We start from the raw sequence: 115,343 nt of genomic DNA, 5'->3' as shown, positions 1-115,343 counted from the left end.
CGCCAAAATCGATCAGGTCATTGCCATCCAGCAACAACAAATCGACAAACTCAAGGAATACAAAGCCACACTGATCAATAGCGCGGTCACCGGCAAAATCCGCGTTCCTGAATCTGTTCAGGTTGAGGGGATGCGATGAAACCCTATGTTCCCGATCAGCTGCCGATTACCGAGCTGGATTATCAACACTTATTTGCGCTGGTGGCTGATGCCAGCGCCGAACTGGCGCGCTATGACGGCTTATTGCTGGGCATTCCCAACCCGGCGGTGATGCTGTCGCCGTTGACCACCCGCGAGGCGGTGTTGTCCTCCAAAATTGAAGGCACACAGGCGACCGTGGACGATGTGTTGGAATACGACGCAGGTTTAGCCAAGGAGGGTGAAAACTATAAGGACATTCAAGAGATTGCCAATTACCGCTCGGCTTTATATCAGGCGCGGGAGTATTTGCAGGATTATCCGATTCGTTTGGGGTTTATTTTGCAACTGCACAAAATTTTGATGTCCAGTGTGCGTGGCGAAAATAAAGAACCCGGCGAATTTCGGCGCACGCAAAACTGGATTGGCATAGCCGGTTGCAGCATTGAGCAAGCCAGTTTTGTTCCGCCCGATCCGGTGCGGCTGCCAGACTATCTACAAGCCTTGATCAACTATATGGATAGTGATGACACTAACGTGTTGTTGCAAACCGCCGTGGTACACGCCCAATTTGAATTGCTGCATCCATTTAACGACGGTAATGGCCGTATCGGCCGGATTTTGATACCGCTGTTTCTGTATCAGAAAAGACTGTTGGCCGAACCGATGTTTTATCTAAGCGAATATCTTGAAAGCCATCGCGACGAGTATTATCAACGCTTAAGTTCAATTTCATCGGCAGGCGACTGGAACGGCTGGATTGCCTTTTTCTTAAAAGCGATTGCTTATCAGGCGAAGGACAACAGCCGCCGCGTCAAGGAAATCATGGCGCTGTATGAAACGATGAAAGTTCAAGTGCATGAAATCACCCGGTCCCAGTATTCGGTGTATTTGCTGGATGCCATTTTTAATAAACCGATTTTTCGGGTTTCAGATGTCACCAAACAGCTTAGCCGTACTTACGCGATACACGAAAAAACCACAGCTGATTTGTTTAGGCAGCTAAAAGAGGCTGGCATCTTGTCGGTTTTACAGCCCGGTAGCGGTCGCCGTTCTGCAACGCTTTGTTTTCCTGCGCTACTGAATCTGGCGGAAGGGCGCAAAATTATATGACTATTTTGTGGAGCCGCTATCGGCAACAAATAAGTTTGTGGAGCGTGTATTTAAAAATAGACTCCACAAATGGTTTTGTGGAGTGTCTGGACTCTGCAAAATCCCGTCTACTTAGCAAGTGAGTGCTATGGTCAGCAAAACCTCCGAGAAAGAACTGGAAATCGCCATCGAAAAACAGCTGACCGGCAGCTGTCTGGAAGCGCAAAAGGGGGTTGCCGAAGCGGGCGATCTGCCGTTTAGCCCCAACCACGGCTATCAACTCGGCTTGCCGCAGGATTTCAACGCCCGTTATGCTATCGACAGCAAACGCTTTTGGGCCTTTCTGGAGCATACCCAGCATGAAGAGCTGGAAAAGTTGCAAAAGCATGGCGGCGATTGGCAGCTTAAAGTGTTGGAACGCTTCGACAAGCTGATCAAGAAATACGGCCTGCTGCATTTGCTGAAAAAGGGTTTAAGCGTCGACGATGCTACCTTGCATCTGATGTATCCGGCGCCGCTGGCCAGCAGTTCCGACAAGGTGAAGCAAAACTTCGCCGACAATATTTTCAGCAGCACCCGCCAGGTGCGTTATTCCTTGAGCAATACCCTGGAAGAAATCGATCTGGTGCTGTTTATCAATGGCTTGCCGTTTGCCACGCTGGAGCTGAAAAATCCCTGGACTGGCCAAACGGCCCGTTATCACGGCCAGAAACAATACCGCGAAGACCGCGACATTAACCAGCCTTTGCTGCAATTCGGCCGTTGTCTGGTGCATATGGCAGTAGATACCGATGAAATCTACATGACCAGTAAACTGGCAGGAGCCAACACCTTCTTTTTGCCGTTCAACAAGGGCCACAACTACGGCGCTGGCAATCCGCCCAATCCCAACGGCCACAAAAGTGCGTATCTATGGCAGGAAGTGTTCAGCAAGGATAGCGTTGCCAACATCATTCAGCATTTCGTGCGACTGGACGGCAGCAGCAAAGAGCCGCTAGACAAGCGCAACTTGTTTTTTCCCCGTTATCACCAACTGGATGTGGTGCGCAAACTGGTGGCGCATGCCAGCCAAAACGGTGCCGGGCAAACCTATTTGATTCAACACTCGGCGGGTTCGGGTAAATCCAACTCCATCACCTGGGCGGCGTATCAATTGATCGAAGTGTATCCGGCGGGGCAGGACAAGCCGTTGTTTGATTCGGTCATTGTCGTCACCGACCGCCGTTTGCTGGATAAGCAATTGCGCGACAACATCAAGGATTTTTCTGAAGTCAAAAACATCGTCGCCCCGGCGTTTAAGTCTTCGGAGCTGAAAAGCGCCCTGGAACAAGGCAAGAAAATCATCATTACCACCATCCAGAAGTTTCCCTTCATCATCGACGGCATTGCCGACTTGAGCGACAAGCGTTTTGCGGTGATCATCGACGAAGCCCATAGCTCGCAAAGCGGTTCCGCGCATGACAACATGAACCGGGCGATGGGCAAAAGCGAGCAAGCCGAGGAAGAGGTGGTGGACGTGCAGGACAAAATCCTGCAAGCGATGCAATCGCGAAAAATGCGCGGTAACGCCTCGTATTTTGCCTTTACCGCGACGCCAAAAAACACCACCTTGGAAAAGTTTGGCGTTAAGCAAGCGGATGGCAGTTTCGAGCCGTTTCATTTGTATTCCATGAAACAGGCGATCGAGGAAGGCTTTATCCTGGACGTGCTGGCCAACTACACCACCTATAAAAGCTATTACGAAATCCAAAAATCCATCGCCGACAATCCGTTGTTTGATAGCGCCAAGGCGCAGAAAAAACTGCGCGCCTATGTCGAGCGCCATCAGCAGACTATTGCCGTGAAAGCGGAAATCATGCTGGAGCATTTCATTCCGCAGGTGGTCAACAGCAAAAAGCTTAAAGGCAAAGCCAAAGGCATGGTGATTACCCAGAATATCGAGGCAGCCATTCGCTATTACCGCGCGATTAGCCAGTTGTTGAATGAGAAAGGCAATCCGTTCAAGGTTGCCATTGCTTTTTCCGGTACTAAAGAGGTTGATGGCATCGAGTACAGCGAAGCGCAGATCAACGGTTTTGCCGAAAACGAAACCCGCGATTATTTCGATAAAGATGAATATCGCTTGTTGATCGTGGCTAATAAATACTTGACAGGATTCGATCAGCCCAAGCTTTGCGCAATGTATGTCGATAAAAAATTGCAAGGCGTACTGGCCGTGCAAGCCTTGTCACGCTTGAACCGAGCAGCGCCCAAGTGGGGCAAGAAAACCGAAGACTTGTTCATCCTGGATTTCTTTAATTCAGTGGACGACATCAAAACCGCCTTCGATCCGTTTTACACCGCCACGCGCTTGTCGGAAGCCACGGATGTCAATGTCTTGCATGAGTTAAAAGATGCGCTGGACGAGGTGGCGGTGTATGAGTGGTTTGAGGTTGAGCAGTTTGTCGAACTGTATTTTGGTAATGCCGATGCCCAGCAATTGAGCCCGCTGATCGATACGGCGGCGGATCGGTTCAATCATGAATTGGGGCTGGATGAACTGGCAAAAGCCGATTTCAAGATCAAAGCCAAACAGTTCGTCAAAATTTACGGACAAATGGCCGCCATCTTGCCGTTTGAAATTGTGGCGTGGGAAAAACTGTTCTGGTTCTTGAAGTTTTTGATCCATAAGCTGATCGTCAAAGACCCGATTTCAAGCCAATTCGACGCGTTGTTGGAGTCCGTGGATTTGTCTTCCTACGGCCTGGAGCGCGTCAAACTCAATCACAGCATCGGCTTGGATGCTAGCGAATCCGAACTGGAACCCACGAACCCTAATCCGCGAGGAACGCATGGTGGCGGCGAAGAACACGATCCGCTGGATGAAATCATCCGCAATTTTAACGAGCGCTGGTTTCAGGGTTGGGGTGCTACGCCGGAAGAGCAACGTATCAAGTTCATCAATATCGCCGACGGCATTAAGGCGCATCCCGATTTCCAGGACAAATATCAAAACAATCCCGATGCCCATACCCGAATCTTGGCGTTCGAAAAGATATTTGAAGACGTGATACTCAAGAATCGACGCAATGAATTAGAGCTGTATAAACTACTGGCCAACGATCCCGCATTTAAAGCTGCTATGCAACAGAGTTTGCGGCAAATGGTGGCTTGATCGGGCTGCAAGATGTATTACTTTAATGAACTGAATTTATTAACTTCACTAACCATTTACTCTGAATTATGAACAAATCTGAACTTATCGACGCCATCGCTAGCCACGCCAACCTGACCAAAGCCGACGCCGGCCGGGCATTAGATGGTCTTACTCAATCGATCCAAACTGCACTAAAAGCGGGTGATTCTGTGACGTTAGTGGGCTTCGGTACTTTTGAAGTGAAAGAACGTGCTGAACGCACCGGTCGCAATCCGCAAACCGGCGAAGCCATCACGATTGCCGCCGCGAAATTGCCATCCTTCAAAGCCGGCAAAGGCTTGAAAGACGCGGTTCAGTAAGCTGGAGTTTCTACTGAAATTACTTGTGTTCAAATCTGGAAAACGAAGTCACTTCCTTAAATGGACAAGTAGTTCATTAAAGAGATAACCGAGGAAGCTTGTATAGTCAAAAAGGTACTTGCCAGGTAAACACCGCGCATCCGGCAGACCAGTAGTTGTCGCCGACCCGGCCGACATACAAATCCATACAACCTGGCCCGCAACTGGACATGCCGCCGTCACCGGAGACAAAACTCAGCAACGGTACGACGCTGACCTGATGCGTCGCCGTGCAACTCTGCGGCACGGGTGGTTGGCGCAAACACAATTGATAGTCGGGTACTCTTACTGACTGAGTTGTCTCTGTTTGCGTGGTTACGGTCGTACAGTCCGAGAACGACTGTGCCCAAGGCGTGAAATCGTTGAACACCTGATCGCCGGGATTCCATAGGGCATCGTTGTGTAAATCCGGGTGGGACTGGTGGGCATTATCGATCAAGGTACGATAGGCTTCTCCGGTAAAACTGCTTTCGCCATTCAAGGTGGTTTGGGCATTCAGGCCGGCGGCAATCGTTCCGGGGTTGTTGCCGTATAGATTGGCTAAATCGCTGGTCGTGGTTGAAGTGCTATTCGTATCCGGAAACAGCGCGCCAATCGAAATGGCACTTTCCTGAGCCGTTCCGGGATTCAAGGTCAGGGCGCCGATACCGGTATCGATTGGAAACGTAAAACCGTCTAGGACGTGCTGTCCGAGCTGTTGGCCATCACGTCCTGCGGCCTGGATCGCATCGGCCCAGGACACACCAAACGGTGTCCAGGCCAGGGTCACGCACAAAATCGAAGACATCGTCTGCGTAAACCGGCGCTGCGGTTCGAATAATTCCCTGACTACCTCACAGCCCTACACAGCAATCCTGCCAGCGCCAGAGCAGGTAGAGATGATCTTCGCCAGGACCGGGATAGGTGCGGCCACCGGTGATGTGGTCGCTTTGTTCTTCAACGACTCGACTTCGCCGGTGACGGCTTGAAGCTTGGCTTCATAGGCTTCGCGTTCCGCTGCAGTCCATTGTTTGAAGCGGATTTCATCGGATTGCTGTTCCCGACGCTGCTGTTCTTCGATGGCCGCCAGTCGGCGGGCTTGCTCGTCGTTCTTCTGCAGCAGATCTCGCAATTGCGCGGAAATGCCGTCGATGCCCAGCGAGCGCGGATCGCTATCGGTCAGAATATGTTGAATGGTGGCCTGTTTGCTCAGTGGCTTGCTGACTTTCGGGGTGACGGTGGCCAAAGCGATGATGATGGCTAACACCACGGTACCGATGCCGCCGACGGCCAGATTACGTTTGGCGGCCGGGCTTAAACGTGTCCACCAGGTATCGACGCTGGCCATTACGGTTGGCCTCCACTCAGTAAAGAAGGCCGCAAGCTGACTGACGCCTCGGGTGATTGGCGGACCACGACATACAGTTCGGTGGCTTCCTGCGGTTTCAATACCACGTTCGGCCAGACCGAAACGGCCAGTGCGTCCTGTTGTGTCGTCGCACAGCTGCGTTCATCGAATTCGAGCAGGTCGCTGCCGGTATTCTTGGCAAGACCCACCATAATCAGCCGGTCCTGGCCCTCCAGGACTTGGCCGGTTTTGATTTGCACACGGTCTTGCAGGCAGCGAATCTGTTCTTGGGGCTTGGGTTCTCTCAGCGAATAGCCGGACGGGGTCTTTTGCAAACCCAAATCCCGAAATAGCGCTTTTAGTTGGCTGATAGGGGGCACCAGGATGATGCTGCGTTCGGTACGCAAGGCGGCCAGCGAGGTGATCACGCAAACGACCAGCAAGCCGATGATGATTACCCGGCTGAGTCGGTTCTCGGTCTCGTGCCCGTCCCAGGTCTGAAGAAAATCCGACCATCTCATGGCAGAAACCGGCGGATGTAGGGATTGGGGATGGTTTGCGCGCGACTGGGCAACAAGCCCAGCCAATACAGTGCATGCAAGGTGTAGCCGTCAGGGCGGTTATCGCGGAAACGCCGGTAAAACTTGACCGCGATGAAGCCCAACGCCAATCCGGGCATGAACTGATCGATCAACATGCCGGTAAGCATGCTCACCATGAAGGGTACGATCTCGTCCGCACTCCACAGCAAAATGTGGATCGGATCGTCGATTGATTGGGGAATGGCAACTGGTTCCATAATGACCTCCGGTTAGGATGGCCATTATTGTGAAGACTAATTTAAGAAGGGCTTTTGCAGCTGGTGACGAATTTGAGAGCAGCTGCATGATGCATCGCTTATTTATGGGCTCCCGGTTTACTGAAGTCCCGAACAGGATATCCGGAAAATTCTACCGCTAAGATAGCCATTTTCCGGAATACCAATCATTCAACTGACTACGTGATTTTTTAAACCCTCTGTTGATGCTATTTTTCGGCTTCCACTTCCAGCCTAACCATCAGCACAGATACTCGACCGTTCGCATCCGCCGGGCTTGACGCAAGATATTGAGTTGCGATTGCCTCAATCAACTGAATGCGCTTAGCTTGTGGTACTCGTCCGGTATAGGGCAACCAAGTAGTTCGGATCCAGCCTTTGAACGCTTCCGCATCCGCATGAAGTGCATGTTTTTCGATCAATTCCAAACGCTTGATTACAAAACCCACTGCCGGCAACCAACGTTGATAATCTTCAACGCTTTTGAATCCGTAGGGACATGAAAAGCCAGCGAAATAATCGCGCCACTGCGGCAAGGCAAGCACTTGTTCCAAAGCGGCCATAAACTTGGGCATGCCGTTGTGGGCACCCATTTGTAAAAGCATCCTGCCGCCCGGTTTCAAGCTTTGATGCATGCCGGTTATCACCTGCATATGATCGTCAATCCAATGCAGCACGGCATTGGAAAACACCACATCGAATCGGTCGCTAAATTCCAATTCCCGTGCGTCCATTTGCTGGAATAACAGATTGGCATAACGGTTAGTCGGGTACTCGCGGTTAGCCAAAGCGATCATTGCCTCCGAATTATCGATGCCAACAACTTGTCCATGCGTTAAATAACTGGCGATTTCGGCGGTTACTTTGCCATCGCCGCAGCCAACATCCAGTACTGCTTCAGTACCAGTCAAATTTAACTTGGCGATTAATTGCTGAGCCCACTGCTGTTGGGCAGAGGAATTTTGCCGATAGTCCTCGGCGTTCCATTGATAGCGCTGCATCGTTAACTCCTGATTGATTGATGACGGCGCTATTGTCAGGCGGCTTTTTAACTGGTACAAGATAACTATTTATACTGGTATAAAAGCCACCATGTCCGATTCCAATCGGCGCCGCTTGTTAGGCGCGTTTATACGTACCCATCGGGAACATTTACCGACACCGGCTAAATCGATCGGGCGACGGCGTACGCCGGGTTGGCGTCGCGAAGAGTTGGCGGATGCCGCCGGGGTGAGTGTTACCTGGTTGACTTGGTTGGAACAAGGGCGCAAGGTACAAGCCTCCGTCACAACCTTAAACCGCTTGGCGCAAGCCTTGAGTTTATCGCCTGCCGAACGCGCGTCGCTATTTGACTTGGCCGGTCGGCGCGATCCCGATACTACAGCGGAAGTACCGATGGATTTGTTGCCGCAACTATTGGAGTTGCCTAGTCAGTTCAACGGACCGGCTTATTTAATCGACCGACTATGGACTGCGCGCGCCTGGAATTGTCAAGCTGCGAAACTATTCGTCGATTGGCTGGGTGCTGATTCCAGCGAGCGTAATCTGCTGAACTATGTGTTTCTTAATGCCAAAGCCCAACAGTTTATTGTGGATTGGCCCGAGCGTGCGCAGAGGCTGGTGGCAGAGTTTCGCGCCGATTATCATCGCCGGCCACTCGACAGTGACCTGCAACGATTGGTCGAACAGCTGTTAACACAAAGTCCCGCTTTCGCGCACTATTGGCAACAACAAGCGGTGCTTCTTCGTGAAGGTGGCGAACGTCGTTTTAATCATTCGCAATTCGGTATTCTGAGCTATCGCCAGACAACCTTGGTAGTGGCGATGCAGCCCGATTGCAAATTGGTCTGCCTAGCGGCGATCGACTGAGTTTTAGTGTTCAACCCATCAAGAATCTGCTAAAAAACCCGGCCAGCAACACTGAAAATCCACCATTTTCAGTGACGGCCAGGGTATTCAATATCTGGCAATTTTTGTTTCTATCCGCCGAACCACGCATGGCGTTATTGCTGCGGGTGGTTCGCCCCAATTGTACGTAATCGACAATGGCGATGGCGAAAAGCAGAGGTTGCTATTCGGCAATATGCGTTGGAACATATTTGAATTGGAGCAGAAGGCCGTAAAATTTTGGTCATTGCCCACCAACCATCTGTCCCAATTTAACCAAGGCCTGATTGACCCGCTCGTCCCAATCCACCGCGCAATTCAGGCGGATGAAGCTGCGGTATTTTTGCGTCGCCGAGAACATCGGGCCGGGCGCGATGCTGATGCCTTGCTGCAAGGCGCGCCGGCTGAGTGCTGTCGCATCGACGGTTTGCGGCAACTCCACCCAGATCACGAAGCCGCCCTCCGGCTGGGTGACGCGGGTGCCCGGCGGAAAATAAGCGCCGATGGCCGCCGTCATTCTGTCCACGGCTTGCCGGTATTGGTTGCGCGCCTGGCGCAGATGGCGTTCGTAGCCGCCTTTGGCCAGCATTTCCGCGACCGTCAATTGCGCCAGGGTCGGCGTCGCCAGATTGCCGACGTATTTCAGATATTCGCTTTGTTCCAGGTACGGCCCGGCCACCAGCCAACCTACCCGTAAACCGGGGCACAGCGATTTAGAAAACGACGAGCAATACAATACCCGTCCTTCGCTATCCCAGCTTTTCGCCATCGCGGCCGTTGCGGGCCGAAGCCCAGGTCGCCGTAAATATCGTCTTCGATCAGTACGATCCGGTTGCGGTTGGTCAATTCCACCAAGGCGCGTTTGCGCGCGTCGCTCATGCAATAACCCAAGGGATTGCTGTAGTTGGGCACTGCGATACAAGCCTTGATCGGCCATTGCTCGCAGGCCAGTTGCAAGGCGTCCAGCGCGATGCCGTCGCGCGGATGGGTCGGTATTTCGATCGCGCGTAGCGACAACGATTCGATGACTTGCAACAGTCCGTAAAAGGTCGGCGATTCGACGGCGACGATGTCGCCCGGCTTGGTAACCGCCCGCAAGGCCAGCGTCATCGCTTCCTGACAGCCGTTGGTGATCAGGATGTCGTTGGGATCGACCGGGCAGCCGAGTTCCGACATGCGCCGGGCGATTTGCCGGCGCAATTCCGGCGCACCCGGTGGAAACTCGTAATTGGCAATGCGCTGGCTGTAACGGCGGGCGACGTTGGCCGACAGCTGGGCCATTTTTTGCGTCGGCAAAAACGCCGCCGCCGGCACCGCCGCGCCCAATTGCACGATCTTTGGATCGTTGGCGGCCTTGACCAGACGCAACACCATTTCCTGACCCGTCACCAACGTCGGTTCGCGCGGCGGCGCCGACATCGCCGGTTCCTGCAACGAACTGCGCGGGCGCGGTTTGACGTAATAACCCGAGCGTTGCCTGGCTTCGAGATGGCCCTGGTCTTCCAGCAAGCGCAAGGCGCTGACCGCCGTCGCGGTGCTGACCTGATGCTGCTGACTGAGCTGACGGACGCTGGGCAGGCGTTCACCAGGTCGGTACAGATTCTGCGCGATGGCGTTGAGTAAATGTTCGGCGAGATTTTCGTAACGAAGATTCATGGCGGCGTGCAATACAGTTTTGGCGGTTGGTGACCGATACAATTCAATTTTGCTCGAAATTGTATCGATATAATTTACAGAGTTTGCATCTGTATCGATTGCCCGATCATAGCCTAAAGTAGCGCCTCCAATCAAACAGGGTAAAATTATGAAACTCCGCTTGTTGCGCCGCGCCGCGTTCACCGCTGGCGACCGAAACCCCAGTATGACTTCCCAAGCCTCCGAACTGACGCGCGGTTATTGGTTCGGTTGCGCCGGCATTCTCGGCTTCAGCCTGACCTTGCCGGCGACCCGGCTGGCAGTGGCAGAACTCGATCCGGTATTCGTCGGTTTGGGCCGAGCGGTTGCTGCATCGTTGTTGGCGGCGTTGGCGTTGTGGTGGCGAGGCGGCCGCTTGCCCAAGGGCAGCCAATGGCTGAGGCTGGCCGCGACCGCCGGCGGCGTGGTGATCGGCTTTCCGCTGTTGTCGGCATTGGCCTTGCGACAAGTGTCGGCGGTGCATGGTGCCGTGGTGGTTGGCTTGACGCCGTTGTTGACCGCCGGTTTCGGTGTGCTGCTGTCGGGCGAACGGCCGGCATGGCGATTCTGGCTGGCAACGGCATTGGGCAGCACGGCCATTTTGGTCTTCGTCTATCTGTCCGGTGCGGCGGGACTGCAACAAGCGGATCTGTATTTGCTGGCGGCGATTGCCTGCGCGGCCTACGGATATGCCGAAGGCGCCCGGCTGGCCAAACAGCTGGGCGCTTGGCAAACCATCAGTTGGGCTTTGTTGATCACCGCACCGCTGTTGTTGCCGTGGGTGGTGGAAGCCGCGCCGCCGCGCTTCGAGCAGGTCACCTGTCGTAGCTTGTTAGGCTTTGCCTACGTCAGCGTGGTCAGCATGTATCTGGCCTTTTTTGCCTGGTACCGCGGTCTGGCGCTGGGCGGCACCGCGAGGATCGGCCAACTGCAATTGTTGCAGCCGTTTCTGAGCATGGCGGCCGGTTCAGTGTTGATCGGCGAAAGCGTCGAGATTGAACAACTGGCAACAGCCTCTGTAGTCGTCGCTTGCGTCTTGGCAGGCAGAAAATCCCCAAACCAACGCTAACATCAGGAGAATTTGATGAATACCCATTCGATAACCTGGCTGAACGGCCAACTGTTGCCTACCTCTCAAGCGACTGTTCCCGTCAACGACCACGGTTTGCTATACGGCGACGGCGTGTTCGAAGGCATACGCATTTACAGGCGTCGCGCCTTCCGGCTGCAGAAGCATTTGCAACGCCTGGCTTTGTCGGCGCGGGCGATTGCACTGGAAATACCGCTCTCTAGCGACGAATTGACGGCCGTCATCGAACAGCTGATCGATGCGTTTCCAGACGACGATGGCTATATTCGCCTGATGGTCACGCGCGGCGAGGGACCCCTCGGCTTGAATCCCAAAAGCTGTACTCAAGCAAATATCATTGCCATCGCCGACCAATTGACGATGATTGCCATTGATGAGCTGCAGGCCGGGGCGCGATTGATGGTATCGTCGGTGCGCCGCCTGTCGGCCGACGGCCTCGATCCGCGCATCAAAAGTCTGAATTATTTGAACCACATTCTGGCCAAAATCGAAGCCAACCATGCCGGCGCCGACGAGGCTATACTGCTCAACGCCCAAGGCCGGGTGGCCGAAGGCACCGCCGACAATATCTTCATCGTCCGCAATGGTCGCTTGCTGACGCCGCCGTGCAGCGAAGGCGCACTGGAAGGCATCACTCGGGAGTTGGTGTTACAGTTGGGGCAAGCCGACGGCATCGAAACCAGCGAACAGCCGTTAGGCGTCTACGATTTGTACGCCGCCGACGAATGTTTCCTGACCGGCACCGGCGCGGAATTGATAGCGGTAGCCAGTATCGACTGTCGATCGTTGCCTAGTTGCCCAGGACCGGTATTCCAACGCTTGCAACAGGCCTTTCGGCGGACCATAGACCAAGAGTGTGGAGGCATCGCATGAATTTGTTGGAAAATTTGCAACTGCAAGAGCGTTACAGCGAGTGGGTCAACCAGCGTTTGTACGACGTCTGCTTGACTTTGACGGATGACGAGCGCAAACAAGATAGGGGCGTATTTTTTCATTCCATCCATGGCACCTGGAATCATTTGCTGCTGGGCGATCGCGTCTGGCTAGCCCGCTTGCAGGGCCAGCTGGTGCCGTATCAACGCCTGGACTTGGAACTGTACGCCGATTTCACAGAACTGCGGGCGGCGCAAGCCGATTGCGACCAGGCCTTGTTGGAATGGATTGAAGGCTTGCAAGCCGACGACTTGCAACGGCGCATCGCCTTCCGCAGCCTGTCCACCGGTCAGTTCAAGGAACTGAGCGTCGCAATCATGTTGACCACCTTGCTGAACCACAAAACCCATCATCGCGGCCAAATCACCGCGTTGCTGAGCCAATGCGGTTGCGACTACGGCGCCATCGACTTCATCTGCGCGCCGTTTGTCGGCTAATCTTGTCGATTTTTATCCTTTTCGGATTGTTCCCCATGACAGAATCAGCTTTCCCAATTGCCGCGCTAGCCGATCAAGTGCCACCACGGGCAAGAAAATCCTTATATCCGCAAGCCATTTTGGACCTGCATGGCGTCCGGCTGGCAGGCCGAGAAAAGCGGGCGCTAGGGGATTTGTTCGGCCTGCAAAACTTCGGCGTCAATCTGACCAAATTGGAACCAGGCGCGATTTCCGCGTTGCGCCATGCTCATGCCAAGCAGGACGAGTTCATCTACATCTTGCAAGGCTGTCCGACCCTTTACACCGACGCCGGCCCCACGCCGTTGTCGCCCGGCATTTGCGCCGGCTTCAAAGCCGGCAGCGGCGATGCCCATAGGCTGGTCAACGAATCTGCTGACGACGTGCTATATCTGGAAATCGGCGACCGTAGCGCGGGCGACCAAGCCGTTTACCCGGACGACGACTTGCAGGCGGCGTTCGTCGACAATAGTTTCCACTTCACACACAAGGACAGTACGCCGTATTGAGGGCTTTGAGATTTTTCGCCCGCCAAGATGGGCGATTCCTGTTACTGCTGCTAGCCCACGGCTGGCGCGCGGTTAGGCCTAACAGGAAAAACGGTTAAGGAAAAGGCAAATAAGCTGTCCTTTAAAATGTGCGATTAGCTTGCGTAATCGCACATTTCGAAGCCAACATTCCTCCGATTACGCTACCGCTAATCGGAGCTACGCGGGCTACCAAGTTGCGGTTCTTCAGTTTGTGCCTGCCAAATTGGAAAAATTCCGAGATAGTTAGCGGAAACGCTTGAGCGATTTACAGTTTCGTGTAATCTTTCGAAAAAACAAAGAAAGTAGTATCCAATGACAACCAAAACAACCACGAATAAAAGTTCAAAAGCCCCTAGTAAGACTCAGAAAACTGATGCGGCACGAAAGACCTTGAGCAATACGGTCAATAGCCCAGATGAGGAGACTGTTCGTAGTAAGGGGCCTGCTCTGGATTTGCCTGAAGGTGATTCTTTAGAGATTGAGCCTTCGCGGTTGCTTCTAGATCCCATGAACCTTCGCTTACTTGAGCGGGTAGGGGAAACCTTCGGCAACTTAGAGGTTGAATTGTTTGGGCAGCCGTCGATCCAAGATAAACTCTTTAACGTCATCAATAGCGATCCGCGATTTGATATAAGTTCTCTAGCAGCATCGATTGTGCACAATGGGTTCTTAAGACATGAGCGCTTGATCGTTGCGAGATATGACGGAAACAAATTTCTGGTCCTCGAAGGAAACCGACGTGTATCTGCAGTGCGTAAGCTGATTGAATAAAATGGACCAACACTTCTTGGGCTGCGCCCGTCAGTACGAGAGTCACTGCAAACCCTTCCCTGCTATGTTTTACAAGGTCCGGTAATCAGCACATCGCCAAAGCGATTAGAGGTTTATCGTCGTGCCTCAGAGATATTCATTGGCATGCGCCATCTGATGGGGGCTAAAAACTGGGAACCAGCAAGCAGATATGAATTTCAGGCGAGGCTCATCTTTGATGAGGGATGGAGCGTAACCGAAGTCGCAGAGCGTTTCGGTCGAAAAAAAGCAGAAGTGCTTCGGGATTTGAAAGCACATGTGCTTTATCAGGATTTTGTGCAGTACGAACGCAAGAATGGCATTGAACATTCGCTTACCTATAACGCATTCTCCGAGGCCGCTCGGGCACCTGTTATATCTCGATGGCTTAATTGGTCCGACCAAGAAAAACGGTACTTAAATCGTGAACATGTACAGGCTTTTTTCCACTATCTAATTACCCGGCTTGGCCCACCGTCATCCTCTGACGAGGATGTTGATGATGAGTTTATCCCAGAGCGGTCTGCTGAGACAGCTGTCCGCAGGCTTCGCGATATGCTAAAGCTGGATGATGTGACCATTGAAGAGTCGCTGATTGATCGCGATTTCAAATCCGCAGAAATCCTTTTCGAAGAACGAAAAGAGGGGCTTTGCCCAAGAAAATCGCCAGCTTTACGAGGAGTCTAAAGCGAACGACAGCAGATGAATTAACTAATTCGCCAGAGACCAAACAGAAGCTAGAGGAACTGCAAAAGCAGATCCATACCATGCTGACTGTGATAGGCGCGTTGTCAAGTAATTAATATGGCTTTAAGTAGCACTGATATTCAGCGCGTAATCGATGTCGCCTATAAATTGGACATTTACACGCCACAAAGACCGATTGAAGACTTTTTTGGTGACGTCTTAGGTTTGAATGCTATACAACGAGCAAGTGAATTTCCCGACCCAGACCCAACCGGCATTGGAGCGATATCTATCGGCCGTCTTACCCTTGCGCGTGACGAATTGTTAAGGGATAAAGGCCAAGTACCTGCCTTTGTGATCTATCGAGATAAGACGGCAAATCGGACATTTATTTCTGGAATTGCAGCATACTTAAGTCTAAAGGGATTGCCGGCCGATAGCCCTCCAGACTTTCTGAAACGCATTGAAAAACATCAATCGATCCGTAAGGAACTGTTACAAATCGACAAGGGTCACAAGTTAGAACTAGTTGCTGCCGCTATTTTGTCCAGAGTTTGTCACTACGGCGAAGCAACGAAGGGATCAGGTGATCAAGGTATTGATGCCATTGGATGGAACCAGTTGATTCGTATTGAGGATGCTTTCTTAGATGGACTTGCCACCGATAATGTTATTCGTGCTGGTCATCGTGTGATGGTGGTTGCATCATCAAAAGCGGCCATTGGCTCAAATCCAGGTGACTTGAAAGTAATTAATCCGGCACATATCCGTGAGTTAGTGGGTAGTTGGCTAATCCAGAGAAGCGAAAGTAGTGTTTGGAAAAATCTTGGTGTCCAGCTGCTAACTCCATTGCAGTTGGTTCTAGTGACAACGTACCGCTTAAGTGAAGAATCAAAAGCTGAATGTCAGCGACTTGGCGTGCAAGTCTGGAGCATTCCCGAACTTGTCTACCTGATATGTCGCTATGCGCCTCCAGAAGTATTCCCAATAGGAAGGAGGCCAATGTTTTCACCAAGCAAATTTGCCGATTGGTGGGGAGAAAAACAATTGACTAGGTTGAAGCCCAAATTCGCATGACGTTTTAATGTTACGGAAAAGGCCCTAGCCCGTAGGATGCGGTAAACAGCGTGCACCGCATCGTTCGCGATTGGTGCGGTTCGTAAACTCACCACACCCTACCATTTCCCATCGGCAGGTTCGTTTCGTTTGGCGGGTCTTGGCCGAACTAACACAATCAGCTAAGCATTTGACGCATAAGGACCGTGCGAATATCGAACCATATTCATACGGAAAAAGGCATCCCATTCCCCCGAATTCGCTTCGCTATTCGGGGCTACTCGGATTAACGTTTTGCCGATTTCTCCGCTTCAACCTCAAGCAAGACCATCGCCACATGGGCTTGGCCGTCAGCGCACAAGGGCACTTGATCCAGATATCTGGAACATACCGCTTCGATAAAGGCTTCCCGGTATGCCTCGGGAACACGGTGCGTGTAAGGCAGCCAGGTGGTTCGAATTCAGCTCGCCAAACCGGCACGGCCATCGTGGGTCATGTCCTTGGCGACGAGCTCTAGCCGTTCGACGGTAAATCCGGCGGCTTTCAGCATCACCCGGTATTCATCGACTCCCGAAAAGGTGTTCGGAAACTCGAAGCCGCCGAAATACCGCGACCATGGCGCCGTGCCTTTGACTCGGTCCATCGCCGCCCACTGGTTGGTGTTGCTTGACCCAGTGCGGTACCGCGTTGGAGAACACCACGTCAAATTGTTCGGCAAAGCTTAAATTCCCCGCATCCATGACTTGGAAAGCCAGGTTGGGATGTTGCGTTTGCGGGTATCGGCGCTGGGCCAGGGCGATCATCGCTTCCGAGTTGTCGATGCCGACCACCGTGCCTTGATCGACGATTGCGGCGATTTCCGCCGTTACTTTGCCGTCGCCGCAACCCAAATCCAGCACGGTTTCGCGGCCGGTCAAGCGCATGCCCGCGATCAGTTCTTTAGCCCATTGCTGTTGGGCTTGCGAGTTTTGGGCATAATCCTGGGCATTCCGGCGGTAAGTATTCAATGTTGTCTCCTGCGTTAAACGGTTGCCTCGGACGCCGCCGTGCTATCGGCGCTCAAACCTGCATGTTCAATTTTGCGAAATTGCATAATGCCCAAATCGCCGCCCAAGCGATTGCAACCGCTGATCAGCGCCTTAATTGATGCTGTAACGATGTTGGCGTCCAAGCCGACGCCATAGGTCGTGGTTCCGTTCGCTGCCGCCAGTTCGACGAAGGCGCAGGCCTGGGCATCGCCGCCGCTGCCGACCGAGCGTTCTTCGTAACTGCGTACCGACACTGCGCCGCCGAGGCAGTGCAAAGCCTGGACGGCGGCGTCTATCGGTCCGTTACCTACGCCGGTTAATGTGCGCGGTTCGCCGTCCCATTCGATGTTCAGTTGTATGCCTTGGCCTTGCGCGTGCTCGAACAATTGATGGCCCCGGTAACGCAAAGGCTTTGCCAAATCCAGATAGGTCTGGGCAAACAATTGCCACAACGCTTCCGCGCCGATTTCGCCGCCGTGGCGGTCGGTGTGCTGTTGGACCACTCGCGAAAATTCGATCTGCAAACGGCGCGGCAGCACCACGCCGTAATGGCTTTCCAATAAATGGGCGATGCCGCCCTTGCCGGACTGGCTGTTGATGCGGATCACCGCGTCGTAACCGCGACCGACGTCGGCCGGATCGAACGGTAGATACGGCACGTTCCAGACACTATCGGGTTGCCGGACGGCAAAGCCTTTCTTGATGGCGTCCTGGTGCGAGCCGGAAAACGCGGTGAACACCAACTCGCCGGCATAGGGTTGGCGCGGCGGTACGCTCATGCCGGTGCAAGCCTCGAATTCGCCCACCACCTTGTCGATGTCGGAAAAATCCAAGCCCGGCGCCACGCCCTGGGTATAAAGATTCAAGGCCAGCGTCACCAAATCCACGTTGCCGGTGCGTTCGCCGTTGCCGAACAAGCAACCCTCGACGCGCTCGGCGCCGGCCATCAACGCCAGTTCGGCAGCGGCCACCGCCGTGCCACGGTCGTTGTGCGGATGCACGCTGAGGATGACGCTGTCGCGGCGGGCGATATGCCGGTGCATCCATTCGATCTGGTCGGCGTAGACGTTCGGCGTCGCCGTTTCCACCGACGACGGCAAGTTGAGGATGATCTTGTTGTCCGGCGTCGCGCCCCAGGCGGCGCTGACCGCATCGCACACCTCGACGGCGAAATCCGGCTCGGTGGCGGTGAAGGCTTCCAGGCTGTATTGCAAGCGCCACTGGGTTTGCGGTTGGTCGGCGGTCAATTGTTTGACCAAGCGCACCGCATCGACAGCCATCGCCAACACCTCGGACCGTCTCATGCCTAACACCTGGTCGCGAAACGCTTGGGAGGTGGCGTTGACGATATGGACGATGGCCGAGCGCGCGCCCTGCAAGGCTTCGACGGTTCTACGGAGCAAGGGTTCGCGAGCGTGGCTGAGCACTTCGATGGTCACGTCGGCGGGGATCAAACCCTCGTTTATCAAGCGGCGCACGAAATCGAAATCGGTTTGCGAGGCCGACGGAAACGCCACTTCGATTTCCTTGAAACCGATGCTGCATAAGGTGCGGAACAGGCGCAGCTTGCGTTCGGCGTTCATCGGCTCGAACAAAGCTTGGTTGCCGTCGCGCAAGTCGGTGCTCATCCAGATCGGCGCTTGGCTGATCGTGCGATTGGGCCATTGGCGGTCGGCAAGCGCTATCGGTGGAAACGGGCGGTATTTGTGGGAAGGGTCGGTCAACATGGCTTTTAACTCCTCAAAACGGTAGCCGATAGGATAGGCCAAACCGTCCGCCAGCCGATTGCGTTTATGCTGTTTAAAAGGTTAAATATTGATAGAATGTTGCTGTAAATATGAATAAATATTTATTTTATTGTTTTATTAAATGATTAGCGGGCATTTTATGGAGCTGGATAAATACGACAGGCAAATCTTGAACATCCTGCAAACCGACGGCCGCATCAGCAATCAGGAACTGGCCGACCGCATCGGCTTGTCGCCGTCGCCGTGTTTGCGGCGGGTGCGGGCCTTGGAGGAGGGCGGCTTGGTCGTCGGCTACCGGGCGCTGCTGGATGCCAAAGCCTTGGGATTGACGTTGATGGCCTTGATCCACATTTCGATGGACCAGCACACGCCGGAACGTTTCAGCACTTTCGAAGCGGCGGTCGCCGGTATTCCTGAAGTCCTGGAATGTCTGCTGATCACCGGCCAAGCCGCCGACTACCAGCTCAAGGTGGTGGTCAAGGACTTGGACGCCTACCAGGAGTTGCTGCTGAAACGCATCACCGGTATTCCCGGTGTGACCGGAGTACACACCAGTTTCGTGTTGCGGCGGGTGGTGGATAAGACGGCGTTTTCGGTCGGGGGATGATCGTCTCGAACACATTACTGGAAGAGTCTGCCCACGCGTAGGCTCAAGGCCGCACTGTTAAAACGTTTGACTACAATTGGCTCGCCTAATACTATCCACCCACCAAAGTTAGCTCTGGTAACAGCCTCAAAGCACCAAACACACGGCTTGTAATCTTGCTGGCCAATTAATCGACGATCACCCCTTCAAGGATCAGATGAAAACCTATTTGACTTGTTTAAGCGCGATATTGCTTTTGCTCAGCGGTTGCGCCGGTTCGCCACCGCTAAAACCGGATACCGCGCAACGCGGCGATTACAGTAACCTCAAGACTCATCTGACTTGGCTGATCGAACGGGAAATGTCCGAACAGGACGTGGAAGGCTTGAGTATCGCCGTGGTGGATGATCAGCAGATCGTCTGGTCGCAAGGTTTCGGCTATGCCGATCAAGCCAAGCAGATTGCCGCGACACCGGAAACGGTTTATCGAGTCGGTTCAATCTCCAAACTTTTCACCGATACGCTGGTGATGCAACTGGCTGAGCAGGGCAAGCTGGATATTGATCGGCCGTTGCAAACTTATCTGCCGAATTTTGCGATCAAAAGCCGCTTCCCAGATGCCGGACCGATAACGCCGCGCAATATCATGACCCATCATTCCGGTTTGCCGGGCGATAGGGGGAATGGCATGTGGACTGCGCATCCTGTAGCGTTCAGTCAGCTTATCGACCCGCTAAAAGACGAATACGTTGCTTATCCGCCCAATCGCATCTGGGCCTATTCGAATCTGGGCATCACCCTATTAGGGACGATGTTGGAACGGCTGACCGGCCAGGATTTCAGCCGTTATGCCGACCGGCAGCTGCTAAAGCCGCTTGGCATGACGCATGCGGTATTTTCGCCGGGCATAGAAGGAGAACTGGCTTCCAAAGCCTATAAAAAGCATGACGAAAAGACCGAAGTGCCGTTGCGCGATATGCCGGCCGGCGGCTTGAACGCCAATGTCTTGGATCTAAGCCGCTTTATCGCCATGGTCTTGGCGGACGGCAAAGCTAATGGCCACCAAATATTGAAGCCGGAAACCCTGCATGAAATGCTGCGCCAGCAAAACCAGGATGTGGCGCTGGATGTGGGCACCAAAACCGGTTTGGGTTGGTTCTTGACCAGCAAGCCCGGTATCGGCGATGTGGCCGCACACGGCGGGGCAACACTTTTTCACCGTAGCCTGCTGACGGTGCTGCCGGAACACAAGCTAGGCGTGGTCGTGCTGGCGAATTCCCCGCCCACCGGCGACTTGATCGACAAAGTCACCGATAAGGCACTAAAACTGGCGGTTGCGATAAAAACCGGCCAGCCGCTGCCGGATGACGCCGAAACGCCTGAAATCGAAACCCGCGGCTTAACCCCGCAACAACAGCAACTGGCAGCCGGACAATATGCAACGGCGCTGGGTTACATCAAGTTAACGGCGGATGGCGATACCCTGGTCACCGAGCTGAACGGTAAAAGCCTGGATTTGGTCGGCAGGGACGACGGCAAATTCGGCATTCGCTATAAGCTGTTGGGTTTGCTACCGCTACAACCCAAGCAGTTGGCCGAAGTGGGTGTGTCGGTGCGCCATGTCGACGGCCATGATCTGGCGTTGGCCCATTGGCAAGGCCAAACCTTTGTGTTGGGCGAGAAAATCCAACCCGTACCGATTCCTGCCGCCATGCGAAGCCGCTTGGGCGAATACGAAATTGTGAATCTTGCCGAAGGCGAGGCGATGGTCCCAGAAAAATGCGCGCTACGCGAGCGGGACGGCTTTTTGATGCTGGAGTATTCCATTCCCGCTTTCGATATGAATAATCTGAGTTTCCCGATGGCACCGGTGTCGGAAAACGCGGCCGTCATTCTTGGGCTGGGGCGTGGCATGCAGGAAACCGTGCGGCTGGAGACGATCGATGGCCAGGATTTCGTGGCCTATTCCGGGTATTTATTGCGGAAGAAATGAGAAAAACCTTTGGAATTTGCGGCCGCCAGTCAAAACGGGTTTTATGAGTGTTCCCAAGCTTGCCATCATCCATCAACAAGGTATTCCGATGAGCGAATTTATCGCCTATTTGCCCGAAGTGTTCGAACTGTTCGGCACCGTCAATATCCGCAAGATGTTTGGTGGTTATGGCGTCTACCACGATGGCTTGATGTTTGCCTTGGTGGCGGACGATACGTTGTATCTCAAGGCGGATGCCGAAAATGCCAAGTTTTTCGAGGAACAGGGGCTTGCACCATTCGCTTATCAGCGGGAAGGCAAGCTGATGAAAATGTCGTATTACCAAGCGCCGGCCGAGTTTATGGAAGACCGCGATCAAGCCGCTATCTGGGCACGGCGCTCTTACGATGCCGCGTGGCGGGCTCAACATAATCAACGTAAGGGCAAGTCGCCGAGAGCCAAAAGATCAATTGAAGAAAGCTAAATGCTGATTCCAACAGGCTGCGGCACTCGGTAAAAAAATGAAGACTTATATAGCATTGTTTAGAGGCATCAACGTCGGCGGGAAGCATATCCTGCCGATGCCGGCATTGGTTGCCATTTTCGAAAGCCTAGGCTTCGGCGACGTCAAAACCTATATCCAAAGCGGCAATGCGGTGTTTCGCAGCCACGCGGAAAACGTTGGATTACTTGCGTCGCGAATCGTGGCGGAAATCAACAAAGGCCACGGTTTCGAGCCGCAGATATTGCTGCTGGAGCTGGCGGAACTGGAACAGGCCGTGCGAGCCAATCCCTTTCCCGACGCGGAAATCCAGCCTAATACCTTGCATCTGAATTTTTTGCTGTCCGCGTCGGCCAACCCCGACTTGGTCGCGCTGGCCGCCATCCAGAAAAACAGCGAACGGTTTAGTCTGATCAATCGGGTGTTCTACCTGCATGCGCCGAAGGGTTCGGCCGCTCGAAACTGGCGGCCCAGGCCGAAAAGCGTCTCGGTGTGGCGATGACGGGCCGCAATTGGCGAACGGTTTGCAAGCTCATCGAACTGGCCAAAAGCACGATACTCCCAGACGCCGAGGATCAATAAGCCAGGTGCAAGACGGCAAATACGGTTGACCCGAGCATTCGTCATATGCTTGCCAACTGGATGCCGCCGCTCGAGCTCGTTTTCATTTCTTAACCCTGGTCCTTTCAGTGCGGAATGTCCTAAATTGCGGTTTTTATGTCATTTAGACATCCGGGTGGATTTGTCATTATGCGCATGGGCGACATCGCCCTGAAATCCCTAACTTTTTGGAGAACATATGATGCAAAACAGCCATTCGCAGCCGCTTCCTTCCTATCAACGCTTCGCGCGAGCGGTGTCTCCCCCGGGGTACTCGGTCGTTTCGGGTTGGTATCGTGATCGGGCCGGGTTTCCTGCCGATGGATATGGTCGGGGTTCAGGCGGTTTTCGGCTTCAGTCCTGGCGCCGAAATCCATTTGCTGTGGAAAACGCTGGATCTGGTGGAAGGCTTCCCGGCTTGGTGGACCAGGCCGACCACCACGTTTTCAGATTGTCCGGAACAGCTGTATGTGCTGGCCGTGCCGATGCTGGCACCGGAAACCAGCAACGATCCTGAGGTCATCGCCTTCGTGGCCAAGCAAGGCCGCCAGGCTAAATACCTGATTGGCGTTTGCAATGGCGTGGTTTTGTTGGGGGCGGCGGGTCTTTTGCAGGGCAAGCGGGTGACAACCAGTCTTAATTCGCTGCCTTTGCTGGAAAAGTTGGGCGCGGCGGAAGTGGTGGCCAGCGGCGGTAGTGTCGTGGTGGATGGTAATCTTTATACCGCAAGACCCGGTATCGGCAGTTTCGAAGCGGCGCTGATGGTGGCGGATGTGACCTTGGGACGCGAATTTGCGGAATTGGCCAACCTGGTTGTCGAATACGATCCGCATCCGCCGCTGGGACCGGGCACGATTGAAAATGCCGGCTAGGCGATCGCCGAAAAATATTCGCGCTTAATCGACGATATGATTCAGGAGTATAGCCGAGGCGCAATCGCCGCTTATACCAAACAGGCTCAAGGCAGCCATTAACCCAAATGGACAGTGCCGTTTCCGTGATTATCCAGGCGGCACGGTTCACTGCATTCCAGCGTGAGCCCTATTATGGAAACAGGTAAGTTCGTAGCGGCTAAACATCAATGACGCGAAAAATTATTTTCTTCGTCTATCCGGAATTCGAATTGCTCGATTTAAGCGGTCCGTGCTCGGCATTTAACCTGGTCAACGAACTTTACGGCGGCCATTACGAATTCAGCGTGGTATCGGCGACGGGTGGCGCAATCCTAGACCGGGCCGGTTTGAGTATAGCGACCGAGAAATTGGGCAAAGTGGGCGACTATGACACTGTCGTGGCGGTTGGCGGCCCGACGGCCCATGTCTATGGTTTGAATGCCTTAACTAAGGCGTTTTTTGCGGAAAGTGCCCTCCGGGGTATGCGCGTCGTTAGTGTTTGTAACGGCGCCTTCCTGCTCGCAGCCGCCGGCTTGCTGGATGGCCGCAGAGCGACCACTCACTGGCGTTATGCGGGATTATTGCAATCGCACTATCCCAAAGTGTTGGTCGATATAGACCGGATTTTCATAAAACAGGGCAATATTTGGACGGCGGCCGGATTGACTGCCGGCATAGATTTGGCGTTGATGCTGATCGAAGACGATTTCGGTTCCTCGGTTGCAAAATGCGTTGCCAAGGACTGGTGGTTTACCACCGCCGTTTGGGCGGTCAATCGCAATTTTCGGCCGTCCTGGACATCACGCCAACTTCCGGTCGGGTAAGAGACGTACTTTACTATGCCCGCGACCATCTCCGCGAATCGTTATCCGTCGAGCGCTTGGCCGAAGTGGCTTGTATCAGTCCGCGCCAATTCAGCCGGACTTTTTTTAACGCCACCGGCATGACGCCGGCCAAAGCCATCGAGCGGCTTAGGCTGGATGTCGCGCGGCCCAGAATCGAAGAAACCCTGGAGCCGCTTGAACAAATTGCCAGGGATGTAGGTTTCGGTTCCGCGGAAAAAATGTGCCGCAGTTGCCTGAATGTGTTCGGGCGCACCTCACAAGAATTACGGCGCGCCGCCCGTAAATAGCGCCGCGGCTAGTCGCCTGGCTTCGGCTATGGATAACAGCTTTCAATTCTTCGACAGATGAGCCATCCACGCCGCCCGCGCGATCAGCACGATAGCGCCGAGAAAACCGATCGTGGTCAACGAAAAGCTCAGCATCGCCTGTAGCGGAAAATGCGGTTCGACCGGAACCATTTCGACGGCCTTGGGCGTCAGGCCTCTGATCAAGAAGGCCAGCGGATTAAAAAATGCACCGAAGCAACAGGCCGCTACCAGCCACAGTGGCGGGTTGATGGCATATTGGCTGAAGCCCAGGAAAAAGATCAACAGAAACTGTGCCATCATCAGGTAATCGATGTGGGCGCGAATGACGTCGTCGCGTACCGCCAATTGGCCGGCCAACGTGCCGTCAGGGAAAAACAGGGTGACGCCCAGCACCCAGGCGATGGCCAATGCGATGAGCAGACATAGCCCGCCAAAGCTCAGCAAAATCAGGTTGGCGGTGGATAGGGGGTTTTGCGTGGTCATGGTTTTCCTCGTCGGGGTGTTTATGGATAAGCGCTGGCGTAGCCAAGATTGTCCGCGCTGCCGACTTTGGGCTAGACTGCGCGGCTAACGGCGAAGAGGAGTTTAAACAATGACGCAAACACCGCGCTTGTACGAACGTGCTGCGCTCGGCGACAACTGGTTCGACGCGCTCTGGGATATCCGCGACGGCCGCACCTATTTCACCGGCCCGTTGTACTACAACGCCAGCCACCAACACGGCGCGCCGGTTTTTCTGGCCGGCCTCTACGGCAAATTCCGCCTGCGTTTGCACGGCGGCGACTGGCTGTGGTGCCGCACCGCCATCATCCCGGCCGGGGTGTTGCATGAACTGGATGTCGGCGGCGAGCCGATTACCGTACTGTATATTGAGCCGACCATCGCCGGCGCCGATGCCTTCAAGCCGCTGATCAACAACAGCCGGGCGCTGAACGGCGCCCTGGTTGGCAACGGCGGCGAAATTCGTTTCATGCGCGACTTGTACGAAGACCGCTACCAGCCGGACTGGACGACGGAGTCGCTGCTGGATTTATTGGGATACGCCAAGCGTCGCGCCCAGTCCGCCGTCATCGATCCACGCCTGACCAGCTTAATCGATCATCTGTCCGCACACGGCGACGACCTGACGCCGGTCGCTACCTGGGCTAGGCAAGCCGGTTTGTCGCCTTCACGTTTTCAGCACTTGTTTACTGAACAAATCGGCGTGCCGTTCTGCTGTTACCGCAGCTGGAACCGGATGCGCCAAGCTATCCGCGAGATCATCCGCGGCCACAGCTTTACCACCGCCTCGCACGCCACCGGCTTCACCGATTCAGCCCATTTCAGCCACGAATTCCGCAAAACCTTCGGCGCCCCGGCTTCGATAGGCCTACAGCGATTGGCAAGGTTGCAGTTATAACTCCTAATATAACCACGAGAGGAAAGGAGCAGTGGCCCATAAACATCGGCGTGCAATGCGTACAAGGATGGAGGAACGTTCGAAATGCGTGGTGGGTTAAGTCTTCGCTCCGATCGGCAACTCAATCCGTCAAGGGCTGTTTAACTTGACGCCCTGGCCTGTTTTTCATTAAATGGCCGGGCTTGTACTCAGGGCGGGGCGGAATTCCCCACCGGCGGTATCTCGGGTTTCTCCCGGGGAGCCCGCGAGCGCCGCAATCTCTGTTGTTGAGAATGCGGGTCAGCAGATCTGGTGAGACGCCAGAGCCGACGGTTATAGTCCGGATGAAAGAGAACGGCGCCAAGTATTCCACACGCTTTTTCGTGTCCAGAAGGCTTGCTTTTGCTCGTAAAAATTATCTTTCAGCCCTGATTCTGGTGCTTCCATAACTTATTAGGAGTTTTACCATGAATCAGACTTTATTGACCCCGTTCGGCGATGCGAACGAACGCGTGGAATGCGCGTTAGCCGCTTTGCGTCGAGGGCAGGGGGTGTTGGTCACCGATGACGAGGCGCGCGAAAACGAGGGTGACCTCATCTTTGCCGCCGAAATCCTTAGTGTGCCGCAAATGGCTATGCTGATCCGGCATTGTAGCGGCATCGTTTGCCTCTGTTTGCCGGAAGAAAAAACCCAATCTTTAGGGCTGCCGATGATGGCGGAGCACAATTCCAGCCGCTTCAGTACGGCTTTTACCGTCTCAATCGAAGCGGCTCACGATGTCACCACCGGCGTCTCGGCGACCGATCGGGTACGGACTGTGCAAGCGGCGATTGCGGATGATGCCAAAGCGGATGATTTACGCCGACCCGGCCATGTATTTCCGTTAAAGGCTCGTCCAGGCGGCGTATTGGAGCGCGCCGGTCACACCGAAGTGACGGTGGATCTAATGCGGTTGGCGGGGCTTAAGCCTTACGGCGTGTTGTGCGAATTGACCAATCCCGATGGCTCGATGGCGCGCTTGCCGGAAATCGTTGAGTTTGGCCGATGCCATCAGATGCCGGTATTGACCGTCGCTGATGTGATTGCCTATCGTTTAGCGCACGAAGCGTCAGCGCTATCTTTATTATCGGAACGTTTGACCGCCATGGCTTGATGCTAATCGGCAACCCCAGCCGTCGCGCCGGGGTTGCTGTTCTCAATCGGATAGTCGTGGTTATCTAATTTAACCGCAAGGAACTGAGATTTGAGTATCTAAATTAAGCGCCTATTGTCTGCCAGATTTGATTTGCCGAACGCGCTACGTCATTGTGTCCTTGCGCAGGGTTTTGGTGAGAAGTGCAGTAGTCCGCAACTCATTTCGTAGCAAAGCTTCGATAAGCTTTAAGCGATTTTCCAACCGATAGGCTGTCCCATGGCATTACCCTTACTCGACAACAAAAATTATTCGTCCCGGTCGTTACGCCCTTGGCTGGCGGAGAGACAAGTAGCAACTGAAATCAGAAAGGCGTTTGAAGAATGAAAGCTAAGGTTTGGGCCGCGTTGTTGGCGGTTTATCTGGTGTGGGGATCGACTTATTTGATGATCCGCTTTGTGGTTGAAACATTCGCTGAAAATCTTGGAAACGGAGCGCCAGCGAAGTGAAGATTTTTAGTCCCCGATAGCCGTAGCGCCGGGCGGGTTTTCGCAGCGAAGCGGAGAAAACCTGCAAGGCATCGCGACACGGCGTCGAGTCATGCGAGAGCCGATGTTTCGACCCCTTGTTGGGTCGGAACGAGGTGACGCGGACGAATCGGGGCGCCGAAGGCATAAGCGGTCGCGTAATTTTTGCCGATTTTTTCCTGCTGGGAAGCTCGAAAAAATCTTTCGGCAAAAATAGCGACTCCCCGGGCCGCCGTTTTTGTCGGCCGGATTGCGTTTCGTCGTGTCCGGCGCCATTTTGCTGGCTTGGCGGCGTCTGGCCGGCGATGCCGCGCCCAGTTTAAGGCAGTGGCGTTCGGCGGCCGTTGTCGGCATTTTGTTATTGCTAGGCGGCAACGGCTTGGTCTGTTGGGCCGAACAAACCGTCCCGTCCGGCGTCACCGCGCTGATCATCGGTGCCGTGCCGATGTTTCTGGTAATTGCCGACGCAATCCGACCTAACGGTGTCAGACCGACGTTCCGCGTATTGGTCGGTTTGGTCATTGGCTTCATGGGGATTTACTGGCTGGTCGGTCCGACGGCGTTTTCAGACGGTATGCCGTTAAATATGTCCGGTGTGGCGGCGCTATTGCTCGCCAGTTTGCTTTGGGCTTTAGGTTCAATCTACAGCAAGACCGCGGATTTGCCGAAGACGGCGCTGATGACAACGGGCGCGGAAATGCTGACCGGCGGCTTTGCCTTGTTGCTGGTCAGTGCGCTAAGCGAACAATGGGGTGTTTTCAACCTGGCCCAAGTATCGGTAAACTCCTGGCTGGCCTTGGCGTATCTGATAGTGTTTGGCTTGATGATCGGTTTCGCGTCCTACGCCTGGTTGCTGCAAAACACACCTATCCCGCTGGTAGCGACCTACGCCTACGTCAATCCGCTGGTGGCGGTGTTTTTAGGCAACTGGTTCGCGAACGAACCGCTTACGCCGCGCATCCTGAGTGCGTCGGCGATCATCATCGGGGCTATCGTATTCATGAATAGTGCGCGCGGCTCAAGGGCCAAGCCGGTAGCGGCGCGAGGCGCGAGCAAATTATGGACTTCAGTTGTTTAAGTCCCGGCGCGGAAGCAAACGCCGAAATGCGTTGAGGCTGTTTTCTGATAAACGTACAGCACTGCAGGCATGCTTGGTTTTGGCTAAGCTAGGCAGGTCGATGACTTTTATAAATTGCCGGTGCCCCTTTATGGCATGCGAAAATCAACGTCATTATCAAGCCGCAACGAGCGGTCGATTATTGGTTGCCATTACTTTTCCCTGACATTCCACACCTAGCATTGCCATGAAAATACTGGCTTTATCCGGCAGCTTGCGGGCAGCATCCATCAATTCCGCCGTACTGCGCACTGTGAGGCATTTGGCGCCTTCCTCTATCGAAGTCTATTTGTGTTCCGGGCTTGGCGACTTGCCTTTATACAATCCGGATTTGGAACAAGCGCCGCCGGCCGTTGCCCTGCAATTACGCAACGAAGTCGCAGCAGCGGATGCCTTGCTGATCGCCAGCCCGGAATATGCCCACGGCGTTACCGGCACCATCAAAAACACGCTGGATTGGTTGGTAGCATTCGAGGGCTTTGTGGACAAACCGGTCGCGGTATTGAATGCATCGCCACGCGCCCATCACGCCGATGCCGCGCTCAAGGAAACCTTGATCACCATGTCGGCCACACTCATCGAAGCCGCATCGATCACCTTGCCGTTGCCGAGCGCCAACATCGGCGAAGCGGAGTTGCTGGCTGCGCCGGAAATCGTTTCATTACTGACCGGCGTGTTAATCAAAACTCAACGCGTGGTAAAGCTATTGCCGGACATGAAGCCCTTCCTGGGCAGCAGTCTTTATATCGATAGCCAACATCCGGCCATCGTCGCCCAAGCCGCCAAATTGGCGGAAGGCTGCGCCGATGAAGAAGCCATCGCCAAACACTGTTTCGAATTCGTCCGCGACGTGATCAAGCATAGTTGGGACTACCGGCTGAATCCGGTAACCTGCACAGCCTCCGAGGTGTTGATTCACGGCACCGGTTATTGTTACGCCAAAAGCCATTTGCTGGCGGCGCTGTTGCGCGCCAACGGCATTTCGGCCGGACTGTGTTACCAGCGGCTGACACTAGACGGCGACCAGCCGCCTTATTGCCTGCACGGATTGAACGCGGTTTACCTGCCGCAACACGGTTGGTATCGGGCCGATGCGCGCGGCAATAAGCCCGGCGTAAACGCGGACTTTTGCCCGCCGCTGGAAAAATTGGCGTTCCCAATTGTGCATCCCTTGGAACAAGACTTACCAGGCGTCCTGGCGGAACCCTTGCCGGCCGTCGTCAAAGCCTTAACCGAAAATCAAACTGTCGAGCAGGTTTATCACCACTTGCCGGACCTTGCCGCTACCGAGCAATGACGACAAACTCGCCGTTGGTCATCCGTCCCGCTGTAACGAGCGACGCCGAGTGCGTCAGCCAACTGATTGGCAGTGTTGCCGACCGTTGTACGATTTCACCCACTGGCGACGGGGCCGAGTTGTTTTATTCGAGCATCAGCCCGCAAGCGATCGGCAGCTACATCGCCAATGCCAATTTCCTTTATCTCGTGGGTTTGCTAAACGATAAGCTTGCCGGCGTCGTTGCTGTCCGCGATGCCCGGCATCTTTTTCATCTGTTTGTGGCGCCAGCCTGCCAATACCAAGGCGTCGGCACGGCATTGGCGTTGCGTGCTATCGCATTATCATTGGCCGCAAGTCCGTCGGAAATCTTCACGGTGAATGCCGCGCTATCCTCCGTGCCGTTTTATGCTCGGCTGGGATTTCAGCCGCTGGGGCCTAAGATAGAGGACAAAGGCGTGGCATTTGTCCCCATGCAATTGCCAAGCTCAGCGCTAAACGCCGCTTCGTGGCGATGATAGCCATTTCCCTACCGGATGGCCCGTCCTGCATCGGATTGTTGAAATGTTTCATGATTTGCCGGCGGTTTTGTCTTTGGCTTTCTCGGCCGGTTTTGCTTGGGCTTCCACCACACTTACCGTTTCGCCTTCCACTAACAGATCCGAGGGGCTGGCGACCAAGGTATCGCTGGCGGAGATGCCTTCCAAGATTTCCAGCTCGCGGCCAAAGTCGCGGCCCAGTTTTACCGGACGAAACGCCACACGATGTTCAGCATCGACCACTACCACATGCGGACCGGCTTTATCGATCACCAACACATTAGCCGGCACCACCAAGGGGCTGGATTTGCCGGCGACGTTGATCGAGATCTCCACGTAGGAGCCGGGTAGTAACTTTCCGTCCTTGTTGGGCAGGGTAATGTCCACTTGCCGGGAACGATTGACCGGGTCCAGCGCGCCGGCCACATGATCCACGTGGGCGCTTACCGGCTTGCCTTGCGAATCGAGGACTCTTACCGAGACTTCCTGGCCGGCCTTGATGTCGTCGGCATAGACTTGCGGTACCCAAACCGTCAGTCGCAACGGGTCGGTTTGGGTTAAGGCAAATAACTCCTGACTGCCGGCCACGATCAAGCTGCCGACGTCGACCGCCCGCCGAGTAATCACGCCGGAAAAGGGCGCGACGATGCGCCGGTAGCCTTCGATATTTTCCAGGCGTTTGACATTGGCTTGCGCAGCGGTGAAATCGGCTTCGGCTTGCAGGAAAGCGCTACGTTTTTCGTCGAATTCCTGTTGGGTGCCGCTGTCGGTGCCGTTCAATTGCGTCCAGCGTTGCAGGGTGGTGCGGGTCAGCTCCAATCGGGCTTTAACTTGAGCCAGCGCGGCGCGCGCTTGCGCTAATTCCTGCTCCAGTTCGGGTACGTCGATGACCGCCAACAAATCGCCTTTTTTAACCTGATCCCCTATGGTTTTGTGCCAGGCGCTTAAGTAGCCGTTGCTGCGCGCATACAGTTGGGTTTCGGTATTGCCGCGCAAGCTGGCAGGCAATACCAATTTGCGGGTCGCCTCGCCGGGCCTTGAATGGGCGGCGATGACGCTGCGCTGCTGGCTGGCTGCGGTTTGCGCCTGCAAGGCTTCCGCTTGCCGCAAGTTTTGCGCCAGGCGCCAGGCGCCGGCTAGCAGGAGCAATAACAATAGCCCCAAACCCAGCCGTTTTACTACCAGCAGGGTGCGGTGCGTATGGTCGGTGGACGGGCGCGCGAAGGGTGACGAAGGGATGCTATTCATAGGATTTTAAGGGCTTACAAAGGTTGTGCGATGCGAAAAGCGGTGTGCCAGCCAGCGGTGAGTGCCGGCAAACACCAGCGGAACGAACAGTAAAGTGGATACGGTGGCAAAAGCCAGACCGCCGATCACGGCGCGGCCCAGCGGCGCATTTTGTTCGGCACCTTCGCCCCAGCCGATGGCCATCGGCAGCATGCCGACGATCATCGCAAAGGCGGTCATCAGCACCGGTCTCAGCCGGGTGGCCGCCGCTTCCAGCGCGGCCGTCACCGGCGGTACGCCAGCGGCCAGACGGGTGCGGGCGAACGACACCAATAAAATGCTATTGGCGGTAACCACGCCCATGGCCATGATGCTGCCGGTCAGGGCCGGGATGCTCAAGGTGGTGCCGGTCAGAAACAGCGTCCAGGCGATGCCGGCCAGCGCGGCGGGCAGGGCACTGACGATAATCAGCGGGTCCAGCCAGGATTGAAAATTGACTACCAGCAGCAGATACAGCATCACAATTGCCACAGCCAAGCCCACGCCCAAACCGGTGAACGAGCTATTCAAGGTTTCGATTTGGCCGCGCACGCTCAAATCGACGCCGCGCGACAAATGGCTGCGGCTGTCGGCAACCAGTGTATCAATCTCCCGGCTCACCGAACCCAGATCGCGGCCTTCCACGCTGGCGTAAATATCGAACACATTATTGGCGTTGTAATGCGTTACCGCGACCGGTAACACGGTACGTTTCAATTTGACTAGATTGCCCAACAATTGCGGTTGGCCGTTACCGCCGCCCACCGGCGTGCGCATCAAGGCATCCAGATTGTCCAAATCCAGCGGATTGCCCATCACGCCGATATTCACTGAGTTACCGTTGGCCGGATTCAGCCAGAACGACGGCGCGGTCTGCATGCTGCCGCTGAGCGTCAACAGCAGGTTTTGCGCCAGATCGCGGGCCGACAAACCCAGTTGTTGCAATTGCTGGCGATTCATTTCCAGATCCAGCGCCGGCCGATTCATGCGTTGATAAATGTGCGCATCGACGATGCCGGGGATTTGCCGTAGGCGGTTTTCCATGGCAATGACCCGTGGCATCACTTCTTCCGGCTTGCCACCGATGAACTGGATGTCGATCGGTGCCGGTACGCCGAAATTCAGAGTCTGGCTAACCTGGTCGGCGGGCTGGAAGAAAAACTCCAGACCGGGAAATTGTCCGGGCAGTTCTGCGCGCAGGCGTTTGATATAGTCGGCGCTGGGCGCATGGTCGCCGGGACGCAGCGAAATCATGATCTCGGTATCGGCGGTTTCCACGGTGCCGGAATTGCCGAACAAGGTGTTACGGGTGCTGTAGGGGCCGCCGATGATGTCCAACAGATCGGCGATCTCTTCGGCGGGAATAATGCTGCGAATGACTTTTTCCACCGCATCGATGTGTTGCGGCATTTCCTCGATGCGGGTGCCGGACGGCGCCCGGACATGCAGACGAATCTGCCCGGCGTCCACCGCCGGAAACAAGTCTTCTCCCAATAGCGGCACCAAACCCAGCGATGCCAGGCAAAAGCCCAGAATTGCCGAGCTATAGCGCAAGCGGTGTTTCAGCAAATGGCTGGCCAAGACCAGATAGTGGCCGCGAAACTGTTCGAAGCCGTGCTCGAAGGCGTGATGCAGACGTTGAAAGCCTCTCGCCAGCGCGTTGGTCGGCGGCGCATCGGTATGGCCGTGATGGCCGGACATGACATACATCACTAGCGTCGGCACCAAGGTACGCGACAGGATGTAGGAAGCCAGCATTGCGAATACCACCGCTTCCGCCATCGGCACAAACAGGCTGCGCGCCACGCCGGACAGGAAGAACATCGGTACGAACACGATGCAGATGCACAAGGTGGAGACCAGCGCCGGCATCGCGATTTCCGCCGCGCCGTCCAGGATGGCTTGATGCGGATTCTTGCCCAACAGCATTTGCCGCTCGATGTTTTCGATTTCCACGGTGGCATCATCCACCAAAATCCCCACCGCCAAGGCTAGGCCGCCCATTGTCATTAGATTGATGGTTTCGCCGACAAGATACAAGGCAATCAACGAGCACATGATGGACAGCGGTATCGATACCGCGATGATGCAGGTGGTGCGCCAGTTGCCCAGAAACAGCAAGATCATTGCGGCGGTTAAGCCGGCGGCGATCAGCGCTTCGTGCAACACATTGCCGATCGCGGCCTTCACGAACAGCGATTGGTCGAACATCAAGCGCATATTGATGCCATCCGGCATCAGGTTTAGCATTTTCGGAATGGTTTGTCGGACGTGTTCCACTACTTCCAGGGTCGAAGTACGGCCGACTTTGAAGATGGAGGTCAAGATGCCGCGTTCGCCGTTTTGCCGGGCAATAGTCGTCACCGGTGCTGCACCGTCGCGCACCGTAGCCACGTCGCGCACCAGCGTGGTCACACCGTTCACGGTGCGGACCGGCAGGTCGGCCAGCCGGGGTATCGCCGCCACCGCGCCATTCAGACTGACGTCGTATTCGTTACTGCCGATTTTTACCGTGCCGGTGGGCAGGATTAGATTTTGCGCGGCCAGGGTATCGTTTAAATCGGCGGGCGTCAGGCCGCGCGCCAACAGGGCCGGCGCATCGACATCCAGCGTAATTTGCCGGCTTTTCGCGCCGAACGGATTCGTCATTGCCACGCCGGGTTTGGATTGCAACGCGGTTCTGGCGATATTATTCACCAAATCGTTGACATCGGTCTCCGGGACGACGCTACTGGAAATGCCCAACTGCACCAACGGCAGGTCGGCGGCCGAATATTGAATGACTTGCGGCGGCGCCACATTGGTCGGTAGCGAGCGGTAAACTGAGTTGCTGCTGGACATCACCTGGGCGATGGCGGTGCGAATGTCGGTGCCCGGATGGAAAAATACTTTAACCACAGCCGCACCGCTGTAAGACAAAGATTCACTGTGTTCAATGCCGTCGATCAAGGCCATGGAGCGCTCGACCGTGGTGGTTAAGCGGTCGGCTATTTCCTTGGCGGTCATGCCGTTGTATTGCCAGAGCATCGCTACCACCGGAATATCGATGGTTGGGAAAATATCGGTGGGCATTTTCCGCAACACATAGGGGGTAGACAATAGAATCAACAGCGCCGCCACGATAAAGGTATAGGGGCGGCGTAAAGCAATATTAACGATCCACATGGATTTCTCGGGAGATCCGATTGGTTAGCGAGGTCAGGTCGGTTTTAAAACTAGCGTTTATCCGGCAAAGGCAATTTAGTGTTTGTCTTAAGCAAGTGCTATACCAAGCAATCTCCACCGGTTTTTCCAAGCATAGTGTCCTGCATGCGCTTGGGCTTAGGTGAGAATCTACAGCATAATTTTTGCCGGGCGAATGTTCTAAGCTGTTGTTATTCGAACAGATGAGGATCAAAAGCTGCTGTTTTGGCAGCACGCTGGTCTAAGCGCCTTTATCCTGAGAACAGCAACCTAGTGTATCAAGCCTTGGTGCGGTCAGCTTTACCTATCAACTCGTCGGATAATTCTTCCTGATAGAGTTGGGTGATGGCCTTGGCCTCTTCGGCTTCTTCGCTTTCCTTTACGGCTGTACGAAATCCCTTGATCGCATCGCCCAGATCGGCGCCGACATTTTTCAGGCGCTTGGTGCCGAACACCAAGACCACAATCGCTAAAACTACTAATAGATGGGGAATGCTCAAGCCCATGTTTTGCTCCAAAGTTGAAAGTTGCTGAGATTAGTTAAGCCGCTTGGGGATAGTGACTTAGCCTTTTCAAGGCGGTCTTCAGCAAGATAGGGGCCAATCTGCCGAGTGAGCACTGGAATACGCCAAAGTACCGCTGTGTTCCAGGCATATCAACCGTACCCGTTTACGTTATCGAGTATGGAAGCAGGCGGTTCAACGGCAACTATCCCAAAAAATGCTGATTTACAGACATGGCATCAGCAAATGCTGCTGCTATACGAACAGTCCGAAACATAGTGGGCATGTTTAAGAAGCGATTTCGGCCGACTGGGCTTATTGAAAAAGCCCGAGTTAATTGGATTAGCGCGAAAAAAGGCAATGACCCGCCAGTAAAATGCAGGTCTATGAAAATGTGTTGAAATATCAACACTCAATCAGCAGATTATGTTGATGTGGCAACATTTGGGTTTCGCAAAAACCTGTAATCCATTATTATGTGCTGAAAACACGAAGTGGCATGAACCATGCTTAGAGCCTGGTATCTCGCTGTTATTTTCCGAGCATTTTGTCTCGATAACATCCACTTCTGCTGACCGGATCGCCGGAAGCCAGTGTGTCCCCCAAAGGACTGCTGGCTTTTTTTTGGCCTGTGCTCAGCCCTGGTGCCGGTGTGTGGGCTGACTTTGGGCTTGGTAAGGCTGATTTTTGTTTGGCGTTGGCGTATCGGCAGTTGATTTGCGCTGCCCTGACGAATCACTATTTTTGACATCTTTAGGAAAAGAGCTTTCATGGAACAATTTTTGAGTGACGGCATCGTTGCTCGCAGTAAAGGGGAAACCGTATGACATTATTGGCATTTGACGAATTGCAATTAAGACAGCTGTCGCACACGGTGCGGGCGACCGCGATGGTGTTCGAGGATCCGGTTTCACGAAAACTGTTGGAGCACATCGAGCGGATTGCGCCCAGCGATGCGACAGTGCTGATCATCGGTGAGACCGGCACCGGCAAGGAATTGGTCGCCAGGCATGTGCATGCACTGAGCAAGCGCGCCAAAGGACCGTTCGGGGCTCTGAATTGCGCGGCACTCAGTGAAAACCTCATCGAAAGCGAATTGTTCGGCCACGAAAAAGGCGCTTTCACCGGTGCCTTGAATACCAAAGAAGGTTGGTTTGAAACCGCCAATAAGGGTAGTTTGTTTCTGGACGAAGTCGGCGATTTACCGCTCGGCTTGCAAGCGAAATTATTGCGGGTATTGCAGGAAAGGGAAGTGGTCAAGGTGGGCTCGCGCACGCCGTCGCCGGTGGATGTCAGGGTCATCGCCGCTACCAATGTTAATTTGGAAGAAGCGGTGGCGGCGTCGCATTTTCGCGCCGATCTGTATTACCGCTTTAATGTGGCGGCGATTCATCTGGCACCGTTACGGGAGCGTCCGGGCGACATTTTGCCTTTGGCCAGGCACTTTCTGAAAGTTTACGGCGACCGCCTGGGCTATGGCGAAATCAAATTATCGCCATCCACCGAGTTGGCCTTGTTAAATTACGATTGGCCCGGCAACATTCGTGAGCTGGAAAATGCCGTGCATAGAGCATTGTTGGTCTGCCCTGGCAATCGCTTGCGTCCGGAGGACTTTAAGCTATCCGGGGTACGGGTCTCGCAGAGCGGGCCTGTGGTTTCCACCTCTTCGTTGGAAAGTTCGCTACTGCGCTTGTGCGAACAAGCCCCGCCTAAGTTGTTCGATATTATCGAAGAAACCGTGATTCGCACAGCGTTCGAGTTTTGCGAAGAAAATCAGGTACAAACCGCGCGCTTGCTGGATATTAGCCGCAATGTCCTGCGGCACAAGCTGGGGCTGTATGGCATGTTGGCCAATGGTCAGAGAAAATTGGCCGTCGCCTACGAAGAAAGCGAAGAGTAATCTCAGGCAGCTCGCTGATAGCGAGCTGCTAGCTATTTTTAAGGGGCCGGGGTAGAAGTCGCCGGGCCTATGCCGACAATCTGCAGAATCGTGTCTTCGTCTTTGGCACCGTCATAATGGATTTCGTTGCCGTAGTGGGTGACGAAGCTGCCCGCCGGTACTGCTTGCAAATGCGCCGGATCATAATCCGTGCCGGTGCCTACCCACCAAGTCCCTGAAATCACCGTTATGAAGCGGTCGTTCGGATGCGAATGCGGCTTGCTACTATGATGAGCCTTCCACTTGTTCAGCACGACATACAGGCCGGGTTTGTTAGGATCGCCTACCAGTACCGCGCTCTCCGAACCGCTGGGGTTTGCCACCCAATTAATCTGCTCGGGCAGTTTGATGTTGATGGCTTTGGGGTCGAGTTCCAATGCTGCCGCCGCGCTATACGCGCAGCATAGCGCGATCGTCAAGATCGATAGCGCTGGCCGAATAGGTTTACGTAACATCTTAGTCTCCAAATTATAAAGCGTTAGTGCCATGGGTTTCGGGGTATCCGGCTGTGGAGTGCCTGTTCCTTTCAGCTTAATGGCAGTAACCCGTCTACCAAACATCACGACCGGATACCCCGAAACCCATGGTTTTAAAATTGAATACAGCGTGCCTTGGTTTTTTGCCAAGTTGCTTTAGGGTTTGTTGCTGGCTACCGGTAGCCGAAATTTACTCAAATCAGGCGCACTGACCGGATTTTCACTATGCGGTGTGCTGGCCGGCACCCAATCGTAAGGTACCGGTTGGCCGCGATATACCGAGTTGTTGGCGGTGGCCCGGCCGGTCAAAGCATCCTTACCGATACGAAAATACGGATTGATATATTCCCAGACTATGTCGCCGTCGGCTGTGACTTGGAATAAGCGTCCACTCTGGCCCTCGTCTATAAAAGTATTCCCGTTAGGCAAGCGGCGGGCAGCGCTGATATGGGTGCTGCGAAACGACCAACTGGGGCCACCGGAACTCTCACCCGTGTACTGCCAGACAATTTCTTTCTTGATCGGATCTATCTCCAATACGCGCGAACCACCGGTACGCGGCACGGGAGCCGGCGGGTAACCGGCGATGCCTTGATTGTCGAATACCAGCAAATTCCCGGCGCCGGGTAAGCCTTCCGGGATGATATGCGCATCGTGTTGGGCGCTGATTTGATCGACCGGGCGCGGTACCTTGCGGGCTTGTTGTTCTTCAATGGACGCGGCTTGGTAGTGCGGCCCCAGGTTCCAGACTACTTTGCCGGTCTTCCTTTCAATAATGATGATGAAATTGGCGTTGCGCGCGTCGATCAACAAATTATCCGGATGAAAGCGCTGGTCGCCGGCGGCATACCAATGATTTGGGCCAACGACTTTCAGGTTGTTGACATGCAGATAGTCGGCGATTTCGGCGTTGCGGACCAGTTTCAGTTCGGCGGGTGTGAAGCCAAATTCATTAAGATGTTCGGAGGCTATCCATTTCCAGACCACTTCGCCTGCCGGATTGACTTCGTAAATCACATCGTCCAGTACCTGCGCTTGTTTAAAACCCTTAACTGGGTGCACCAGGTTAGCCAACACCACCGTATTGCCGTTGGGCAATCTGGCCCAGTCATGATGTTGTTGCGCCGCGCCGCCGGGAGCTTTGTCGCCAAAACGCCAGACGGTTTTGCCATCCCAATCCAGCTCGGCAATGGTTTTGGTGATTTTCTTGCTGACTTGGCCGGGCACCAGGTCTGTGCCTTTGCCTTCGGTGGTTTCCTGCGTCACAAACACATGTCCCAGTTTGCCGCCGGTCAATGCTGGGTTGATTAAGGTGCTGTGGCTGGCGGCATCCGGCCATTCATGTACGGAGTTTCCGTTTAAATCGATCAAATGCGCGATGTTGTCGCCGCCGCTGAACAAAACAAAAGAGTTATAGGCTTTGCTGGGATCGTAACGCGTGGTGCCAGTGGGAAAAACACTCGGCCCCGATAAAGCCGAGACACTGAGGGCCGTGCCTAAGGCGATCAATGTGGCTTGTTGCCAAGTCTGGGATTGACGTGATGCCCGGTTTTTTTTGCGTCCATGCGCGCTTGCGGAGGGTCTGATGTGTGTCATTTTTTATTCCTTTATAAACGGGTGTTTGCGATTGCTTTTGGTATTAAGCAATGATCAAGCCAATATTTTGTTTTATCCGTGTGAGTCACAAAAAATCTGACTGTAAAAAGTCATAAACTCTACACGGGCTGATATTTCAAGCTTTGTCATTAGCGCGCCAGTGCTTGCACGCGGCATTTTTCCAGTAAGGCTTAGGGTAAACGGCAGAGGAGTCCGATGGATTTGGCCAAACTTGTTGACCCAAGTGCAGGCCATCAGCAAAAAGTATTTCCAATTCAGCAGACGTCTTTCAGGCGATCAGCAATGACCGTTCAGCCTAACAGCAAAGGCCGTTCATGTTGCCAGCAGTAGTTGTTTGGGTTTCAGCAGATTTTGATAAAAACAGCGCGTGGACTGGCTGTTAATTTTTCCGGTTGATCACAAGTAATTAATTTATTTTTTATATATAACAGTATTTTATAAATATTTTTTCGGGGATTGTTTACCACTAATACGCTTTCACTATTGCTGGCATACCTATTGCAAAATCGATATTAGAGCCGGATGTGCTTTTAGACGGCACAGTATTAGCGTTAGTTTTTATCGATTTTTTTAACATTCGTTTAGGTGGCATAGTGAGCGATAAATTAGCAAGTGCTTTTTCAATAAGCGCTATTCGACAGGATGGGGTCCCTCAAGCAATCAGTGCGCGACGTAGGTTATCGACCTGCGTGGCAATGGCTATCGCCGGTGTGTCCATGGCGTCTGCAGTCGACGTGGAAGCCGCACCGAAAAAAAACAGCAAAACCAAAACCGTAAACAGCAAAGCGGTCAGCGATTTGGAAGCGGAAAATCAGGCTTTGCGTCAGCAGCTAGCCGCAGCCAAACAACGTGAATTGGAGTTTATCAAAAAAGGCGCAACGGGCACCGCGCCAGCCGGAACCGCTAATGCCGGCGCACCAAGCGCGGAAACCGCTGCCGCACCGAACGAAGCACAGGCAACCGAGTTAGCCCAGAACGACGACGATCAAAAGGCGGATTTGGGTGAAGTAGTTGTAAAGGCCAAACCCAAATTGGCAAAACTACACGAAGTCGCGCAATCGGTGTCGGTGGTATCCGGTACTGAACTTAACCGGGAACTGTCCAGAGATTTGGGCGACATCACCCGCCGCGCGTCCAACGTGCAATTCAATCAAAACAATACCCGCGGCGCCTCGCTATCGGTGCGCGGTTTAGGTAAACGAAGTTTCACGGAAACGCAGGACCCTAGCGTCGGCGTGACGGTGGACGGCGTACCCTATGCCTTGACGCAGTTGGCTAACTTCAGTTTTTACGATGTGGAAGCGGTAGAAGTCACGCGCGGGCCGCGTGGTACGGAAGGTGGTTTGGCCGCCAGCTCCGGTAAGGTCAACGTCACCTCTAAACTACCGACCTTTGCGCCCACAGCGGAATTGTCCGCTGCCTATGGGCAACGGGAGTCGTTGGTATTGCAAGGTGCTTTGGGCGGGACGGTGATCGATAATTTTCTGGCCTGGCGCGGTTCGCTTATCGTCGACAAGGCGCGCGGTTTTTATGAAAACGAATACGACAGAAACTACACGCTATATAACCGTGATCGCTTGAGCGGGCGCGCGCAGTTGCTGTTTACGCCTACCTCAAACTTAACGGCGCGGTTTATCGCCGACTTCGAGCCTAAGCAGCCGCAGTTACAAAACGGTTTGACATTCTTCCACGATCAGCCGTTTAGATTTGCCGACGGCAGTCTCACGGACCGTAATGGCACGTCCGCTTATTCCAAACTCAATGGCTATTTCAGCCATAGCAACCAATTTGCATTGACCGATACCACCAGTCCGGGGGCGATCAGCGCCGTTGGCTCAAGAGCGGCGGCCGGCCAGTATTTTGCCAACAGAGGTTTTGCCTATAACGATTATATCGGCGGCGAACAACGCGGCACCGTCTGGTTCGATCAAAACAAAGGCCAAACCGTCAATAACCAGGGCGCTGCGGCATTAATCGACTGGGAAGTTGGCAATCATGTGTTGAGTTCCAGGACCGGGGTGCGCGAATATCGCTTTGATGCGCACAACGACGAAGGCACGCCGTTTGACATCAGCGTCGATGGCGGCGGTGGGGTTAAATACAATCAATGGACGCAGGAATTTAAAATCGTCAACAAACCGGGCGGCTTTTTAGATTACAAGGCCGGCGTAATCGGTTTATGGACCAAGGATAATGTAGACTCGAAAGCCGGTTGGGGTGCCGACGCCGGGGCCTGGTTTGCCACCAATGGCCAGTACAATGCTTTATATCGAAACGCCGGCGCCAATCGCGGCGCTGGCGTGGCCATCCTGAAAGACCTGTTGCAGGATGCCCGCACCTTCGAATCTACCGAGATCCGCACCCAATCCGGCGCCCTATACGGCGAATCGGATTTGCATTTTACCGACAACTTCACGCTTACCGCCGGGGTCCGGGCCACGCATGAAGACCGTACGTCGCGCAACTTTAAGAATATTGCCAGAAATGGCGTTGGCGGGGCGTTTAATCCGGAATCGGTGCGTAACGTAGCCACCGGCGGCTTTAATTCCGATACCGCGCAGTCCTTTACCGTCGATGTGGATGGCGACGGCGTCCCTGACAAAAACCCTGACGGATCGAATAAAACGGTGACCAACACCTTCTACGGATCGACGACCAATTACGGTAAGCTCAACGCGGCGCAAACCGCTGTTGTGGCTGGCGATGCCGTGGCGAACAGCGCCGAGCAAACCGCGCTGGCCGATTCCCTGGCGGCTCGTTACTTTGGCGGTTCCAGCTATGCGGCGTTGACCAGCGCCCAAAAAACCATGGTCGCCAACGCCAAAACCTTGCGTGCTTCGCAAATCGGCCGTTTGAATCAAACCGTCGAGGATAATTACCGGGATGTACTGTATACCGCGCAATTGACGCCCAGCTACAAAATCAATGAAGACCTGACGACTTATTTGTCCTGGCAATACGGCGAGAAATCCGGATCGATTGCGCCGGTCAATGGTCTGTCTTTCACTGTCAAACCGGAAGAAACGCATGCCCTAGAGCTCGGTTTTAAATCCTTTTGGCTGGATAAGTCGGTGGTGCTGAATGTCGATGCGTTTGTCATGGACATTAAAAATTACCAGCAAGCCGTGCAGGTAGTCGACCAATTCCAAACCGAAGTCAACTTGGCACCCGGCGGTTCCGGCCTGACAGCCTACGCGACTACCCAGGGCAACGTCGGCCGGGTCCGAGTGCACGGCGTGGAGTTGGACAGCGTGATCAACACCATTCCCGATTTGTCCATCCGTTTCAACGGCGCCTATAACGTTGCCGAATATCTGGATTACAAAAACGCACCCAAGCCCGATGAGTTGGGTTATCTGACCGGGGATTACGTCGATATGACCGGCCAGTATCTACCGGGTGCGTCCAAATGGAATTTCAACGTCGGTGCCGAGTATTCCAAACCGATTTTCGAGAGCAAATACATCGCGCACACCAGCTTTAATACCAACTACCAAACCGAGTTCAATAACAGCGATACCTTATCCGCCTACGGTTGGGTAGGGGATAGAGCCCGCACGGACGCGGCGATCGGTGTCGGTACCCGCGACAAGCACTGGGATTTGAGCCTGATCGGTAAAAACATCTTCAACGATAGAAATCACGAAATTGGCTGGAATTCTTACGGGCCAGACCCTTATCCACGCTGGTTTGGCATTCAGCTGAGTGGGAAAATTTAGGCTGAAAAGCCTGAGCAAAAGCTGCCATTCAACGCAACTCATCAACTTGACATGGAACTGTTGGCAGGCGAACAGTGGGTCAGCACCGGCTGATGACCGTTCAACAGTTTGCCACCCGGCAGCGGTGTCATGGTGTTAAACCGACAGCCAAATCGCATTTTAAAATTGATATTTTAATTCAATAGTTTAAAGCGAATTGATGGGTGGCTGGCAGCAAGAGGGGCTGCCGCTGGCATGGTCGTTGCGAAGAGCGTTACAGAAAGTTCGAATGGCGGGCGTCGTTTTGGCGTTGGCTCGAATTGGTTTTTGTAACATTCGCATAGGTGAGATCGTGAAGGAAAATTTAATTGGGAGTCTGTCGGCAGACAGCATTGAATCGGTGAAAGTGCCGCTGCACATCAGCAATCGGCGCGGTTTGTCGGTATGTGTGGCAATGGCTATAGCGGGTGGTTCAATGCTGATTGCTAGCGATGCGACCGCCCAAACCGCGCCGGTGAAAAAAAGCGCGAAAAAGACCGGTAATAAAGCGGTTGCCGATACCAAAGTGAACGATTTACAAGCACAGGTCGAACGCTTGAGCCGCGAATTGGAAGCTTCAAAACGGCGTGAGCAGGATTTACTTAAAAGAGGTGTGGCGGTCGCGCCGGTGCCTGCTACTACCGATCCGGCTGCGCAAACCAGTCAGGAGCCGGACAATGTCGCAGCCGCCGCTGAGCCTGAGCCGGAAGAGAAGGCCGACGAGCCGCAAAACCTGTCGGAAGTGGTCGTAACGTCGCGGCGTAAGGAAGAGAAGTTGCAAGAAGTGCCGATTCCGGTGGCGGTAATCAATCGGGAAACGCTGGAGCGGGATAACGTGGTGTCGGTACAAGACTTTTCCCGGCGTGCACCTAACCTGGGTGTAACGTCTGCCAACGCCCGGCAAACCAGTATTGCGCTGCGGGGTTTGGGTAAAAACAGCGGTAATGAATCCATGGAGCCCAGTGTTGGCGTGATGGTGGATAACGTCTGGCGGGCATGGACGGGTGCGGCGTGGGCCAACTTTGCTGATTTGGATCAGGTGGAAGTGTTGCGCGGTCCGCAAGGTACGCTGCAAGGTAAAAACAGTAATCTGGGTTTGCTGAACATTACCACCAAAGCACCTTCATTCAAGAACAGTTATTACGTGGATGGCTTCGCGGGGGATAGGGATACCCTGCAAGGCAAATTCGGCGCTACCGGTACCATTTTGCCTGGTTTGCTGGCGTATCGCGCTTCCGGTTTTATCGATAAGCGTGATGGCTTTGTGAAAAATTTGGATGTGCATCGCAGTGAGGGTGATTTAGGCGAGACCAATGCGCTGGGTGGGCGTTTGCAGTTTCTGTTTACACCAAGCGAAGATTTGAGCGCGCGGCTGATTGTCGATAAAACGGCCTCGACTCAAACCATGAGCGTGCAACCCCTGATCGCCGATCCTACGCGATTTGATGATGGCACCCTGCGAAACACGACCTTCAGTACCCGGTTGGCCAGGGATTGGTTCAATACACTGCGAACCAATGGTCAAGCGGTGACCGTGATTGGTGATCCGAGAGCGATGGCGAATAACGAACGGCGCCAATCGCGCGGTGACGGTTCCGGGGTGTCGGCGGAAATAAACTGGGATGTGGCAGGACATCGGTTGACTTCGATTTCCGCTTACCGGGATGCGTTGTTCGAACCTAACCATGATGGCGATGGTTCGACGGCCGATATCGAACGGATCTCCGGTTGGACCGTTAAAAACGAACAGTGGTCGCAGGAGCTCAGATTAGCCTCGAAAGACCCTGGGCCCGTCGATTACCAATTCGGCGTATTTGCAATGCGCGCTATCGCCAATACCTTTAATCAACGCCTTTTCGGGGTAGATGCCGGCGCTTTCCACGCCAGCAATAGCCAGTACAGCCTGTTGAATGCCAGTCCGGCGTCCAGGCAATTATTGGCGGCGTCCATGCGCGACACCATGCTGACGCAAAACGTGGTGCCTGCCACCGATAGCTATGCCGGCTACGGTCAGATCAACTGGCATGTCACCGATGATGCGACTTTGACCTTAGGTTTGCGCAATACGTATGAACGTCGGGAGAACACCGGTTATAGCCGGAATTTGGGCGGTGTGGATTTAGATGCTTTGGGTGCTTCCTTGGGCTCCAATGCCGCGCAGATTGCAGCGGCCAAGGCTATCCGCAGCAATCGTTTGGGCCCGGAATGGGACGCGCCGCGGCAAGGTTTCGATCAGAATTCGCAAAACTGGTTAATCAATCCCAGTTACAAAGTGAATAAAGATTTGATGGTCTACGGTTCGGTGGCCGGCGGTCAAAAATCCGGGGCCGCACAGTTCAACTTTAACACCGGGGCCACGGAAAACGTCAAGCCGGAAGATGTGATGGACTACGAATTTGGTTTCAAGAGCACTTGGCTGGATCGCAAGCTGGTATTCAACGTCAACTTGTACCAAACCGACATTCAAAGTTTTCAATCGCAGTTGGTCGCGCCCGATCCACTGCGGGCGGGGCAGTTCTTGTCTCAGCTCGGTAACATCGGCGGTATTCAATTACGCGGTATCGAATTGGAAACCAATTGGGACATTACTCAAGGTTTGAACGTGTTCTTGAACGGTTCGTATAACAAAGCCATTTACACCGACTTTGCCAACGCGCCGTGCCCGCCGGAAGCGAATAACAACGGATTTTGCGATCAAACCGGCAAAACCATCCCGAACGCGCCGGCGTTTACTGCTAACTACGGGATAGATTACCGGTCGCCTTTAACCTTTGGCTACGGTAACGACTACGGTTTGCAGTGGCATGCTTATTTGATCGATAGCTTTAAATCCGCGGCTAACTATAACGCCAGTTTGTCGCGCTATGGTAAGCAGGACGCCTATCACGTCACCGATGGCGGGATTGGGGTGGGTACTAAAAATGGCAAGTACAACCTGGATTTGGTCGGTAGAAACATCTTTGACACGATCTACTTTACCAATGCCAGTAACTTTTCCGGTACTGGCGCGGCGAGTGCGTCTTACGGCGATGCGCGTTACTACGGGGTGCACTTTAGAGCCAAATTCTAATGGTTACACTCGCCGGACGGCTAGACCGCCGTCCGGCAAACTGATTTATCGAAACATTTGCAAAGGAAATACTTATGTTATCTAAACACTTCTATTTACTGGGATTTAGCGCGTTGATTTATGTGGCGGCGGCCAGCGCGGACGATCCGGTTACCCCAGCTATTCCCGGCGTCGCCGCCGGCGGTGTGGTAGCCGAGCTGATCAAAGACGGCTTTAACGGGACCGAGGGCCTATTGGTTATAGTGACGGCAGTTTATTGTTTACTGAAACCCAAGCGAACAAAATCATACGGATCGGCACGGACGACAAAGTCTCGACGTTTCTGGAAAACTCCAACGGCGCCAACGGCCTGGCGTTAACGCCCGACGGTGACATCGTCGCGGTACAAACCGTCAAAACCAAAGTCGGTGTGGTTTATCCGGCCAATAATAAAAATACCTTGGCCGAAAATTATCAAGGCACGGCATTTCAACGGCCCAACGATTTGGTGCGCGCCAGCAACGGCGGTATCTACTTTACCGATAGCGGTACGCGGCCTAGCAAGGAAAATCCTAATCCGCCGCCGTCGCATCCCGGCGTGTTTTATATTTCACCCGGCGGCGAGCTAAAACAATTGGCGACCGACATTGAACGGCCCAACGGTATTCAATTAAGCAAGGACGAAAAAGTTTTGTACGTCGCCAATACCCCAGGCGAACACATCCTGGCTTACGATATTGCTGCGGACGGCTCGATTCAGAATCGGCGCAATTTCGCCAAACTGGAGGGTTGGAAAAAAGGCGAAGACGGCACGTGGTCCAGCGGTGCAGACGGCATTGCATTGGATGACGAAGGCAGGTTGTATGTTGCTTCCAATGCCGGCGTAGAAATCATAAGCGCTAAAGGTGAGAGCCTGGGCGTGATTACACTACCCAAAAAGCCGCAGAACCTGGCGTTTGCTGGTATTGATAAGAAAACCCTGTATGTCGTCGGTCGCGGCGCGGCCTATAAAATTCCGTTGCTGACTACCGGTATTAGCAGTCGGCCGAAATAGCCAATTTGACGAAGTATCTCAAACGGCCCTTAAAACCTGACTTAAGGGCCACCAGCATTTCATCAAGCTCTCGTGGTGAGAACCTCTAACGGGCAAGGATTGATCCTTAGCCCGTTTTTTTGTCCGGCGTTTTGGCCGGACTCCCAGTGGCGCAGACCGGGAAGTTACAGCGTTCGTGCTTGGCCTATCTGTACGCCTCCTTTCTATAGACCCAAGCCACTTTATTAAGCTCAACCTTAAATAGCGCTCGCCTTTCTGCCTTTGAAGGGCTTGTCGAAGCGCCAAGCACTTCAGGCTTTGATGAGCTCAGCCCGAGCGGCGCATCAGGGATAAGTCCGGCCGGACTAATCAACGATTGGCGTGGTGCTAGCCCAGCAACAGGGCATGTTGCGACCCTGCTGAATTTCCACCAGTTGCTTGGACCGCACTTGCATATTGAGGGATTTATCAAGCGTTATCGAGAGTAGTTTTAAATAAATATCACGTTTTAAATCAATGGGTAACAAGGGGTTAATGGTTATTTATGGCGGATATTTTTCGAGTGGCATGCTAGTTGCCTTTTACCTAATGAGGAACCTTATTCAAGCGCGATAAACCGTGCAGTTAGCAACTAATAACAGGAAGACATAGCAATGAAAAACACGACCACAGCGGCTCTTTTAGCTCTGATTTTGGCGGCTCCACTCGCTTTTGCCGCCGACGCGGACGCCGGTAAAAAAACCGAGGCGCCGGCCGCGCGGCCTTATACCTATAAAACGCCCAAATTGAATCGCGCGGAAATCGATGCCTTACTCGCCAAGCCTGAGCAAGTATTGTTTATCGATGTGCGCCGTCCCGATGAGATCAGCAAGATCGGTACCTTTCCCGTCTATTTGAACGTACAAATCGATGAACTGGATAAGGCTTTGCCGTTTATCCCCAAAGAACGCTCGATTGTTACTGTGTCCAATCACGCCGGCCGTGCCGGTAAGTCTGCCGATTTGCTGGCTGAAAAGGGTTTCAAAGTGGTAGGCGCGATAGGTTCGCAAAACTATGAAGAAGAGGGCGGCAAGATTACCAAAATCGTCCCGCCCGCGCCTAAGCCCGAAGAGCATGCCAAAGAGCAAGAGCACAGCAAAGGCCATAAGCATAAAGGTTAATTTCCGAATGAGGTTGGGTTAAGTCCCGGCTTCGTTCCATCAAGCTGTTATTTTGGAGGAATTCAATGAAAATAAAACTATATTGCGCGGTGGTCTGGGGATTGGCGCTGGCACTTTCCGACGCAGCCCAGGCAGCAGAGGAGAAACCGGCGACTGAAGCCGCTGCGCCCGCCGGACAAACGAAATCCAAACTGTGGTCATATCAACCGGTCAAAGCGCCTGCAGTGCCTGACGTGCAGCAGAAAGATTGGGTGAGAACCCCTATTGATGCGTTCGTGTTGGCACCGCTGGAAGCCAAGGGCATCAAGCCTTCGCAGGATACCGACCGCGCGTCGTTCATCCGCCGGGCTACGCTGGATGTGTGGGGCGTCATTCCCACCCCGGAAGAAGTCGATGCATTTGTTAACGATAAATCGCCTGATGCCTACGAAAAATTGGCGGACCGATTGTTGGCTTCGCCTAAATACGGCGAGCGCCAAGGGCGTAAATGGCTGGATTTGGCGCGTTATGCCGATAGTACCGGTTTCCAAAACGATAATGATCGCTTGAACATGTGGCGTTACCGCGATTACGTGATTAGCTCATTTAATCAGGACAAGCCGTACAGCAAATTTATTCAGGAACAATTGGCCGGCGACGAATTGTGGCCGGGCGACGAACAAGCCCTGGTGGCCACCGGCTTCATGGCGCAATTCCCGGACAACAGCAACTCCCGAGACTTGGTACAACGCAAATACCAAATTACTACGGATATTACCGATACCGTGGGCAAGGTGGTGTTGGGTCAAACCGTGGAATGCGCGCGTTGCCATAACCACAAGTTCGACAAGATCAGCCAGAAAGATTATTTCTCGCTACAGTCGTTCTTTGCCAACGTCGCGCCGGTAGACAACATCCCCGCGAAGAAAGGCGAAGTGGAAAAAGCCTACGAACAACAGTACGCCAAATGGGAAGAGGCGACTAAAGATATTCGCGCCAAGAAAAAAGCCATTATCGATACGCACAGGGAAGAGGCACTTAAATATCACAAGGAACGTTATTTGACCGACTCGCGGGAAGCGATCTTCAAACCTAAAGAGCAATGGAATGCTCGCGACCGTTGGGTTAACCATCGTTTGGCAAATGTGACCGACGAAGGCAGTTTGGAATCGTATTTCCGGGAAAAAGGTGAAAGTACCGATGCCAAAACCCGCGATCCAAAAATCGCCGAGCAATGGGCCGAGCTGGAAAAGCTGGATAAAGAACTTAAAAAATTCAACGATTTGAAACCCACCACGTCCTCCAACACCATTTCGGCGATGACCGAACTGGGTCATCCTGATGCGCCGCCTAGCTATGTGTTTGCGGTAGGCGATCACGAAAAGCCATTGGAAGAAGTGCAGCCGGCGTTTCCGGAAGCGATTACCGACGAAAAACCGGACATCAAACCGTTGCCGTTTTCATCCGGCCGGCGGTCAGCGCTGGCGAAATGGATTACCAGCCCGACCAATCCTCTGACCGCTAGGGTGTATACCAATCGGATTTGGGACCAATATTTCGGTAAAGGTATCGTTACCACCGTCAGCGATTTCGGTAAAGCCGGTCAAAAACCGACGCACCCCGAGTTGTTGGATTACCTGGCCTCCAAATTCGTCAACGACGGTTGGAGCGTGAAAAAACTGCACCGTGAGATATTGCTGTCCAGCGTTTATCGCCAATCGTCCGATTATCGTGAAGATGTGGCGCAAGCCGACGGCGAAAACCAATTGCTGGCAGTGTTTCCGCGCCAACGGTTGGAAGCCGAGCAGGTCAGGGATTCCTTATTAGCCGCGGCTGGCAAACTGGAAGAGAAAGTAGGTGGACCTAGCGTGTACCCGCCGTTGCCAAAAGCAATCAACACCACCAGCGGCAACTTCCAAGGCGATCCGGCCTGGAAAACCTCGAAGGATGTTCACGATCAGAACCGCCGTAGTTTGTACATCTTTACCCGGCGCAGTATCCCGTATCCGATCCTGGACTCTTTCAACATGGCGTCGCCACAGGAAGCGCACAGCAAACGCGAGGTAACCACCACGCCGTTGCAAGCCCTGACCCTGTACAACAGCGAGCTGATTTTCGACTGGTCTAAATCCTTGGCCGGCCGGGTTATCAACGAGGCGGGTGAAGATGAAGAAGATCGCATCAGCAGACTGTATCAAATCTTGTTTGCGCGGCAACCGAACGATGGTGAGAAAGAGTCGTTGCAGGCCTTCTTGAATGAACAGGAAGCCATCATTCGCGCCAAGGCGGCGGATGGCAAGTTTGAAGTGAACGTACCGGCCGGCGTTAAGGACAAGCCGCTGGGTGACCCTGTTAGAGCCGCTGCGTTCGTGGATTTGGTCCACGTGGTAGCCAACTCCAACGAGTTTATCTACCGGTTTTAAGCATACATAAGGACTGGGCTTAACAGGCCGCCTACCGATTCGGCAGGCGGCCCACAGAACCTAAGTCTTTGCCGACACAAAATACTATTCAAGAGGTTTAGATAATGAACAACAAATCACGTCGCGATTTTTTAATAAAAACCGGCTATGGCTTGGGCGGCTTGGCTGTCAGCGGTTTTCTGCCCGGCGGTGGCGTCATTGCCACTGCCCTGGCGGACGATCCTGCCCTGCAAGCTTTGGCCGGCGCCAATCCTTTAGCGCCGAAAGCGCCGCATTTTGCGCCGAAAGCCAAAACCGTCATCTGGCTGCACATGTCCGGTGCCCCCAGCACGCTGGACTTGTACGACTACAAACCGCAGTTGGTCAAACAAGCCGGTACCGGTATTCCTGCGTCGTTTTTGCAAGGCATCAAAACTAGTACCCAAGGCGGTATCACCAAATTGATCGCCACTAAACGCGACTGGAAACAGCACGGGCAAAGCGGCGCCTGGTTTTCCGACTGGCTGCCCAATTTGGCGGAACATGCTGACGACCTGGCGTTTATTAAATCCAGCGTCACGGTTGGTGCGACCCACGATATTTCCATCATGAAGTTGAACACCGGCGGCTTGAACCCCGGCCGGCCAACGCTCGGTGCCTGGGTGCAATACGCTTTGGGTTCGGCGAACCCCAATCTGCCGGCCTACGTGGTGTTGTACAACGACAAACGCGAACCACGCGGCGGTGTGACGAACTGGGAATCCGGCTTTTTACCCGCGGTTTATCAAGGCACGCCGTTCCGTCCCGGCAATTCGCCGATTCTGCATTTGAACAACCCGGAATATCTGGCTAACGCGGAAAAACGCCATGCGCTGGACTTGTTGAAACAGATTAATCAACAGCATGCGGCCAACTATCCGACCGATAGCGAACTACAAGCCCGCACCGAATCTTACGAGCTGGCTTACCGTATGCAGGAAACCGCACCGGAAGCGGTTGACTTCAGCAAGGAGTCTGATGCAACCAAAGCACTATATGGCCTGAACGACGAAATTACCCGCCCATACGGTGAATTGTTGTTGCGTGCCAGACGCTTGACCGAACGCGGCGTGCGCTTCGTGCAAGTCGTATCCGGCCCGACCGACATCAAAGGCGACAGCCGCGATTGGGACGCGCACCAAAACATCGAAGACAACCACAGCAAGCATTCAAAAATTATTGACAAACCAATCGCCGGTTTGTTGAAAGATTTGAAAGCCAAAGGATTGCTGGATGACACCCTGGTGGTGTGGACTTCCGAGTTTGGCCGTACCCCATGGAGCGAATCCGGCGACGGCCGCGACCACAACCCTTGGGGTTATACCCAATGGATGGCGGGCGGCGGCGTCAAAGCCGGCTACACCCATGGCGGCACCGACGAGCTGGGCGTACAAGCCATCAAAGGTACCGAAGTGGATACCTATGACTTGCACGCGACGGTGCTGAATCAGTTGGGTCTGGATCACTTGAAACTGATTTACAAGTATCAAGGCCGTTCGGAACGTCCAACCGTGGTGTACGGCAAAGTGATCAAGGAATTGATTGCTTAAGGTCGGGTTTTAACGGATTACCCGAAGGCTTGGCGCTTTCGGGTAAGCGATTCGCCGAACCGGCTATTTGCCGGGGCAAGGCGAATGTGAACCAAAGTGGACATCTCTGAAATTCCTTCTTTATCAAACAGGGCGTTAGGACGATGCTGTCAGGTGAGCGTTTATCCCGGCAAGGAGGCTGGGGCCAATGGACGGCAAACCGGATATCTCCCGGTAATACGCGAAGCCGGGCCTTTGTGGGGGCCTTGGGTGACAGTGGGTCGTTTGAGTCCTGTTTGGCGAAGAGGGAATTTTAGAGATGTTCTGAGAAAACAATTTAGTGCGGTATGTAAAGCCGTGACAGGGTTATTGATATGCGAAAGACGATTTATCTTTTCGGAATTGGGTTGGTTCTTAGCAGCAGCGCGGTGATTGCCGAAAGCGAATTTGATTTCGAAGAGTTAATGAATGATGTGGAAACCAAAATTCAGGAAGTGCAAAACAATATTGCCGCCAAGGACGCGAACACCGCGGTAACCCAAGCCAAGCAATTACAGGACGAATTCAAGCTGGTTGAAGAATTTTTTGCCAAGCGCGGCAATGCCGACGACGCCACGCATAACGCCAAGGAATATCAGGACAAGGCGGCGAATATTCAGAATGCGCTGGCTGCCGGTGATTTCGATACGGCTGCAGTGGCCGCCAACGACTTTTCCAAACAATGCCGCGGCGCCTGCCACGACAAATACAAACCTCTCTAATTGAAGAATGATGAAAAACTTATTTTTGAAAAGCCTGCTGCCTGCCGTCTTTGCTTTGCCGGTGATGGCCGCGCTCCCGGAAGGCCATCCAGCCCCGGATTTTCAAGCGCAAGCTTCCCTGGCCGGCAAGGCGTTTAATTACACGCTGGAAGATGCTTTGAAGAAAGGTCCGGTAGTCGTGTACTTCTATCCGTCCGCTTATACCGGCGGCTGTAATCTGCAGGCGCATAGTTTTGCGGTCAATCACGAAAAATTTGCCGCCGCCGGTGCCAGCATCGTCGGGGTATCGCTGGACAGCATCGAGCGCCTGAACGACTTTTCCGCCGACCCCAATTACTGCGCCAGCAAATTTCCGGTGGCATCCGATGCCGACGGCAAAATCTCCGGTCATTACGATATTGCCGTGAAAGCCGCCGCGCCGGGTAAAACCGATAGCCGAGGCGTGGAAATCAACCACGGCTTTGCCGAACGTACCACGTTTGTGATCACGCCGAACGGCAAAATTGCTGCGACCTTGGGTGGTTTGAAGCCGGAAGAAAATGTCGCCAAAGCGTTGGAAATCGTCGAAAAGCTCGCCGCTGATCGACCGAAGGCGAACTAGACATGGGGTTTTGCCGTTGGCTATGCGCTGTGGCGCCCGACACCAAACGCCGCGGAGCAAGGCATCATTGGCGCCGCCGCAGTCCGTGGCTGGCCGTCAGTACCTTTGCCTTGCTGGCCTCGGCGAAAACCGTATTGGCCGAGCAGGGCGCTGAGCTTGCCTTACAGCGTATCGGCACCGGCAATCCGGTCGCCGGTAAACAAAAATCGGCGGACGAACGTTGCCAGGAATGTCATGGCGAGGACGGCAACAGCGGCGATGTCAGAATTCCTAGCCACGCCGGCCAATACGCCGGTTATTTGGTTAAACAGCTCAGCGATTTTAAATCTGGCGCGCGCAGCCATGAAATCATGAATGTGATGGCCGCCGATCTGACTCAAGAAGACATGGCCGACATCGCAGCGTATTTTGCCAGCCAACAAGTCATGCGCGGCGACCGAATTGCCGACAACCCGCTCGCTAAAAATTTGTTTGTAAACGGCGATGCAGCGCGGGATTTACCCGCGTGCGCCAGTTGCCACGGCGAAAACGGTAAAGGCAAGGTGGTGGATAAGGTCATTTACCCGGTTATAGGTGGGCAGCGCCGGGTTTATTTACGCAGCCAATTGACTAATTGGAAGTTGGGCGAACGCAAAAACAGCCCGGAAGCCGTGATGAACAAGGTCGCCAAGTCTTTAAACGACGACGAATTGAATGCCTTGGTCGAATACCTATCTGGGTTGTAAGTAGATGAATGTCCTGCCGGAAGCTTATTCCCATCCTTTTTACGGAGTTGATATGAAACGTTTTTTTATGGGTAGCGCACTATTGCTGTTAGTCGCGTTCTCGGCACTTGCTGGTTTGCAAGAAGGCGATGTGGCGCCGGATTTCGAGACCCAAGCCTCGTTTGCCGGCAAGCCGTTTGCCTATTCCTTGAAGGAAGCGCGCGGTAAGGGTCCGGTAGTGGTGTATTTCTATCCAACCGCTTACGGGCGCGGCTGCAATATTCAGGCAAGAACTTTTGCGATCAATCACGACAAATTTACCGCCGCCGGTGCGACGATTGTGGGTGTGTCCTTGGACAGTATCGAGCGGCTGAAGGAGTTTTCGGCCGACCCTGATTATTGCGCCAGCAAATTTCCGGTGGCCTCGGATGCGGACGGCAAGATCGCCAATTCTTACGGCTTGAGTGTGGACGAGTCGAAAACCGGGCGCTTGGACAGTCGCGGCGTACAAGTCAATCACGGTGCCATCGCTCGGACCACGTTTGTGGTAGCGGCGGACGGCAGGATCGTCGCCAGCGTCGGCGACTTGCAACCCGCCGAAAATGTCGAAAAGGCCTTGGAGATTGTGCAAGGTTTAGGTAAATCCGCGCAGGCTGGTCAATAGCGGTTTAGGGAAGTGTGCTAGGGGGCGAAGTGCAAAGTTATTTTCAACGGATAGTGTCATCAACAAAGGGCGTTTAAGAGGGCGGCAATGAAGAAGTCTTTGAATTGGTTGTTATATGAAACCCACCGCTGGCTGGGTGTGGTGTTGGCTTTGTTCGTGTTTTTCTGGTTTTTCACCGGCATCGCGATTATCTATTCGACGCCGACCACGCAAAGCCGCAGTCAGCAATTGGCGCATGCGGAAAGCCTGGCGCCGGAAGCAGGCTGGTTGAGCCTGGGCGAAGCCTGGGAGCGCAGTGCCGAGCAGCGCAAGCTGTTTGTCGCGCAACATCAATCCAAACCGGCGAACATGGGTGAACACGGCGCGCAAGCTAAAACCGAAGCGGGCAATGGCGCCGAAGCGGCTGTCGGTATAGCCGATGCCCGTTTGGTAAGGCAAAACGATGAGCCATTTTGGCTGGTTGAAGATACCAAAGGCGCGCGCTTTGCGCTGTCCGCACTGGACGGCAGCTTACGCGAAACTTCGGTGGAGCAGGCGTTACGCATCGCCGATGATTGGTTCAAGCGTGAGGGTATTAATCAGAATTTGCAAGTGGTGGAAACGGTGGAAGCGCCGATTATTCTGCGCAACCAGGATGCTTTGCGGCCGTTTCACAGGGTGGCGAGCGACGACGGTGACGAGTTGTTGATTTCGGCGCGTACCGGAGAAGTCCTGCATGCCTCGACCCGCATCGATAGGGCGTTTTACTATGCCGGCAATTGGCTGCATTTGTTCAAACCTCTGGAAGCCATCGGTCTGGGTCAATATCGCCACGACGTGCAACTGTGGTCCGGCTTGGGCGCGACCATCGCGTGTATCACCGGTTTAATTATCGGTTGGTTGCGCTGGCGGCCGGGTTTTAACGGCAAGCCCACATACTCGCAAGGCCGTACGCAACCGTACCGGGAGTTTTGGTTTAAATGGCATTTCTGGAGTGGTTTGATCGGCGGTACTGTGGCGCTTTCTTGGGCGCTGAGCGGATTTATCGATACTAATCCCGGCAAATTATTTTCCGAAGCTAATCCATCTCGTCAAGAGCTGAACCGTTATTTGGGCAAGGTGTTACCCGATGCGATGCGCAATTGGCAGCCCGGCCCGCTGAATACGGCCGAGGGTAAGGACATTGTTGAATTGGCTTGGCGCCGCTTGGGCAGCGAAGCGGTGTTATTGGCCTATGGCCGCGATGGTCAGCGATTGCCGCAAGCGGTGGATGGGGCGGTTCAGCAATTCAATAAAATCTCGGTAACCGAGGCGATTCAGCGTGTGGCAGAAGATACGCCCATCGCCAGCCAGGAATTGCTGGACGACTACGACAGCTATTATTACCCACGGCATAATCAAAGCTTGGTGGAAAAGCCCTTGCCGGTGGTATCGGTACAGTTGGCGGATGAAGCTGGCACCCGGTTTTACCTGGACCCGCAAGACGGTAGCTTGCTAGCCAAGCTGGATCGAAGCCGTCGGGTATTTCGCTGGTTGTATTCCGGCTTGCATCATTGGGATTTCGGTTGGCTATATCACCGGCCGATCTGGGATGCCTGGATGTTGACTTGGGTGGGGTTCGGTTTGGTTCTGGGCGCCAGTTCGCTGGTGGTCGGTTGGAAAAGGCTGGTCAAAACCTTTAAGCCGAAAAAACGCAAGGCGACCGGACCGCAGTCGGTGCTGGAACTTGCTACGGAAACCCGTAGTTAAGATAATAAATGTTCGGTAACGCCAGGATAACTGGCGTTACCGATACCCTCAGATACAAGGCCTAGAACCAAGATGGTTTTATAGCGGCTTTATTCCTACTTCCTCGCGTTGAAAATACTTCTAAAAATAGTTTGGCATGTCCAGCGCGAGTATTTGAGGTCAAGACTGTATGCCCTTGACCTCAAAATGTTAGGCTAGAACCGCCGAGAAGTGCACTGCAACCGTTTTAGGGCTGCCGATAACCTATCGATTTCCTCGTAAGTGTTATAAAACGCCAAAGAGGGTCTTACGGTACTTTCCAAGCCAAAACGGCGCAAAATGGGCTGTGCGCAATGATGGCCAGAGCGCACGGCGATGCCGGCCTCATTCAAGGCTTTACCCACATCTTGAGTGCTATGACCGTCCAACACGAACGATGCCACGCTGGTCTTTTCCGGCGCGGTGCCGATCAAACGCAGACCCGGTATGGCTTGCAAGGCATGCATGGTGTAAACCAGCAGTTCATGCTCGTAGCGGGCTACATTTTCGATACCGATCTTGTTCAGGTATTCCAGCGCCGCACCCAAGCCCACCGCATCGGCAATATTGCCGGTGCCCGCTTCGAATTTGGCCGGTGCCGGTTGGTAGACGGTTTTTTCGAAGGTGACGTCTTCGATCATATTCCCGCCGCCTTGCCAAGGCTGGGTAGCCTCCAGAACTTCCGCCTTGCCGTACAGCACGCCGATACCGGTCGGACCGAAGATTTTGTGACCGGAAAACGCCAACCAATCGCAATCCAAAGCCTGTACATCAACCTTCAAATGCGACACCGATTGCGCGCCGTCCAGCAACACTTTAGCGCCGGCCCGGTGGGCTAGTTCGATCATTTCCTGCGCCGGCGTGACGGTGCCCAACGCATTGGAGACCTGCGTAAACGACACCAGCTTGGTTTTGGCATTCAGCAGTTTTTGATACTCGGACAAAATCACTTGCCCGTTATCATCGACCGGGATAACTCGGAGTACCGCACCGGTTTCCGCGCACAGTTGCTGCCAGGGCACGATGTTGGCGTGATGTTCCAGCCAGCTGATGACAATTTCGTCGCCCGCACCAATGTTTTGCTTACCCCAACTTTTGGCAACCATGTTGATGGCTTCGGTGGCGCCACGTACGAAGACCACTTCATCGGCGGACGAGGCATTGATAAAACGCGCGACGATTTGTCGTGCGCCTTCATAAGCATCGGTCGCACGTGCCGCCAATTCATGCGCGGCCCGGTGAATGTTGGAGTTTTCGTGCTGATAAAACTCGGAAATCCGATCAATCACCACCTGCGGCTTTTGCGTGGTAGCGGCGTTATCCAGCCAGGCCAGCGGATAACCATTTACCCGCTCTTGCAAAATTGGAAAGTCTCGCCGCACAGCATGCACGTCAAACGGCGGATGCGCAGAGCCTAAACCCGGTATTTGCGCCGCACGAGCCAATGCCGATACGTCGTTTAAAAAATAAAACGATGAAGCGCTGGGCGTTGTGGGCTGAGTTTTACCAAACGGTGTGGCAAGGGCCGTTTGCAAATCCGCTGTGCCGGGCAAGGCAAAACTGCGTTGCACCAGGGCGGAAATAGCCGTGTCGTCTATGTCGGGCCGGGAGTCGAAACCGGAACTGACGTTATTAAAAGGTACGGCAGTTGCCGCCGAGACCGGCGCGGTATCGATGGCTTCGCCACCATTAGGCACTTCCCGGAAAAACTGATTGGCCAAGCGCGTCAATTCAGCGGTGTCCGGTAAGCCATCGGGAACCGTGCCACCGCTCAGCGCTTGCTGCGCCAGGCCAGCCAGGTCACTGTTATTGGTAGTCATAGTAGTTGCCTATTTCGACATTCTCCAATACGCCGATGGCATCTTCGGTCAACACAGCCAGCGAGCAATACAAGGATACTAGGTAGGACGCGATAGCCTTGTGGTTGATGCCCATGAAACGCACGGACAGGCCCATGCTCAGTTCGTCGGTCAAATTGGGTTGATACAATCCGACCACGCCTTGACGGCTTTCGCCGGTGCGCAACAACAGGATATTAGTTTTACCGTTGGTGATTTTCAATTTGTCGGTCGGAATCAAAGGCAGGCCGCGCCAAGTCAAAAATTGCGAACCGAACATGGAAATGGTTGGTGGTGGTGTACCGCGGCGAGTGGCTTCGCGGCCGAACGCGGCGATGGCGCGTGGGTGGGCCAGGAAGAAAGCGGGCTCTTTCCAGACTCTGGCAATCAACTCGTCCAGGTCGTCCGGGGTTGGCGAGCCTTTGCGGGTTTGCACTTTTTGCGCAGGTGCGACGTTGTTTAACAAGCCGTATTCGGTGTTATTGATCAGCTCGCTTTCTTGACGTTCTTTGACGGTTTCGATGGTCAAACGCAACTGTTCGTGGATTTGGTTGTATGGGCTGCTGTACAAATCAGCGACGCGGGTGTGAACATCCAACACGGTATTGACCGCGTTCAAGCGGTATTCGCGGCCCCATTCTTCGTAATCGACAAAGGTTTGCGGCAGCACTCTTTCATCCAGGCTGGAACAATCAACGGCGATGCTGGTTTCGCTTTTGACTTTGTTGACCCTGTAAATACCTGCCTCGACCGGCACCCAGTGCATCAAATGCACTAGCCAGCGCGGGGTGATGGTACCCATCATGGGCACGGTTTTGGTGGCGTTGGATAAGGTGCGCGCAGCGACGTCGCCTAATGCGGTATGGGCTTGATGAATGTCTGACATGGTGATTTTCCTTTATTGAGTGGGGTGGTTTGTTAACTGTGTGTTTTTGTTATGAATTAGTTAAATGCTGGTTTAAAAAATATTCGCGTTGTGTTTGCATGCTAAATCCCGCCGCCGCCGGCAAATACTTCGGTCCGATTCTGGCCCTGGCTGACCAGACTATCGGGCGGCACGCTGTGGGTTAACCAGACGTTACCGCCTATCGTCGAACCCCGGCCTATGGTGATGCGGCCCAAAATAGTGGCGCCGGCGTAAATCACCACGTCGTCTTCGACGATGGGGTGGCGGGCGTTACCCTTGACCAGAATGCCGTTGTCGTCCTTGTCAAAGCGTTTGGCGCCCAGCGTGACCGCTTGATATAAGCGCACTCTGCGGCCAATAACTGCGGTTTCGCCGATTACCACGCCGGTGCCGTGATCGATAAAAAAGCTTTCGCCGATTTGCGCGCCAGGATGGATGTCGATACCGGTGGCGGAATGCGCGACCTCGCTAATCACGCGTGCCACCAGCGGCAAACCTAATTCGTAGAGCACATGCGCCAGCCGGTGATGAATCACGGCGGTAATGCCCGGATAGCAAACCAAGACCTCGTCTGCACAACGCGCGGCGGGGTCGCCTTCGTAAGCGGCTTGAATGTCGGTGTCGATCAATTGCCGCACAGCAGGCAGTTGGGCAGCAAATTGTCGAGTGATCTCGGTGGCCTGGCTGTAGGTGTCCAGGGAAAGGCCTTGCTGTTCGGCAACGAATTGCAATTCCAGACCGATTTGCCGTTGCAATTGCCGTAGCAGACTATCCAGGGTATGGCCGACGAAATAATCGATACCTTCGTCGGTGAGATCCGGCATCCCCAGCCGATTGGGGAAAAGCGCTGCGCCGAGATTGTCGACGATTTGGCTCAACACCTTGCGCGAAGGCAATTTGGGCGGATGTTCGCGGCGCTGGCGGCTTTCCAGGGATTGCAGGCGCAGTTCACGCAGTTTGGCGACCAGTGCATCGATTTCCCAGCGTTGGCCGTGTTCGCTTGAGGTCATAGCGCTACACCTTGTGGGTCGAACAGGCCTTCAAACAGTGCTGAGCTTAAATACCGCTCGCCGGAGTCCGGCAAGATGACCACGATGGTTTTGCCTTCGTGTTCCGAACGCTTGGCAACCCGCACCGCCGCAGCCACCGCTGCGCCGCAGGAGATACCCGCCAGAATCCCTTCCTCGCGGGCTAGACGGCGAGAGTAGGCGATCGCATCGTCGTTACTCACCAAAGCGATTTCGTCAACCAGGGATAAGTCCAGTACTTCCGGCACAAAACCGGCGCCAATGCCTTGGATTTTGTGCGGCGCCGGCTGCAGCGGTTCGCCGGCTCGAAACTGCGTCAAGATTGGACTGGCTTCGGGTTCTACCGCCACCGAAATGATCGGTTTGCGCTGCTTGAATTTGATATAGCGCGATACGCCGGTAATGGTGCCGCCGGTGCCGACGCCGGACACCAAAATGTCGATGGCACCGTCGCAGTCAGTCCATATTTCCGGGCCAGTCGTGAGTTCGTGGATGCTGGGGTTAGCGGGGTTTTTAAATTGTTGTAACAACACATAGCGGTCTGGATCGGACGCGGCAATTTCTTCGGCTTTGGCTATGGCGCCTTTCATACCCTTGGCGCCTTCGGTGAGGACCAATTTGGCGCCGTACGCCACCAATAATTTGCGCCGTTCCAAACTCATGGTTTCCGGCATGGTCAGGGTCAGTGGAATCCCGCGTGCGGCAGCCACGAAGGCCAGGGCGATGCCGGTATTGCCGCTGGTTGGTTCTATCAGTTCTTTGCCGTTGGGTAGCAGGCCGCGTTGCTGGGCGTCGTTAATCATGGCCGCGCCAATCCGGCATTTCACGGAGTAGGCGGGGTTTCGGCCTTCGACCTTGGCCAGCAATGTTACTGGTGCGCCGTCGGTGATGCGATTTAGTCTAACCAGCGGTGTTTTGCCAATGGATTGCGAGTTGTCTGGATACCAATGCGTCATGGCGATGTTGCTCCCTTTTGATTTTCTGCGGGCCAAAAAAAAGCCAGCAGCCGGCGAAGGCGTACTGGCTTCCGGTGGTCCGGTCAGCGTTTTAATTACGGTACTGGGTTTGAACAGAGCCTGTCAACACAAGGGCTGATCGCTCAGTTTTCGATAATGCTTATTTGTAATATGTAAATCTAAAAATATGATTTACCTCGGTGCAACAAGCTTGCTGCGGTGGTTGGGATGTTTGTAAGTCTTTGTTTTTGCGTGAAGCATCGCAAAGTCGAAATTTTTATGGCGGTTCTTATGATAAATAAGCAAATCAAAACCGAAATTTCTGCCGGATTTTAATATTCATGCTCCTTACCGGCTTTGGCAAGCAGCTCGTTAATGAAATATTGCAAATACGTCGGCAAATACAATTGCTTCAAATAGGCGATTTTTGTGACCGATCTTGGGATCAGGTGCGATAAATCGCGGACGACCAGATCGTTGTCGGTGCGGGCTTCATACGACGTGCCGGCGATGATACCCACCCCCAAGCCCAGCCTGACATAGGTTTTGATAATGTCCGAATCGGCGGCGGACAGGGTGATGTCCAGTTCCTTGCCAGCATTTTTAAAGGCTTTTTCGATGGTCGAGCGGCCGGTATAGCCTTGCGAGTACGTCAAAATCGGGAATGCGGCCAGCCGGCCCAGTGACACATCGCCGTGTGCTAAAGGATGATGGCGCGGCACCACCGCAATGTGCTGCCATTCGTAGCAAGATTTGACGACCAATTTCTCGTCTTCGTCCAGCTTTTCGGTGCAGATGGCGATGTCGGCGCGGTGTTGATGCAGTTGCTCGATTAGTTCTTGCGGCGACGATTGCACCATGTAAATGGTGATGCCCGGGTATTTCTCCCGAAACTTCTGTACCGGTTCCGGCAGCAAGTATTTGGCTTGGGTATGGGTAGTGGCGATATGTAAGGCGCCGTTGCGATTCTCCCGAAAGTCGTCGGCTATCGACAGGATGTTCTTTTTGGCTTGATTGATCCTGTCTACCTGCTCCATCACTTGTTCGCCCAGTGGTGTCAAACCCAGCAGTTTTTTGCCGTGGCGTTCGTAGAGCGGCGAGCCCAACTCCTCTTCCAATAATTGTAACTGCCGACTGGCGGCCGACTGCACCACATGCATGATTTCCGCGGCTTTGGATTGGTTGAACTGGGTGTCCTTCAGGACGCGCAATAATTCCAGCTGATTTAGATTCATATCGGTCTTTCCATGGGGTGATTTGAGCGATGGGGCAACAATCACGAACCGGGTCAAATCCCGGATCCGGACTATGTTTGGCATAGCCCGAGTTATGAGGGGGTGCTGTCAATTAAACCAATGCGCTTGTTTGATATGTACCGCCACGCGGTCACCTTTGTTTAAATTCAGTTGTTTGAAGCGTTCGTTGGGCATCTCCGCAAACAGCGTCGCACCGGAACCGTTGTGCTGCGGGTTGAACAGCTCAACCCGAATAGTTGCCCCCAGATGTTGCCAGTCTTTCAAAGTCACCGGCGAGCCGGAAGCCTCTTCGGCCTTAACGATTTCGATATGATGCGGACGCACATGCGCAAAGATCCCTTGCGGCTTTTCCGCCAGAATCCCCGCCCGTTGCAGCCAGTTGCTCTCGGTTTCCGACAGGTCAAAGATATTGGTTTGGCCGATGAACTTGGAGACAAAGGCATTGGCCGGATGATCGTAAATCTCCGCCGGCGCGCCTTGTTGTTCGATACGGCCTTGATTCAATACCACCACCTGGCTGGCCACTTCCATGGCTTCTTCCTGATCGTGAGTGACAAAGATACTGGTAACATGCAACTCCTGATGCAGATTCCGCAGCCATTGCCGCAGATCTTTACGCACACTGGCGTCCAACGCGCCGAACGGTTCGTCCAGTAACAATACGCTGGGTTCCACCGCCAGGGCTCTAGCTAAAGCTATCCGCTGCCGCTGTCCGCCCGACAATTGATCCGGAAACCGATCCGCCAACCAATCCAGTTGCACCAACTCCAACAAGGCGTGGACTTTTTTGCTGATAAAGGCTTCGGTAGGCCGTTCTTTGCGCGGCTTGACCCGCAAACCGAAAGCGATGTTGTCGAACACCGTCATGTGCCGGAACAAGGCGTAATGCTGAAACACAAAGCCAATGCCGCGCCGGCTGACATGTTGCTCGGTCTTGTCTTCGCCGCTGAGCAGCACCCGGCCGAAATCCGGGGTTTCCAGACCGGCGATGATCCGTAACAAGGTGGTTTTGCCGCAGCCTGATGGGCCCAATAGGGCTACTAGTTCGCCTTCCGGAATTTCCAGGCTGACGTCGTACAAGGCGGCAAATTTGCCGAAATTTTTGCTGATGTTGTTTAGCAGAATACTCATGTGTTTATCTCATAACGGATGTTAATCGGACGATAGAACGCCTGGGGTTTTTCGCCTTTCGTCTTCAGGTACGGGCCTGTTTCCATTCCAAAAAGCTTTTCAAAACCAGCGTGACGATGGCCAGGGAAGCCAAAATCGAGGCACTGGAAAACGCCCCGATCACGTCGTAATCGTTGTAACTGACTTCCACATGCAGCGGCAGGGTATTGGTCACGCCGCGAATATGGCCGGACACCACCGACACCGCGCCGAATTCGCCCATCGCCCGGGCATTGCAGAGCAAGACGCCGTACAGCAAAGCCCATTTGATATTGGGTAAGGTCACTTTAAAGAAGGTCTGCCAACCACTGGCACCCAGCGATAGCGCCGCTTCTTCTTCCTCGCTGCCCATTTCCTGCATCAGCGGAATCAGTTCCCGCGCCACAAAGGGGAAGGTAATAAAGAGGGTGGCCAGCACGATGCCAGGTACCGCGAAAATGATCTTGAGGTCATGCGCGGAAAACCAATGTCCGAACCAGCCTTGAGCGCCAAACATCAGCACAAAAATCAGTCCCGAAATAACCGGCGATACCGAGAAGGGCAGATCGATCAAGGTGGTCAACAAGCTTTTGCCCCAAAACTCGAAACGGGTGATGGCCCAGGCGGCGGCGATACCGAATACGGTATTCAGTGGGACCGTTATCAATGCCACCACCAAGGTCAATTGCATCGCGGCGATGGCATCCGGTTGTGCCAGCGCCGTCCAATAGGCTTGCCAACCTTTGGAGAACGCCTGATATAAGACCAAACCCAGCGGGACACAGAGAAACAACACAATAAAACCTACCGCGACGCCGACCAGGCTCCAGCGTACCCAAAACGGGTCGTGCAGTGCTTTGAAGTGTGCTTGGCCGGTGGCGTCGCTAATCACATGAACATTGGCGTGCATGATGCCTCCTAAATTTGCCCGGAGCGGCGGCGCGCCCAGAGTTGTAATAAGTTAACGAACAACAGCAACAGGAAAGACACCAGCAGCATCGTCAAGGCAATCGCGGTAGCGCCAGCGTATTGGTACTGTTCCAGTTTGGTAATGATCAATAGCGGGACGATTTCCGAGACGTAAGGCAGATTGCCGGCGATAAAAATCACCGAACCGTACTCACCCACGCCGCGGGCAAACGCCAGCGATACGCCGGTCAACAGCGCCGGAAAAATATTGGGAAAGATCACCTGGGCAAACACTTGCAAGCGAGTAGCGCCCAGACTGGATGCGGCTTCTTCCATGGTGGTGTCGAATTCTTGCAACACCGGTTCGACGGTTCGCACCACGAAGGGGATACCGATAAAAATCAATGCCACCACAATCCCTAATGGTTTGTAAGCCACTTGCACACCCAATGAACTCATCAACCATTTACCCAGCATGCCGCTGGGCTGAAAGATGGTCGCCAGGATGACGCCGGCCACTGCTGTTGGTAAGGCAAACGGTAGATCAATTAAAGCATCCAAAAAGCGCTTGCCGGGAAAGGGATAACGTACCAACACCCAGGCGATGACAAATCCGAATACGCCCGCCACCAGTGCAGCGATCAGCGACGTACCAAAGCTGACCCGGAACGACGATACCACCCGGTTATTGGTAATGATGTCCAGATACTCGCCCCAACCCAGTTGCAAGCTCTTAAATACCAGGGTGCTCAAGGGGATCAGTACCACCAGTCCGAGATAGAACAAGGTGTAGGCCAGCGCCGGTCGAAAGCCCGGCATGATATTGCTTTGGGTCATTGCGTTTCTCTGGAAACAGTCAGTAGGTGCTGACAGGATAGAGAATCTTAAATGCCAACGGAAATGATATAAATTGAATTGATAATCTTTTTTTAAGATAACAAATAGACGAATATCGGCGGTTGCAGCCGGGATGGGAGAGCAACTATTCGTCAACGCATATATCCAATTAACAGATATATATTTCTGTTTATATCGTTTTCAATCGCTTTGTGGTTTTCTTACCATTTGTCCCACGGTCATTGGCGCTAATGCTGCCAAGACAGGGATTCATAAAACCACGATAACCCACCATACCTCAGGAGGCTATATGGCGATTGAACTTAACGGCCATGCATTAAAGCAAGGCGATAACAAGGAGATTGCATTGCAAATTGCGACGATTGTGCAGGATATTCGTTTTGGCTCGGTTGAAGTCGTGATTCACGACGGCCGCATCGTCCAGATCGACAAGCGCGAACGTTTTCGGCTGGGCCAGCAAAAAGAATCTGCATAAGCGGCTTCCAACGAGACTAAGGCTAACGCCACTAAATAGTTGTTCGCTTGTTTCCACTCAGCCAAAGGACGGCGAGATGAGCAGAATCTTTTTGCCTACCGGTCATTAACTACTCTAAACCCATAGTTACCCACATGAAACCACCTTTAATTTATACAGTACGGGCAGCAGGTGCAGTTGGCTTGTTGCTGGCTTGGCCGGTCCTGGTCAACGCCGAAGATTATTATGTCCCGACCAAAGGCTATCGCGTCGAACCTGTGCCAACCGATCCGCCTTTGTACGTGCGCAACTTGAGCAAAACCCAGTTCGAACAATTTCGCGATGTGAAATGGCTGGATGTCGGGCTGGATTTTCGGACCCGCTACGAATACCGTGAAAACGACTTTAGGCCGCAACGCTCAGGCACCTCAGAGTGGCGGCCCGATGCCGATAACCTGTGGCTGCTCAGGACCCGCGCCTACGTCGGCATTAAAGAAATCCTCGATCCTTTACGCTTTGCGGTTGAAATGGAAGATGCGCGCAGTTATAACGGTTTGTACCCCAAAACCGATGCCGATGTGAACGAGTTTGAGATGATCCAGGGCTATGGTGAGTTGTATTTCGCCAATGCTTTGGGCCATAACCGGCCCATCAGCATTCGCGCCGGCCGTATGCACTTGGAATTGCTGGATAGGCGTTTGATTGGTAACAACGAGTTCCGTAACACCACCAACAACTTCGAAGGTTACCGGGTACACTTCGGCAAGAAACAGAATGACTGGGATTTGGATACCTTTGCCTTGCAACCGGTGGAGCGCTACAAATACGAATTCGACCAACCTGACGAAGACACCTGGATCTACGGCGCCGTACTCAGTCTGAAACAATGGTCCGAGTTTGTCACCATCCAGCCTTATTTCTTGGGGCGCAAAACCGACGGTGATCCCGCCAACCGGGTGGCAGCCAATCGCAAGGCCAGTATGGACATTTATGCGCCGGGTCTTAGGGCTTATGGCTTTTTCGGCGGCGGCTTTGATTTCGATGCCGACATCAACAAGCAATTCGGGCGCTTCGGCTCCTTGTCCGGGACTCGGGAGACCTTACGCCAGCACGACGCGCTAGCCTACTCCTTGGAATTAGGTTACAGCTTCGACCACGATTGGAAACCCCGCGCCAGTCTCTATTACGGCTACGGCACGGGCGATAAAAACGCCGGCGACAATATCAACCAACGCTTCGATGCCTTCTACGGCTTTAACCAACCCTGGTCGCGGAATGATTATTTCTCCTGGGACAATATTCACGCGCCCAAGGCCAGGCTGGAGTTTACCCCCTACAAAGACGTGCGTATCGATACCGGCTACAACGCTTACTGGCAGGAAAGCGAGACCGGTGGCTGGAACCGAGCCGGCTTGCGCGACACTACCGGCCGTAGCGGTGCCTTCTTGGGACACGAGTTTGACATCCGTCTGCGTCACAAACTCAATGCCTATGTGGATTGGAGCATGAGCTACGCGCGGTTTACCCCTGGCGACTTCACCGAATCCAGAGCTTTGCCGGTAGCGCAAGGCGGGCAGGGCGCTTATACCAGCGAACCGAGCAATTTCTTCTATTTCGAAGTGTCTTTAAATGCCTTTGGCGATGGTAAGCCTACTTACAAATAAAGATTCCCGCCCGCGGGAACGACGACATTTAAGAACCCGGCCAATAAGCAGCCGGGCTATTTAAATTAGAAATCCCCCCGGCAGTCGCTATACTCTCCGCACGAGGAGGGTTTATGCGTGAAGCAATAGCGCCTGCATGGCTGAGATGGATAGCTGCTGCCGGGCTTTATATCGTAACGGCCAGATTGGCTTTGTTGTATTTCGCGCCCAATGGCACTGCCAGTGTGTTTTTTATTGCCAGCGGGCTGGCATTGGCGGCCATTTTGCTGGGCGGCCGCCACTATGTCTGGGCAATATTCATCGGGGCCTTGGCGCTTAATCTCTGGCAAGGCAAAGCCTTATTGAGTGCGACCAGCATATCAATCGGTAGTACCTTCGGTGCCTGGTCCGGCGCTTGGTTGCTGCAGCAAGTCCGTGGCTTCGACCGTTCTCTGACATCTCTGCGCGATTATCTTGTACTGATAAGTCTCGGCGGCGTTGTCGCTTGTTCGTTGACCGCGGCAATAGGCACGTTGACCTTATTTGCCGGCGGATTTATTGGCAAGGAGGCTGTGCTTTCTTCCCTGCTGCATTGGTGGATGGGCGATACACTGGGCGTGATATTGGTTACGCCGCTGATTTTGGTCTGGACTAACAGTGCCTGCAAGCTGATGAGCGCCAAAGAATTCGGCGAAGCATTGATGATCATTGCCCTGAATTTTTTGGTAGGGCAGTTAGTTTTTCTAGACTGGTTTCACGACAGCCTCGGCGCTTACGCGAAAAGTTACTGGATATTTTTATTCGTCAGTTGGGCGGCTGTTCGGCTTGGCAGCCGCGCTACCACACTGATCTTGGTCGTTACCGCAACCCAGGCCATGTTCGGCTTGGTTTGGCGACGCTCCGGCCTGGCCGATCCCAGTCTGGGTGATAATCACGAAATCAACTATTGGTTTTTCATGGTGGTGCTATCGGTAGTGGGCATGGCATTAGCCTGCTATTTTTCCGAGCGGCAACGGGCCTTGGAAACCTTGGCCGAAAAAGAAGATTTGCTACGCACCCTGTTAAAGGCCATGCCCGACAAAATATGGCTGAAATCTCCCGAAGGCGTCTACCTGCTGTGTAACCCGAGCTTTGAACCCCTTTACGGCAAGCCTGAACAGCTTATCGTCGGCAAGACCGATTACGATTTTGTCAGCCGTGAACAAGCCGATATATATCGCGAACAGGATTCTAAAGCCATCGCCGCCGGCGAGCCTATCCGCAATCAGGACTGGATAAGCTATGCCGACGGCAAGCATAAGGCACTCTACGAAACCATTAAAACCCCAGTTAATTCCTGCGACGGCAAATTGATCGGAGTGCTGGGCATGGCCCGAGACATCACCCAACTGCATGCAACGCAGATCGCCTTAAACGAGCGCATCAAGGAACAAAAATGTCTGCACGCGGTTTTTCGCGCCACCGAGGATTTAGAAAAGCCTTTGTCGGAGGTGCTACAGCGCGTTGTTGACTTATTACCTGCGGGCTGGCTTTATCCCGAAGCAACGGCCGCTCGAATGGAATGGGACGGCCAAAGCTATTTCAGCGGCTATTTCCAAAATTCCAGCAGCAGCTTACTGACCGCGTCCATTCAAATCGACGGTTTAGCCTCCGGCAGTATCTCGGTCGCTAATCTGCAATCGCAGCCCGGGCAATTGGACGATCCGTTTTTGGGTGAAGAACGGCTCTTGCTCGATGCCGTGGCGGAGCGGGTGAGTAGCTTTATAAAACGCCGGATCATCGAGGAAAAAGCCAGGAATCGCGAGCGGATTTTCAGCGCCATCGTCTCGCAGGCCACCGATGCGATTACTCTAGTTGATGCCGAAACTTTCGAATTCATCGAATTCAATGATGCCGCCTGCCAACACTTGGGGTATAGCCGCGAGGAATTCGCCGACTTGCGCTTGCCGGATATTCAGGGCGAGTTCGACGCTGCCCAAGTTCGCCAGATAGCGGATGATTTCATGCTAGCCGGCGGTGCACAATTCGATACCTTACGCCGTCACCAGAACGGCACTTTGTTGAATGTCCATGTCAGCATCAAAGTGATTGAAATCAAAGGTCGCAATTATTTGTCCCTGATTTGGTCGGACATTACCGAACGCAAGCAGATCGAGCAACAATTCCGCCACCTCTTTGATCACAATCCGGCGCCGATGTTGATCTACGAACGCGGCACGCTGGCCATGGTGGCGGTGAATGACGCGTTTAACCAACTATATGGCTACAGCCAAGCGGAAATCGTCGCACTCAAACTCACCGATCTGTTCCCGGCACAACAGCAACAAGCCATTGCAACCTTGGCTGCCGGTCTGCGCGGTTTTGCTTATATCGGCGAGTGGCAGCATCTTCTTAAAGACGGCCGGGTAATCGACATCATCGTTCGCTCGCACGACATCCATTTTTCCGAGCGTGACTGTCGGGTGGCTGTGATTACCGATATTACCGAATTGAAACAGGCGGAAGCGGAACTGCGCAAACTGTGGCTTGCGGTGGAGCAAAGCCCCAACAGCATCGTCATCACCAACCTGCAAGCGGAAATCGAGTACGTCAATCAACATTTTACGGCGGTCACCGGCTATAGCCGCGAGGAAGCCATCCGCCAAAATCCGCGGATATTGCAATCCGGGCACACCGGTCAGGCCACTTACGACGAGATGTGGCATACCCTGACCCAAGGTAAAAGCTGGTCCGGCGAATTGATTAACCGCCGCAAAGACGGTAGCGAATACATCGAATGGGCGCAGATCACGCCGGTAAGGCAAGCGGACGGCGCCGTCACTCACTATCTGGCTATTAAGGAAGACATTACCGAGAAAAAGCGGGTAGAGAGCGAACTGGATTCTTATCGCCACCATCTGGAAGAGCTAGTGGCAGCACGCACCGTAGAACTGGAACAAGCCCGGCAGGCTGCGGAGGCCGCTACGCTGGCGAAGAGTCAGTTTCTGGCCAATATGAGCCACGAAATCCGCACGCCGATGAATGCGATTTTGGGTATGTTGTATCTGGCGCTGAAGCAGGATTTACCTTCAACCTTGCATAACCATTTGACGAAGGCGCAGAGCGCGGCGCATTCGCTGTTGGGGATCATCAACGATATTCTGGACTTCTCCAAAATCGAAGCCGGTAAGCTGGAGTTTGAATCGACCGAGTTTGCGCTGGATAGAGTGCTGGAGCAACTCACCGACGCTATCGGCCTACAGGCTGAGCAAAAAGGCGTGGAGTTTTTAATTCGCTACGATGTGAATATCCCCGCCACGCTGCGAGGCGATCCGCTACGCTTAAAACAGGTGCTGCTCAACCTGTGCGGCAATGCCATTAAATTCACCGAACGCGGGGAAGTGGAATTGGCGTTCCGGATGCTCAGCAAAAAGGCTGACGCGATCATCTTGCAGATTTCGGTTCGTGATACCGGCATCGGTATGGATCGTGAGTTGCAAGGGCGTTTATTTCAGAAGTTTACACAGGCCGATCAGTCCACTACTCGGAAGTTTGGCGGCACCGGACTAGGATTGGCAATCAGCAAACACCTAGTGGAACTGATGGGCGGCAGGATCTGGCTGGAAGATTCACAACCCGGACAGGGCACGACGATTTGTTGCACGGTGCAACTGCACATTGCCCAACAGGCCGAGGCGCGTCGCCGGGAATTGTTGGATCAGACCGGATCGTTACTGAAAGGCATCCGGGTGCTGGTGGTGGACGACAACGACATTTCCCGAGAAATACTCGCGGAAATGTTGCGCTTTTTTCAATTGGACGTCAGCATGGCCGGGGATGGCGCCACCGCGATTCGCTTGCTGGAAACCGCCGCCGCGCATCCCTTCGATCTGGTATTGATGGATTGGCGGATGCCCGGCATGAATGGCGACGAAGCCACCAGGCGGATTCATGCCGATGCGGCCATTGTGCTGCAACCTAAGGTGATCATGATCACGGCATACGGCCGCGAAGACGTGATGTTTCTGGCTCACCAAGCCGGGGTGGACGGTTTCCTGATCAAGCCGGTTTCGCCGTCGTCACTGTTAGATAGCATGCTGTCGGCATTGGGGCGCGGCGACGTTCTCGACAGGCAGCAATCGCCGTATGCCGCCGCTCAGGCGCCGCCGAATTTGATTGGCCGCCACGTTTTATTGGTGGAAGATAACGCCATCAATCGCGAATTTGCTGTCGAATTGCTGCGCAGTATGAATATCGCGGCGGATGAGGCGGTGAACGGGGAAGAAGCATTGGCGATGGTGCAGCGGTATCAGTACGATTGCATATTGATGGACATCCAGATGCCGGTGATGGACGGTCTGGAGGCAACGCGGCGGATTCGCGCTTTGGCCGGGCAAGCAGGGGGAGAGCGCTTTGCCAGTTTGCCGATTATCGCCATGACCGCGTTGGCAATGGCCCGCGATGCCGAGGAAAGCCGGGCGGCCGGCATGAACGACCACATTACCAAACCGGTGGAACCGCAAAGCTTGTTTTCCTGTTTGGCAAAATGGTTGCCTGCCGCTTCCACCGCTGCGCTGGCAGAGACCTATGCGGTCAATGAAGCGCCGATACGGGTGGTTTGTTCACCGGAGTTATTGGGCTTGCAAAGTTTGCAAGTCAGCGAGGGTATTCGCCGCATTGGCGGAAAGGAAGTGGCTTACCGTAAACAACTCAGGCGCTTTCGCGAACATTACGCTAACGCAGCGGACGAATTGCAGCGCATACTGCAAACCGATAATCTCACGGCCGCTGAAAATTATTGTCATTCCTTGAAAGGCGTAGCCGGCAATATCGGTGCTGATGCGTTTTACGAGTGCATTGCCGGCATCGATGCCTTGCTTAAACAACAGCAACGGCCTGCCGCGGAACACATTGAGCAGCTGCGCGGTTTATTGCAACAAGTGATGACCGACATCGATAGCCTTGCCCCTCCGCCGGTGCCGGCCGCACTGCCGGCGCAACCGCTATCGGTCGATGCTATAACCGCTAAAATCACCCGCTTAATGGCTGTCTTGGAAAGCGATTTAGGTGAAGCCGAAGCATTAATCGGCGATTTACGCAAGGGTACGGCCGGAAGTAAGTTAGAAGCCGATTTCGAGGCGATTGCCGCCGAGGTCGATGCGTTTAACATAGATCAAGCCATCGCTCTGTTGGGCGCGGCGCAACAACGGCTGTTGGCTGGACCATCATTAGATCAAGATCAGCGAAATTAACATGTCCCAGACGAATAACAGCAAACCGAGTATTTTGATCGTAGATGACGTCAACGAAAATCTGCATGCTTTATTGAGCATTCTGCGCGAAGACTACGCCATTCTTGCCGCGACCAACGGCGAAAAAGCCTTGGAACTGGCAGTGCGCGCCCCAGGTCCGGACCTAGTATTACTCGACATCAAAATGCCGGGCATGGACGGTTACGAAGTGTTGCGCCGGCTGAAGACCGATCCTATGACGGCCGATATTCCGGTCATCTTCGTCACCGCCCTGTCGGAGTCGGCCGACGAGGCCGCCGGCCTTAAATTGGGCGCTGCCGATTACATCACCAAACCGATTAATCCCGACCTACTGAAACAGCGGATATTGACGCAACTGGAATTGCGCCAATATCGCCGCAAGCCGCTGATGTCCTTAAATGAACAGATGTTGATCAGAGCGGAGCGGCCGACGCTGCTGTTGGTTGACGATATGCCGGAGAATATCCACGAATTGGCCGAGGCGCTAAAGGAGGAATACCGCATCCGGGTAGCCAACAACGGTCGCAAGGCGGTGGAAATAGTGCTGGGCCCCCATCCGCCCGATGTGGTGTTGCTTGACATCCTGATGCCGGAGATGGACGGGTATGAAGTGTGCCGGCGTATCAAGGCCACAGCCGTAGGTAACCGGATTCCGGTGTTATTTGTCAGCGTGGTTGATAAAACGGTGGACAAAGTGCGCGGCTTCTCGATTGGTGCCGCCGACTACATTACCAAGCCCTTTGATATCGATGAAGTGCGGGCGCGGATACGCACGCATTTGGAACTTAGCCGCTTGAACCATCATTTCGAGCAGTTGATTGAGCTGCACACCGCCGAGTTACAACACTTGGACTCCATCGTCTGCCGGTCTCCGGTGGTCGCGATTACCTGGCGCAACGCCGACGATTGGCCGGTGAGTTACGTCAGTGCCAATATCGCGGATTGGGGTTATCATCCGGAGGATTTGCGCTTGGGTAAAGTGAAGTACCTGGATTTGCTTCCGCCCGAAGACCGGTTTCGGATCGAAGCCGAAGTCGCTCAACACATTGCCCATGGTCCGGACGAATATCATCAGGAATACCGCTTATTGCACGGTGACGGCCATTGGATCTGGATCGATGAATTTACCCGGCTAAGCCGTAACGAGCAGGGCGAGGTGGATTCCTTCGATGGTTTGCTGAATAACATCACCGCACGTGTCGAAGCCGAGCTGGCTTTGCGGGAGCGGGAGCATCAATTGCGGGTGATGGGCGACAATCTGCCAGACGGCTATGTGTATCGTTACCGAATCTGGCAGGACGGGCGGGCTGCTCTGCAATACATTAGCGCCGGGGTGGAGAAACTGCACGGCTTGAAACCCGCGCAATTGATCGACGATATTAATCCGTTCTTTGCGCAAATGGCGCCCGAATCGCTTCAGCAATACCGGGAAGCGGAAGCTGAATGCTTGAGGGAATTAAAAGTCTACAAAGGCAGCGTGCTGTTCAATCCGCCAGGCGGCGGCCAACGCTGGATTGCTTTTCAGTCCAGCCCAAACCAGCAAGCCGATGGCAGCGTGGTTTGGGATGGTGTGGGCGTCGATGTTACTCAGCGTATAGAGAATGAACAAAAACTAATTTTACAGGCCCGGCGTTCGCAAGCTTTGTTGGAACTGCCAAAGGCGTCGGAAGACTTGAACGAGGCGGAATTCATGCGGCGCGGTATGCTTCTGGCAGAGGATCTGACTGCCAGCCAACTGGCCTTTGTATACTTCATCAATACTGACGAAGACAGTATGGAACCGGTGGCCCAGTCCCGGGCGCCGCAGGAACCCGCCGGGAAATCCGCCGCGGACAGCTGTATTCTTCTCAGCCAGGCCGGTATCTTGGGTGAGGCCGTCAAAAGCCGTCAACCAGCGGTTTTCAATAATGTCCCGGCCCATCTCCCTAAGGAGTTTGTCGTAACAGCCAACACAGAACCCTTGCCCCGGCTTCCTGCTGCTGGTTTTTCCGCAGCGCAGCCTGCATTGCGTCGGCTGATTTGCGTGCCGGTGATCGAGAATGGCAAAGTGGTTATGCTAACCGGTGTAGGGAATAAAGCGACCGACTATACCGAGCTGGATGTCGAAACTGTTCAGCTCATCTCGAATGCCCTGTGGCGCATTGTCCAACGCCAGCGCATCGAGAAAAAGGCCGCCCGTTTCAGCCAGGTGTTGGCGCGTTCCACCAATGAAATTCATATTTTCGATAGCCAGACCCTGCGGTTTATTGATGTGAACCAGGGCGGGCGCGACAATCTGGGGTATTCGACTCAAGAGCTTGAACGGATGACGCCGTTGGATATTAACCCTGAGCTAAGTGCGGAAGCCTTTGAACAGTTGTGCGCGCCTTTGCGGGCGGGTAGCAAGAGCCGCTGTGATTTCTCAACGATACACCGGCGTAAAGACGGTAGCGAGTATCCGGTTGAAGTTCATCTGGAATTAATCGATGACCAGCCCCCATTGTTTGTGGCCATCATTAACGATATGACGGACACTCGGCAAATGCAGGAGCGCATCCTGCAATTATCGCGGTACGATCCGGTTACCGGTTTGCCGAATCAATTTTTCTTCGAAGATTTGCTGGCCTCAGCCATCGCCCAAGCCGAGCATCAGCAACACAGTATTGCCGTATTGCGTTTGGATATTGAAAATTTCCACACGATTGATGACACCTACGGTTACGAAATCGGCGATCAAACGCTGAAAATCATTGCCAACCGCTTGGTCAAGGCCGCTGGCAGCGAAGGCCTCGTCACCCGGATGGCCAAGGACAATTTCAATATTGCCTGCTCGGACATCAACGGCCCATCGGCAGCCGAACAATTTGCGGAAGCCCTACAAGCCGCGGTGACGGAATCGGTAGTGCTAGCCCAGCACGAAATCCATCTGGAAGCCAAGATCGGTATCAGTTTTTATCCCTCAGATGCGAAAACGGCCAGCGAGTTGGTGCAGCGCGCCGGGATTGCTTTAAATCACGCCAAAGCCGACAAAGTGTCCAGCTTTCGTTTCTTTAAGCAGGACATGAATGAGCGGTTACTGACCAGAATCGCGCTGACCAACGACATGCGCCACGCCATCGAGCGGGAACAATTTGAGCTTCATTACCAGCCTCAGGTCGATCTTAGCAGCGGAAAAGTCATTGGCCTGGAAGCCTTGGTGCGCTGGAATCACCCGCTGCAAGGATTTATGCCGCCGAATAAATTTATCCCTTTGGCGGAAGAATCCGGCTTGATCGTGCCATTGGGGGATTGGATTCTCAAACGGGCCGTATCGCAAACCAAGGAATGGCGTGATGCCGGGCTAATCTCTGAAGGCTTTACCGTTGCTGTGAATGTCTCTGCCATACAAATGCAAGCGGGTGGCTTGGTCGATTTGCTAAAGCAGTTATTTGCGGACACCGATTTGCCGGCGCATTGTATTGAATTGGAACTCACCGAAAGCTTGTTGATGACGAATGTAAGCGAAACCCTGACGCTGCTGAAACAGCTGAAGGATCTGAATATTCAGCTGTCGATTGACGATTTCGGCACTGGCTATTCTTCGCTTTCCTACCTTAAACAATTCTCGGTGGACAAGCTCAAGATAGACAAAAGCTTTATCGATAATGTCGTCACCGACTCGAACGATGCGGTGATTGTGCAAGCCACCATCGCCATGGCGCACAGCTTGGGCCTAGCTGTCATCGCAGAAGGAGTGGAAACCCAGGGGCAAACCAGTTACCTGAGAAGGCTGCGCTGCGATCAGATACAGGGTTATTATTTCAGTCGGCCGTTGCCCAGCGCTGAGATTCGGCAGTTATTGCAGGCCGGAACCCTACTGCGTTTGCCTTCGGATGAACAAAAACCGCAAGTTCTTATCGTGGATGACGAACCCTATATCATGTCGGCGCTGAAGCGCTGCTTGTGGCGGGATGATTATGAAATTTTGACGGCCGGCAGTGGCCAAGATGCACTGGAGTTATTGGCCAATCATCCCGTTATGGTGATTATTTGCGATCAACGCATGCCCGATATGACCGGTACGGAGTTATTGTCGCGCGTTAAAATCATGCACCCGCGAACGGTGCGAATGATTATTTCCGGCTATGCCGATCTAAACACTATTACCGAAGCCGTTAACAAAGGCGAAATATACAAATTCCACCAAAAGCCTTGGGACGACGATGAATTACGCAGCGACGTTCGGGAAGGCATCGCGCGTTATTATGCCTCCGAAAATATCAGGTCATTGTAGCGGCTTGCAATCGGCCATTTTGTGTCATCTGGCAAACGGAAATACGGCATCCTTGCTGGTCAAGATTTTGTTTAAAACAAGGCAGTTCGCAAGCCGGCCAAAATCCAAATAATCAACCTGAATTTAGAATTTTGTGCACCAAGTTGGATCTGATTTTATTTTTACTTGCACCACTAAAACGCAAAAGACTGGGTTTTGCAGTTGGTATAATTTTATATGTTATTGATTTATATATAAAATCAAGTATGGCATATTGCTTGCTGTATAGTTTTACAGCACGTGAGGCGCGATCATAAAAGCGCCTTTACAAAATGGTGACTAGGGTTCCGGTTCGATTTCGAACGTCAGCGACCGAGAGTTGCCGGCTTCTTTCGGGGAGCTACACGGCGGGATAAAAGCCCGGGAGGTCAGACGGTTTTATAAACCGGTCCGCCTCTACGTGTAGCTTTTCAACCCGACTGGAGCTACTCATGACATCTACTTTCTCCCACTGCCTGTCCCGCTTAATTGCGCTTGTCCTTGCTGCGGCATTTTTTTGCTTGTCTAAACCGGCTGCCGCCGAGGTAAAGGTCGGCGTTAGCGACTGGCCCGGCTGGGTGGCCTGGTACGTCGCCGAACACAACGGCTATTTCAAAAAATACGGCGCCAAGGTCAAACTGATCTGGTTTGCCAATTACACCGATTCCATCTCGGCCTTGTCGGCCGGCCAACTGGATGCCAATTGCCAGACCTGGTCGGACACCATGGCGCCGCTCAGCAAGAATGTGCCGGTGAAAGCCATCTTGGTCAACGACAACTCCGACGGCAACGACGCCTTGATGGTCAATCCCGCCATCAAAAGCTTTGCCGACCTGAAAGGCAAAACCATCGCCCTCGAACAATATTCGATTTCCCACTTCGTGCTCGCCACCGCGCTGAGCAAGAACGGCTTGAGTTTCAACGACACCAAAACCGTAAACCTGTCGGCTGGCGACGCGGCGGCGGCATTCTTGAGCGGCCGAGTCGATGCGACCGTGGTGTGGAATCCCTGGGTCAACAATATCCAGGCCAGCGGCAAAGGCACGGCCTTATTCACCTCCAAAGACATGCCCGGCCTGATCCCGGATTTGCTGGTGGCTCGGGTTAAAGCCATCGAAACCCACCGTGCCGAGTTGGTAGGCATGATCAAGGCTTGGCAGGATACCCAACGCTTTATCCGCGAGCAGCCCGATCAAGCCGTTAGCGTCATGGCCAAAGTGGTCGGCATGAAACCGGATGCCTACAAAGTGTTTCTGCCCGGCACCCGCTTCTTCACATTGGAAGACAACCTGAAAGCCTTGGAACCGGCCAGCGAACCGGCGTCGTTGGCAGCGGTCGGCCCCACCATCGCCGCCTTTTTGAAAGACAACCGTTTGATAGAAAACGTGCCGGATTTGGCGGTCGGCGTCGATGCCTCATTGGTAGCCGAAGCGCTCGCCGCTCATTAGTTCGGGGTGGCAACTATGACTGGCAATGTAAATCCGCGGCGACCGCTATGGGCGATACGCGGCAGTTTGGAACGGCGCGCGCATTGGCTGATTGCAATGAGCGGTTTGCTGTCGGCGCTGCTGGCTTGGTGGTGGGTCTCTGCCGGCGGCGCGATAGACCCGGTGTTTCTGCCGACGCCGCCTTTGGTGTTGGACAGCGCCTGGGCGTGGCTGCGCGACGGCGATTTGCTCGGGGACGTGGCTATTAGCGTTTACCGGGTCGTGGCCGGGTTTTTATTGTCTGCGGTGTTGGCCTTGCCCTTGGGCGTGTTGGTCGGTACCTATGCACCGGTCAAAGCCCTGTTCGAACCCTTGACCGACTTCATCCGCTACATGCCGGCGGCCGCCTTCATTCCGTTGGTGATGCTGTGGGTAGGTATCGACGAGGGCGCCAAGATCGCGATTATCTTCATCGGCACCTTCTTTCAAATGCTGCTGATGATCGCCGAAGACGTAAGGCGGGTGCCGATGGAGCAAATCGAAGCGGCGCAGACCATGGGCGCCGACCGCGACGAAATCGTGATGCGGGTGATTATGCCGTCGGCCAAACCGGCCATTCTGGATACCTTACGGGTGACGATGGGCTGGGCCTGGACTTATCTGGTGGTGGCCGAGCTGGTGGCGGCCAACTCCGGCCTGGGATTTGCCGTGCTGAAGGCGCAACGTTTTCTGCAAACCGACAAAATCTTCGCCGGCATCATTTTGATCGGCCTGTTCGGGCTGGCTACCGACCAATGCTTCCGCTGGGCGCATCGCCGCAGCTTCCCTTGGCTGTACCGGAGATAGCAGCGATGACGAATCCCATCATACAAATCCGCCAATTGCAAAAGCGCTTTGCCGCCAACGGCGCGGACATCGTCGCCTTGCAGGATGCCGATCTCGACCTTGCGTCCGGCGAGTTCGTCACGCTGGTCGGCGCCTCCGGCTGCGGTAAATCGACCTTGCTGCGCATCGTCGGCGGCCTGGAGCCGGCCAGCGGCGGCAGCGTCAACGTCGACGGCCTGCCGATCGCCGGCCCAGGCATCGACCGCGCCATGGTGTTCCAGCATTACAGCCTGTATCCGTGGTTGAGTGTGACCGAGAACATCAAGTTCTGTCGGCAATTGAAGGTACATCGAGACGTATCAACCTTGAGCGATGTCGAGTCCGCCGAAGGCCGGGCCGACGCCCTGATCCGCTTGATGGGGCTAAGCCACGTCGCCGACGCTTATCCGAATCAGTTGTCCGGCGGCATGCAGCAGCGGGTGGCGATTGCCCGGGCTTTGATGGCGCGGCCGCGCATCCTGTTGATGGACGAGCCGTTCGGCGCGCTGGACGCCCAAACCCGCGAGGTCATGCACGATCTGATCCTGCACGTTTCCATCCTGGAAAAAACCACGGTGCTGTTTGTTACCCACGACGTGGAAGAGGCGATTTATCTGGCGCACCGGGTAGTTTTGATGGCACCCCGGCCGGGACGCATCGCCGCGGTCCACACCGTGCCGTTGCCGGACCACCGCGACCAGGACATGAAACAGACCCCGGATTTCATTGCCTTGAAAAAACAAATTTTGGCCGGCATCCGCGACACGTCCGGCATGCAGACCGACTACGAACTGCTCGAGCGCCTGGGCCAGGTTCCGGCGCCATAAACCTATTAGGAGACCAACATGACTTTAGCTGCAATCAATCCTGCAGACCTGCTTTGGAGCGAGACCTTGCCGGGCGGCGCCCATACTTCGTTTCGGATGCGGCGCGGCAACCGCTTGCGCCTGACCGACAGCGAAGGCGGCGCCAACTTGTCGGCTTTGTTCGTCAATGACGACGAACGCACCGAACGCTACAACATGGCGGACACTTTAAAAGCGCAACACACGTTTCATCTGACCGAAGGCTTTGTCTGCTACTCGGACATGGGCCGGGTATTGTGCTCGCTTACCGCCGACACATTGGGCTGGCACGACACGGTGTGCGGCGTGTCCGACGCCGCGCAGGTACTGGCCAAATACGGCACGGCCAATTACCAAAGCCATCGCAATGCAATGTACCGCAACGGCCGCGACAGTTTGTTGATCGAACTGGAGAAATGGGGGTTGGGCAAGCGCGACTTGGTCGCCAACGTCAATTTCTTCAGCAAGATAGCCGCCGACGCGGAAGGCAATCTGCAATATCAAGCCGGCCATTCCGTCCCCGGCAGCCAAGTCGAATTGCGCTTCGAAATGAACACGCTGGTGGTGCTGAGCAGTTGCCCGCATCCCTTGGACCCCAATCCGCATTACCAGCCCAAACCGGTGTTGCTGGAGGCCTATCGCGGCGCCTTGCCGGACCAAGACGACAAATGCCGCAATTTCCGCCCGGAAAACGGCCGCGGTTTTAGCAATACCGAACGCTATTTTTTGTAATCACCGATCTAACGAGGACGAAACCATGCCCATCGTCGAGAGTACGCTCGATCCGAGCAACGCCATTTACGATTACACCCTGCCGGCCGGCGAGCCCTGGCTGCATACCATCAAACAAGGCCAGATCTTCCGTATTCTGGACCTGGAAGGCAATCAGGCCGTCGATACGCTGTTTTACAGTGCCGCCGACCATGAAGAACGCTATAGCGCCAGCGACACGATACGCCACCAGGGCAATCTGTACCTGAGCGCCGGCTCTAAATTGATGTCCGGCGAGGGCAAGGTGTTGTTGACCATCGTCGCCGACACCTGCGGCCGCCACGATACACTGGGCGGCGCCTGTGCCGCCGAAAGCAACAGCGTACGTTACGCCCTGGACAAGAAACACATGCACAGTTGCCGCGACAGCTTTTTGCTGGCCGTCGGCCATGCCGACTGCGGCCTGGCCAAGCGCGACATCGCCAGCAATATCAATTTTTTCATGAACGTGCCAGTCACGGCCGACGGCCAATTGACCTTTGCCGACGGCATTTCCGCGCCGGGTAAGTACGTGGAAATGCGGGCGGAGATGGACGTCATCGCGCTGATTTCCAACTGTCCTCAACTGAATAATCCGTGCAACGCCTACAACCCGACGCCGGTGCGCCTGTTGATCTGGGACTGACCCGTAATCCGCGCCGGGACGGCCCGGCGTTGGCAAAGCAAGGCGGGACGGCCCGCCAGAAGAGGATTCATGTTTAACAAGGTATTGATCGCCAATCGCGGCGAAATCGCCTGCCGCATCATTCGGACCTTAAAGCAATTGGGTGTCGCCAGCGTCGCGGTGTATTCCGAAGCCGACGCCCATGCCCAACACGTGCAACAAGCCGACGAAGCGGTGTGCGTCGGTGGCGCGGCGGCGGCCGACAGCTATTTGCGCGGCGAGCGGATTCTGGAAGCGGCATTGAGCACCGGCGCTGAGGCCATTCATCCCGGCTACGGTTTTCTGAGCGAAAACGCCGAGTTCGCCGAGCAATGCGCCGCGGCCGGCATTGTCTTCATCGGCCCGACGCCGGAACAGTTGCGCCGCTTCGGTTTGAAGCACACCGCTCGCGAGATCGCCCTAGCGTGCGGCGTGCCGTTGCTGCCCGGCACCGGTCTATTGGCGGACATAGAGCAGGCTGTGCAAGCGGCCGCCGCTATCGGCTACCCATTAATGCTGAAAAGCACCGCCGGCGGCGGCGGTATCGGCATGCGCCTGTGCCGTAACGACGCCGAACTGCAAGAGGCCTTTGCCGTGGTGCAGCGCTTGAGTGCGGCGAATTTCAAGGACAGCGGCCTGTATCTGGAGAAATTCATCGAACGCGCCAGCCATATCGAGGTGCAGATTTTCGGCGATGGCGCGGGCCGGGTGATTCATCTTGGCGAGCGCGATTGCTCGGTGCAGCGCCGCAACCAGAAGGTGATCGAGGAAACCCCGGCGCCGGGCCTCAGCGAGGCGACCCGAGCGGCGCTTTACCGGCATGCCCTGGCGCTGGCCGAAGCGGTGAATTACCGTTCCGCCGGCACCGTCGAATTCGTTTACGACCAGGACAGCGGCGAGTTTTATTTCCTGGAGGTCAACACTCGGCTGCAAGTCGAACACGGCGTGACCGAACAAGTCACCGGCACCGACTTGGTCGAGTGGATGCTGCGGCTGGCGGCCGGCGATAGCACGTTTCTGGATCAGTACCGGCACGCGCCACAGGGTTGGGCTATGCAGGTCAGGGTGTACGCCGAAGACCCGAACAAGAACTTCCAGCCATCGGCCGGCCTGTTGACCGATTGCCGTTTTCCGGCCGGCGTCCGGGTCGATCATTGGCTGGAGAACGGCCTGGAGGTCACCCCGAATTACGACCCCTTACTGGCCAAAGTCATCGTCCACGCCGACGACCGCGAACAGGCGCTGGCGCAAATGGACGCGGCCTTGGCCGATACTCGCCTATACGGCATCGAAACCAATCTGGCCTATTTGCGGCAGATCGTCGCCGACGAGGTGTTTCGCAGCGGCCGCCAGATCACCGCTTATCTGGCCGGCTTGGCTTATCGACCGCGCACCCTGGACGTACTGGAAGCCGGCACGCAAAGTATGATTCAGGATTATCCGGGCCGCTTGGGTTATTGGGATGTCGGCGTGCCGCCGTCCGGGCCAATGGATATGCTGGCCTTTCGCTTGGCGAACCGGGTTTTGGGAAACCCGGAACACGCGGCCGGCCTGGAAATGGCCATCAACGGTCCCAGTTTGCGCTTCAATTTCGCTACCCGCATCGTATTGGCCGGCGCGGCGATGAAGGCCGAAATGAACGGCCAGGCCGTCGCATTCTGGCAAGCCATAACAGTGTCCGCCGGCGATGTGTTGAAACTGGGCACTATCGCCGGCCAGGGCTGCCGCGCTTATCTGGCGATCCAAGGCGGCTTCGACGTGCCGGAATATCTGGGCAGCCGCGCCACCTTTACCCTGGGCCAGTTCGGCGGCCACGGCGGCCGGGTGCTAAGGGTCGGCGACGTGTTGCCGGTCGCGGCGGAAACGGCCATGGCCGAGGAAGTCGTGCCGAATTCGGCCGCGCTACCGGTTTATTCCGAGCACTGGCAGATCGGCGTGCTGTACGGTCCACACGGCGCGCCGGATTTCTTTACCGACGAAGACATCGCCGAATTCTTCGCGACCGATTGGGAGGTGCATTACAACTCCAACCGCACCGGTATCCGTCTGATCGGCCCGAAACCGCGCTGGGCCCGTAGCGACGGCGGCGAAGCCGGTTTGCATCCGTCCAACATCCACGACAACGCCTATGCCATCGGCGCGGTGGATTTCACCGGCGATATGCCGGTGATACTGGGGCCGGACGGCCCCAGCCTGGGCGGCTTTGTCTGCCCGGCTACCGTGGTTGCGGCCGAACTTTGGAAGCTGGGCCAATTAAAGCCGGGTAATACCGTGCGATTTATCCGCCTGACCCGCGAACAGGCGGCGAGTCTGGATGCCCAAGTTGAGCGGGCTTTAGCCGATCCGGCCCATGCCGTGTTACCGGAACTGCCGGTAACAGCAAGCTTCGAGGAAAGTTGCATCCTTGCTCAGGTGCCGGCCAATACCGATCAGGTTGCAGTGACCTATCGCCAAGCCGGCGACCGCAATCTGCTGGTCGAATACGGTCCGCTGGTACTCGACATCAATTTGCGCTTTCGAGTACATGCCTTGATGACTTGGCTGCAACAGCGCGGCATACCCGGCATCGTCGACCTGACGCCGGGCATCCGTTCCTTGCAGGTGCATTATGACCGCCGCCTGCCGCTGGACGAATTAATGCGGATCTTGGCGCAAGCCGAAGCCGAACTGCCGGCCATAGGGGACATGGAAGTGCCGACCCGCATCGTCTATCTGCCGCTGTCCTGGGACGACCCATCCACGAAACTGGCGATCGAAAAATACATGCAGTCGGTGCGCAAGGACGCGCCATGGTGCCCAAGCAATATCGAGTTCATCCGCCGCATCAACGGCCTGGACAGTATCGGTCAGGTCAAGGACATCCTGTTCAACGCCAGCTATCTGGTGATGGGTTTGGGCGACGTGTACCTCGGCGCGCCGGTGGCCACGCCGATCGATCCGCGCCACCGCTTGGTGACGACCAAATATAACCCGGCCCGCACCTGGACCCCGGAGAACGCGGTCGGTATCGGCGGCGCGTATATGTGCGTCTATGGCATGGAAGGACCGGGCGGTTACCAATTCGTCGGCCGCACCGTGCCGATGTGGAACCGCTACCGGCAAACTACCGATTTTCGCGACGGCAAGCCTTGGCTGCTGCGTTTTTTCGATCAGATTCGGTTCTTCCCGGTATCCGCCGAGGAATTACTGCGTTACCGGCAGGACGTGATCAGTGGCAAGGCCAAACTGGATATCCGCGAGGAAACCTTTAGTTTGCGCCAGTACAACGACTTTCTGCGCGCACACGCCGACGAGATCAGCGAATGCAAACAACGCCAACAGGCGGCCTTCGACGCCGAACGCGAACGCTGGGAGCAAGCCGGGCAAGTGTATGCGGACGATCAGGCGGTCGCGGCGGCGGCCATCGATACCGAACTGGATTTGCCCGCCGGCGCCCGCGCCGTGGCCAGCCATATCGCCGGCAACGTCTGGCAGGTTTTGGTCCAAGCCGGCGATAGCGTCAAGCAAGGCGACGCCTTGGTGGTGGTTGAATCGATGAAAATGGAATTCCCGGTAACGGCACCGGCAGACGGCACGGTCTGGAAAGTATTTTGCAATGAAGGCGCCCAAATCAGCGCCGGCCAGGATTTGTTGGTGCTGCAGGCCGGGGAGGACGTATGAAGACCTGGACCGAATTGCCCGAGGTACTCAGCATCTCCGACCTCGGCCAAGCTTACCGGGACGGCGCGCTGACGCCGACGGCTCTAGTGGAAATGCTCTGGCAGCGTCTGGAATCCGCGCCGGAGAGCGGCGTCTGGATCAGCCGTTTGCCGTTCGAAGGCATGCTGGCTTACGCCGCGGCGCTAGCGGACCAGTCGCCGGACGACTTGCCCTTGTACGGCATCCCGTTTGCGATCAAAGACAATATCGATTTGGCCGATTTGCCCACCACAGCAGCTTGTCCGGCCTATGCCTACTCGCCGCAGCAGTCGGCTTTCGTGGTGCGGCAATTGATCACCGCCGGGGCGATCCCTGTCGGCAAGACCAATCTGGACCAGTTCGCGACCGGTTTGGTCGGCACCCGCTCGCCCTATGGTGTTTGCCGCAACAGCTTCGATCCGGCTTACATCGCCGGCGGCTCCAGCTCGGGTTCGGCGGTCGCGGTGGCAACCGGTCTGGTCAGCTTTGCGTTGAGCACCGACACCGCCGGCTCAGGCCGGGTGCCGGCCGCGTTCAATAACCTGGTCGGCGTCAAGCCGACGCGGGGCTTGTTAAGCACGTCCGGTGTGGTGCCGGCTTGCCGCAGCCTGGATTGCGTGTCGATCTTCGCGTTGACGGCCGCCGACGCCGAGCAAGTAATGCGGGTCGCCAACGTTTACGACGCAGAAGATGCCTATAACCGTCCCGACCAGCCCTTGCCGGTGCCGCCGGGCTTTGCCGGCCGTTTCCGTTTCGGCATGCCGAAACCGGAGCAACTGCAATTTTTCGGCGACGCCGCCGCCAGCGCATTATTCGCCGAGGCGGTTGCGGAACTGGTAGGGCAAGGCGGCAGCCCCGTCGAAGTGGACATTCAGCCCTTGCTGGATGCCGCCGAGTTGCTCTATGCCGGGCCGTGGCTGGCCGAGCGTTATTTGGTGGCCGGCGAATTGTTGCAAAACCAGCCCGAAGCCTTATTTCCAGTGACGCGCGCCATCATTGCCAACGGCGCCAACTTGTCGGCCGCCGACGCCTGGCGTGCGTTTTACCGCTTGCAGGAATTGAAGGTGCGAAGCGACGCGATCTGGAGCCAAATCGATGTATTGGTGACGCCGACCACCGGCACCATCTACCCGATTGCCGCCGTTGAAGCCGAACCGCTCGAATTGAACAACCGCTTGGGCTATTACACCAATTTCATGAATTTGCTCGACCTCAGCGCCATTGCACTGCCGGCCGGTTTTCGCGGCAATGGCCTGCCGTTCGGCATCACCTTGTGCGCGCCGGCCTTTGCCGACCAGGCTTTGCTGGCCTTGGCGAAACGGCGCGAGCAATCGGTGCCGCATAAGTTGGGCGTCTCCCAAACCTTAAGCACAGAATTTCCCGCAGCGGACAGCGACGACGCGACCGGCTTTGCTCGGGTTGCAGTGTGCGGCGCGCATCTATCCGGCTTGCCGCTGAACCGTCTCTTGACAGGCCGAGGCGGCGTGTTGCTGCAACGGACTCACACCGCGCCGAGCTACCGGCTGTACGCATTGCCGGACGGCAAGCGGCCGGGCATGGTGCGCGACGAAACCGGCGCGGCGATTGCCGTTGAGGTGTGGGCTTTGCCGATTGGCCGTTACGGGGAATTCGTCGCCGAAATCCCGCCACCCTTGGGTATCGGCAGCGTGCAATTGCAGGACGGCACTAGTGTGCAGGGCTTTGTTTGCGAAGCGGCCGCCGTGCGCGAGGCGCTGGACATTACCGATTACGGCGGCTGGCGCGCCTATCTTGCTCGCCCCGACTAAAACAACGGTTTTACTCGTTTAAATTTCCCTAACCCCAACCATTCAAGCCGGATTTTCCGGCTGGCGGGAGCGCTTGCGCCCGAAAAACTTCGACGATTCATTTTTCGACAGGAGAACACCATGCCACACTCATCTTTCCGAACCCGCGAATGGCTGTATGCCGCACCGTTATTGTTGGCGATGTCGCCGTTGCCGGCCGAGGAACGGGCCGGTTTATTGAACGGTTTATCGATGATCAACGATTTGCCCTGGATGAAAGCTGCCGGTTTGCGCGTCCACAGTTGGGCCGATGCCGGTATCGTTTACAACGCCAATGACCCCGGCGACGGCTACAACGGCCCCGTGGTGTTTGCCGACCGCGCCAACGAGTTCAATCTGCACCAACTGGGCGGCGAGTTGATCCGCGACGTCAATACCGGCGGCGACCATTGGGATGTCGGCGGCAAGCTGACCTTGATGTACGGCAGCGATGCCCGCTTCAACACCATCAATCCCTACGGCGGCGGCCATTGGGATAACCGCTTGATCGGTTCCGACGAACGTTTTTACAAACTGGCGATTCCGAACGCTTACCTGGATATTTTTACGCCGATAGGCAAAGGCCTGACCACGCGTATTGGCCGGTTTTACACGATCATGGGTTACGAAACCGGTTTGTCGCCGGACAATTTCTTCTACACCCATCCTTATACCTTCCAGTACGGCGAACCATTTACCCATTTCGGCATGACCACCACCTATCCGGTCCATCAAAATCTCAGCGTGACGCTGGGTGCGGTCACCGGCGGTCATACCAAATTGAACGGCGTGCTCGACGGTAACGGCGCCTGGGACGGTTTCGACAAAAACATGGAAAACTGGAATTTTCTGGGCGGCGCGACCTGGACCAGCGACGACGCGGCAACCTCGTTCACCGCGACGATGATCACCGGCGACGTCAACAGCGACAACAATTTGCGCGAATTCCAGCGCCAGACCGGTATTAATAAGCGCGACAACCGCACGTTTTACAGCCTGGTTCTCCAACATAACTTTGCCGAGCGCTGGCATTACGTGTTGCAACACGACCACGGCATCGAACAACAACACCCGCTGAATAATTTCGCCGACGCCGAATGGTACGGTATCCATTCGCAAATGAAATATGACGTCACCGATACGGTGGGGGTGGGTCTGCGCGGCGAATGGTTTAGGGATGATGACGGCGTTCGGGTCGGCCAAATGTGCCCCAGTTGCGCGGTACTGGCGACCGGGCCAGCCAATTATTATGCGGCGACGCTAGGGGTAAACTGGAAGCCGGCGAAATGGTTGATGCTGCGGCCGGAAGCGCGTTACGACTGGTCGGAAGGTGTTGATGCTTACGACGAACGGAATAAGGACAGCCAATTTATCTTTGGTGCCGATGTGGTGGTTACTTTTTAGGGGCTGTTGCCGTTTTTCAAACAACAGTTAAGCAAACGATGCCACGACGGTTGTTTAAGGACGAATATTGGAAGCCATTCAAAGCCAGCTAGTGATTAACCCGGCCCTTGAGGACATTATCGAAGGGCACGCCGGCCTGGGCTCAGCCCGAACGGTGTAGCCGTGATACATAGAGTCGGGTTAATAGTTTGCCAGCTTGGGCTTGTCGGCCGTTTTTCTGGGTCTGAAACGGCAGTAAACGATAGCCCCCAGCGCCCCCAGGGCATGACCGTAGTAATCGATCTTAAATTGCAGTTGGCCGTTTGCCTTAGATTCTATGCTGTTTCCGAAGGACAACCACACCAAAAACAAGCTGCAGATCAGTACCGCATACAGCCATTCTTTGATGCTCAGACCTTCCTGGTCGGTGAAGTAAGCGGCAGCCAGACCGAATACGCCGCCGGAAAAACCGCAGATCGCGATGGGCTCGGCATAGAACAGGATTGAAGGGATAGAGGACAGGCCGCCTATCAGCAACACCATTAAAAATCGGCCAGAGCCGACTTGTCGTTCGTAAGCCGCAGCGATGCCCAAGCCGGCTACATTGGTCAGGACATGTGGAAAGTTAATGTGGATAAATAAATGTGTGATGGCTTGCAGCGGCCATAAAATCGCCGCTGCCGTAATATTGTTTAATGCCAATAAACGATAAAGCTGTTCATCGACCTCATTAAAACCAAAGTCGCTGGTCACTAGAAAAATACTAAAAAACCACAAACCGGAAAACAACGCCGCCTTAATTTGCTTAAAGTTTTCCAAGAAAGTTAGCGGGGCGTCTTTCAGGCTGCTCGGTGACGGTCTGTAAAACAACAGCAGCGCGGTATAGCTTGTCGTTACGAAAAAAAACAATATCATTTGATGACGGCAATATTGCGTTCGATATGCTTTTGAGTGGCTTCGTCAAGCTTGGCTACTTTTTCCACGCCTTTCAGTTGCGCTTTTATGTAGATATTTCGGCCGTTTTTAAATGTAAATTTCATCGGTCTTTGTAGCATACCCTTGCCGATTTTGACGGTGGCAATTTCATTGAAGTCAAAAAAATCGTCGTTGGCAAATTTCCCCAATAAGTTTAAGCGGTGAAAATGGATGCCTTTTTGCGTTACGGCAATGAAGTACTGCTTCATGCTCAACACAGCGAGCGGGCCGATTATAAAAAACAACCAAAGTTTGAAAGGTTGCTGGGCGATGAAAAATCCGACCAGAGAGTCTCCCGGCATTAAATTTTTCAGAATATGTTCCTTCGCCGCTTCTTTATTCATGAAGATTCCTTTTGGTCAATTATTTAAACATGGGCATTCATTCAACTGATAATCGCCGCGGCCGGTAGCAAAAAGCTTAACGGCTAAACCGAACTGCCGATAAATGTAGTCCAAACACGAAGAGTGTCAACGAATGGGCGGGCGTTTGGCGCAGGATGCGCCCCGCTTCGACAGCTTAGCCCGAAGCGAGTACCCGTGTTAAATAGGGCCGGGTTAATCATTAATCCACCAGCGGCAAAATCAAATAGTCGGTCCATTTGCGGTCACCATCGGCTTCATCTTCAGTGGGAACCAAGGTTTCATTCCAGCCGCCGCCCAGCGCTTTGACCAGTAGCACGGAGGCCGACAAACGCTGCCCGAGCAATTGCACAGCGGTTTGTTGATTGGACAGCGCAGCGGTTTGTGCCGTTATCACGTTGATGTAGCTGACTGTGCCGGCCTGATATTGATTGTTGGTCAGGGCCAAGGCCTGTTTCGCAGCCGCGACGGCTTTGTCTTGCACTTGGGTTTCTTCATCCAGGATACGCAAGGCGGCCAGGTTGTCTTCCACCTCTTGAAAACCGGTCAGCACGGTTTGCCGGTAGCCGGCCACGCTGGCGTCGTAGGCGTCTATCGCTTGCTTGTACTGGGCATTCTTGGCGCCGCCGTCGAATAAAGTTAAGGCTAAACCGGCTGGCCCCAAAGACCAATAACGTCTGGCAATCGTGAATAAAGTGTCGGCAGTCGTCGATTGAAAACCATTGGTCGAGGCCAGATTCAAAGTAGGGTAGTAAGCCGCTTTGGCGACACCGATTTGCGCATTAGCGGCGGCAATTTTCCGTTCGGCGGCGGCGATGTCCGGTCGGCGTTCCAGCAATTCAGAGGGCAGACTGACCGGAATGCCTGGCGGTTGCGCGCTTAAAGGTGCCGGCGCCAGCGACAACTCGGCAGGGGTTTTGCCGATCAGCACCGCGATAGCGTGTTCCAGCTTGGCGCGCTGCACGCCCAGGTCTATGGACTGGGCGCGCACGGTTTCCAGTTGCGTTTCCGCCTGCACCACATCGGCCTTGGCCACCACACCCACCGCATAGCGGTTTTTGGTGATCTCCAGGGTTTTTGTAAAAGCCGTCACTGTTTCATCCAATAAGGCTTTTTGTGCGTCCAGGGTTTTCATTTGAAAGTAACTGTCCGCCAACGCCGATTGGCTGGATAGTATCAAGGCGTGCAAGGTCGCGGCGCTGGCCTGGGCGTTGCTGGTGTTGGTTTCCACTTGGCGGCGCACGCTGCCCCACAAATCCGGCTCCCAGGCCACGCCAACCGCCTGACCAAACAGGTTGCGCACGCCACCCACGGCCACGTTCTGGCCGGTGGCGGCGCGGAAGCGGTTGAAGGTGCCGGTCAGCGTTGCCACCGGCAGCAGGGACGATTGCACCGATTGCACCAGATGCTGGGCTTGCCGGTATTGCGCTTCGGCCTGGACGATGGACTGGTTGGCGGCGGCCACCTGTTCTTCCAGTTCGTTCAGTTTGGGATCGTTGAAAATCTCCCACCATTTGCCGGGCAAGCCGGTATCGCGCGGCTGGGCTTGTTTCCAGCCTTTCACTTCTTTAAATTCCTCGGAGATATTGGCTTGTGGGCGCACGTAATCCGGGCCTACCGTACAGGCAGCCAAGGGCAAGGTCAGTAAGGAAGCAATCAACGCTGGGCTTGTTCTTAAACGCATGACTATCGGTTTAGATGGAATGTGGCGCCGGGCTGGCGGCGCGGTTGGAAAAACGGCTGTGCATCCACAGCCGGAACCGGTCGAGGTACACATAAACGACCGGTGTAGTGTACAAAGTCAAAAGCTGGCTGAAAATCAGGCCGCCGACGATGGAAATCCCCAAGGGCTGGCGCAATTCCGCGCCGTAACCGCTGCCCAAGGCCAACGGCAGGGCGCCGAACAGCGCGGCCAGCGTGGTCATCAGGATCGGCCGGAAGCGCAGCATGCAGGCTTGAAAGATCGCTTCCCGCGAATCCAGCTCGCGCTCGCGCTCGGCCAGCAGCGCAAAGTCTATCATCATGATCGCATTTTTCTTGACGATGCCGATCAGCAAAATTACGCCGATCAGCGCAATGATGCTGAACTCCTTGTCGCAAGCCATCAAGGCCAGCAAGGCGCCGACGCCGGCCGAGGGCAGGGTGGATAGTATCGTCAAAGGATGTATCAGGCTTTCATACAGCACACCCAGCACGATGTAAATGCTGATCAGAGCGGCCAAAACCAGCCAGGGCTGATTGCGCAAGGCTTCCTGAAATGCTTTGCCCGAGCCTTGAAAGCTGCCGGTAATGGCAGCCGGCAGGCCGATGTCACGCAACGCTTGGTTTATTGCAGCATCAGCAGTGGACATCGAAATGCCGGGTTTTAAATTAAACGATAATTCGGTCACGGCAAACTGGCCTTGATGATGCACCGATAGCGGCGCATTGCTGGGCGCGAAGCCGGCCAGCGCCGACAGCGGTACTTGCTTGGGCTGCGCCGGTGTGCCGTCGGTGCCCGCCCGGCCGGGTGCGCTGATATACAGTTGTTTCAGGCTATCCGGCGATTGCCAATATTGCGGCGCCAGTTCCATCACCACCCGGTATTGATTCAGCGGATTATAAATCACCGACACCTGACGCTGCCCGAAGGCGCTGTTCAGGCTATTGTCGATCAAGGCCTGGCTGACGCAGTAACGCGCGGCCAGATCGCGGTTGACGGTCAGGCCGATTTGTTCGCCCTTGTCCTGTTGGCTTGTGCTGACGTCGCTTAATTCCGGCAGCCGGGCCAAGGCGGCTTGTACCTTGGGCGTCCACTCCCGCAATAGATCAAGATCGTCGGCCTGCAAAGTGTAATCCAGCATGCCAAACGACATGCGTCCGCCAATCCGCAGCTCCTGGGCTGGAAACATATGCAAACTGGCGCCGGGAACCCGGCCCGCAGCTTTGCGCAAGCGTTCCATCACCACCTCGACGCCGTCGCGCTGTTCGTGCGGAATTAACGTGATGAAAATCCGCGCGCTGTTGCTGCTTTGCGAACTGCCGGCAAAACCGGCGACATTGGCGACTGCCGGGTCCTTTTGTAATATGTCCGAGATTTGCGCGAACTGTTTTTGCAGGGTTTGGAACGAAGTGTTTTGATCGGTCTGAATTTCGCCCAGCAAGCGGCCGCCGTCCTGGGTCGGGAAAAAGCCTTTGTCGATGGCGCCGTATAAATAAATATTTAAAGCGATGGTCGCCAGCAACAAAGTCAGCATGATGCGGTCGTGGCGCAAGGCCCAGCTCAGGCTGATCCGGTAGATGTTTTGTATCCAATCGAAAGCTGCGCCGATGCCGTGATAGACGGCGCCATGCTCTTTGGATTCCTTGCCCAGCCAGCGCGCGCACAGCATGGGGGTGGTAGTCAACGAAATCAGCAAAGAAACCAGTACCGCCGCCGACAAAGTCACCGCAAATTCCCGAAACAACCGGCCCGGAACGCCGCCCATCAGTAAAATCGGCAGGAATACCGCCACCAGCGACGCGCTCATTGCCAATACGGTGAAGCCCACTTCCTTGGCGGCCAACAGCGCCGCACGGAACGGTGGTACGCCTTCCTCGATATGCCGGTTGGTGTTTTCCACCACCACAATCGCATCGTCCACCACAAACCCAGTGGCGATGGTCAAAGCCATCAAAGTCAGGTTGTTGATGCTAAAGCCGCACAAATAAATCACCGCGCAAGACCCCAGTAGGGAGGCCGGTACCGCGACGATTGGCACCGCCGCCGAGCGGGGATTGCGCAGGAACACCAGCACCACCAGAATCACCAGCAACACGGCGACGAACAAGCCGTGTTCGACTTCGGTGATTGATGCGCGGATGGATAAGGATCTATCCACCACTACCGAGAGTTCGATATTGCTGGGCAAGGCTGCGCGCAATTGCGGTAGTACGGCCAGCACCTGATCGACAGTCTGAATGACGTTGGCCAAGGGTTGCTTGCGGATGATCAGCAGTACCGAAGGCTTGCCATTTTTGGCACCGGTGTTGCGTAAATCCTCCACCGAATCGACCGCTTCGCCCAGATCGGCAATCGTCACCGGCGCGCCATTGCGATAAGCCACAATTAACGGCAGATATTCCTCTGCTTTACGGGCCTGGTCGTTGGCTTGAATCTGCCAGCGGGTGTTGGCGCTTTCCAGTACGCCCTTGGGCCGGGTGACGTTGGTTTGGGCGATGGTGTTACGTACGTCTTCCAAGCCAATGCCGTATTTACTCAGCGCGTTGGGATTCAGTTCCACACGCACCGCTGGCAGCGCCGCGCCGCCGATCTGTACCTGGCCGATGCCGGGGATTTGCGAAATTTTTTGCAGCAAAATCGTCGACGCCGAGTCGTACATCTGGCCGCGCGTGAAACTGTCCGAGGTCAGCGCCAGGATCAGAATCGGCGAGTCCGACGGGTTGTCGCGCCGGTAGCTGGGCCGGTTGGGCATATTACTGGGCAACATGCTGGCGGCGGCGTTGATCGCGGCCTGCACGTCGCGGCAGGCGCCGTCGATGTCGCGGTTTAAATCAAATTGCAGCGTTATCTGTGTCGAGCCTTGCGAGCTGCTGGAGGTCATTTCCGTAACGCCGGCGATCCGGCCCAGCGCGCGTTCCAGCGGCGTGGCGACCGTCGCGGCCATCGTCTCGGCGCTGGCGCCGGGTATCTGCGCCTGCACCGATACGGTCGGAAAGTCCACTTGCGGCAGCGAGGAGATAGGCAGATTCAAAAACGCCAACACGCCGCACAAGGCAATAGCTGTCGTCAATAAGGTAGTTGCGACCGGGCGGCGGATGAATAATTCGGATAGGTTCATGGCTGGCTTGGGTCCTGTTCCACCGGTTCGACTTGATTCAATCCCAGGCCGGCGTTAACCCGGCGTGCCAGTCTGTCCATGGCCAGATAAATTACCGGCGTGGTGTACAGCGTTAACAATTGGCTAAGTAGCAAGCCGCCGACCATCGTGATACCCAGCGGATGGCGCAGCTCCGAGCCAACGCCGTTGCCCAGCATCAACGGCAAGGCACCCAATAGCGCCGCCAAGGTGGTCATCAGAATAGGTCGAAAGCGTAACAAACAAGCCTGAAAAATGGCTTGCTCGGGCGGCAGGTGTTCCTTGCGTTCGGCTTCCAGCGCAAAGTCGATCATCATGATCGCGTTCTTCTTGACGATGCCGATCAACAAAATGATGCCGATGATGCCGATGATGCCCAGGTCGCCGCCGGAGACTTGCAAAGCCAGCAACGCGCCGACGCCGGCTGAGGGCAGGGTGGACAAGATCGTGATAGGGTGAATGTAGCTTTCATAGAGCACGCCCAGCACGATATAGACCGTGACGATGGCGGCCAGAATCAGCCACAGCGTATTGCCCAGCGAGGCCTTGAAGGCTTGCGCGGCGCCCTGGTATTCGCTGCGGATAGCCAGCGGCAATTCGATCTCGGTTTTGGCGGCATCGACGGCGGCGACCGCATCGCCCAGCGCATAACCGGGCGCCAGATTGAACGACACCGTCGTCACCGGGAATTGATCCAGATGGCTGATCGCCAGCGTGGTGGGCCGCTCGGACAATTCGGCGATGGCCGACAACGGTACTTGCGTGCCGTTGCTGGAGGGCACACGCAATTCGTTCAAGGCTTGCGGACCGGTCTGCTCGGTCGGATCTACTTCCAATACCACCCGGTACTGATTGGCCTGGGTGAAGATGGTCGATACTAGGCGCTGGCCATAAGCACTGTATAAAGCATTGTCGACCGCTGCAGTGCTGACCCCCAGCCGGCTGGCGGTGGCGCGGTCGATCTTCACAAACACTTGGCGGCCATGGTCCTGCACGTCGCTGACCACATCCGCAAACTCCGGCCGGCCTTGCAAGGCGTTTACCAGCTTGCCGGTCCAGCGGTTCAAATCGTCGATGTCGGCGCCTTCCAGGGTAAATTGGTATTGGGTGCGGCTGACCCGGTTTTCCATCGTCAAATCCTGCACCGCTTGCAAATACAACACGCTGCCGGGCGGCGATGCGGCCAAACGGGTTTTCAAGCGGGCGATAATCGCGTTAGCCGGCGGCCGTTGCTCGTGCGGTTTTAAATTGATCAAAAATCGGCCGCTATTGGGCGTGGTGTTGATGCCATCGACCCCGATGAATGAGGACAGGTTTTCCACGGCCGGATCTGCCAATATCAGCTTAGCCAGTTTTTGCTGTTGCTCGGCCATGGCCGGAAACGACACGTTTTGCGGAGCTTCGGAAAAGCCCTGAATGATGCCGGTGTCCTGGCTGGGGAAAAAGCCTTTCGGTATCCAGACATACATCGCCGCGGTCAATGCCACAGTCACAAAAAACACCAGCAAGGTCGCCGTTTGCCTTTGCATTACCCAATTCAGGCTGCGGCCGTAGGTCTTGATTAAACGGCCGAACCAGTCGTCGCCGATTTCGTCTTCATTAGGGTTACCGCTGCCGGGGCGCAGCAGTTTGGCGCACATCATCGGCGTCACGGTCAAGGACACCACCGCTGAAATCAAGATCGCCACCGCCAGCGTAATCGCAAATTCCCGAAACAGCCGGCCCACCACGTCGGACATGAACAGCAGTGGAATCAATACCGCCACCAGTGAAAAAGTCAGCGAGATAATGGTAAAGCCGATCTGCGCCGAACCTTTCAATGCGGCTTGTAGCGGCGCTTCGCCGCGTTCGATATGGCGGGAAATGTTTTCGATGACGACGATGGCGTCGTCGACTACGAAGCCGGTGGCGATGGTCAAGGCCATCAGGGTTAAATTGTTGATGCTGAAATCGGCCAGATACATTGCCGCAAACGTGCCCACTAAAGACAACGGCACGGCAATGCCAGGAATGATGGTGGCCGGGATATTGCGCAAAAATAGGAAGATCACCATCACTACCAGCGCTACCGCCAACAATAGCTCGAATTGCACGTCGTGCACCGAGGCGCGAATGGTGACGGTGCGGTCTGTTAATGGCGTGACTTCTATGCCGGGCGGCAGCGAGGCTTGCAGTTTGGGCAGCAATTCTTGAATCCTATCCACCACCTCGATGACATTGGCGCCGGGCTGACGCTGGATGTTAACGATGACCGCCGCGTTGTCGTTAGCCCAGGCGGCCAGGCGCACGTTTTCGGCGCCATCGACCACCTCCGCAACATCAGCCAGTTTGACCGGCGCGGCGTTTTTGTAAGCAACCACCAACTCACGGTATTCGGCCGGTGAACGCAATTGATCGTTGCTGTCTATCGTCGCGGCGCGGGTTGGGCCGTTGATTGAGCCTTTGGGTTGGTTGACGTTGGCGGCGGCAATCGCGCTGCGCAGGTCTTCCAGGCTAATGCCGTAAGCGGCCAGCGCTTTGTGGTTGGCTTGGATGCGCACCGCCGGCCGTTGGCCGCCGCTGATGCTGACCATGCCGACGCCGGGTAGTTGAGCGATTTTTTGCGCCAGCCGGGTATCGACCAAATCTTCTACCTTAAATAGGGGCAGCGATTTGGCGCTGACCGCCAGCGTCATGATCGGCGTATCGGCTGGATTCACCTTGCTGTAAACCGGCGCTTGCGGCAAATCGTCGGGCAAAAAGTTGGCGGCGGCGTTGATCGCGGCTTGCACGGTTTGTTCGGCAACGTCCAGGTCCAAGTGCAAATTAAACTGTAAGGTAATCACCGACGCGCCGCCCGAGCTGGTGGAACTCATTTGCGTCAAGCCGGGCATTTGCCCGAACTGGCGTTCCAGCGGCGCGGTGACGATGGAAGTCATCACTTCTGGGCTGGCGCCGGGATACAGCGTGGTGACCTGGATGGTCGGATAATCGACCTGCGGCAGCGCCGAGACCGGCAATAGCCGATAAGCCAGTATGCCCACCAACAATAAAGCCACCATCAACAAGGAGGTGGCTACCGGCCGCAGGATGAATAGGCGCGAAGGATTGAAACCGGCCTTGCCCGGATCGCTGAGACTCATGATTTATCCGCGGCGCCGGCGTTTGCCGGATTCGTCATTGGGTTTGGGTTGCAACTCGGGTTTGGCGGCGACCGCTTGCCCGTCCTTCTCGGCCACATCCACCACGCCGCCGTCTTTGACCCGGTCGATGCCGGTGAGGATTAGTTGTTCGCCGGGGGCCAGATTATGTTCGATAGCTACCTTTTCTCCCTCGCTGGGGCCGGGTTCGACGCGGCGCAGATGGGCGATGTTCTCGGCATCGACCACGTAGACAAATGCGCCTTGGGTATCGTGCTGCAAGGCGCTGCTGGGTATCTGCGTGACGCCGTGCAAGGTATCCAGATGCATGCGCACGTTAACAAATTGATTGGCGAACAGGGTTTGCTCGAGATTGTCGAATTGCGCCTTCAATTTAATGGTGCCGGTAGTCGGGTCAATTTGATTGTCCAGCGCGGTGAGTTTACCTTCGGCGAGTTTCAGTTTGCCGCCTCTGTCGTAGGCCTCTATATTAATAGCCTGGCATTCGCGATAACGTTTCACCACCTCCGGCAATTTGTCCTCGGGCAGCGTGAACACCACGCTAATCGGTTGTAACTGGGTGATGACGACCAGGCCGTTGGCATCGTTGGCGTGGACGATATTGCCCTGGTCGATCTGCCGCAGGCCGGTGCGACCGGAAATCGGCGCGGTCAGTTTGGCGTAGCCAAGTTGCAGTTTGGCGCTATCGACCATGGCTTGATCCATTTCCACGTTGCCTTGATATTGCTTGACCTGCGACGCCTGGGTGACGGTTTGTTGGGCGGCGATGGAATCCTGAGCTAGCAAGGTTTCGTAACGGGCATGATCCAGCTCGGCGTTTTTCAACAAGGCTTGATCCCTGGTTAACTGGCCTTGGGCCTGTTGCAATTGCACCTGAAACGGTCGCGGGTCGATTTCCGCTAGCAAATCGCCGGCCTTGACCATTTGCCCCTCGCTGAACGCTACTTTCACCAATTCGCCGTCCACGCGCGGTTTGACAGTGACGGTACGCAAGGCGGTGACGGTGCCGAGCGCGTTCAGATAAACCGGAAAATCGCCACTGCTGGCGGACTGGGTAGCGACGACGGCAGGAGCATCGGGTTGTTCAAAAAAACGCCGGCCCTTGCTGCCGCCGCGCTCCGCTTTAGTATCCGGGGCGGCTTCGCTGTGCTGAAAATAGACGCCGGCGCCGGCCAGACTCACGGCCAGTAGGGTGCCGGTCCACAACCAGGGCCGGCGCTTGCTCGACGAAGGTAAATCGGAAATTTGTTGATTCATGCTTGGATACGTTTAGGTAAGGTTTGCGAACGGATGGCGCGGATGCCGGCCAGCGAAAAGTCCACCACATGTTCGGCAAAGGCGCCGATGTCGCTCATGTCGTTGGGGAGCGTGCGCAGCGGCCGGGCTTGTTGCATTTGTTTCAGGCGTAGCAATTGAAAGCATTGGCCCATGATGCTGGCGTGGCAATATTGCAATTGTTGTTCGCTGGCGTCCTGGCCCAGGCATTCGCGTAGCAAGCCAAACATTTGCTGACGCTGCGGGTTGATTTCCTTTTCCAGAATGTCGGCCAGCAAGCGCGTTGGTTGCGCCATTTCCTTGTGAATGATGGCAAACGAATAGGATTCGTCGTCGGCCAGGCGGCGGATTAGCGATTTGATACGCCCGGCCAGCCGTTGTTCGACCGGCGCCTGTCGGGGCACGCCGCCGTCGGGTGGATGCTGGCCTAATTCATGGTTGAAGGCATGGCGCCAGGCTTCCAGATAAAGGGTTTGCTTGTCGCCAAAGTGATAATTTACCGAGGCAATATTGGCTTGGGCCTGCTCGCAAATCTCGGCGATGGTCGCGTCCTGATAGCCTTTCTCGGCAAAGATGCGACCGGCGGCATTCAACAATCGCTCGCGAGTTTTCTCCGACTTGGTTTTTAGGTCAGTCATGCGTAGTGCTGGAACGATGAGTGGATAAATGTGAAATTGCTAATTCAAATACGCATTTAACAAAGCACGCTACATGCCAACTTTGGGAAGGTGGCGCTTTAAAGGGTCTAGCCGCGCTTGCGGCGGGGGATTGTTTGAAATTCAGCAGCGATTGGTTGCAGAGTGTTGATGGCGGGGCAGAACCCACTTGTTACTGAGGCACCGGCTCAGCGCTCTCCAGCATCGAAAGAGTTCTGAGTCAGGCCTGTTTGCGCTGAGATTGAGGCACCTGTCTTCAGCCAGTGCCTCAATTGTTGATCTGCTTATCGCGAAGCTTTGGTGATGCCTATGGCTTTACGCAGATCCCCTAAGGTCACCACACGTGGACCGTGCAAGGCAGCAATCTGTCCAACTTCCAATTTCAGCCGTTGAATATTTTCATACAGATTCAGCGAATAAGGGTTCACGGATGAAGGTGCCGGCGCGTTAGCGGCTTGCGGTGTGTAGGCGTCGGCCTCGATCAATATCTTTTCCTTGGGCAAATACACCGCAATAAAAGCGTCGTTGTGGCTATTCTCAGCCAACGCATGAATTTCAATATTGCGTTTACCGTCAGAAATCACCTGTTTTCCGGCAAAGCTGATGAAGTTTGCAGATTTTTTGGACTTCTCCAGATTGTCGGGGTTAATGCTATGCGGTGCGGCCCAGATTTTCTCGTAATATGCCTGATTGGGCTGATGGGTGACGATAGTGGCTCCGGCATCGACGAAGGTGCGCAAGCCGCCGCTGTGGTCAAAGTGCGCGTGAGTATTGATCACGTATTTGATCGGTTTATTGGGGATGGTCTCCTTGAGTTTTTCGATCAGCGCCAAGGAGCGTTCTTCGTTTTGCGGTGCTTCTACCAGCACGATATGGTTTAGCTGTTCGATGGCGACGCTATGGTGAGTACCGCCTGTCAAATAGTACACGCCGTCCGCAAGTTTATTGGCTGCGACGATAATGTTCGGTTTTTTGGCTGCTTCGGCAGGCACCGCAATGTCCACTGGCGGGTTGGCTTTTACCGTGGTGACGTTTAAATCCAATACCGGATAGCCGCCTTGTAGACGCACGATATGGCTGGGAAATAAGCCGCCGTCAAATTCCTTGTAGTCGCTGTATTGGGTTTCCAGCAAGGTGTCGCCAAGCACGGGGTTGTCAATCCAGGTTTTAACATTGGTTAATTGGTGGCGGGCATTCAGTGTGCCCTGGTAGCGGTATTTGCCGTCCAAAGTAAAGCTGACTTCGGTGTCGCTGCCTTTGTCTTCAATTTTGGCCTGATGGCGTTGCGCTGCTCTTAAAAATCCTTGTGGCGTGGCCCATATTTCGGCGGCGCGTTCTTCGCTAGCGGTGGGTTGCGTGGTGATGACGGGGTTAGCGCTGGTGGCACCGGCAGCAGCGGGGGCAATGTTCCAGGCATAAGCGCCGCTGACGTATTGATCAACCTTTTGTTCGGTGGGTTGCGGCCGATTCCGCCCCGGCTCAATCTCTTGCAAACGGCTGATTTGCACGCGGGCGCTGGCGGTCTCGTAATTGATGTCGGCGGTGTAGTCTTTGATGGCAAACGGCGGCCAGGGCAGGTCGGGATTCGGCGCCTGACCAAATTGGTACCAACGGCCGGTGCCGCTAAATTCGATGGATTTGAGGTTCGTGACGCCTGCGGCATCGCTGGCTAATTGGATGCTGTTTTGATGCAGCGAACTACAGCCAGTGAAAATAAGCGCGGTTAAACCCGCCGTTCGGTATAGCAATTTATGCATGTTAACTCCTGTTGGTTTGAAATAGGTGTAGGGTTCGGCGCGGGTCAAAATAGGCTGTCTGCCAGCCAATGCTGGCCGGTTGGTAAATCTCGCTACTAGGTTTCCGGCGCTAATTGATTTCAATTGGAGCTGAGATCAGCAAGAGCTGTGCCGCTTAACGGTACGCCGCCAACGCTGGTCTGTCAGTGGATGATTTCGGGTGATACGAAGGGCGATATGCTGCTCAACTAACAATGTTTGCTGCTCAGGTGTTTATGCAGAATCAGCTCGGTGTGCCGTGTCGGGCCCGATGATAAAAACACACGGGAGTGCTTGGCAGTGCGTCTTCCGCATATTGTCTTTATGCCAATATCTGAAATAGACATCGAAATATATCGTTTTTAAAGAGAGTCTGGCGCTGGATAGAATTTCCCTAAGCTTGTCACCCAGGGAAACCTTTTATGTCGTTTGCAAAAATATCATGGGCCTTAGAAGGGAGGAGGTGAAAAACGGATAGGATTAACCAACACAAAACACCCCGGACGCCCCGAAAACTCTAGTTTTCAGCCAAAACACAAAAATTATTGAATTCCGGACAAAAACGGTATCAATTCGGGAGAATATTCCTGGTAATAGCCGAAAAATACCACTCGCGATTGGTGAATAAATACCGTTTAAACATCATTTATTACCTTATCGAACTCGGTTTAAAACCAGTGTGAGATGATCGATAGTCACATGTTCAACCAGATTTTTATCGCTATCTGGAAACCCAATTAACTCCCTCTTCGGCAATCCTGGGTGATTAACCCGCCGTCTCACCATGCCGCCAAATGCCAATGCTTTACGTTGTCTCGGTGTGATCAAATAAGGCTCAGTTCCTCCTTGATGAAAACCCGCCAATTTTGCATCCCTAGCCCCATCAAAACCCAAAATCAACGTATCCGCTGAAACCTGATAATTCAGACTGGCAAGCATTCGACCGGTTTTTTTCAGCGGTCCACCTTTTCTATTGCCAGCGGCTAGCGTCAATTCAGACAAAGGTTGCCAATCATTCCCTTGTGGATCAACGCCTTTTTCATGCCGCTTCCGATTCACCCGTAACAACGACTCGCCGATACTGCCCAACATTTCGCCCGGTGTAGCAATCTCTCGCCGGGCGGCTTCCATAATTCGCTCCGAATGGCTGGTATCAAACTCAATCTCAAATTGCATAATCCCTACCTCTATATATAATGAGTGCGTGGCGATAGGAGACTGGCCGACTGTACGGCAGACCCAACCAAAACCACAGACCGGCTTACAGCACCAGCCGGCCGTTACTTCTTAAACAGCAACCGGCCAATGCGTTGCTTGTCAAAATACTTCAACCGCTGCTTTGCACTGCTCGGCTCAGCCATAAACGCAGTCGAACCAAACCAACCTGTTCGACCCCATTCAAACGCAGAAATAGCAAACTCGCCGGTTCCATCCACTTCAAACGCTCGCAGATAGCGTCGTTTCAGCCGCCAGCGCTTAGGTTTATCGGGATTATCATTAGTCCATCTTTGATCTTCTTCCCATTGCCACCAAATTTCATCAGGCTCGATTAATGCCATCGCCACCAAATTGGCATATTGCATCCGGCCCGCCTTTTCCGGCTTGGCCAACCATTTAAAATTCCCGGAACCATCGTTGAATAGCGCTTTGGTAATGGCCAACGTGCTGCCAACTGCATCAGTAAACGCCGCCCCGTCCTCCATCGTCGCCCCGAAAATCGACAAAAACTCCGCCACCGCCACTTCCGGGGCGATATCGGCTGGCAGCAGAATGTTGGGCGAAACTTTAGTCGGCTTCGGCATTTCCGGCACCTTAAACCCAGTCGGCCACGGCTTGTCGCGCTGCTTTAAAATTGCGTCGTAACCGGTCAACGGCGGCACCGTCAACGGCTCTAAATAGGCCTTGCCAGGGTTATACGCAAACCCAGGATCAATCCCTTTCGGTACCCGCACAGTGCGCGGCGACGCACCTTTACTGCCTACCGTCTTGGTTTCCCATTCGAGTACCAAATTGTCAGGTCCGGACATGCCCTTGGCTGTCCACAATTGCTCAGCCTCCCATTGTGACAACGAATTCCACCGGCACCGACAGCCCCAACCATTCTGCGGCGATATCACATCAACAACCGGATCGTCGATTGAAAAAATAAAACCATCCCATGCCTTGTGTTCCAGTCGCGGATGCTCGATAGAAGTATGGTCATACTCCAAATAGGGCCGCAGATGCTTCACGGCCATCATTTGCTGCCAGCGCCCGGCGTTATACGACTGGTTAATATTGGTGTCATAGATGATCTTGCTACGCCAACCCGCCGAACCGTTATAACTCCAGCCGTGCTTAGCCACGATGTCATCAAACTGCGTCCTAAAATCATCATACCCGCCGCCATTCTGCTTGGCGTCGTGGATCGCGTTATAAAAGTCCTCCACCAGGGCATCATGGGCCGCGCCGGCCACCACAAACGCATGGCTATGCTGTTGTTCCCATATATCGGTCCAACTGGCGGTCGGCAGCTTGATCTTGGCCTTGTAAAAATCAATCGCCTCGGAAAATGGCAATTTGGCCGGCGCATCTGTCACAACTCAATCTCCCACAGTGCCAGCTTGCCTCGGGTACGAATCACTCGCCCGCCATACGGCACTTTGCGGCCGATCTTGCGCCAGCAATGCACCAACTCAAACCCGGCCGCGGTTAATTCGGCTTTCAAATCGGCGATATCGCCGCGCGTTAGTTTTCGCTGAGATAAATCGGCCGACAGCAACACCGTATCCGGTCCGATTTTGTCCAATTTCACCACCGAAACGAAAGGCGCGGCGTCTTCAAATCGTTTGCCGGGATCGAACGTCCGCGCAATGCCCTGCGTCCATTCGATATGCACGCTCATTTTGCACCGCCAATTTCATCCCGTCCCGCCAAATGCGCCGCCGCCATCCCCAACTGCAATGACCCAGCCCAGGCTTTACTATCCAAATTCAACGCCTCAATCCCGGCAATGGCATCGTCAAACGAGCCGGCAGCCGCAACCACCGCCGCAATCTGCTGAATTGCGGCCTCTTCATGCGGCATGCACAACGCCGCTAGTTGCTGGCTATAATTGCCGGCGATATCGCCCGCCGCTTGTTGCTTGGCCAGCGCCGCCAACCGTGTCAAGGCCGCGCCCGCCTGAGTCGGTGCCGGCGACTTACCGGACACCGTCAAAATCTTCGCGTCCTTGCCCGCTTTCGGGATCTGCAGCGCCTGATGCGCCCAATCCACGTCAACCTCCATGCCCATCGCCGCTACTAAGTCCAACACCTCGGCCATGGCTTTTTGATCCACCTCATCCGAGGTGTCATATCTAAACTCCGGCATGCGGCCTTTAGCAAACATGCCGTTTAACAGCACAATCGGCAAGACGATATCGCGGTTGACGGTCGGCTGAATTTGTTGCACGTCGTGCAGCATAATCTCGCGTCGGACCTTGTCATGTACCTGGCCCAGCGCATTGGTGCTGGTCTTGCCATCCGCCTGGCTGGTCAACGTGCCGCCCAAAATCGCCATGGACTGTTTTCGCTCCCAATATTGGATGGCATTTAAAAAGTCAGTGACGTTGCCGGTTGAGGTTTGGGTGACAAAGTCGATGCTCATCGTACTGGGTACGATGCCGGCACCGTCGTTGCCGATATTGCGTACCGCCTTTAGCAACTGGTCTCGCTCCGTTTTGCCGATGCCGGCCGGATACTTACCGAGCCGCAGCGGCATGCCGTACACCTCTAAAAAGCGCTGCATGTCGCGCGCGTTGTAGGCTTTATAAGCATAGGTCCAGGCCAGTACGCGGAATAGCGCCGCTTGCTCGATGTAACCGGATTTGGCGCGGTGCTCGTGAATCACCCAGCCCCAATCGCGTAGCGGTTCCGGCATGCCCATGCGCCGGTACATCAACTCGCCGCTGTTGATATCAATCTGAAACTCCCGCTGTGGCACCCAATGCAGCGCTGCGGGTACCCATTCCGCACCAGTGCGCCACTGGATCTCTTGGCATGCCAGGCCCTTGCCGATAGCGTCGGTTAAATCGAACAATACATCTGAAAAGCTCTGATATTTACGCTTGCCAGAATCGTCTTCGCCTTTAATTTGACAGAGCATATCTTTCAGCTCCTTAGTGCGGTCGATCTCGGCCTGCGTGGCATCGTCTTGCGGATGCAGATCCCACTCCAGCCCAGTCACCGCGCGGCGGCGTTTGGCTAACTCACCGAATATATGCGCGTCCTGTTCCTCGACCAGCTCGAACAACGTCGCCTGGTCGGTAATGTAACCCTGATCGGCCTGGGCAAAGGCGTTGGCCAGCCGGGTTGGGTCCAGCGTGTTGACGCTGTTGTAATTCATCGGCGTGCTTTGCGTGGAGCGGGCGCCGGCCTGCAACACTTGCAGGCCTTTCTTGCTGACGCCCGCCAGCGCGGCCAGGGCGGCTTTGGCTTGTTTAATCATGCTGACCTCACGACTGCGACATGAATACTTAGCCACAATAAATTGATCGAGAAAACCGGCGCCGTGCCCTCGTTATAAGAGAACCAGCCCAGTCGAAGCAGGTGATACGCGCGACCCAGTTTGGTTGTGCTGAACCACAGTTCATCGGATAGGCGAATAGAAAGGTATGTGCGACCGATAACCTTCTTAAACTCAATCGGCAACAAACTTTTCTTGCTGAGGTTGGCTAGCTTGGCCAGGGCGGCTTTAGCTTGTTTAATCATCTCCCTTCTCCACTACATACGGCGGTTTGTGGTAATCAACATCGCTAAACAAGGCATCACCTGGAAAAGCCATTTTTTCCATTTCGTTGTATATATTTCCGATCTGCCCAAAAACAGCTCTGGCCAACATAGAGTCATAACCAAATTCATTAACAAATGTTGAGAACGTATTCCCGCGTCCACTGGTATACAGCCACTCCAAATAATCAGCTGCAATCTGCAGTAGGGCAACGTTGTTTAAATGCCCGATATGCCTTTTTTGAATTAAATCGCGCCGATGCAAAATCTTCAATTTTTCATCTTCGACGCGCTTCAATATCTCGGCCAGCTCATCTTCGGTGAACTCGCTCATATCAAACTCTGCCTCAATCATCATCCCAATCCTCGTCATAATCGCTATTCCCCCGGCTGGTGGAGCGCCGCTGGCGGCGACCGCTGCCTGCCGGGGTGTAATTCCACTCGCCGCCAAACTGTTTGGCGATTTGCCACAGCATTTCCAGCGCGTCCGGGCCGTCGTCGTGGTCCGCTTCCGGCCAGAACTTCAATTGCTCGATCAGTGTGGACTGGCTGCGGTGCAGCCGAAGCTGCTCGTTGTTGACATACGGCTGTAGCCCGATGATGCGCAATCCCTTGTCAGTATGTGGCACCACCGGAATAGCCGGGAACGCTATACCCAGCAACGCCGCGCGCTTGATCAGCTCGCTATGCAAAAACGCCTGAAACTGCACCGTCTCCAGCGCCCAGGCCAAACAACCGTACTCAACCTGCAAATCAATCGCCCGGCTGATAATCAAATCCGGCACCCGGCGGGCGATATCGGCTTCCACCACATCCAGCACCATCTTTTTGCGGTCCAAACCACCGACCAGAATCGCCGACGGGTCGCCTTTAACCGTGCCTTTCTTGCCCAGCGATGGATCAATCGCGCCGAAGAACACCCAATCGGCCAATCGGTTAACCCAAAACTGCACGCCTTTAAATGGCGCGTTCTCGTCGTTACCGGCCTCGTTTTGCTGTTCTTGAGAAAAGGCATCGTGATTGATCGCTCGCATGCACATCAGCCGGTACAGCGGCCGCACTTCCGGCCAACTGCACACCGCGCCGGCATCCATCGCCGCTTTGTTGGCTTCGTAAAATGCCTTTGCATCGGCTTCAAACTGCTCTTTTTCGTCGTCATCGCCGCTGCGGGTATACAGCGCTTCCCATTGGTCCCAAAGGTCCATGCGGTCCGGCCATTTCAGAATTGAGCGGAATATCCGCCGCCGCCAACCCGGCGCGCGGGAAACCCGGTTAATGGCAGCGTCGTAATGCAAACTGGTACCCACCCAAAACACATCCATGCCGCCGCCCGGTCCGGCCAAACCCAGCACCGCCGATAAAACGTACTTCTGCACCTTATCGCGCTGGCCCTTATCCTTGACGTTTTCGTCGTTCTCCAAGTCGTCCAGGAAGATCAGGTCAGGCCGGTGCGGGCCGTGCTTCATACCCCGGATTTTCTTGCCGGTACCGCCAATGCGGATCTTGATGTTGCCAGCGGTGATGGCGGTGGTGGCTTGCCACACCCGGCCACGACCGCAGGCGTCCGGAAAGTCCATCGCCAAGCGCGGGTTGGTGTCCAGCTCGGCCTTGATGCTCTCCAACATCTCTGCCGCCTGTTCCTCGGTGTTCATGATGATGCCGATCATGTGCTTGCGGCCGGTGACGATGCACCACAGCGAACCCAACTGGGTTTCGTAGGTCGATTTAGCCTCGCCGCGCGGCGCTTGATGCACTTCGCGGGCGTCTACTTGGCTATCGATGCAGGCCGGGAAACGCTCGAAAATAAACTGGTGAAACGCGCTGAAATGCGGCGTCGGCACATAGTGTGGAAAGTATGTTTTGCAAAAATAGCCGTAATCGTGCCAGGCACGTTCGCGCCGCTCCTTACTCGCCGCCGGATCGGTGGCAAACGCCTCGCACTCCAGCTCGATTTGCTGACGGATCTGCTCGCCGAGCACCGCCAGTTCTTTTTCAAACTCGCGCCAGTTGCGGACTTCCTGGATGTCGAGGGTTTCAGACATGGCGAGCCTCGCAACGACGGGCGATTTCTACCAAAAATTTAGCTAGTGGGCCCGGCGTATGCTCTCGCTCAGGCTTGGTACATTCCATTCGATATTGCGGGTTGCTCGGTGATTTTCGCTGACGGCTTTTGGCAATTACTTTAGCCTGCGGGCCCGGCGTTATTGGCATTAACGGCAATTGATCAGGTGTAATCCCGCATATGTATAAAAACGTTGGTTTTTCGCACGTGTGGCCAAAATTGCATTGAAAAATCGGTAACGTCCAACCGCCAAACTCATCAACTTGATTGGGTAACGGGAGTTGTTTTGCTGGCCATAATTTCGATTGCCGGGGGTGTTCAAGCACTCCCCCAAATTTGCGGACCATATCGACAGCCCACAGCCCCAATTCTTTTTCATCCGCGCGAGGTTTGGCCATATGACTAAGTTGTCCCCACTCGCGGCATGGCGGATGCGCTACGACCGGCGCGCCGCCCGGCCAATTGAGCGCGTCACGCTGCGCGTCCCAAACATCGACACCATCCAGTGTTTTGTAAATGGAGTCCTGACGGGCAAATAAAACGGTAACTTGCTTAACCATACCTTTTCCCCAACACCGCCCCAATCTCCTCAATATGCGGCTGCAAGGCCCGCAAGGCTTGCGGATCGCGCTTTTGCAGCAGATCGACAATGGTTTTCAGCGTATCCAGCGCCACGCTCAGCCCACTAAACTGCGGATTAATGCGCGAAAACGCCTTGGCAAATTTAGAATGCGCGTCAGCCAGCTGCGACAGCACGCCGGCTTTCTCGTGGGCGGGAATGGTCGAATTGTCCAGCTCGCGGGTTGTCGTCAACACTAGCCTGGCGAAATCCTCGACCATGTTCTTATTCAGTTCGTCGATGCCTTGCTCGCTGACGCGATACGCCGCCCGCGCCGTGTCCCAATCGTCGCCGCGCTCCTTACCCAGCCGTTTCCACTCGCGCGCCGTGTCGTAACTGACATTGCAGCAAGCGGCAGCAGCCGTTAGCGCCATGCCTTCGATGTACATGCGCCTAACGTTGGTTCGCGTTTCAGGCGTGTGCGCCATGCTCAGTTCATCCGTTTCAGCAATTCAACCATCCCGGCCACCAGCGCGCCGCCGGCACCGCCGCCGAAAGCACCGATGCGGGCTACTTTAGCGATGATGCGTTTGTCCTCTGTTTGCAAATCGGTGATTTGAGTATTCACCGTATCCAGCCGGGCTGTTAATTTGTCATCCAGTCGATCAATGCGCGCATTGCTAGCCGTCTCAACTCGACGCATGTCCTCGCGCAAATGCTCCAAGCTCGTCAGTATCGCTTGATGCATCGTGCGGATTTCACCGGTCAAATGGCCGATCTGTTGCGCCAGGGCGACTTCGTTAGTGTTTTGGTCAGTCATGCGGCCTCCTCTATCCAACGCACAATGCTTAGGAACTCCCGGTGCGATATGCCGCTGTTCATCGCATCAAGTAGCTGTTCATGCAGTTCAGCTACGGAATCGTGCATTAACCAAAACTCGCGAACCGCACATTGATTTTCACGGTACATATCCTCAAGCCTTTGATTGACGGCCGCGTCAACCTGATGAGTTAGCGCGGTCTCACAAATAAATGACCGTGCCAATGCCGAGTGCTCGATAGTCAATGCGGAATGAATAGTCGCCGCAGCCCTTATCGCGCGGTAACCACGCTTAATGCGTTCGGCTAAAAAGACGATTTGTTTTCGATTCATGCGGCCTCCTTGCATACAGCCGGGTTTAATAGATCGTCAACCAGGCAGATTTTTAAGCCCAGCTCCTTAGCCACTTGATATTCCAAACGTGCGCCGCGCGACGCTTCCCAGTTCGGCAGAAACGCCACCACTTCGCAGGTCATTAGCTGAGATAGCGCCAAACGCATATAGCCCGCCCAGCTACCACATGCCGGCGCCTGGTTTTCGGCAGGATTTTCCACCTCAAAGCCCTTGGCGCGCAGCCTTTCGGCCATCGCATTGAACAGCGGATAGTTGTAATCAGGAATGCCGGTCATCGGTCCGGCTAGATAGAGTCTCGGCATGGTTACACCTGGCTGTCGGGCAATGCCACGCCCAACCCGCCGGCCACAAACGTGCCGGCAGCCAATACCGGCTGCACGTCTTTACCAAACCACCAAAACACCACTGCCAACAGCCCAGTGACCACGCATACCAAGCCGCGCTTGGTCGATGCTTCATGCCAATTAATTTTCATCTCGCCTCCCAGTGATTGATGCATTGCAGATGGTGAGAGCTTACGCGCGCGCGAGGTGCTAAACAGGCCGGGAAACGTTTCCAGGGCTGGCGGGTGCAATGCTGCGGCGTAAAGTGCGGCACACATACACACCCCGGAGAATCTATGAAAACCTTTGCTTACTTAGTGACGCATCTACTCGGCGCTTCGCTGGTGCTGATGCATAAAATATTACCAGTAGCCATTCGGCTGGTGCGGCTGTGGGCTACAGCCGTGCTCGGCTTTCGGTTTGGTTGTCGCCTTGTGCAATGGCTGGTCTATCTGCCGCTGCACGTGTTTTTAGTGGTTTTTGTGCGGCCGTGGCTGGCCTGGGTGGCCGTAAAATGGTTCGGCACGGCAAACAAGCTGGACTTGCACCCCTGGTTACGCTGGTTCATGACGCCGGACAATCCTCTGTCAGGAGATAACGACTGGCAGACTAAGCACATCGCGGCCGGATCGGACCCATTGAGCGATGAAAACCGCATTGCTTGGCTACGCCGCAACGGCTTTAACTGGTTTAACTATCACGTCCTGGGTTGCCGCAATGACAGCGTCTTCGAGCTGTTTAACCTGGCGATACAAAACACCCGCTGGTTTTGGCTGCGAGACGACGGCTATTGGATGCTGCGCGCCTATATCCCCGTGGGCAACCAGTATCTCAACCTGTTCTGGGGCTGGTCCTTGTTCGGCGAGATAGACGGCTATTGCAAATTTACGCTGACGACCCGTTTTAAAGACGACAAGCCGGAGTAAGCCATGGCTAAGCGACACACTAGGCCCGCACGACCTATGCAGCGAGACACCGACCCTTACCAAGAGGTGCCGGACCCTATCAACACCTGGCGCTACGGCTGGCTGATCCGTCCAGGCTCCATTTGGATCGGCGCGCATTGGTCGCCGGCCAACAAACGCATGTGTATCAATCTGCTGCCGTGCTTAACGCTGTGGGTGGTGATGCCGGGAGGATTTGCGCCATGCAAAGTATCGTGATCGAAATCAAAGAAGAAGACCAGGTCGATATTTATGCAAATGGCGTATTAGTAGGTAGCTATAACCATGATGAAGATGGCTATGAAGTCATGGAACAAGCTGAAGCACTAGCCGCGCAAATCGGCTATGCGTTGGGAATTGATGTGGTGCGCCAATGACCGCCGACGAACTGAAAAAGATCGCCGCCAAGATCGCCAAGTGCCTCGCACTAGCGGCCAGCGACAACCCGGCGGAAGCCGAGGCCGCCAAGCGCCAAGCCGACGCGCTGATGAAAAAATACAACCTCACCAGCGGCGACGTGGCAGCAGCGAATGTACATGACGAAATCGTCGATACCGGTGCGGCGTTTAAGCTACCGCCCTATCTGGGCGATCTGTCCGTCATCATTGCCAAGGCCTTTGGCTGCGGCGTGGTCTGCGAGTTGGGTTTCATCAGTATCAATACTCAGGTGCGTTTTTTTGGCCTCGGCATCAAGCCGGAACTGGCGGCATACACCTACGACGTGCTGCGCCGCCATGTCCTGCACGACCGCACGGAGTTCAACGCCAGCCAAAGCAAACGCCTGAAACGCGCCACCAAAATCCGCCGCGCCGATTTGTTCTGTCAAGCCTGGGTACGCCGCATCGCCAAACAGGTAAACGACTTTGCCGGCAACGAAGCCGAACAACAAGCCATCGCCGCCTTCGAACAGCAAAAATACGGTAACGCACTGAGTAAAGATACCCGACCCGGCGCATCGGCAAAACACAGTAATGATTGGCAGGCTAGTGCAGCCGGCTACCAAGCAGCGGCGGATGTCTCGCTGCACAAGCCGGTGCAGGGTAAGCGCAGGGCGCTGTCGGGGGTTACGTGATTAATCTTATTGGGTGGTGGTTAATTTTCGGTGTACTGACAATTTATACCAGAAGCCCCTAGCATCTTTCTTTTTTGGCCTTGTAACCGGCCTGTTCTGGACGGTTTACACAATAGTTGTCAAATGACCTGGCAAGCCCGCGTTGACCGCAATTACCAGCGCATCAAAGCCCACTATGAAAGTCGCGGTGGTACGAAATGGTATGAAGTCACCACCGATCCTCGTTTCTTTAACCGGGTCTGGCGTAATATGCTGAGACTGCCGGCGGGGGATGATCCGCCGCCAGTCGACAGGCGATAAAATTAACCAACGATTTCGTAAGGCATGGGCCTTCTAATTCCGGAAATAACTTTTGTCCCATTAGCTACATCAAGACCGGAAACGTTTAATTTTGCAATATGCATTTGATTGAAAGTCTTGCAAGATAATACCTCTGCCTCTTTTTCAAGCCATATTAATTCAATATAAATCTGTTCGTGGCTGATGGCATTACCTAGTTCGCGTAATGCAAATAAGAGCAACTCTTGATTTGCAGTATAGATAGGCTGTTGGCTGAGTATCTGCAATATTAAATATCTTATGTCAGATTCTCTAAATGAATTTAGCTTTTGGTTAAATTCATCACTTTGTGGGGAATTCATAATTTTAGTAAAGTTTTAATGGCGATTGGCAGAGTATTCACAACTGCCAGACCGTATATCTTTATTGATTTTCGCCATGATGATTGCCTCATTTCCCAGTAACAAGCCAACCGTTTCAAGATCCCAGCGAGACCGATAGGCAAATCCCATGACAGCAATACCAAAAGTGGCATCCGTATCAGATGCAGACAAATCAAGGTAATGCACATAAGACCTTACCCAATGCCATTGACCTTTGTTCGCTTCATCTTCGTGCATGGCTTTCCATATTTCGTGTGGGTGCTGGAGTGTATTCGCCAGCATGCCTGAGAAATGCAGTTGTTCTGGCGACATTGCTGCTAATAATTCGGAAATCTTCTCTTGGGAAAAATATACGGTTACCCCAGTTACATCACGATATTCAATTTCAGACATTGGATTCCCATCAACTACAGTAAGAATGATCGACATACTGCTTTTTGCCGTTGCCACCATATGTATAGCAGCCGCCGCGCGGACCTATGTGGTAATTGCCGCTACCACTAGGTGCGCTTAATGCGCTGCCGGAGTTCCCTGATCCACCCGAAGAATGTCGGCGAGTGGTCGATTTATGCCGTCCGAACAGACTGGATGAAGAGCGGCGGCCTTTAACATCCATAAGCCCGTCGCAATCTGATCTCTCCCATTTGTCCTTGGCTTTAGCGTCTGCCGCCGTTTGCCATTGCATATTCGACGGATCGTCAGCGCCACCACAGGCCAGAGGTTCTATATGGTCAATCACATAGCCAGGACATGCACCTTTGGTATTGCCATTGGCTGGGCAAGGATGCGCATATTTAAACTCGCTAATGGCAGCTTGGCTGCGCACTTGGCCGGCATTGGCGCAGCTTATAAAGGTAGCGGTTAGAGTTGTAATCATCAAAATCGCATGTTTCATAAAAATTCCGTTTTAGTCTAGTTTTCCAAGTTTGGTGTTTTCCGCGATCTCTGCCGCGAAGCGGGTTGCTTGTTGTTTGGCGGTTTCCAATAAGTCCGGTTCCAGTTTTCCGCAAACTGTCTGAGCGTTTCCGCTATCGCTCAGATCCAAATGCGAACTGCCAGAATTCAATACGACCAAATACCAGGTACAGGCTAGTACGGGGTTTTTCTGCTGACCGTGATAGGGCTGCGCGGAGAAGCCATAGGCTACGTTACGTTGCGCCTGGTAATTGCCGTGCAGAGCTAGTTGCATGACTTGGCCAAAATTATCTTGGTCAGTTTGATCGACACCATACGGGTACTCCGGTACAGGCGTTGCGCTAACCGGCTCCGCTACAGTAATTGGCGGTGCGACTGTTGGTGGAGTTTGCATATCTTTCATTGCCAAATACGCCACGGCAGCCACGCCTATAATTAGGCCGCTCACTACTTCATGCCATTTCAGTGTTTTGTTCATTCATCCTCCAATTTGGTGTGCCTTTATTATTAATTTTACAATCAAGCGCTCATCCTCAGCCGTCGGTTGCCAAAAGCTGGTCATAGCCATTATCAGGCTATGCGGCGTATGGCTGCTAGCTTGAATCACTCCATGAGTCAGTGTTGGTTTGCCAAAGCCGTTTTTCTCAATATGATCGCGTTCGGCTTCGGTGAATTCTGATAGCCACCATTCTTGTAAACCAAGGTAGCCGATTAATCCGCCCATAGCTGCACGCTCTAGTTATTCGGGGCTATTTGGATCAACGCTATGCACAGCATCCGATTGCATACCTGTCATTAATCCCCCCGGCGCTGGTAAATAACGCATCGATTCAGACCGCTCCACTGCACCGCCGGTTTGCGCCAATAATTTACTAACCCCAATCTGTACATCCAACGCGCTGTGTCGATAGTTATCGAGCAGTGCTACTTCCGTCGGTGTATTTGCCACATTAGATGCCCGTTTCCCAGTTAAAACATAGGCCACATCAACCCCGGCAGCGGCTATCGCTGCCAGATAGTCCGCGTCCGGCGATCGCTTATTACCTTCGTAATGCAACTGCGCTTGTTTGCGTACACCG

Annotated in this window: 104 protein-coding genes and 2 riboswitches (2 of these 106 running past the window's edge); of the genes, 54 read left to right on the top strand and 50 right to left on the bottom strand. The window is 54.6% G+C overall.

Translation table 11 applies throughout. From position 1 onward, the window contains the following. The 4 genes from istB to hbs form a co-directional block, all read left to right on the top strand. Positions 1-139, top strand: the 3' portion of a protein-coding gene (istB, locus tag EBB_RS21495) for an IS21-like element helper ATPase IstB (RefSeq protein WP_225587676.1). 866 nt of this gene lie to the left of the window's left edge; 139 of the gene's 1,005 nt are visible here — the last part of the coding sequence; its start codon lies beyond the left edge, outside the window; its stop codon occupies positions 137-139. After that, on the top strand, positions 136-1,251 hold the full coding sequence (locus EBB_RS21490; RefSeq protein WP_192395741.1) for a Fic family protein: 1,116 nt from the start codon (positions 136-138) through the stop codon (positions 1,249-1,251). The genes istB and EBB_RS21490 overlap by 4 nt, the downstream gene beginning before the upstream one ends. A 127-nt stretch (positions 1,252-1,378) precedes the next feature. Further along, positions 1,379-4,384, top strand: coding sequence for a type I restriction endonuclease subunit R (locus tag EBB_RS21485; RefSeq protein ID WP_192395740.1), 3,006 nt, complete (start codon positions 1,379-1,381; stop codon positions 4,382-4,384). 68 nt (positions 4,385-4,452) lie between these two features. Further along, entirely contained in the window at positions 4,453-4,725 is a 273-nt protein-coding gene (gene hbs / locus EBB_RS21480) for a non-specific DNA-binding protein Hbs (RefSeq protein ID WP_192395739.1), read from the top strand. Positions 4,726-4,831: 106 nt separating this feature from the next. Here hbs and EBB_RS21475 read toward each other — a convergent pair whose 3' ends face one another. From EBB_RS21475 to EBB_RS21450, 5 genes are all read right to left on the bottom strand, one after another. Next, positions 4,832-5,551 (bottom strand): hypothetical protein, encoded by a 720-nt coding sequence (locus tag EBB_RS21475; RefSeq protein ID WP_225587674.1) that lies wholly within the window; start codon positions 5,549-5,551, stop codon positions 4,832-4,834. Between the two features lie 54 nt (positions 5,552-5,605). Next, the gene (locus EBB_RS21470; protein WP_225587672.1) at positions 5,606-6,091 is read right to left on the bottom strand and encodes a hypothetical protein; all 486 of its coding nucleotides are present in this window, start codon (positions 6,089-6,091) and stop codon (positions 5,606-5,608) included. Then, a complete protein-coding gene (locus tag EBB_RS21465) occupies positions 6,091-6,612 on the bottom strand; it encodes a TraK domain-containing protein (protein ID WP_225587670.1) in 522 nt (173 codons plus the stop codon). The genes EBB_RS21470 and EBB_RS21465 overlap by 1 nt, the downstream gene beginning before the upstream one ends. Beyond that, on the bottom strand, positions 6,609-6,890 hold the full coding sequence (gene traL, locus EBB_RS21455) for a type IV conjugative transfer system protein TraL (protein WP_192395738.1): 282 nt from the start codon (positions 6,888-6,890) through the stop codon (positions 6,609-6,611). Before traL ends, EBB_RS21465 begins: the two co-directional genes overlap by 4 nt. A 227-nt stretch (positions 6,891-7,117) precedes the next feature. After that, the gene (locus tag EBB_RS21450; protein ID WP_192395737.1) at positions 7,118-7,909 is read right to left on the bottom strand and encodes a class I SAM-dependent methyltransferase; all 792 of its coding nucleotides are present in this window, start codon (positions 7,907-7,909) and stop codon (positions 7,118-7,120) included. A 91-nt stretch (positions 7,910-8,000) separates the two neighbouring features. Here EBB_RS21450 and EBB_RS21445 point away from each other — a divergent pair, with 91 nt between their 5' ends. Next, positions 8,001-8,777, top strand: coding sequence for a helix-turn-helix transcriptional regulator (locus tag EBB_RS21445; RefSeq protein WP_192395736.1), 777 nt, complete (start codon positions 8,001-8,003; stop codon positions 8,775-8,777). Between the two features lie 262 nt (positions 8,778-9,039). Here the strand turns inward: EBB_RS21445 and EBB_RS26550 are convergent, their stop codons facing one another. Next, complete coding sequence (locus EBB_RS26550; protein ID WP_306790034.1) at positions 9,040-9,564, bottom strand: aminotransferase-like domain-containing protein; 525 nt, start codon at positions 9,562-9,564, stop codon at positions 9,040-9,042. Then, positions 9,483-10,451, bottom strand: a complete 969-nt coding sequence (locus tag EBB_RS21440) for an aminotransferase-like domain-containing protein (RefSeq protein ID WP_306790033.1) — start codon at positions 10,449-10,451, stop codon at positions 9,483-9,485. The genes EBB_RS26550 and EBB_RS21440 overlap by 82 nt, the downstream gene beginning before the upstream one ends. 148 nt (positions 10,452-10,599) lie before the next feature. Between EBB_RS21440 and EBB_RS21435 the strand changes: the two genes are divergently transcribed. From EBB_RS21435 to EBB_RS21405, 7 genes are all read left to right on the top strand, one after another. Next, complete coding sequence (locus tag EBB_RS21435) at positions 10,600-11,538, top strand: DMT family transporter (protein ID WP_223146902.1); 939 nt, start codon at positions 10,600-10,602, stop codon at positions 11,536-11,538. Between the two features lie 15 nt (positions 11,539-11,553). Continuing rightward, complete coding sequence (gene ilvE, locus EBB_RS21430) at positions 11,554-12,432, top strand: branched-chain-amino-acid transaminase (protein ID WP_192395735.1); 879 nt, start codon at positions 11,554-11,556, stop codon at positions 12,430-12,432. Beyond that, positions 12,429-12,929: a DinB family protein gene (locus EBB_RS21425; RefSeq protein WP_192395734.1), complete on the top strand. Its 501-nt coding sequence runs from the start codon at positions 12,429-12,431 to the stop codon at positions 12,927-12,929. Before ilvE ends, EBB_RS21425 begins: the two co-directional genes overlap by 4 nt. 35 nt (positions 12,930-12,964) lie before the next feature. Next, positions 12,965-13,456 (top strand): cupin domain-containing protein, encoded by a 492-nt coding sequence (locus tag EBB_RS21420; RefSeq protein WP_192395733.1) that lies wholly within the window; start codon positions 12,965-12,967, stop codon positions 13,454-13,456. Between the two features lie 333 nt (positions 13,457-13,789). Beyond that, the gene (locus EBB_RS21415) at positions 13,790-14,248 is read left to right on the top strand and encodes a ParB N-terminal domain-containing protein (RefSeq protein WP_192395732.1); all 459 of its coding nucleotides are present in this window, start codon (positions 13,790-13,792) and stop codon (positions 14,246-14,248) included. Positions 14,249-14,392: 144 nt separating this feature from the next. Next, positions 14,393-14,953, top strand: coding sequence for a hypothetical protein (locus EBB_RS21410; RefSeq protein ID WP_192395731.1), 561 nt, complete (start codon positions 14,393-14,395; stop codon positions 14,951-14,953). Positions 14,954-15,070: 117 nt separating this feature from the next. Continuing rightward, positions 15,071-16,030 carry a hypothetical protein gene (locus EBB_RS21405; RefSeq protein WP_192395730.1) on the top strand — a complete coding sequence of 320 codons (960 nt, stop codon included), beginning with the start codon at positions 15,071-15,073 and terminating at the stop codon, positions 16,028-16,030. Between the two features lie 539 nt (positions 16,031-16,569). On the opposite strand, the gene EBB_RS26165 is transcribed toward EBB_RS21405, so the two are convergent. Together EBB_RS26165 and leuA are read right to left on the bottom strand one after the other, a co-directional pair. Beyond that, entirely contained in the window at positions 16,570-17,016 is a 447-nt protein-coding gene (locus EBB_RS26165; protein WP_225587669.1) for a class I SAM-dependent methyltransferase, read from the bottom strand. 14 nt (positions 17,017-17,030) lie between these two features. After that, on the bottom strand, positions 17,031-18,806 hold the full coding sequence (leuA, locus tag EBB_RS21395; RefSeq protein WP_442785865.1) for a 2-isopropylmalate synthase: 1,776 nt from the start codon (positions 18,804-18,806) through the stop codon (positions 17,031-17,033). 118 nt (positions 18,807-18,924) lie between these two features. Here leuA and EBB_RS21390 point away from each other — a divergent pair, with 118 nt between their 5' ends. The 7 genes from EBB_RS21390 (at position 18,925) to EBB_RS26160 (ending at position 24,470) form a co-directional block, all read left to right on the top strand. Next, complete coding sequence (locus EBB_RS21390) at positions 18,925-19,392, top strand: Lrp/AsnC family transcriptional regulator (protein ID WP_192395729.1); 468 nt, start codon at positions 18,925-18,927, stop codon at positions 19,390-19,392. Positions 19,393-19,588: 196 nt separating this feature from the next. Further along, on the top strand, positions 19,589-21,364 hold the full coding sequence (locus tag EBB_RS21385; RefSeq protein ID WP_192395728.1) for a serine hydrolase domain-containing protein: 1,776 nt from the start codon (positions 19,589-19,591) through the stop codon (positions 21,362-21,364). A gap of 43 nt (positions 21,365-21,407) precedes the next feature. Next, positions 21,408-21,827, top strand: a complete 420-nt coding sequence (locus tag EBB_RS21380) for a TfoX/Sxy family protein (RefSeq protein WP_225587667.1) — start codon at positions 21,408-21,410, stop codon at positions 21,825-21,827. A gap of 37 nt (positions 21,828-21,864) precedes the next feature. After that, on the top strand, positions 21,865-22,347 hold the full coding sequence (locus EBB_RS21375; protein ID WP_223146901.1) for a DUF1697 domain-containing protein: 483 nt from the start codon (positions 21,865-21,867) through the stop codon (positions 22,345-22,347). A gap of 394 nt (positions 22,348-22,741) precedes the next feature. Continuing rightward, positions 22,742-23,317, top strand: a complete 576-nt coding sequence (locus EBB_RS21370) for a DJ-1/PfpI family protein (RefSeq protein ID WP_223146900.1) — start codon at positions 22,742-22,744, stop codon at positions 23,315-23,317. 209 nt (positions 23,318-23,526) lie between these two features. Continuing rightward, positions 23,527-24,162 (top strand): AraC family transcriptional regulator, encoded by a 636-nt coding sequence (locus EBB_RS21365; RefSeq protein WP_223146899.1) that lies wholly within the window; start codon positions 23,527-23,529, stop codon positions 24,160-24,162. Next, positions 24,102-24,470, top strand: a complete 369-nt coding sequence (locus tag EBB_RS26160) for a helix-turn-helix domain-containing protein (protein WP_223146898.1) — start codon at positions 24,102-24,104, stop codon at positions 24,468-24,470. The genes EBB_RS21365 and EBB_RS26160 overlap by 61 nt, the downstream gene beginning before the upstream one ends. A 42-nt stretch (positions 24,471-24,512) precedes the next feature. On the opposite strand, the gene EBB_RS21360 is transcribed toward EBB_RS26160, so the two are convergent. Next, positions 24,513-24,974: a hypothetical protein gene (locus EBB_RS21360; protein ID WP_192395726.1), complete on the bottom strand. Its 462-nt coding sequence runs from the start codon at positions 24,972-24,974 to the stop codon at positions 24,513-24,515. Positions 24,975-25,083: 109 nt separating this feature from the next. Here EBB_RS21360 and EBB_RS21355 point away from each other — a divergent pair, with 109 nt between their 5' ends. From EBB_RS21355 to EBB_RS21335, 6 genes are all read left to right on the top strand, one after another. Next, positions 25,084-25,890, top strand: a complete 807-nt coding sequence (locus EBB_RS21355) for a helix-turn-helix domain-containing protein (protein ID WP_192395725.1) — start codon at positions 25,084-25,086, stop codon at positions 25,888-25,890. A gap of 180 nt (positions 25,891-26,070) precedes the next feature. Next, positions 26,071-26,229: riboswitch (FMN riboswitch) on the top strand. A 107-nt stretch (positions 26,230-26,336) separates the two neighbouring features. Further along, on the top strand, positions 26,337-27,023 hold the full coding sequence (ribB, locus tag EBB_RS21350; RefSeq protein WP_192395724.1) for a 3,4-dihydroxy-2-butanone-4-phosphate synthase: 687 nt from the start codon (positions 26,337-26,339) through the stop codon (positions 27,021-27,023). Positions 27,024-27,385: 362 nt separating this feature from the next. Beyond that, the gene (locus tag EBB_RS26545; protein ID WP_306790032.1) at positions 27,386-27,511 is read left to right on the top strand and encodes a hypothetical protein; all 126 of its coding nucleotides are present in this window, start codon (positions 27,386-27,388) and stop codon (positions 27,509-27,511) included. A gap of 256 nt (positions 27,512-27,767) precedes the next feature. Next, positions 27,768-28,607, top strand: a complete 840-nt coding sequence (locus tag EBB_RS21345) for an EamA family transporter (RefSeq protein ID WP_225587665.1) — start codon at positions 27,768-27,770, stop codon at positions 28,605-28,607. A gap of 226 nt (positions 28,608-28,833) precedes the next feature. Continuing rightward, on the top strand, positions 28,834-29,943 hold the full coding sequence (locus tag EBB_RS21340) for an NAD(P)H-dependent oxidoreductase (protein ID WP_192395723.1): 1,110 nt from the start codon (positions 28,834-28,836) through the stop codon (positions 29,941-29,943). Beyond that, a complete protein-coding gene (locus EBB_RS21335; RefSeq protein WP_192395722.1) occupies positions 29,940-30,440 on the top strand; it encodes a GNAT family N-acetyltransferase in 501 nt (166 codons plus the stop codon). Before EBB_RS21340 ends, EBB_RS21335 begins: the two co-directional genes overlap by 4 nt. Before the next feature lie 51 nt (positions 30,441-30,491). Here EBB_RS21335 and EBB_RS21330 read toward each other — a convergent pair whose 3' ends face one another. The 3 genes from EBB_RS21330 to tatA all read right to left on the bottom strand — a co-directional run bounded on the left by EBB_RS21330 (position 30,492) and on the right by tatA (position 35,416). After that, positions 30,492-31,709, bottom strand: a complete 1,218-nt coding sequence (locus EBB_RS21330) for an efflux RND transporter periplasmic adaptor subunit (protein WP_192395721.1) — start codon at positions 31,707-31,709, stop codon at positions 30,492-30,494. 6 nt (positions 31,710-31,715) lie between these two features. After that, positions 31,716-34,892: an efflux RND transporter permease subunit gene (locus EBB_RS21325; protein WP_192395720.1), complete on the bottom strand. Its 3,177-nt coding sequence runs from the start codon at positions 34,890-34,892 to the stop codon at positions 31,716-31,718. Between the two features lie 296 nt (positions 34,893-35,188). After that, positions 35,189-35,416: a twin-arginine translocase TatA/TatE family subunit gene (tatA, locus tag EBB_RS21320; RefSeq protein WP_192395719.1), complete on the bottom strand. Its 228-nt coding sequence runs from the start codon at positions 35,414-35,416 to the stop codon at positions 35,189-35,191. Positions 35,417-36,236: 820 nt separating this feature from the next. Here tatA and EBB_RS21315 point away from each other — a divergent pair. After that, positions 36,237-37,313 (top strand): sigma-54 interaction domain-containing protein, encoded by a 1,077-nt coding sequence (locus tag EBB_RS21315; protein WP_192395718.1) that lies wholly within the window; start codon positions 36,237-36,239, stop codon positions 37,311-37,313. 38 nt (positions 37,314-37,351) lie between these two features. On the opposite strand, the gene EBB_RS21310 is transcribed toward EBB_RS21315, so the two are convergent. Next, positions 37,352-37,807 (bottom strand): cupin domain-containing protein, encoded by a 456-nt coding sequence (locus EBB_RS21310; RefSeq protein WP_192395717.1) that lies wholly within the window; start codon positions 37,805-37,807, stop codon positions 37,352-37,354. A 177-nt stretch (positions 37,808-37,984) separates the two neighbouring features. Then, positions 37,985-39,424 (bottom strand): arylsulfotransferase family protein, encoded by a 1,440-nt coding sequence (locus EBB_RS21305; protein WP_223146897.1) that lies wholly within the window; start codon positions 39,422-39,424, stop codon positions 37,985-37,987. 716 nt (positions 39,425-40,140) lie between these two features. Between EBB_RS21305 and EBB_RS21300 the strand changes: the two genes are divergently transcribed. The 11 genes from EBB_RS21300 (at position 40,141) to EBB_RS21250 (ending at position 56,831) form a co-directional block, all read left to right on the top strand. Further along, on the top strand, positions 40,141-43,164 hold the full coding sequence (locus EBB_RS21300) for a TonB-dependent receptor (RefSeq protein WP_192395716.1): 3,024 nt from the start codon (positions 40,141-40,143) through the stop codon (positions 43,162-43,164). Positions 43,165-43,495: 331 nt separating this feature from the next. After that, complete coding sequence (locus EBB_RS21295) at positions 43,496-46,252, top strand: TonB-dependent receptor (RefSeq protein ID WP_229427622.1); 2,757 nt, start codon at positions 43,496-43,498, stop codon at positions 46,250-46,252. Positions 46,253-46,508: 256 nt separating this feature from the next. Then, on the top strand, positions 46,509-47,285 hold the full coding sequence (locus EBB_RS21290) for an SMP-30/gluconolactonase/LRE family protein (protein ID WP_225587663.1): 777 nt from the start codon (positions 46,509-46,511) through the stop codon (positions 47,283-47,285). Positions 47,286-47,917: 632 nt separating this feature from the next. Continuing rightward, entirely contained in the window at positions 47,918-48,424 is a 507-nt protein-coding gene (locus EBB_RS21285; protein WP_192395715.1) for a rhodanese-like domain-containing protein, read from the top strand. A 65-nt stretch (positions 48,425-48,489) separates the two neighbouring features. Continuing rightward, positions 48,490-50,826, top strand: a complete 2,337-nt coding sequence (locus EBB_RS21280; protein WP_192395714.1) for a DUF1549 and DUF1553 domain-containing protein — start codon at positions 48,490-48,492, stop codon at positions 50,824-50,826. 104 nt (positions 50,827-50,930) lie between these two features. Continuing rightward, positions 50,931-52,394 (top strand): DUF1501 domain-containing protein, encoded by a 1,464-nt coding sequence (locus EBB_RS21275; protein WP_192395713.1) that lies wholly within the window; start codon positions 50,931-50,933, stop codon positions 52,392-52,394. Between the two features lie 353 nt (positions 52,395-52,747). Next, positions 52,748-53,134 carry a hypothetical protein gene (locus EBB_RS21270; RefSeq protein ID WP_192395712.1) on the top strand — a complete coding sequence of 129 codons (387 nt, stop codon included), beginning with the start codon at positions 52,748-52,750 and terminating at the stop codon, positions 53,132-53,134. Between the two features lie 10 nt (positions 53,135-53,144). Next, entirely contained in the window at positions 53,145-53,735 is a 591-nt protein-coding gene (locus EBB_RS21265; protein WP_192396428.1) for a peroxiredoxin, read from the top strand. Positions 53,736-53,764: 29 nt separating this feature from the next. After that, complete coding sequence (locus EBB_RS21260; protein WP_229427619.1) at positions 53,765-54,460, top strand: c-type cytochrome; 696 nt, start codon at positions 53,765-53,767, stop codon at positions 54,458-54,460. 52 nt (positions 54,461-54,512) lie between these two features. After that, complete coding sequence (locus tag EBB_RS21255) at positions 54,513-55,103, top strand: peroxiredoxin (RefSeq protein WP_192395710.1); 591 nt, start codon at positions 54,513-54,515, stop codon at positions 55,101-55,103. An 87-nt stretch (positions 55,104-55,190) separates the two neighbouring features. Beyond that, complete coding sequence (locus tag EBB_RS21250) at positions 55,191-56,831, top strand: PepSY domain-containing protein (protein WP_192395709.1); 1,641 nt, start codon at positions 55,191-55,193, stop codon at positions 56,829-56,831. A 194-nt stretch (positions 56,832-57,025) separates the two neighbouring features. Here the strand turns inward: EBB_RS21250 and EBB_RS21245 are convergent, their stop codons facing one another. The 4 genes from EBB_RS21245 to cysK form a co-directional block, all read right to left on the bottom strand. Then, the gene (locus EBB_RS21245) at positions 57,026-58,669 is read right to left on the bottom strand and encodes a family 2A encapsulin nanocompartment cargo protein cysteine desulfurase (RefSeq protein WP_192395708.1); all 1,644 of its coding nucleotides are present in this window, start codon (positions 58,667-58,669) and stop codon (positions 57,026-57,028) included. After that, complete coding sequence (locus EBB_RS21240; protein ID WP_192395707.1) at positions 58,656-59,573, bottom strand: family 2A encapsulin nanocompartment shell protein; 918 nt, start codon at positions 59,571-59,573, stop codon at positions 58,656-58,658. Before EBB_RS21240 ends, EBB_RS21245 begins: the two co-directional genes overlap by 14 nt. Before the next feature lie 101 nt (positions 59,574-59,674). Continuing rightward, on the bottom strand, positions 59,675-60,604 hold the full coding sequence (gene epsC, locus EBB_RS21235) for a serine O-acetyltransferase EpsC (RefSeq protein WP_192395706.1): 930 nt from the start codon (positions 60,602-60,604) through the stop codon (positions 59,675-59,677). Further along, the gene (gene cysK / locus EBB_RS21230; protein ID WP_192395705.1) at positions 60,601-61,578 is read right to left on the bottom strand and encodes a cysteine synthase A; all 978 of its coding nucleotides are present in this window, start codon (positions 61,576-61,578) and stop codon (positions 60,601-60,603) included. Before cysK ends, epsC begins: the two co-directional genes overlap by 4 nt. Here cysK and EBB_RS21225 point away from each other — a divergent pair. Further along, positions 61,577-61,717 carry a hypothetical protein gene (locus EBB_RS21225; protein WP_192395704.1) on the top strand — a complete coding sequence of 47 codons (141 nt, stop codon included), beginning with the start codon at positions 61,577-61,579 and terminating at the stop codon, positions 61,715-61,717. The two genes, cysK and EBB_RS21225, sit on opposite strands and share 2 nt — an antisense overlap. Positions 61,718-61,910: 193 nt before the next feature. Here the strand turns inward: EBB_RS21225 and EBB_RS21220 are convergent, their stop codons facing one another. The 4 genes from EBB_RS21220 to cysT form a co-directional block, all read right to left on the bottom strand. Next, positions 61,911-62,813: a LysR substrate-binding domain-containing protein gene (locus EBB_RS21220; protein ID WP_192395703.1), complete on the bottom strand. Its 903-nt coding sequence runs from the start codon at positions 62,811-62,813 to the stop codon at positions 61,911-61,913. A gap of 108 nt (positions 62,814-62,921) precedes the next feature. Continuing rightward, entirely contained in the window at positions 62,922-63,965 is a 1,044-nt protein-coding gene (locus EBB_RS21215; protein WP_192395702.1) for a sulfate/molybdate ABC transporter ATP-binding protein, read from the bottom strand. Between the two features lie 64 nt (positions 63,966-64,029). Next, positions 64,030-64,893 (bottom strand): sulfate ABC transporter permease subunit CysW, encoded by an 864-nt coding sequence (gene cysW, locus EBB_RS21210; RefSeq protein ID WP_192395701.1) that lies wholly within the window; start codon positions 64,891-64,893, stop codon positions 64,030-64,032. 8 nt (positions 64,894-64,901) lie between these two features. Further along, a complete protein-coding gene (gene cysT, locus EBB_RS21205; protein ID WP_192395700.1) occupies positions 64,902-65,729 on the bottom strand; it encodes a sulfate ABC transporter permease subunit CysT in 828 nt (275 codons plus the stop codon). 310 nt (positions 65,730-66,039) lie between these two features. Between cysT and EBB_RS21200 the strand changes: the two genes are divergently transcribed. The 12 genes from EBB_RS21200 (at position 66,040) to EBB_RS21145 (ending at position 88,806) form a co-directional block, all read left to right on the top strand. Beyond that, the gene (locus EBB_RS21200; RefSeq protein WP_192395699.1) at positions 66,040-66,225 is read left to right on the top strand and encodes a YezD family protein; all 186 of its coding nucleotides are present in this window, start codon (positions 66,040-66,042) and stop codon (positions 66,223-66,225) included. A 134-nt stretch (positions 66,226-66,359) separates the two neighbouring features. Beyond that, positions 66,360-67,868: an alginate export family protein gene (locus EBB_RS21195; protein ID WP_192395698.1), complete on the top strand. Its 1,509-nt coding sequence runs from the start codon at positions 66,360-66,362 to the stop codon at positions 67,866-67,868. 113 nt (positions 67,869-67,981) lie between these two features. Beyond that, positions 67,982-73,078, top strand: a complete 5,097-nt coding sequence (locus tag EBB_RS21190) for a PAS domain S-box protein (RefSeq protein ID WP_192395697.1) — start codon at positions 67,982-67,984, stop codon at positions 73,076-73,078. Between the two features lies 1 nt (position 73,079). Next, positions 73,080-77,351 carry a response regulator gene (locus tag EBB_RS21185; RefSeq protein ID WP_192395696.1) on the top strand — a complete coding sequence of 1,424 codons (4,272 nt, stop codon included), beginning with the start codon at positions 73,080-73,082 and terminating at the stop codon, positions 77,349-77,351. A gap of 307 nt (positions 77,352-77,658) precedes the next feature. After that, a riboswitch (guanidine-I (ykkC/yxkD leader) is annotated at positions 77,659-77,759 on the top strand. A 62-nt stretch (positions 77,760-77,821) separates the two neighbouring features. Then, complete coding sequence (locus tag EBB_RS21180; RefSeq protein WP_192395695.1) at positions 77,822-78,817, top strand: ABC transporter substrate-binding protein; 996 nt, start codon at positions 77,822-77,824, stop codon at positions 78,815-78,817. 15 nt (positions 78,818-78,832) lie between these two features. Further along, positions 78,833-79,642 carry an ABC transporter permease gene (locus EBB_RS21175; RefSeq protein WP_192395694.1) on the top strand — a complete coding sequence of 270 codons (810 nt, stop codon included), beginning with the start codon at positions 78,833-78,835 and terminating at the stop codon, positions 79,640-79,642. 5 nt (positions 79,643-79,647) lie between these two features. After that, positions 79,648-80,487, top strand: coding sequence for an ABC transporter ATP-binding protein (locus EBB_RS21170; protein ID WP_192395693.1), 840 nt, complete (start codon positions 79,648-79,650; stop codon positions 80,485-80,487). 18 nt (positions 80,488-80,505) lie between these two features. After that, complete coding sequence (locus EBB_RS21165; RefSeq protein WP_192395692.1) at positions 80,506-81,237, top strand: urea amidolyase associated protein UAAP1; 732 nt, start codon at positions 80,506-80,508, stop codon at positions 81,235-81,237. Positions 81,238-81,262: 25 nt separating this feature from the next. Continuing rightward, positions 81,263-81,901: an urea amidolyase associated protein UAAP2 gene (locus tag EBB_RS21160; protein ID WP_192395691.1), complete on the top strand. Its 639-nt coding sequence runs from the start codon at positions 81,263-81,265 to the stop codon at positions 81,899-81,901. 69 nt (positions 81,902-81,970) lie between these two features. Beyond that, positions 81,971-85,579 (top strand): urea carboxylase, encoded by a 3,609-nt coding sequence (gene uca / locus EBB_RS21155; protein WP_192395690.1) that lies wholly within the window; start codon positions 81,971-81,973, stop codon positions 85,577-85,579. Further along, the gene (gene atzF, locus EBB_RS21150) at positions 85,576-87,384 is read left to right on the top strand and encodes an allophanate hydrolase (protein WP_192395689.1); all 1,809 of its coding nucleotides are present in this window, start codon (positions 85,576-85,578) and stop codon (positions 87,382-87,384) included. The genes uca and atzF overlap by 4 nt, the downstream gene beginning before the upstream one ends. Positions 87,385-87,504: 120 nt before the next feature. After that, entirely contained in the window at positions 87,505-88,806 is a 1,302-nt protein-coding gene (locus EBB_RS21145; protein ID WP_192395688.1) for a porin, read from the top strand. 180 nt (positions 88,807-88,986) lie between these two features. Here EBB_RS21145 and EBB_RS21140 read toward each other — a convergent pair whose 3' ends face one another. From EBB_RS21140 to EBB_RS21040, 21 genes are all read right to left on the bottom strand, one after another. Further along, positions 88,987-89,700 carry a rhomboid family intramembrane serine protease gene (locus tag EBB_RS21140; RefSeq protein WP_192395687.1) on the bottom strand — a complete coding sequence of 238 codons (714 nt, stop codon included), beginning with the start codon at positions 89,698-89,700 and terminating at the stop codon, positions 88,987-88,989. Further along, on the bottom strand, positions 89,697-90,104 hold the full coding sequence (locus EBB_RS21135; protein ID WP_192395686.1) for a hypothetical protein: 408 nt from the start codon (positions 90,102-90,104) through the stop codon (positions 89,697-89,699). The genes EBB_RS21140 and EBB_RS21135 overlap by 4 nt, the downstream gene beginning before the upstream one ends. A 220-nt stretch (positions 90,105-90,324) precedes the next feature. After that, positions 90,325-91,806, bottom strand: coding sequence for an efflux transporter outer membrane subunit (locus EBB_RS21130; RefSeq protein WP_192395685.1), 1,482 nt, complete (start codon positions 91,804-91,806; stop codon positions 90,325-90,327). A 10-nt stretch (positions 91,807-91,816) separates the two neighbouring features. After that, on the bottom strand, positions 91,817-94,942 hold the full coding sequence (locus tag EBB_RS21125) for an efflux RND transporter permease subunit (protein WP_192395684.1): 3,126 nt from the start codon (positions 94,940-94,942) through the stop codon (positions 91,817-91,819). Then, a complete protein-coding gene (locus EBB_RS21120; RefSeq protein ID WP_192395683.1) occupies positions 94,939-98,082 on the bottom strand; it encodes an MdtB/MuxB family multidrug efflux RND transporter permease subunit in 3,144 nt (1,047 codons plus the stop codon). Before EBB_RS21120 ends, EBB_RS21125 begins: the two co-directional genes overlap by 4 nt. A gap of 3 nt (positions 98,083-98,085) precedes the next feature. After that, a complete protein-coding gene (locus EBB_RS21115; RefSeq protein WP_192395682.1) occupies positions 98,086-99,357 on the bottom strand; it encodes an MdtA/MuxA family multidrug efflux RND transporter periplasmic adaptor subunit in 1,272 nt (423 codons plus the stop codon). Continuing rightward, positions 99,354-100,013 (bottom strand): TetR/AcrR family transcriptional regulator, encoded by a 660-nt coding sequence (locus EBB_RS21110; RefSeq protein ID WP_192395681.1) that lies wholly within the window; start codon positions 100,011-100,013, stop codon positions 99,354-99,356. Before EBB_RS21110 ends, EBB_RS21115 begins: the two co-directional genes overlap by 4 nt. Before the next feature lie 302 nt (positions 100,014-100,315). After that, complete coding sequence (locus EBB_RS21105) at positions 100,316-101,788, bottom strand: MBL fold metallo-hydrolase (protein ID WP_192395680.1); 1,473 nt, start codon at positions 101,786-101,788, stop codon at positions 100,316-100,318. A 672-nt stretch (positions 101,789-102,460) separates the two neighbouring features. Then, entirely contained in the window at positions 102,461-102,982 is a 522-nt protein-coding gene (locus EBB_RS21100) for a phage virion morphogenesis family protein (RefSeq protein WP_192395679.1), read from the bottom strand. Between the two features lie 104 nt (positions 102,983-103,086). After that, a complete protein-coding gene (locus EBB_RS21095; protein WP_192395678.1) occupies positions 103,087-104,385 on the bottom strand; it encodes a PBECR2 nuclease fold domain-containing protein in 1,299 nt (432 codons plus the stop codon). Next, positions 104,382-104,690: a hypothetical protein gene (locus tag EBB_RS21090; protein WP_192395677.1), complete on the bottom strand. Its 309-nt coding sequence runs from the start codon at positions 104,688-104,690 to the stop codon at positions 104,382-104,384. Before EBB_RS21090 ends, EBB_RS21095 begins: the two co-directional genes overlap by 4 nt. Then, the gene (locus tag EBB_RS21085) at positions 104,687-106,273 is read right to left on the bottom strand and encodes a DUF935 domain-containing protein (RefSeq protein WP_192395676.1); all 1,587 of its coding nucleotides are present in this window, start codon (positions 106,271-106,273) and stop codon (positions 104,687-104,689) included. The genes EBB_RS21090 and EBB_RS21085 overlap by 4 nt, the downstream gene beginning before the upstream one ends. After that, positions 106,270-106,536, bottom strand: coding sequence for a hypothetical protein (locus EBB_RS21080; protein ID WP_192395675.1), 267 nt, complete (start codon positions 106,534-106,536; stop codon positions 106,270-106,272). The genes EBB_RS21085 and EBB_RS21080 overlap by 4 nt, the downstream gene beginning before the upstream one ends. Then, on the bottom strand, positions 106,529-106,912 hold the full coding sequence (locus EBB_RS21075; protein ID WP_192395674.1) for a hypothetical protein: 384 nt from the start codon (positions 106,910-106,912) through the stop codon (positions 106,529-106,531). The genes EBB_RS21080 and EBB_RS21075 overlap by 8 nt, the downstream gene beginning before the upstream one ends. After that, entirely contained in the window at positions 106,902-108,596 is a 1,695-nt protein-coding gene (terL, locus tag EBB_RS21070; protein WP_192395673.1) for a phage terminase large subunit, read from the bottom strand. Before terL ends, EBB_RS21075 begins: the two co-directional genes overlap by 11 nt. Further along, complete coding sequence (locus tag EBB_RS21065) at positions 108,589-109,176, bottom strand: hypothetical protein (protein WP_192395672.1); 588 nt, start codon at positions 109,174-109,176, stop codon at positions 108,589-108,591. Before EBB_RS21065 ends, terL begins: the two co-directional genes overlap by 8 nt. Beyond that, positions 109,169-109,663 (bottom strand): DUF1804 family protein, encoded by a 495-nt coding sequence (locus EBB_RS21060; RefSeq protein WP_192395671.1) that lies wholly within the window; start codon positions 109,661-109,663, stop codon positions 109,169-109,171. Before EBB_RS21060 ends, EBB_RS21065 begins: the two co-directional genes overlap by 8 nt. Positions 109,664-109,665: 2 nt before the next feature. Next, positions 109,666-109,995 (bottom strand): hypothetical protein, encoded by a 330-nt coding sequence (locus tag EBB_RS21055; RefSeq protein WP_192395670.1) that lies wholly within the window; start codon positions 109,993-109,995, stop codon positions 109,666-109,668. Further along, positions 109,992-110,327 carry a hypothetical protein gene (locus EBB_RS21050; protein ID WP_192395669.1) on the bottom strand — a complete coding sequence of 112 codons (336 nt, stop codon included), beginning with the start codon at positions 110,325-110,327 and terminating at the stop codon, positions 109,992-109,994. Before EBB_RS21050 ends, EBB_RS21055 begins: the two co-directional genes overlap by 4 nt. Further along, positions 110,324-110,650 (bottom strand): DUF4406 domain-containing protein, encoded by a 327-nt coding sequence (locus tag EBB_RS21045; protein ID WP_192395668.1) that lies wholly within the window; start codon positions 110,648-110,650, stop codon positions 110,324-110,326. Before EBB_RS21045 ends, EBB_RS21050 begins: the two co-directional genes overlap by 4 nt. Before the next feature lie 2 nt (positions 110,651-110,652). Further along, positions 110,653-110,823: a hypothetical protein gene (locus tag EBB_RS21040; RefSeq protein ID WP_192395667.1), complete on the bottom strand. Its 171-nt coding sequence runs from the start codon at positions 110,821-110,823 to the stop codon at positions 110,653-110,655. Positions 110,824-110,967: 144 nt separating this feature from the next. Here EBB_RS21040 and EBB_RS21035 point away from each other — a divergent pair, with 144 nt between their 5' ends. Genes EBB_RS21035 through EBB_RS21020 form a run of 4 tightly spaced genes read left to right on the top strand, consistent with a single transcriptional unit; the run spans position 110,968 to position 112,687 of the window. Continuing rightward, a complete protein-coding gene (locus EBB_RS21035) occupies positions 110,968-111,597 on the top strand; it encodes a DUF7338 family protein (RefSeq protein ID WP_192395666.1) in 630 nt (209 codons plus the stop codon). A 3-nt stretch (positions 111,598-111,600) separates the two neighbouring features. Next, on the top strand, positions 111,601-111,834 hold the full coding sequence (locus EBB_RS21030) for a hypothetical protein (RefSeq protein WP_195880899.1): 234 nt from the start codon (positions 111,601-111,603) through the stop codon (positions 111,832-111,834). After that, positions 111,819-111,992, top strand: coding sequence for a hypothetical protein (locus EBB_RS21025; protein WP_192395664.1), 174 nt, complete (start codon positions 111,819-111,821; stop codon positions 111,990-111,992). Before EBB_RS21030 ends, EBB_RS21025 begins: the two co-directional genes overlap by 16 nt. Further along, positions 111,989-112,687 carry a DUF2786 domain-containing protein gene (locus EBB_RS21020; RefSeq protein ID WP_192395663.1) on the top strand — a complete coding sequence of 233 codons (699 nt, stop codon included), beginning with the start codon at positions 111,989-111,991 and terminating at the stop codon, positions 112,685-112,687. The genes EBB_RS21025 and EBB_RS21020 overlap by 4 nt, the downstream gene beginning before the upstream one ends. Positions 112,688-112,989: 302 nt before the next feature. Here EBB_RS21020 and EBB_RS21015 read toward each other — a convergent pair whose 3' ends face one another. The 6 genes in view from EBB_RS21015 to EBB_RS20990 are tightly spaced (at most 15 nt apart) and all read right to left on the bottom strand, a layout consistent with a single transcriptional unit that may run on beyond the window. Continuing rightward, positions 112,990-113,328, bottom strand: coding sequence for a VpaChn25_0724 family phage protein (locus EBB_RS21015; RefSeq protein ID WP_192395662.1), 339 nt, complete (start codon positions 113,326-113,328; stop codon positions 112,990-112,992). A gap of 15 nt (positions 113,329-113,343) precedes the next feature. Further along, positions 113,344-113,742, bottom strand: a complete 399-nt coding sequence (locus EBB_RS21010; protein ID WP_192395661.1) for a hypothetical protein — start codon at positions 113,740-113,742, stop codon at positions 113,344-113,346. 10 nt (positions 113,743-113,752) lie between these two features. Beyond that, on the bottom strand, positions 113,753-114,244 hold the full coding sequence (locus tag EBB_RS21005; protein WP_192395660.1) for an HNH endonuclease signature motif containing protein: 492 nt from the start codon (positions 114,242-114,244) through the stop codon (positions 113,753-113,755). 12 nt (positions 114,245-114,256) lie between these two features. Continuing rightward, positions 114,257-114,742 carry a hypothetical protein gene (locus EBB_RS21000; RefSeq protein ID WP_192395659.1) on the bottom strand — a complete coding sequence of 162 codons (486 nt, stop codon included), beginning with the start codon at positions 114,740-114,742 and terminating at the stop codon, positions 114,257-114,259. Beyond that, positions 114,743-114,988: a hypothetical protein gene (locus tag EBB_RS20995; RefSeq protein ID WP_192395658.1), complete on the bottom strand. Its 246-nt coding sequence runs from the start codon at positions 114,986-114,988 to the stop codon at positions 114,743-114,745. A 15-nt stretch (positions 114,989-115,003) separates the two neighbouring features. Further along, a protein-coding gene (locus EBB_RS20990; protein WP_192395657.1) for a helix-turn-helix domain-containing protein crosses the window boundary here: on the bottom strand, positions 115,004-115,343 show its 3' portion. It continues 101 nt past the right edge of the window; only the last 340 of its 441 coding nucleotides appear in the window; the start codon falls outside the window, past its right edge — the gene reads right to left on this strand; it ends in the stop codon at positions 115,004-115,006.

The organism is Methylomonas fluvii, assembly GCF_014850975.1.
GTDB lineage: Bacteria > Pseudomonadota > Gammaproteobacteria > Methylococcales > Methylomonadaceae > Methylomonas > Methylomonas fluvii.
Note: the sequence above shows the minus strand (reverse complement) of the source record. Positions and strands in the feature narration are given on the sequence as shown.

What these genes read in the sequence shown, in the direction of transcription:
- EBB_RS21450 (WP_192395737.1), bottom strand. Translation starts at nt 7,909, where the DNA reads ATGCAGCGCTATCAATGGAACGCCGAGGACTATCGGCAAAATTCCTCT.
- EBB_RS21135 (WP_192395686.1), bottom strand. Translation starts at nt 90,104, where the DNA reads ATGAATAAAGAAGCGGCGAAGGAACATATTCTGAAAAATTTAATGCCG.
- EBB_RS21285 (WP_192395715.1), top strand. Translation starts at nt 47,918, where the DNA reads ATGAAAAACACGACCACAGCGGCTCTTTTAGCTCTGATTTTGGCGGCT.
- EBB_RS21175 (WP_192395694.1), top strand. Translation starts at nt 78,833, where the DNA reads ATGACTGGCAATGTAAATCCGCGGCGACCGCTATGGGCGATACGCGGC.
- EBB_RS21420 (WP_192395733.1), top strand. Translation starts at nt 12,965, where the DNA reads ATGACAGAATCAGCTTTCCCAATTGCCGCGCTAGCCGATCAAGTGCCA.
- EBB_RS21085 (WP_192395676.1), bottom strand. Translation starts at nt 106,273, where the DNA reads ATGATTAAACAAGCCAAAGCCGCCCTGGCCGCGCTGGCGGGCGTCAGC.
- EBB_RS21130 (WP_192395685.1), bottom strand. Translation starts at nt 91,806, where the DNA reads ATGCGTTTAAGAACAAGCCCAGCGTTGATTGCTTCCTTACTGACCTTG.
- EBB_RS21465 (WP_225587670.1), bottom strand. Translation starts at nt 6,612, where the DNA reads ATGAGATGGTCGGATTTTCTTCAGACCTGGGACGGGCACGAGACCGAG.
- EBB_RS21005 (WP_192395660.1), bottom strand. Translation starts at nt 114,244, where the DNA reads ATGAAACATGCGATTTTGATGATTACAACTCTAACCGCTACCTTTATA.
- EBB_RS21330 (WP_192395721.1), bottom strand. Translation starts at nt 31,709, where the DNA reads ATGAATAGCATCCCTTCGTCACCCTTCGCGCGCCCGTCCACCGACCAT.
- traL (WP_192395738.1), bottom strand. Translation starts at nt 6,890, where the DNA reads ATGGAACCAGTTGCCATTCCCCAATCAATCGACGATCCGATCCACATT.
- EBB_RS21190 (WP_192395697.1), top strand. Translation starts at nt 67,982, where the DNA reads ATGCGTGAAGCAATAGCGCCTGCATGGCTGAGATGGATAGCTGCTGCC.
- EBB_RS21220 (WP_192395703.1), bottom strand. Translation starts at nt 62,813, where the DNA reads ATGAATCTAAATCAGCTGGAATTATTGCGCGTCCTGAAGGACACCCAG.
- EBB_RS21390 (WP_192395729.1), top strand. Translation starts at nt 18,925, where the DNA reads ATGGAGCTGGATAAATACGACAGGCAAATCTTGAACATCCTGCAAACC.
- EBB_RS21090 (WP_192395677.1), bottom strand. Translation starts at nt 104,690, where the DNA reads ATGAGCGTGCATATCGAATGGACGCAGGGCATTGCGCGGACGTTCGAT.
- EBB_RS21265 (WP_192396428.1), top strand. Translation starts at nt 53,145, where the DNA reads ATGAAAAACTTATTTTTGAAAAGCCTGCTGCCTGCCGTCTTTGCTTTG.
- EBB_RS26550 (WP_306790034.1), bottom strand. Translation starts at nt 9,564, where the DNA reads ATGGCGAAAAGCTGGGATAGCGAAGGACGGGTATTGTATTGCTCGTCG.
- EBB_RS20995 (WP_192395658.1), bottom strand. Translation starts at nt 114,988, where the DNA reads ATGGGCGGATTAATCGGCTACCTTGGTTTACAAGAATGGTGGCTATCA.
- EBB_RS21425 (WP_192395734.1), top strand. Translation starts at nt 12,429, where the DNA reads ATGAATTTGTTGGAAAATTTGCAACTGCAAGAGCGTTACAGCGAGTGG.
- EBB_RS21445 (WP_192395736.1), top strand. Translation starts at nt 8,001, where the DNA reads ATGTCCGATTCCAATCGGCGCCGCTTGTTAGGCGCGTTTATACGTACC.
- EBB_RS21020 (WP_192395663.1), top strand. Translation starts at nt 111,989, where the DNA reads ATGACCGCCGACGAACTGAAAAAGATCGCCGCCAAGATCGCCAAGTGC.
- tatA (WP_192395719.1), bottom strand. Translation starts at nt 35,416, where the DNA reads ATGGGCTTGAGCATTCCCCATCTATTAGTAGTTTTAGCGATTGTGGTC.
- EBB_RS21475 (WP_225587674.1), bottom strand. Translation starts at nt 5,551, where the DNA reads ATGTCTTCGATTTTGTGCGTGACCCTGGCCTGGACACCGTTTGGTGTG.
- EBB_RS21195 (WP_192395698.1), top strand. Translation starts at nt 66,360, where the DNA reads ATGAAACCACCTTTAATTTATACAGTACGGGCAGCAGGTGCAGTTGGC.
- EBB_RS21375 (WP_223146901.1), top strand. Translation starts at nt 21,865, where the DNA reads ATGAAGACTTATATAGCATTGTTTAGAGGCATCAACGTCGGCGGGAAG.
- cysK (WP_192395705.1), bottom strand. Translation starts at nt 61,578, where the DNA reads ATGACGCATTGGTATCCAGACAACTCGCAATCCATTGGCAAAACACCG.
- EBB_RS21055 (WP_192395670.1), bottom strand. Translation starts at nt 109,995, where the DNA reads ATGACTGACCAAAACACTAACGAAGTCGCCCTGGCGCAACAGATCGGC.
- EBB_RS21240 (WP_192395707.1), bottom strand. Translation starts at nt 59,573, where the DNA reads ATGTCAGACATTCATCAAGCCCATACCGCATTAGGCGACGTCGCTGCG.
- uca (WP_192395690.1), top strand. Translation starts at nt 81,971, where the DNA reads ATGTTTAACAAGGTATTGATCGCCAATCGCGGCGAAATCGCCTGCCGC.
- cysW (WP_192395701.1), bottom strand. Translation starts at nt 64,893, where the DNA reads ATGCACGCCAATGTTCATGTGATTAGCGACGCCACCGGCCAAGCACAC.
- EBB_RS21165 (WP_192395692.1), top strand. Translation starts at nt 80,506, where the DNA reads ATGACTTTAGCTGCAATCAATCCTGCAGACCTGCTTTGGAGCGAGACC.
- EBB_RS21440 (WP_306790033.1), bottom strand. Translation starts at nt 10,451, where the DNA reads ATGAATCTTCGTTACGAAAATCTCGCCGAACATTTACTCAACGCCATC.
- EBB_RS21245 (WP_192395708.1), bottom strand. Translation starts at nt 58,669, where the DNA reads ATGACTACCAATAACAGTGACCTGGCTGGCCTGGCGCAGCAAGCGCTG.
- EBB_RS21305 (WP_223146897.1), bottom strand. Translation starts at nt 39,424, where the DNA reads ATGACACACATCAGACCCTCCGCAAGCGCGCATGGACGCAAAAAAAAC.
- EBB_RS21410 (WP_192395731.1), top strand. Translation starts at nt 14,393, where the DNA reads ATGCGCCATCTGATGGGGGCTAAAAACTGGGAACCAGCAAGCAGATAT.
- EBB_RS21160 (WP_192395691.1), top strand. Translation starts at nt 81,263, where the DNA reads ATGCCCATCGTCGAGAGTACGCTCGATCCGAGCAACGCCATTTACGAT.
- EBB_RS21435 (WP_223146902.1), top strand. Translation starts at nt 10,600, where the DNA reads ATGAAACTCCGCTTGTTGCGCCGCGCCGCGTTCACCGCTGGCGACCGA.
- EBB_RS21185 (WP_192395696.1), top strand. Translation starts at nt 73,080, where the DNA reads ATGTCCCAGACGAATAACAGCAAACCGAGTATTTTGATCGTAGATGAC.
- EBB_RS21385 (WP_192395728.1), top strand. Translation starts at nt 19,589, where the DNA reads ATGAAAACCTATTTGACTTGTTTAAGCGCGATATTGCTTTTGCTCAGC.
- EBB_RS21145 (WP_192395688.1), top strand. Translation starts at nt 87,505, where the DNA reads ATGCCACACTCATCTTTCCGAACCCGCGAATGGCTGTATGCCGCACCG.
- EBB_RS21335 (WP_192395722.1), top strand. Translation starts at nt 29,940, where the DNA reads ATGACGACAAACTCGCCGTTGGTCATCCGTCCCGCTGTAACGAGCGAC.
- EBB_RS21015 (WP_192395662.1), bottom strand. Translation starts at nt 113,328, where the DNA reads ATGAATTCCCCACAAAGTGATGAATTTAACCAAAAGCTAAATTCATTT.
- terL (WP_192395673.1), bottom strand. Translation starts at nt 108,596, where the DNA reads ATGTCTGAAACCCTCGACATCCAGGAAGTCCGCAACTGGCGCGAGTTT.
- EBB_RS21100 (WP_192395679.1), bottom strand. Translation starts at nt 102,982, where the DNA reads ATGCAATTTGAGATTGAGTTTGATACCAGCCATTCGGAGCGAATTATG.
- EBB_RS21325 (WP_192395720.1), bottom strand. Translation starts at nt 34,892, where the DNA reads ATGTGGATCGTTAATATTGCTTTACGCCGCCCCTATACCTTTATCGTG.
- atzF (WP_192395689.1), top strand. Translation starts at nt 85,576, where the DNA reads ATGAAGACCTGGACCGAATTGCCCGAGGTACTCAGCATCTCCGACCTC.
- EBB_RS21120 (WP_192395683.1), bottom strand. Translation starts at nt 98,082, where the DNA reads ATGAGTCTCAGCGATCCGGGCAAGGCCGGTTTCAATCCTTCGCGCCTA.
- EBB_RS21065 (WP_192395672.1), bottom strand. Translation starts at nt 109,176, where the DNA reads ATGGTTAAGCAAGTTACCGTTTTATTTGCCCGTCAGGACTCCATTTAC.
- EBB_RS21025 (WP_192395664.1), top strand. Translation starts at nt 111,819, where the DNA reads ATGCAAAGTATCGTGATCGAAATCAAAGAAGAAGACCAGGTCGATATT.
- EBB_RS21180 (WP_192395695.1), top strand. Translation starts at nt 77,822, where the DNA reads ATGACATCTACTTTCTCCCACTGCCTGTCCCGCTTAATTGCGCTTGTC.
- EBB_RS21360 (WP_192395726.1), bottom strand. Translation starts at nt 24,974, where the DNA reads ATGACCACGCAAAACCCCCTATCCACCGCCAACCTGATTTTGCTGAGC.
- EBB_RS21010 (WP_192395661.1), bottom strand. Translation starts at nt 113,742, where the DNA reads ATGTCTGAAATTGAATATCGTGATGTAACTGGGGTAACCGTATATTTT.
- EBB_RS26545 (WP_306790032.1), top strand. Translation starts at nt 27,386, where the DNA reads ATGAAAGCTAAGGTTTGGGCCGCGTTGTTGGCGGTTTATCTGGTGTGG.
- EBB_RS21490 (WP_192395741.1), top strand. Translation starts at nt 136, where the DNA reads ATGAAACCCTATGTTCCCGATCAGCTGCCGATTACCGAGCTGGATTAT.
- EBB_RS21355 (WP_192395725.1), top strand. Translation starts at nt 25,084, where the DNA reads ATGACGCAAACACCGCGCTTGTACGAACGTGCTGCGCTCGGCGACAAC.
- EBB_RS21340 (WP_192395723.1), top strand. Translation starts at nt 28,834, where the DNA reads ATGAAAATACTGGCTTTATCCGGCAGCTTGCGGGCAGCATCCATCAAT.
- EBB_RS21060 (WP_192395671.1), bottom strand. Translation starts at nt 109,663, where the DNA reads ATGGCGCACACGCCTGAAACGCGAACCAACGTTAGGCGCATGTACATC.
- EBB_RS21115 (WP_192395682.1), bottom strand. Translation starts at nt 99,357, where the DNA reads ATGAATCAACAAATTTCCGATTTACCTTCGTCGAGCAAGCGCCGGCCC.
- EBB_RS21110 (WP_192395681.1), bottom strand. Translation starts at nt 100,013, where the DNA reads ATGACTGACCTAAAAACCAAGTCGGAGAAAACTCGCGAGCGATTGTTG.
- EBB_RS21215 (WP_192395702.1), bottom strand. Translation starts at nt 63,965, where the DNA reads ATGAGTATTCTGCTAAACAACATCAGCAAAAATTTCGGCAAATTTGCC.
- ilvE (WP_192395735.1), top strand. Translation starts at nt 11,554, where the DNA reads ATGAATACCCATTCGATAACCTGGCTGAACGGCCAACTGTTGCCTACC.
- EBB_RS21050 (WP_192395669.1), bottom strand. Translation starts at nt 110,327, where the DNA reads ATGAATCGAAAACAAATCGTCTTTTTAGCCGAACGCATTAAGCGTGGT.
- EBB_RS21315 (WP_192395718.1), top strand. Translation starts at nt 36,237, where the DNA reads ATGACATTATTGGCATTTGACGAATTGCAATTAAGACAGCTGTCGCAC.
- cysT (WP_192395700.1), bottom strand. Translation starts at nt 65,729, where the DNA reads ATGACCCAAAGCAATATCATGCCGGGCTTTCGACCGGCGCTGGCCTAC.
- EBB_RS21225 (WP_192395704.1), top strand. Translation starts at nt 61,577, where the DNA reads ATGGCGATGTTGCTCCCTTTTGATTTTCTGCGGGCCAAAAAAAAGCCA.
- EBB_RS21270 (WP_192395712.1), top strand. Translation starts at nt 52,748, where the DNA reads ATGCGAAAGACGATTTATCTTTTCGGAATTGGGTTGGTTCTTAGCAGC.
- epsC (WP_192395706.1), bottom strand. Translation starts at nt 60,604, where the DNA reads ATGACCTCAAGCGAACACGGCCAACGCTGGGAAATCGATGCACTGGTC.
- ribB (WP_192395724.1), top strand. Translation starts at nt 26,337, where the DNA reads ATGAATCAGACTTTATTGACCCCGTTCGGCGATGCGAACGAACGCGTG.
- EBB_RS21255 (WP_192395710.1), top strand. Translation starts at nt 54,513, where the DNA reads ATGAAACGTTTTTTTATGGGTAGCGCACTATTGCTGTTAGTCGCGTTC.
- EBB_RS21140 (WP_192395687.1), bottom strand. Translation starts at nt 89,700, where the DNA reads ATGATATTGTTTTTTTTCGTAACGACAAGCTATACCGCGCTGCTGTTG.
- EBB_RS21105 (WP_192395680.1), bottom strand. Translation starts at nt 101,788, where the DNA reads ATGCATAAATTGCTATACCGAACGGCGGGTTTAACCGCGCTTATTTTC.
- EBB_RS21030 (WP_195880899.1), top strand. Translation starts at nt 111,601, where the DNA reads ATGGCTAAGCGACACACTAGGCCCGCACGACCTATGCAGCGAGACACC.
- EBB_RS21170 (WP_192395693.1), top strand. Translation starts at nt 79,648, where the DNA reads ATGACGAATCCCATCATACAAATCCGCCAATTGCAAAAGCGCTTTGCC.
- EBB_RS21035 (WP_192395666.1), top strand. Translation starts at nt 110,968, where the DNA reads ATGAAAACCTTTGCTTACTTAGTGACGCATCTACTCGGCGCTTCGCTG.
- EBB_RS21300 (WP_192395716.1), top strand. Translation starts at nt 40,141, where the DNA reads ATGGCTATCGCCGGTGTGTCCATGGCGTCTGCAGTCGACGTGGAAGCC.
- EBB_RS21040 (WP_192395667.1), bottom strand. Translation starts at nt 110,823, where the DNA reads ATGAAAATTAATTGGCATGAAGCATCGACCAAGCGCGGCTTGGTATGC.
- EBB_RS21405 (WP_192395730.1), top strand. Translation starts at nt 15,071, where the DNA reads ATGGCTTTAAGTAGCACTGATATTCAGCGCGTAATCGATGTCGCCTAT.
- EBB_RS21310 (WP_192395717.1), bottom strand. Translation starts at nt 37,807, where the DNA reads ATGTTACGTAAACCTATTCGGCCAGCGCTATCGATCTTGACGATCGCG.
- EBB_RS21280 (WP_192395714.1), top strand. Translation starts at nt 48,490, where the DNA reads ATGAAAATAAAACTATATTGCGCGGTGGTCTGGGGATTGGCGCTGGCA.
- EBB_RS21000 (WP_192395659.1), bottom strand. Translation starts at nt 114,742, where the DNA reads ATGAACAAAACACTGAAATGGCATGAAGTAGTGAGCGGCCTAATTATA.
- EBB_RS21485 (WP_192395740.1), top strand. Translation starts at nt 1,379, where the DNA reads ATGGTCAGCAAAACCTCCGAGAAAGAACTGGAAATCGCCATCGAAAAA.
- EBB_RS21200 (WP_192395699.1), top strand. Translation starts at nt 66,040, where the DNA reads ATGGCGATTGAACTTAACGGCCATGCATTAAAGCAAGGCGATAACAAG.
- EBB_RS21470 (WP_225587672.1), bottom strand. Translation starts at nt 6,091, where the DNA reads ATGGCCAGCGTCGATACCTGGTGGACACGTTTAAGCCCGGCCGCCAAA.
- EBB_RS21275 (WP_192395713.1), top strand. Translation starts at nt 50,931, where the DNA reads ATGAACAACAAATCACGTCGCGATTTTTTAATAAAAACCGGCTATGGC.
- EBB_RS21250 (WP_192395709.1), top strand. Translation starts at nt 55,191, where the DNA reads ATGAAGAAGTCTTTGAATTGGTTGTTATATGAAACCCACCGCTGGCTG.
- EBB_RS21380 (WP_225587667.1), top strand. Translation starts at nt 21,408, where the DNA reads ATGAGTGTTCCCAAGCTTGCCATCATCCATCAACAAGGTATTCCGATG.
- EBB_RS21045 (WP_192395668.1), bottom strand. Translation starts at nt 110,650, where the DNA reads ATGCCGAGACTCTATCTAGCCGGACCGATGACCGGCATTCCTGATTAC.
- EBB_RS21075 (WP_192395674.1), bottom strand. Translation starts at nt 106,912, where the DNA reads ATGATGATTGAGGCAGAGTTTGATATGAGCGAGTTCACCGAAGATGAG.
- hbs (WP_192395739.1), top strand. Translation starts at nt 4,453, where the DNA reads ATGAACAAATCTGAACTTATCGACGCCATCGCTAGCCACGCCAACCTG.
- EBB_RS21080 (WP_192395675.1), bottom strand. Translation starts at nt 106,536, where the DNA reads ATGATTAAACAAGCTAAAGCCGCCCTGGCCAAGCTAGCCAACCTCAGC.
- EBB_RS21415 (WP_192395732.1), top strand. Translation starts at nt 13,790, where the DNA reads ATGACAACCAAAACAACCACGAATAAAAGTTCAAAAGCCCCTAGTAAG.
- EBB_RS21365 (WP_223146899.1), top strand. Translation starts at nt 23,527, where the DNA reads ATGACGCGAAAAATTATTTTCTTCGTCTATCCGGAATTCGAATTGCTC.
- EBB_RS21125 (WP_192395684.1), bottom strand. Translation starts at nt 94,942, where the DNA reads ATGAACCTATCCGAATTATTCATCCGCCGCCCGGTCGCAACTACCTTA.